Source organism: Streptomyces cavernae (genome assembly GCF_004023625.1).
Classification (GTDB): Bacteria; Actinomycetota; Actinomycetes; order Streptomycetales; family Streptomycetaceae; genus Streptomyces; species Streptomyces cavernae.
The window spans coordinates 1-115343 of the sequence record NZ_RPDJ01000011.1; the positions used below are offsets into that span (position 1 = coordinate 1).

At 71.2% G+C, this 115343-nt stretch carries 97 protein-coding genes, 7 tRNA genes and 5 pseudogenes (1 of these 109 running past the window's edge); 75 read left to right on the forward strand and 34 right to left on the reverse strand.

Annotated features, from left to right (window positions below; translation table 11 throughout):
* Positions 1 to 191 precede the first annotated feature (191 nt).
* The gene (locus EF387_RS21875) at positions 192 to 1169 is read left to right on the forward strand and encodes a DUF2510 domain-containing protein (protein WP_128378303.1); all 978 of its coding nucleotides are present in this window, start codon (positions 192 to 194) and stop codon (positions 1167 to 1169) included.
* A gap of 141 nt (positions 1170 to 1310) precedes the next feature.
* Here the strand turns inward: EF387_RS21875 and EF387_RS21880 are convergent, their stop codons facing one another.
* The gene (locus EF387_RS21880; protein WP_128378304.1) at positions 1311 to 2513 is read right to left on the reverse strand and encodes an amino acid deaminase/aldolase; all 1203 of its coding nucleotides are present in this window, start codon (positions 2511 to 2513) and stop codon (positions 1311 to 1313) included.
* A gap of 1590 nt (positions 2514 to 4103) precedes the next feature.
* Here EF387_RS21880 and EF387_RS21885 point away from each other — a divergent pair.
* Together EF387_RS21885 and mycP are read left to right on the forward strand one after the other, a co-directional pair.
* Entirely contained in the window at positions 4104 to 5048 is a 945-nt protein-coding gene (locus tag EF387_RS21885) for a hypothetical protein (protein ID WP_338058119.1), read from the forward strand.
* A 182-nt stretch (positions 5049 to 5230) separates the two neighbouring features.
* Positions 5231 to 6382 (forward strand): type VII secretion-associated serine protease mycosin, encoded by a 1152-nt coding sequence (gene mycP, locus EF387_RS21890; protein WP_128378568.1) that lies wholly within the window; start codon positions 5231 to 5233, stop codon positions 6380 to 6382.
* A 149-nt stretch (positions 6383 to 6531) separates the two neighbouring features.
* Here mycP and EF387_RS21895 read toward each other — a convergent pair.
* Positions 6532 to 7530: pseudogene (locus EF387_RS21895) on the reverse strand (serine hydrolase).
* A 266-nt stretch (positions 7531 to 7796) separates the two neighbouring features.
* On the opposite strand from EF387_RS21895, the gene EF387_RS21900 reads away from it, so the two are divergent.
* Complete coding sequence (locus EF387_RS21900) at positions 7797 to 8531, forward strand: SseB family protein (RefSeq protein WP_128378305.1); 735 nt, start codon at positions 7797 to 7799, stop codon at positions 8529 to 8531.
* Positions 8532 to 8664: 133 nt separating this feature from the next.
* Here the strand turns inward: EF387_RS21900 and EF387_RS21905 are convergent, their stop codons facing one another.
* On the reverse strand, positions 8665 to 8982 hold the full coding sequence (locus tag EF387_RS21905; protein WP_128378569.1) for a DUF1844 domain-containing protein: 318 nt from the start codon (positions 8980 to 8982) through the stop codon (positions 8665 to 8667).
* 488 nt (positions 8983 to 9470) lie between these two features.
* Here EF387_RS21905 and infC point away from each other — a divergent pair, with 488 nt between their 5' ends.
* The 9 genes from infC to EF387_RS21955 all read left to right on the forward strand — a co-directional run bounded on the left by infC (position 9471) and on the right by EF387_RS21955 (position 19637).
* Positions 9471 to 10145: a translation initiation factor IF-3 gene (gene infC, locus EF387_RS21915; protein WP_162467185.1), complete on the forward strand. Its 675-nt coding sequence runs from the start codon at positions 9471 to 9473 to the stop codon at positions 10143 to 10145.
* A gap of 151 nt (positions 10146 to 10296) precedes the next feature.
* Positions 10297 to 10491 carry a 50S ribosomal protein L35 gene (gene rpmI, locus EF387_RS21920; protein WP_128378306.1) on the forward strand — a complete coding sequence of 65 codons (195 nt, stop codon included), beginning with the start codon at positions 10297 to 10299 and terminating at the stop codon, positions 10489 to 10491.
* Between the two features lie 98 nt (positions 10492 to 10589).
* A complete protein-coding gene (rplT, locus tag EF387_RS21925) occupies positions 10590 to 10973 on the forward strand; it encodes a 50S ribosomal protein L20 (RefSeq protein ID WP_016642495.1) in 384 nt (127 codons plus the stop codon).
* A 139-nt stretch (positions 10974 to 11112) separates the two neighbouring features.
* On the forward strand, positions 11113 to 11949 hold the full coding sequence (locus tag EF387_RS21930; RefSeq protein ID WP_128378307.1) for a TrmH family RNA methyltransferase: 837 nt from the start codon (positions 11113 to 11115) through the stop codon (positions 11947 to 11949).
* 81 nt (positions 11950 to 12030) lie between these two features.
* Positions 12031 to 13206, forward strand: a complete 1176-nt coding sequence (locus tag EF387_RS21935) for a sensor histidine kinase (RefSeq protein WP_128378308.1) — start codon at positions 12031 to 12033, stop codon at positions 13204 to 13206.
* A 195-nt stretch (positions 13207 to 13401) separates the two neighbouring features.
* Complete coding sequence (gene pheS, locus EF387_RS21940; protein WP_128378309.1) at positions 13402 to 14526, forward strand: phenylalanine--tRNA ligase subunit alpha; 1125 nt, start codon at positions 13402 to 13404, stop codon at positions 14524 to 14526.
* On the forward strand, positions 14526 to 17030 hold the full coding sequence (pheT, locus tag EF387_RS21945) for a phenylalanine--tRNA ligase subunit beta (RefSeq protein ID WP_128378310.1): 2505 nt from the start codon (positions 14526 to 14528) through the stop codon (positions 17028 to 17030). The genes pheS and pheT overlap by 1 nt, the downstream gene beginning before the upstream one ends.
* A 589-nt stretch (positions 17031 to 17619) precedes the next feature.
* Positions 17620 to 18957, forward strand: coding sequence for an NsdA family TPR-like regulatory protein (locus EF387_RS21950; RefSeq protein WP_128378311.1), 1338 nt, complete (start codon positions 17620 to 17622; stop codon positions 18955 to 18957).
* A gap of 134 nt (positions 18958 to 19091) precedes the next feature.
* On the forward strand, positions 19092 to 19637 hold the full coding sequence (locus EF387_RS21955; RefSeq protein ID WP_128378312.1) for an NUDIX hydrolase: 546 nt from the start codon (positions 19092 to 19094) through the stop codon (positions 19635 to 19637).
* Between the two features lie 36 nt (positions 19638 to 19673).
* Here EF387_RS21955 and EF387_RS21960 read toward each other — a convergent pair whose 3' ends face one another.
* Together EF387_RS21960 and EF387_RS21965 are read right to left on the reverse strand one after the other, a co-directional pair.
* Positions 19674 to 19931, reverse strand: a complete 258-nt coding sequence (locus EF387_RS21960) for an ADP-ribosylation factor GTPase-activating family protein (protein ID WP_128378313.1) — start codon at positions 19929 to 19931, stop codon at positions 19674 to 19676.
* 184 nt (positions 19932 to 20115) lie between these two features.
* Positions 20116 to 21009 (reverse strand): 3-hydroxybutyryl-CoA dehydrogenase, encoded by an 894-nt coding sequence (locus EF387_RS21965; protein ID WP_128378314.1) that lies wholly within the window; start codon positions 21007 to 21009, stop codon positions 20116 to 20118.
* A 185-nt stretch (positions 21010 to 21194) separates the two neighbouring features.
* Between EF387_RS21965 and EF387_RS21970 the strand changes: the two genes are divergently transcribed.
* Positions 21195 to 22484, forward strand: coding sequence for a glycoside hydrolase family 10-like protein (locus EF387_RS21970; protein WP_128378315.1), 1290 nt, complete (start codon positions 21195 to 21197; stop codon positions 22482 to 22484).
* Between the two features lie 129 nt (positions 22485 to 22613).
* On the opposite strand, the gene EF387_RS21975 is transcribed toward EF387_RS21970, so the two are convergent.
* Together EF387_RS21975 and EF387_RS21980 are read right to left on the reverse strand one after the other, a co-directional pair.
* Positions 22614 to 22808, reverse strand: coding sequence for a DUF1918 domain-containing protein (locus EF387_RS21975; protein ID WP_128378316.1), 195 nt, complete (start codon positions 22806 to 22808; stop codon positions 22614 to 22616).
* 155 nt (positions 22809 to 22963) lie between these two features.
* Positions 22964 to 23953 carry a DMT family transporter gene (locus EF387_RS21980; RefSeq protein WP_128378317.1) on the reverse strand — a complete coding sequence of 330 codons (990 nt, stop codon included), beginning with the start codon at positions 23951 to 23953 and terminating at the stop codon, positions 22964 to 22966.
* Here EF387_RS21980 and EF387_RS21985 point away from each other — a divergent pair.
* The 3 genes from EF387_RS21985 (at position 23952) to EF387_RS21995 (ending at position 26889) form a co-directional block, all read left to right on the forward strand.
* Positions 23952 to 25388, forward strand: a complete 1437-nt coding sequence (locus tag EF387_RS21985; RefSeq protein WP_128378318.1) for an aminotransferase-like domain-containing protein — start codon at positions 23952 to 23954, stop codon at positions 25386 to 25388. The two genes, EF387_RS21980 and EF387_RS21985, sit on opposite strands and share 2 nt — an antisense overlap.
* A gap of 43 nt (positions 25389 to 25431) precedes the next feature.
* Positions 25432 to 26019, forward strand: a complete 588-nt coding sequence (locus EF387_RS21990; protein ID WP_128378319.1) for a histidine phosphatase family protein — start codon at positions 25432 to 25434, stop codon at positions 26017 to 26019.
* Positions 26020 to 26364: 345 nt separating this feature from the next.
* Positions 26365 to 26889: a hypothetical protein gene (locus EF387_RS21995; protein WP_128378320.1), complete on the forward strand. Its 525-nt coding sequence runs from the start codon at positions 26365 to 26367 to the stop codon at positions 26887 to 26889.
* Between the two features lie 85 nt (positions 26890 to 26974).
* Here the strand turns inward: EF387_RS21995 and EF387_RS22000 are convergent, their stop codons facing one another.
* Positions 26975 to 29698 (reverse strand): hypothetical protein, encoded by a 2724-nt coding sequence (locus EF387_RS22000; RefSeq protein WP_128378321.1) that lies wholly within the window; start codon positions 29696 to 29698, stop codon positions 26975 to 26977.
* 329 nt (positions 29699 to 30027) lie between these two features.
* On the opposite strand from EF387_RS22000, the gene EF387_RS22005 reads away from it, so the two are divergent.
* Positions 30028 to 30780, forward strand: coding sequence for a DUF1775 domain-containing protein (locus EF387_RS22005; RefSeq protein ID WP_128378322.1), 753 nt, complete (start codon positions 30028 to 30030; stop codon positions 30778 to 30780).
* A 90-nt stretch (positions 30781 to 30870) separates the two neighbouring features.
* Here EF387_RS22005 and EF387_RS22010 read toward each other — a convergent pair whose 3' ends face one another.
* Positions 30871 to 31509, reverse strand: a complete 639-nt coding sequence (locus EF387_RS22010; protein WP_238431633.1) for a M14 family metallopeptidase — start codon at positions 31507 to 31509, stop codon at positions 30871 to 30873.
* Positions 31510 to 31515: 6 nt separating this feature from the next.
* Positions 31516 to 32655 (reverse strand): N-methyl-L-tryptophan oxidase, encoded by a 1140-nt coding sequence (gene solA, locus EF387_RS22015; protein ID WP_128378323.1) that lies wholly within the window; start codon positions 32653 to 32655, stop codon positions 31516 to 31518.
* A gap of 515 nt (positions 32656 to 33170) precedes the next feature.
* Between solA and EF387_RS22020 the strand changes: the two genes are divergently transcribed.
* The 3 genes from EF387_RS22020 (at position 33171) to EF387_RS22030 (ending at position 36455) form a co-directional block, all read left to right on the forward strand.
* Positions 33171 to 33692: a LysR substrate-binding domain-containing protein gene (locus tag EF387_RS22020; protein WP_162467186.1), complete on the forward strand. Its 522-nt coding sequence runs from the start codon at positions 33171 to 33173 to the stop codon at positions 33690 to 33692.
* A 251-nt stretch (positions 33693 to 33943) separates the two neighbouring features.
* Positions 33944 to 35032, forward strand: a complete 1089-nt coding sequence (locus tag EF387_RS22025) for a homoserine dehydrogenase (RefSeq protein ID WP_128378325.1) — start codon at positions 33944 to 33946, stop codon at positions 35030 to 35032.
* Complete coding sequence (locus tag EF387_RS22030; RefSeq protein ID WP_202918344.1) at positions 35025 to 36455, forward strand: aldehyde dehydrogenase family protein; 1431 nt, start codon at positions 35025 to 35027, stop codon at positions 36453 to 36455. The genes EF387_RS22025 and EF387_RS22030 overlap by 8 nt, the downstream gene beginning before the upstream one ends.
* Positions 36456 to 36629: 174 nt before the next feature.
* On the opposite strand, the gene EF387_RS22035 is transcribed toward EF387_RS22030, so the two are convergent.
* Positions 36630 to 37091, reverse strand: coding sequence for an Lrp/AsnC family transcriptional regulator (locus tag EF387_RS22035; protein WP_238431634.1), 462 nt, complete (start codon positions 37089 to 37091; stop codon positions 36630 to 36632).
* A gap of 914 nt (positions 37092 to 38005) precedes the next feature.
* Between EF387_RS22035 and argC the strand changes: the two genes are divergently transcribed.
* The 5 genes from argC (at position 38006) to EF387_RS22060 (ending at position 43134) form a co-directional block, all read left to right on the forward strand.
* The gene (gene argC / locus EF387_RS22040) at positions 38006 to 39034 is read left to right on the forward strand and encodes an N-acetyl-gamma-glutamyl-phosphate reductase (protein ID WP_128378327.1); all 1029 of its coding nucleotides are present in this window, start codon (positions 38006 to 38008) and stop codon (positions 39032 to 39034) included.
* A gap of 88 nt (positions 39035 to 39122) precedes the next feature.
* Positions 39123 to 40274 (forward strand): bifunctional glutamate N-acetyltransferase/amino-acid acetyltransferase ArgJ, encoded by a 1152-nt coding sequence (argJ, locus tag EF387_RS22045; protein WP_128378328.1) that lies wholly within the window; start codon positions 39123 to 39125, stop codon positions 40272 to 40274.
* A 162-nt stretch (positions 40275 to 40436) separates the two neighbouring features.
* Positions 40437 to 41378 carry an acetylglutamate kinase gene (argB, locus tag EF387_RS22050; RefSeq protein ID WP_128378329.1) on the forward strand — a complete coding sequence of 314 codons (942 nt, stop codon included), beginning with the start codon at positions 40437 to 40439 and terminating at the stop codon, positions 41376 to 41378.
* Positions 41375 to 42580: an acetylornithine transaminase gene (locus EF387_RS22055; protein ID WP_128378330.1), complete on the forward strand. Its 1206-nt coding sequence runs from the start codon at positions 41375 to 41377 to the stop codon at positions 42578 to 42580. The genes argB and EF387_RS22055 overlap by 4 nt, the downstream gene beginning before the upstream one ends.
* A gap of 17 nt (positions 42581 to 42597) precedes the next feature.
* Positions 42598 to 43134: an arginine repressor gene (locus tag EF387_RS22060; RefSeq protein WP_128378331.1), complete on the forward strand. Its 537-nt coding sequence runs from the start codon at positions 42598 to 42600 to the stop codon at positions 43132 to 43134.
* Between the two features lie 347 nt (positions 43135 to 43481).
* Here the strand turns inward: EF387_RS22060 and EF387_RS22065 are convergent, their stop codons facing one another.
* The 6 genes from EF387_RS22065 to EF387_RS22090 form a co-directional block, all read right to left on the reverse strand.
* Positions 43482 to 44219 carry an FAD:protein FMN transferase gene (locus EF387_RS22065; RefSeq protein ID WP_128378572.1) on the reverse strand — a complete coding sequence of 246 codons (738 nt, stop codon included), beginning with the start codon at positions 44217 to 44219 and terminating at the stop codon, positions 43482 to 43484.
* A 100-nt stretch (positions 44220 to 44319) separates the two neighbouring features.
* Positions 44320 to 45423 (reverse strand): FMN-binding protein, encoded by a 1104-nt coding sequence (locus EF387_RS22070; RefSeq protein ID WP_128378332.1) that lies wholly within the window; start codon positions 45421 to 45423, stop codon positions 44320 to 44322.
* 26 nt (positions 45424 to 45449) lie between these two features.
* Complete coding sequence (locus EF387_RS22075) at positions 45450 to 46778, reverse strand: ferredoxin reductase family protein (RefSeq protein WP_128378573.1); 1329 nt, start codon at positions 46776 to 46778, stop codon at positions 45450 to 45452.
* Positions 46779 to 47004: 226 nt separating this feature from the next.
* Complete coding sequence (locus EF387_RS22080) at positions 47005 to 47592, reverse strand: pyridoxamine 5'-phosphate oxidase family protein (RefSeq protein ID WP_128378333.1); 588 nt, start codon at positions 47590 to 47592, stop codon at positions 47005 to 47007.
* Between the two features lie 229 nt (positions 47593 to 47821).
* Positions 47822 to 48709, reverse strand: a complete 888-nt coding sequence (locus EF387_RS22085; protein ID WP_128378334.1) for a hypothetical protein — start codon at positions 48707 to 48709, stop codon at positions 47822 to 47824.
* A 294-nt stretch (positions 48710 to 49003) separates the two neighbouring features.
* Complete coding sequence (locus EF387_RS22090; protein ID WP_128378335.1) at positions 49004 to 50206, reverse strand: sensor histidine kinase; 1203 nt, start codon at positions 50204 to 50206, stop codon at positions 49004 to 49006.
* A 260-nt stretch (positions 50207 to 50466) separates the two neighbouring features.
* Between EF387_RS22090 and EF387_RS22095 the strand changes: the two genes are divergently transcribed.
* The 5 genes from EF387_RS22095 to EF387_RS22115 all read left to right on the forward strand — a co-directional run bounded on the left by EF387_RS22095 (position 50467) and on the right by EF387_RS22115 (position 57076).
* A complete protein-coding gene (locus EF387_RS22095; protein ID WP_128378336.1) occupies positions 50467 to 51669 on the forward strand; it encodes an argininosuccinate synthase in 1203 nt (400 codons plus the stop codon).
* 161 nt (positions 51670 to 51830) lie between these two features.
* On the forward strand, positions 51831 to 53264 hold the full coding sequence (gene argH, locus EF387_RS22100) for an argininosuccinate lyase (RefSeq protein ID WP_128378337.1): 1434 nt from the start codon (positions 51831 to 51833) through the stop codon (positions 53262 to 53264).
* Between the two features lie 574 nt (positions 53265 to 53838).
* Positions 53839 to 54810 (forward strand): aldo/keto reductase, encoded by a 972-nt coding sequence (locus tag EF387_RS22105; RefSeq protein ID WP_128378338.1) that lies wholly within the window; start codon positions 53839 to 53841, stop codon positions 54808 to 54810.
* Positions 54811 to 54923: 113 nt separating this feature from the next.
* The gene (locus EF387_RS22110) at positions 54924 to 55475 is read left to right on the forward strand and encodes a TetR/AcrR family transcriptional regulator (protein ID WP_128378339.1); all 552 of its coding nucleotides are present in this window, start codon (positions 54924 to 54926) and stop codon (positions 55473 to 55475) included.
* Positions 55472 to 57076 carry an MFS transporter gene (locus EF387_RS22115; protein ID WP_128378340.1) on the forward strand — a complete coding sequence of 535 codons (1605 nt, stop codon included), beginning with the start codon at positions 55472 to 55474 and terminating at the stop codon, positions 57074 to 57076. The genes EF387_RS22110 and EF387_RS22115 overlap by 4 nt, the downstream gene beginning before the upstream one ends.
* Positions 57077 to 57115: 39 nt before the next feature.
* Here the strand turns inward: EF387_RS22115 and EF387_RS22120 are convergent, their stop codons facing one another.
* Positions 57116 to 57787: a lysophospholipid acyltransferase family protein gene (locus tag EF387_RS22120; RefSeq protein WP_128378341.1), complete on the reverse strand. Its 672-nt coding sequence runs from the start codon at positions 57785 to 57787 to the stop codon at positions 57116 to 57118.
* 366 nt (positions 57788 to 58153) lie between these two features.
* Here EF387_RS22120 and EF387_RS22125 point away from each other — a divergent pair, with 366 nt between their 5' ends.
* The 3 genes from EF387_RS22125 to EF387_RS22135 all read left to right on the forward strand — a co-directional run bounded on the left by EF387_RS22125 (position 58154) and on the right by EF387_RS22135 (position 60610).
* The gene (locus tag EF387_RS22125; RefSeq protein ID WP_128378342.1) at positions 58154 to 59344 is read left to right on the forward strand and encodes a glycerophosphodiester phosphodiesterase; all 1191 of its coding nucleotides are present in this window, start codon (positions 58154 to 58156) and stop codon (positions 59342 to 59344) included.
* Between the two features lie 209 nt (positions 59345 to 59553).
* Positions 59554 to 60066 (forward strand): RNA polymerase sigma factor, encoded by a 513-nt coding sequence (locus EF387_RS22130; RefSeq protein WP_128378343.1) that lies wholly within the window; start codon positions 59554 to 59556, stop codon positions 60064 to 60066.
* Positions 60067 to 60106: 40 nt separating this feature from the next.
* Positions 60107 to 60610 (forward strand): GNAT family N-acetyltransferase, encoded by a 504-nt coding sequence (locus tag EF387_RS22135; protein ID WP_128378344.1) that lies wholly within the window; start codon positions 60107 to 60109, stop codon positions 60608 to 60610.
* A gap of 36 nt (positions 60611 to 60646) precedes the next feature.
* Here the strand turns inward: EF387_RS22135 and EF387_RS22140 are convergent, their stop codons facing one another.
* Positions 60647 to 61105, reverse strand: a complete 459-nt coding sequence (locus EF387_RS22140) for a hypothetical protein (protein ID WP_238431635.1) — start codon at positions 61103 to 61105, stop codon at positions 60647 to 60649.
* A 1-nt stretch (position 61106) separates the two neighbouring features.
* Positions 61107 to 61466, reverse strand: a complete 360-nt coding sequence (locus EF387_RS22145) for a hypothetical protein (protein ID WP_128378345.1) — start codon at positions 61464 to 61466, stop codon at positions 61107 to 61109.
* A 361-nt stretch (positions 61467 to 61827) separates the two neighbouring features.
* On the opposite strand from EF387_RS22145, the pseudogene EF387_RS22150 reads away from it, so the two are divergent.
* The 7 genes and pseudogenes from EF387_RS22150 to EF387_RS22180 form a co-directional block, all read left to right on the forward strand.
* Positions 61828 to 62410: pseudogene (locus tag EF387_RS22150) on the forward strand (ATP-binding cassette domain-containing protein); the annotation flags it as partial.
* Positions 62401 to 62924, forward strand: a pseudogene (locus EF387_RS22155) (MetQ/NlpA family ABC transporter substrate-binding protein); the annotation flags it as partial. The pseudogenes EF387_RS22150 and EF387_RS22155, both read left to right, overlap by 10 nt.
* 186 nt (positions 62925 to 63110) lie before the next feature.
* Positions 63111 to 63749: a GNAT family N-acetyltransferase gene (locus EF387_RS22160; protein WP_162467187.1), complete on the forward strand. Its 639-nt coding sequence runs from the start codon at positions 63111 to 63113 to the stop codon at positions 63747 to 63749.
* Between the two features lie 116 nt (positions 63750 to 63865).
* Positions 63866 to 65077, forward strand: a complete 1212-nt coding sequence (gene cbiE / locus EF387_RS22165; protein ID WP_128378346.1) for a precorrin-6y C5,15-methyltransferase (decarboxylating) subunit CbiE — start codon at positions 63866 to 63868, stop codon at positions 65075 to 65077.
* A 379-nt stretch (positions 65078 to 65456) separates the two neighbouring features.
* Positions 65457 to 69521 carry a nicotinate-nucleotide--dimethylbenzimidazole phosphoribosyltransferase gene (cobT, locus tag EF387_RS22170; RefSeq protein ID WP_128378347.1) on the forward strand — a complete coding sequence of 1355 codons (4065 nt, stop codon included), beginning with the start codon at positions 65457 to 65459 and terminating at the stop codon, positions 69519 to 69521.
* A 247-nt stretch (positions 69522 to 69768) separates the two neighbouring features.
* Positions 69769 to 71001 carry a uroporphyrinogen-III C-methyltransferase gene (gene cobA, locus EF387_RS22175; RefSeq protein ID WP_128378348.1) on the forward strand — a complete coding sequence of 411 codons (1233 nt, stop codon included), beginning with the start codon at positions 69769 to 69771 and terminating at the stop codon, positions 70999 to 71001.
* Between the two features lie 79 nt (positions 71002 to 71080).
* Positions 71081 to 71899 (forward strand): TrmH family RNA methyltransferase, encoded by an 819-nt coding sequence (locus EF387_RS22180; protein WP_128378349.1) that lies wholly within the window; start codon positions 71081 to 71083, stop codon positions 71897 to 71899.
* Between the two features lie 316 nt (positions 71900 to 72215).
* On the opposite strand, the gene EF387_RS22185 is transcribed toward EF387_RS22180, so the two are convergent.
* Positions 72216 to 73580, reverse strand: a complete 1365-nt coding sequence (locus EF387_RS22185; RefSeq protein ID WP_162467193.1) for a serine/threonine-protein kinase — start codon at positions 73578 to 73580, stop codon at positions 72216 to 72218.
* A gap of 195 nt (positions 73581 to 73775) precedes the next feature.
* Between EF387_RS22185 and EF387_RS49460 the strand changes: the two genes are divergently transcribed.
* The 4 genes and pseudogenes from EF387_RS49460 to EF387_RS22210 all read left to right on the forward strand — a co-directional run bounded on the left by EF387_RS49460 (position 73776) and on the right by EF387_RS22210 (position 76651).
* Positions 73776 to 73898, forward strand: coding sequence for a hypothetical protein (locus EF387_RS49460; RefSeq protein WP_274388953.1), 123 nt, complete (start codon positions 73776 to 73778; stop codon positions 73896 to 73898).
* 279 nt (positions 73899 to 74177) lie between these two features.
* Positions 74178 to 74384 carry a hypothetical protein gene (locus EF387_RS22195; RefSeq protein WP_128378351.1) on the forward strand — a complete coding sequence of 69 codons (207 nt, stop codon included), beginning with the start codon at positions 74178 to 74180 and terminating at the stop codon, positions 74382 to 74384.
* A gap of 1112 nt (positions 74385 to 75496) precedes the next feature.
* A pseudogene (locus EF387_RS22205) lies at positions 75497 to 76288 on the forward strand (phosphotransferase); the annotation flags it as partial.
* A 69-nt stretch (positions 76289 to 76357) separates the two neighbouring features.
* The gene (locus EF387_RS22210; protein ID WP_128378352.1) at positions 76358 to 76651 is read left to right on the forward strand and encodes a TFIIB-type zinc ribbon-containing protein; all 294 of its coding nucleotides are present in this window, start codon (positions 76358 to 76360) and stop codon (positions 76649 to 76651) included.
* Positions 76652 to 76726: 75 nt separating this feature from the next.
* Here the strand turns inward: EF387_RS22210 and EF387_RS22215 are convergent.
* From EF387_RS22215 to EF387_RS22235, 5 genes are all read right to left on the reverse strand, one after another.
* A tRNA-Val gene (locus EF387_RS22215) sits at positions 76727 to 76798 on the reverse strand.
* Between the two features lie 34 nt (positions 76799 to 76832).
* Positions 76833 to 76904, reverse strand: a tRNA-Val gene (locus EF387_RS22220).
* Between the two features lie 52 nt (positions 76905 to 76956).
* Positions 76957 to 77028, reverse strand: a tRNA-Val gene (locus tag EF387_RS22225).
* A gap of 1 nt (position 77029) precedes the next feature.
* Positions 77030 to 77103 (reverse strand) — tRNA-Cys (locus EF387_RS22230).
* Between the two features lie 39 nt (positions 77104 to 77142).
* A tRNA-Gly gene (locus EF387_RS22235) sits at positions 77143 to 77215 on the reverse strand.
* Between the two features lie 156 nt (positions 77216 to 77371).
* Here EF387_RS22235 and EF387_RS22240 point away from each other — a divergent pair.
* The 3 genes from EF387_RS22240 (at position 77372) to EF387_RS22250 (ending at position 80251) form a co-directional block, all read left to right on the forward strand.
* Positions 77372 to 78520: a chorismate-binding protein gene (locus EF387_RS22240; RefSeq protein ID WP_128378353.1), complete on the forward strand. Its 1149-nt coding sequence runs from the start codon at positions 77372 to 77374 to the stop codon at positions 78518 to 78520.
* Entirely contained in the window at positions 78517 to 79338 is an 822-nt protein-coding gene (locus tag EF387_RS22245; RefSeq protein WP_128378354.1) for an aminotransferase class IV, read from the forward strand. Before EF387_RS22240 ends, EF387_RS22245 begins: the two co-directional genes overlap by 4 nt.
* 88 nt (positions 79339 to 79426) lie before the next feature.
* Positions 79427 to 80251: a GNAT family N-acetyltransferase gene (locus tag EF387_RS22250; RefSeq protein ID WP_128378355.1), complete on the forward strand. Its 825-nt coding sequence runs from the start codon at positions 79427 to 79429 to the stop codon at positions 80249 to 80251.
* Between the two features lie 86 nt (positions 80252 to 80337).
* Here EF387_RS22250 and EF387_RS22255 read toward each other — a convergent pair whose 3' ends face one another.
* A complete protein-coding gene (locus tag EF387_RS22255) occupies positions 80338 to 80844 on the reverse strand; it encodes a DsbA family protein (RefSeq protein WP_338058120.1) in 507 nt (168 codons plus the stop codon).
* Between the two features lie 204 nt (positions 80845 to 81048).
* On the opposite strand from EF387_RS22255, the gene EF387_RS22260 reads away from it, so the two are divergent.
* Together EF387_RS22260 and EF387_RS47520 are read left to right on the forward strand one after the other, a co-directional pair.
* A complete protein-coding gene (locus EF387_RS22260) occupies positions 81049 to 81492 on the forward strand; it encodes a hypothetical protein (protein WP_128378357.1) in 444 nt (147 codons plus the stop codon).
* A 296-nt stretch (positions 81493 to 81788) separates the two neighbouring features.
* Positions 81789 to 81959, forward strand: a complete 171-nt coding sequence (locus EF387_RS47520) for a hypothetical protein (protein ID WP_202918345.1) — start codon at positions 81789 to 81791, stop codon at positions 81957 to 81959.
* Between the two features lie 41 nt (positions 81960 to 82000).
* Here EF387_RS47520 and EF387_RS22265 read toward each other — a convergent pair whose 3' ends face one another.
* Together EF387_RS22265 and EF387_RS22270 are read right to left on the reverse strand one after the other, a co-directional pair.
* Entirely contained in the window at positions 82001 to 82558 is a 558-nt protein-coding gene (locus tag EF387_RS22265; protein ID WP_128378358.1) for a CGNR zinc finger domain-containing protein, read from the reverse strand.
* 423 nt (positions 82559 to 82981) lie between these two features.
* Complete coding sequence (locus EF387_RS22270) at positions 82982 to 83395, reverse strand: SsgA family sporulation/cell division regulator (RefSeq protein ID WP_128378359.1); 414 nt, start codon at positions 83393 to 83395, stop codon at positions 82982 to 82984.
* A gap of 191 nt (positions 83396 to 83586) precedes the next feature.
* On the opposite strand from EF387_RS22270, the gene EF387_RS22275 reads away from it, so the two are divergent.
* From EF387_RS22275 to EF387_RS22305, 7 genes are all read left to right on the forward strand, one after another.
* Positions 83587 to 84021 (forward strand): TIGR02611 family protein, encoded by a 435-nt coding sequence (locus tag EF387_RS22275; protein WP_128378360.1) that lies wholly within the window; start codon positions 83587 to 83589, stop codon positions 84019 to 84021.
* Between the two features lie 115 nt (positions 84022 to 84136).
* Positions 84137 to 84208: transfer RNA gene (locus EF387_RS22280), tRNA-Val, on the forward strand.
* 866 nt (positions 84209 to 85074) lie between these two features.
* Positions 85075 to 86364 (forward strand): extracellular solute-binding protein, encoded by a 1290-nt coding sequence (locus EF387_RS22285; RefSeq protein WP_128378361.1) that lies wholly within the window; start codon positions 85075 to 85077, stop codon positions 86362 to 86364.
* Positions 86365 to 86378: 14 nt separating this feature from the next.
* The gene (locus EF387_RS22290; protein WP_128378362.1) at positions 86379 to 87335 is read left to right on the forward strand and encodes a carbohydrate ABC transporter permease; all 957 of its coding nucleotides are present in this window, start codon (positions 86379 to 86381) and stop codon (positions 87333 to 87335) included.
* The gene (locus EF387_RS22295) at positions 87332 to 88228 is read left to right on the forward strand and encodes a carbohydrate ABC transporter permease (RefSeq protein ID WP_128378363.1); all 897 of its coding nucleotides are present in this window, start codon (positions 87332 to 87334) and stop codon (positions 88226 to 88228) included. Before EF387_RS22290 ends, EF387_RS22295 begins: the two co-directional genes overlap by 4 nt.
* Positions 88229 to 88240: 12 nt before the next feature.
* Entirely contained in the window at positions 88241 to 88879 is a 639-nt protein-coding gene (locus EF387_RS22300) for a hypothetical protein (protein ID WP_128378364.1), read from the forward strand.
* A 104-nt stretch (positions 88880 to 88983) separates the two neighbouring features.
* On the forward strand, positions 88984 to 91722 hold the full coding sequence (locus EF387_RS22305; RefSeq protein WP_128378365.1) for an exo-rhamnogalacturonan lyase family protein: 2739 nt from the start codon (positions 88984 to 88986) through the stop codon (positions 91720 to 91722).
* 48 nt (positions 91723 to 91770) lie between these two features.
* Here EF387_RS22305 and EF387_RS22310 read toward each other — a convergent pair whose 3' ends face one another.
* Complete coding sequence (locus tag EF387_RS22310; RefSeq protein ID WP_238431636.1) at positions 91771 to 94242, reverse strand: SCO7613 C-terminal domain-containing membrane protein; 2472 nt, start codon at positions 94240 to 94242, stop codon at positions 91771 to 91773.
* A 102-nt stretch (positions 94243 to 94344) separates the two neighbouring features.
* Between EF387_RS22310 and EF387_RS22315 the strand changes: the two genes are divergently transcribed.
* Together EF387_RS22315 and EF387_RS22320 are read left to right on the forward strand one after the other, a co-directional pair.
* Positions 94345 to 94830 carry an SRPBCC family protein gene (locus EF387_RS22315; RefSeq protein ID WP_128378366.1) on the forward strand — a complete coding sequence of 162 codons (486 nt, stop codon included), beginning with the start codon at positions 94345 to 94347 and terminating at the stop codon, positions 94828 to 94830.
* A gap of 39 nt (positions 94831 to 94869) precedes the next feature.
* Positions 94870 to 94941 (forward strand) — tRNA-Val (locus tag EF387_RS22320).
* A 310-nt stretch (positions 94942 to 95251) separates the two neighbouring features.
* Here EF387_RS22320 and EF387_RS22325 read toward each other — a convergent pair.
* Entirely contained in the window at positions 95252 to 95977 is a 726-nt protein-coding gene (locus tag EF387_RS22325) for a 3'-5' exonuclease (RefSeq protein WP_128378367.1), read from the reverse strand.
* Between the two features lie 188 nt (positions 95978 to 96165).
* Between EF387_RS22325 and EF387_RS22330 the strand changes: the two genes are divergently transcribed.
* From EF387_RS22330 to thrS, 3 genes are all read left to right on the forward strand, one after another.
* Positions 96166 to 96729, forward strand: coding sequence for a DUF4365 domain-containing protein (locus EF387_RS22330; protein ID WP_128378368.1), 564 nt, complete (start codon positions 96166 to 96168; stop codon positions 96727 to 96729).
* Positions 96726 to 97958 carry a hypothetical protein gene (locus EF387_RS22335; RefSeq protein ID WP_128378369.1) on the forward strand — a complete coding sequence of 411 codons (1233 nt, stop codon included), beginning with the start codon at positions 96726 to 96728 and terminating at the stop codon, positions 97956 to 97958. The genes EF387_RS22330 and EF387_RS22335 overlap by 4 nt, the downstream gene beginning before the upstream one ends.
* A gap of 125 nt (positions 97959 to 98083) precedes the next feature.
* Positions 98084 to 100063, forward strand: a complete 1980-nt coding sequence (thrS, locus tag EF387_RS22340; RefSeq protein ID WP_128378370.1) for a threonine--tRNA ligase — start codon at positions 98084 to 98086, stop codon at positions 100061 to 100063.
* A 166-nt stretch (positions 100064 to 100229) separates the two neighbouring features.
* Here the strand turns inward: thrS and EF387_RS22345 are convergent.
* Positions 100230 to 100967, reverse strand: a pseudogene (locus tag EF387_RS22345) (potassium channel family protein); the annotation flags it as partial.
* Here EF387_RS22345 and EF387_RS22350 point away from each other — a divergent pair.
* Positions 100870 to 101430, forward strand: a complete 561-nt coding sequence (locus EF387_RS22350; protein WP_128378371.1) for an HIT family protein — start codon at positions 100870 to 100872, stop codon at positions 101428 to 101430. The pseudogene EF387_RS22345 and the gene EF387_RS22350 sit on opposite strands and share 98 nt — an antisense overlap.
* A gap of 51 nt (positions 101431 to 101481) precedes the next feature.
* Here EF387_RS22350 and EF387_RS22355 read toward each other — a convergent pair whose 3' ends face one another.
* Together EF387_RS22355 and EF387_RS22360 are read right to left on the reverse strand one after the other, a co-directional pair.
* Positions 101482 to 103155, reverse strand: a complete 1674-nt coding sequence (locus EF387_RS22355) for a hypothetical protein (RefSeq protein ID WP_128378372.1) — start codon at positions 103153 to 103155, stop codon at positions 101482 to 101484.
* 161 nt (positions 103156 to 103316) lie between these two features.
* On the reverse strand, positions 103317 to 105512 hold the full coding sequence (locus EF387_RS22360; RefSeq protein ID WP_128378373.1) for an elongation factor G-like protein EF-G2: 2196 nt from the start codon (positions 105510 to 105512) through the stop codon (positions 103317 to 103319).
* A gap of 216 nt (positions 105513 to 105728) precedes the next feature.
* Here EF387_RS22360 and pgsA point away from each other — a divergent pair, with 216 nt between their 5' ends.
* The 12 genes from pgsA to secD all read left to right on the forward strand — a co-directional run.
* A complete protein-coding gene (gene pgsA, locus EF387_RS22365; protein WP_128378578.1) occupies positions 105729 to 106454 on the forward strand; it encodes a phosphatidylinositol phosphate synthase in 726 nt (241 codons plus the stop codon).
* Between the two features lie 5 nt (positions 106455 to 106459).
* Positions 106460 to 107386: a phosphatidylinositol mannoside acyltransferase gene (locus tag EF387_RS22370; protein WP_128378579.1), complete on the forward strand. Its 927-nt coding sequence runs from the start codon at positions 106460 to 106462 to the stop codon at positions 107384 to 107386.
* A complete protein-coding gene (locus EF387_RS22375; RefSeq protein WP_128378374.1) occupies positions 107383 to 108543 on the forward strand; it encodes a glycosyltransferase family 4 protein in 1161 nt (386 codons plus the stop codon). Before EF387_RS22370 ends, EF387_RS22375 begins: the two co-directional genes overlap by 4 nt.
* A gap of 321 nt (positions 108544 to 108864) precedes the next feature.
* A complete protein-coding gene (locus tag EF387_RS22380; protein WP_128378375.1) occupies positions 108865 to 109410 on the forward strand; it encodes a LemA family protein in 546 nt (181 codons plus the stop codon).
* A 136-nt stretch (positions 109411 to 109546) separates the two neighbouring features.
* Entirely contained in the window at positions 109547 to 110458 is a 912-nt protein-coding gene (gene pdxS / locus EF387_RS22385; RefSeq protein WP_128378376.1) for a pyridoxal 5'-phosphate synthase lyase subunit PdxS, read from the forward strand.
* A 5-nt stretch (positions 110459 to 110463) separates the two neighbouring features.
* On the forward strand, positions 110464 to 111069 hold the full coding sequence (pdxT, locus tag EF387_RS22390) for a pyridoxal 5'-phosphate synthase glutaminase subunit PdxT (RefSeq protein WP_128378377.1): 606 nt from the start codon (positions 110464 to 110466) through the stop codon (positions 111067 to 111069).
* 43 nt (positions 111070 to 111112) lie between these two features.
* Positions 111113 to 111865, forward strand: a complete 753-nt coding sequence (locus EF387_RS22395) for a YebC/PmpR family DNA-binding transcriptional regulator (protein ID WP_128378378.1) — start codon at positions 111113 to 111115, stop codon at positions 111863 to 111865.
* Positions 111866 to 112005: 140 nt separating this feature from the next.
* The gene (ruvC, locus tag EF387_RS22400) at positions 112006 to 112536 is read left to right on the forward strand and encodes a crossover junction endodeoxyribonuclease RuvC (RefSeq protein WP_128378379.1); all 531 of its coding nucleotides are present in this window, start codon (positions 112006 to 112008) and stop codon (positions 112534 to 112536) included.
* Complete coding sequence (gene ruvA / locus EF387_RS22405) at positions 112533 to 113138, forward strand: Holliday junction branch migration protein RuvA (RefSeq protein WP_128378380.1); 606 nt, start codon at positions 112533 to 112535, stop codon at positions 113136 to 113138. Before ruvC ends, ruvA begins: the two co-directional genes overlap by 4 nt.
* Before the next feature lie 41 nt (positions 113139 to 113179).
* Entirely contained in the window at positions 113180 to 114274 is a 1095-nt protein-coding gene (gene ruvB / locus EF387_RS22410; RefSeq protein ID WP_128378381.1) for a Holliday junction branch migration DNA helicase RuvB, read from the forward strand.
* 168 nt (positions 114275 to 114442) lie between these two features.
* Positions 114443 to 114940, forward strand: coding sequence for a preprotein translocase subunit YajC (yajC, locus tag EF387_RS22415; protein ID WP_128378382.1), 498 nt, complete (start codon positions 114443 to 114445; stop codon positions 114938 to 114940).
* A gap of 141 nt (positions 114941 to 115081) precedes the next feature.
* Positions 115082 to 115343, forward strand: partial view of a protein translocase subunit SecD gene (gene secD / locus EF387_RS22420; RefSeq protein ID WP_128378383.1) — the 5' end (the start) only. The gene runs 1523 nt beyond the window's last position; the window shows 262 of its 1785 coding nt (coding positions 1–262); it begins with the start codon at positions 115082 to 115084; its stop codon lies off the right edge, out of view.

Below are 115343 nucleotides of genomic sequence, written 5' to 3' on the forward strand. Positions count from 1 at the left end.
TCGCTGACGCAGCCGAACGAGGCATCCAACGCGTCTGCTCCAGCGAGCAACTCCCGTGGTCCTTCCTCACCAACACCGGCCTCACCATCCACCATCAGCCCCCACAGAACTAACGAAAAACTCAGTAGTGCCCCGACAGGGGCACTGGCCACCGGGACACACTCCGCCGGATACGCCCTAGAGTTGCCTCAATGAGCATGACGCCCCCGCCCGGCTGGTACCGGGACCCGTCCCACCCGCTCGGCGAGCGCTGGTGGGACGGGACCGCGTGGACGGAGCACCGGCGTGCGGCCGAGGTGCCGCAGCAGCCCTTGGCGCCCGCGGAGCCCCTGGCCCAGGCGGGATTCGGCCCCCCGCCCGGCGGCAGGGGAGCGGGCCGGGCGAAGGCGGTCGCTCTCAGCACCGCCGGTGTCGTGCTGGTCGCCTCGATCGTCACCGGCGTCCTCGTCCTCGGCCGGAACGACGGCGGCGCCCCGGCGGCGCAGACCACCCCGACGGCGCCCCCGCCGTCCCCGTCCGCTTCGGGCGGCACTTCCGGGCCCGGCGGCACCTCCGGACCCGAGGGCACGGCCTCGCCCTCCGGACCGTCCGCCGACGATCCGTCCGTCGTCACGGACGAGCTCAACGGCATCACCTTCCCGCTGCTCGACGGCTGGGTCCGGCCCCGCAACGTCGTCGAGAAAGACGTCGTCATGACCACCGACGGCACCTACGACTGCCCCGGCGACCCGGGCATCTGCCGCCGCGGGCGGGTCATCTCACGCACCGTCACCGCCAACGACGAGAAGTCGCCCGAGGCGCTCGCCAAGGGAGACATCCAGGACGCCGCCGACGAGGCCTACGACCGCGACACCATCAAACGCCGCCCGTACAACGGCATCACCTCCCACGAACTGGTCGCGCAGGGCCAGGTCGCGGTGGCCGGCCGCACCGGATACTTCGTGCGCTGGCGGGTCATGACCGACGCGGGCCCCGGCGGTTACGTCCAGTCGCTGGCCTTTCCCTCCAGCGTCGGCTCCGAGGCGCCGATCATCGTGCGGTTCGCGTTCGACGCCGGGAAGGACGGGCCGCCGCTCGCCGACATGGACCGGATCACCGAGGGGATCCGGTCGGTCGGCGACGCGGACCAGGGCGGCGGCGTGGGCAGCAGCATCGGTCCTTCGAGGTGATCGATTCCTCGCTGGGATCGATTCCTCGCGGGGATCGGTCCCTCACGGCGATCGGTTCCTGGCGGTGATCGGTGCCACGCGGTGATCCGGTCCCTCGCGGGGATCGGGTTCCTCGCGGGGAGGGGCCTTGCCGCGCGGGGGTCACAGGAACGTGTGGCCCTCGCCCCGATACGTCGGCACCGTCGCCGTCACGGCGTCCCCCTCGACGAGGTGCAGCACCTCGAAGCGCTCGCACAGCTCACCGGCCTTGGCATGCCGGAACCACACCTTGTCACCGATGAGCAGGTCGTCGGCGGGGGAGCCGATGAGCGGGGTCTGCACCTCGCCGGGCCCCTCCTGCGGGTCGTAGCGCAGTCCTTCGGGCAGATACGGAACCGGCAGCCGGTCCTTTCCGGCCGCACCCGACGCCGGATAACCGCCGCCGAGCACCGTGACGACGCCGACGCCGGGTCTGCGGACGACGGGCTGGGCGAACAGGGCCGCCGGACGGGCGCTGAACGACGTGTAGTTGTCGAAGAGCCGCGGCACGTACAGCCCGGAACCGGCCGCGATCTCCGTCACGGCTTCCTCGGCCGCCGTGTGCTGGACGCTGCCGGTGCCGCCGCCGTTGACGAACTCCAGGTCCCCGGCGACCGCACGGACCGCGCGTATCACCTCGGCCCGCCGAGCCGCGAGTTCCTTCTTCGCGGTGGACTGCATCAGCCGGATGGCGCGCGAACGCAGCGGCCGACCGGCCACGGCGTCCCCGACACCCGCGATATGGCCCTCGTACGCCATGACGCCCACCAGCCGGAACCCGGGCCGCCGGGCCACCGAACGGGCCATCTCCGCGACCTGAGCGGGGGAGTGCAACGGGGAACGCAGCGCCCCGACCCGCACCCGCCCGCCGAGGAGCTTCAGCGAGGTGTCCAACTCCAGGCACACGCGCACGACTTCGCTGCCGCCGTCGCGGGCGTCGTCGATGAGCTGGAGCTGGGCGGGGTCGTCCACCATGACGGTGACGGCGTTGGCGAGCTTGGGGTCGCCGGTGAGTTCGGCGAAACCGTGCTTGTCGGCGGAGGGGTAGGCGAGGAGGACGTCGTCGAAACCGGACCGGGCGAGCCAGATCGACTCGGCGAGGGTGAAGGACATGATGCCCGCGAACCCGTCCCGGGCCAGTACGCGCTCGAGCAGGGCCCGGCAGCGGACGGACTTGCTCGCGACCCGGACCGGCTTGCCCCCCGCCCGGCGGACGAGATCGTCCGCGTTGGCGTCGAAGGCGTCCAGGTCCACGATCGCCAGCGGGGCGTCGAGATGAGAGGTGGCCCGGTCGTAGCGGGCCCGGTCTGCGGCACGGGCGGTCATGTCCGAAGCCTGCCAGATGCGATTACCGCAGGGTAGGGGATGTTCCGGGCAGATCACCCGGGGGTCGCGGACTCGTTCCCGTTCGGGGCGCGTCAAGCCGTAGAGTGACGCGGACGCAAAGGTATGGGCCACACGGACCAGCACGGCACATGGGCACGCCCTCGGCGATCGGGGTAACCCCCTGACGAGGGGCGCCCGTTGGCCGGGGCCACGACGAAACGGGGGGCGATGAGCACGGACGCGCATCGCGCCTCCTTCCCGGGACCCCCGCGTCATCCCGCGGACCAGTCGACGACCAACCCCGCCCCGCGACGCCCGGACCGCACACCGATGCAACCACAGCCTCAGCGCCCGGCACAGCGGGCATCGGAACGCCCCGCGTCGGCAGCACGGCCGGGCACTCCACCGGAGCGCCCGCCCACCCCGCCGCGTCGCGGTCCCGTACCACCGGAGCACCGGCCGTCCGGGCCGCGCTCCGACGCCGGGGGGCCGGAGCGGTGGCGGTCGGGGTCGGGGTCGGAACGCCGACCGCCGGAACAGGGGCCGGAGCGCCGTCACCCGTCCGAGGGCGGGCCGGGGCGCAGGGTGTTCGCACCGGGGGCGTGGCAGCGACCGCCGTCCGTCGTGCGCTCGGCGTCCGAACCGCCGGAACGCCCGACCCCCGACCGTCGGCCCGAGACCGACCGTCGGCCCGAGACCGTGCGACCTCCTGGGACGGACCGGCCCTCGGAGCGGCCCGCCACGCCGGAGCGGACTTCCGGGCCGGGGCGGAATTCCGGGCCGGAGGGACCTCGGGGGTCGGGGCGGCCTTCAGGGTCGGAGCAGCTTTCCATGCAGGACGACTGGTCTTCAGGGTCGGTTCGGCCTTCCGTGCAGGATCGGTCTTCCGGGCCGGAGCCGCTTTCCACGCAGGATCGGTCTTCGGGGTCGGTTCGGCCTTCCGTGCAGGATCGGTCTTCCGGGCCGGAGCCGCTTTCCACGCAGGATCGGTCTTCGGGGTCGGTTCGGCCTTCCGTGCAGGATCGGTCTTCCGGGCCGGAGCGGCCTTCCATGCAAGACCGGTCCTCCGCGTCGGTTCGGCCGGCTGCGCAGGACCGGGCTTCGGTTCCGCCGCGCCCCGAGGCCCCGCCGAAGTCGGGGACTGCCGTACCGGGGCGTGCGGACGGGGCTTCCCGGCCGGTTTCCGGGGCGCCGTCGTCCGAGCACGACTCCGGGCGTTCCTCCGGGACATCGGGGTCCGCGGCCGGGAGACGGGGGAGCGAGCGCCCCCCGGAGTCGGGACCCGAACGCCGCCCCGCGGGCTCCGCCGCGTCGGCCCGGCCTCGGGACGCCAAGGTCCCGTCCGGTGTGAAGCGGCCCTTCAGGCTCCCCCATGGCGAGCCCGACCCGGAAACCCGGGGCCGGGCGTTCGGCAAGGCTCCCCGCTTCCCCCGGTTGCGTCCCACCGATGAGCGGAGCCCCGTGGCTCCGCCCCCGCCGCCGGCCTCCGCCCGCTTCCCCGACGCGCCGCCCGCCGCGGGGAACCCCGTGCACCGTCAGGGCACCGGCCCGCCGCAACCGGCCCGAGCACCCGGAGTTACCCCGCCGCCAGTGCCGTCGGTGCCGCCGAAGCCGTCGCACCCTCCCGCTGCTCCCGCTGCTCCTGCCGCTCCTGTTCCGACGACCGGGGAGGCCTGGCTGCCCGAGCCCGGTCGGGAGCCCCGGTCGGAGTTCGACTTCTCGCTCGCCGCGCCCGTGCGGCCCGCAGGGCACGCCGACGTCCCTGGGCCCCGTCCGCTCGGCGCCCGGATCCGCGGCAGGGCCGCCGCCGCGGCGGCCTGTGCCGTGCTCGGGATCGGACTCATCGGCGGAGCGGCGGCAGGCAGTTGGCTCCAGGATGGCGGACGGGACGAGCCGGGGGGCGCTTACAGCCGCGCCTCGGAGCTGTGGCACAACGTGCCCGTCGACCAGCTCTTCCCGCCCACCGTCGAAGGCGAGGGCGCCGGGCCCGGGGGAGCGGACCGTACCTGGACGAGGATCGCCGTCGCCCCCGACACGGGCTGCTCCGGCGCCTTCGACCCGCTCCTGAGCAGGGCCCTCGCCCCCGTCGGATGCCTCCGACTCCTGCGCGCCAGCTACACCGACACCACCAGCAGTCACGTCCTCACCATCGGCCTCCTTTTCACCAAGGGCGACGAATCCCAGATGCGCTCGCTCAGCACCCGCTTCCGTGTGGAGGGACTCGACCGCCGACGCGATCTGATGCCGCGCACGTACGCCGCCGCAGGCACCCTCGCCGAGGGCTTCGGGGAGGCCCAGCGGGCTTCCTGGGCGATCTCCGTCCTCACCGACGCCCCCGTGGTCGTCTACGCCGTCTCCGGCTTCGCCGACCACCGGAGCGTCACCGAACCGGAGCCCGCCGCGGACGCCATGAAGAACGGCGCCACCTCCGACATCGCCCAGTCCGGACTCGGCCACGAGGCTCAGGGCCTCGCCGACCGCATCGAACGAAGCCTCCGCAAGAAGATCGACCCGCCCACGGAGAAACGTTCGTGAAGCGTACGGAGACCCCGTCCACCAGCCGCCCGGCCACGACGCGTCCGAGCGACCCCCGCCGCACCACCACCGGCGCCAACCGCGATACCGGCGCCACCCGGGCCAGCCGCGCCACTCACGCACCCGGCACCTGCGCCACGCGCGGCACCGGCACCAACCGCGCCGCCCGGTGCGCCCGGTACCTGCTCACCCCGCTTCTCGCCGCGACCGTGGCTCTCCTCCCCTCCACCGCCGCCCACGCCGACGGCATCCGGGCCCAGCAGTGGGCCCTGGCGGCCATGAACGCCGAGGAGGCCTGGCGCACCACCAAGGGCAAGGGCATCACCGTCGCCGTCCTCGACACCGGCGTCGACGACAAGCACCCCGACCTCGAGGGCAACGTCCTCACCGGCAAGGACATGGTCGGCTTCGGCGCCGGCCGCGGCGACGCCGTCTGGGCCAGCCACGGCACCGCCATGGCGGGCATCATCGCCGGACACGGCCACGGACCCGGCAACGCCGACGGGGTCATGGGCATCGCCCCGGAGGCAAAGATCCTCCCGGTCCGCGTCATCCTCGAAGACGACGACCCCGCCCGTGCCAAGGCCCGCAACACCCGCGGCAACGCCCTCGCCGAGGGCATCCGCTGGGCCGCCGACAACGGCGCCGACGTCATCAACCTCTCCCTGGGCGACGACTCCAAGTCCGCGCACCCCGAACCCGCCGAGGACGAAGCCGTGCAGTACGCCCTGCGCAAGGGCGCGGTCGTCGTCGCCTCCGCCGGCAACGGCGGCGACACGGGCGACCACATCTCCTACCCGGCCGCCTACTCGGGTGTCATCGCCGTCACCGCCGTCGACAAGTACGGCACCCGCGCCTACTTCTCCACCCGTCGCTGGTACGCCACCGTAAGTGCGCCCGGCGTCGACATCGTCATAGCGGACCCGGACCGCAAGTACTACGAGGGCTGGGGCACCAGCGCCGCCTCCGCCTTCGTCTCCGGCGCGGTCGCGCTCGTCAAGGCCGCGCGGCCGGGGCTGGCACCGGCCCAGATCAAGCGCCTCCTGGAGGACACGGCCAGCGACGCGCCGCCCGGCGGGCGGGACGACTCCCGCGGCTTCGGCTTCCTCGACCCGGCCGCGGCGATCCGCGCCGCCGCCGAGCTCAGGCCCGAGGGATTGCGGACGACACCCGCCGCCAACGACTACTTCGGCCCCGGGCCCGACGCTCCGAAGGACGACGACGCCGGGATGGGCTGGGCGGGTCTGCTGGTTGGCGGAGCGGGCGGGGCCCTGCTGATCACAGCGGCAACCCTCTGGCGGGGCCGCCGCCCCCGGCCCTCCGCATCGCCTTGAGCACCCGCGTCCAGCTCTCCCCGGAAAGCCTCCGGCAGGCGTGACCTCCGCGGGAAACCGTCGGCACGTGTGACGCACGCCCGCACAGTCGGACGCCCCACCGGCCCACCACCGGTGCCGTCACATCCGCCGCCCCATCACCGGTGCCGTCACATCCGCCGCCCCATCACCCCCACCGCCGCCTTCGCCGCGCTCTCCACCATCGCGATCCCCGCCTTCATGCTGCCGCTCCCCTTGGACACCACCGCGACCAGGAACAGCCGCCCAGCGGCACTCACCCGCCCGATGCTGTTGACGTCCCACAACCCGGTCGCACTCCGCGGCAACCAGCCGTTCTTGAGCGCTCACCGGGACCCCGTGGAGGCCGCCGCCGACACACCCCAGTCCTGGCCTGCGGCGATGTTCCCCATGAGCCCCTGGACGTACGCCCGCGAGTCGGCACTCAGCGCGGAGTCCTCGTCCTCGCCGAACACCTGCCGCAGCAGCGCGATCTGATCCGCGGCAGTCGTCTGCGTCAGCCCCCACAGCAGCCCGTCACCGCCCACGGTGTCCCGCAGCCCCAACCGCTCGTTCGCCGCGCCCAGTCCCGCCGACCGCCCGATCGACCTCCACAGCGCCGTGGCCGCGGCGTTGTCACTGTTCTCGATCATCGTCGTGGCGTACGCCCGCTCCTCGGCGGTCAGCCGCCGGTCCGCGTCCTGCGTCTGGAGCAGCAGGGCCGCGAGGATGTTCACCTTGACGATGCTCGCGGTGTCGAAGGACCCGTCGCCGTACGAGGCGGTTTCCCCCGAGTCGAGGGCCAGGACCGCCACGGACACCTCGGCTTGCCCCGCCACGGCGACCGCGCCCATCGCGTCGGCCAGCGACGTGCTCGGCTCCACCGCGGCCACCACGGGTTCCACCGACGCCTCCTCGCTCGCCAGGGACGACGCCGCCGACAATGCCGGCGATGCGAGCGATGCCGGGGGCGAGGAGGAGGTGGCCGCCGATGGCGTCGACGACATGGGGGAGGTCGTCGACGACGACGCCGACGAAGGGGACGTGTTCGCCGCTGTGCGCGACCCCGTGCCGTCGTGTGCCTCCGCCCGCACCAGAACCGCCCCCACCGCCGAACCGCCCACGACCATCACCACGACCGCCGCCAGCATGGCACGGAGGAACCGCCGACGCCGGGCAAGGGGAGCGGAAGCAGGAGCAGGAGCAGGAGCAGGAGCAGGAGGGGGAGCGGGGGCGGAAGCGCCGAGGGGAGGCGTGTCGGGATCCATGCCGCGATGCTGGTGGCCGCGTCTGTGCTCACGGTTAGCCGCGTGTTAGAGCCTTGTCAGCGAACACTGAGAAAGTCGTGAGTCATGTGAACGGCGGGTTTCGGGGCCGCGGTAAGGCCGCGGGAGATCCCCGGATAGGGTCGGTGACCGTGGCGAAGAAGAACATTCCCGACCCCGGCTTCTCCGACGACGACGGCTCCGCCGACCCCCGGCTGAGCGAGGCGCTCGCCGCCTGGGCGGAGGACAGGAGCGCCGTGGAGCCGGTCCTGACGGCGCTCAAGGGCGCCCGGCTGCTGGTGCCGGTGGTGGCCGTCCTCGGCGAGGTCGAGGAGGACGAGAAGGGCCTTCGCCGCGAGAAGACCAGCGACATGGCCGTCCCGACCCTGAAGGCCGGCAACCGCACCGCCCTGCCCGCCTTCACCTCCACCGACGCGCTGGCCCGCTGGGACCCCGCCGCGCGCCCCGTCGCCGTACCGCTGCACCAGGCCCTGCAGGCCGCCGTGCACGAGAAGGCCGACACCATCGTGCTGGACCTCGCGGGGCCCGTCCCGTACGAGCTGACCGGACCGGCCCTGCTCGCCCTCGCGGAGGGCCGCACCAGCACGGACCCACTGGCCGACCCCGCGGTCGCGGCGGCCGTGCGCGCCGCCGTCGCCGGCGAACCGGCGGTCCTGCGCGCCCACCTCGGGCCCGGCCGGGCCGACGGCACCCTGGCCCTCGTGCTGGACCCCTCCGCGCCGGCGGCCGACGCGGCCCGCGGCGTTGCGGAGCGGCTGGCCGCCGACGAGACACTCCGGGCCCGCCTCGTGCGCGGCCTCGACCTTGCCCTGCTGCCGCCCGAGGCGACACCACCGGGCGAGCCCCTGTACGTACGGCTCCCCTAGCCGAGGAAATCACCCGGCCGTAAAGCGCCGAGGAGCGCAAAAAGCGGTGCACCAACAAAGAAGCGGTCCCCCGAGGCGGAGCGCAGGAGCACGGGAGCGCGGAGCGGTGCCCCAGCCGTAGAGAAGCGGTGCCCTAGCCGTAGACGGGCCCCGTGTACTTCTCGCCCGGCCCCTGCCCCGGCTGGTCCGGGACGAGTGACGCCTCGCGGAACGCCAGCTGCAGCGACTTCAGACCGTCGCGCAGCGGTGCCGCGTGGAAGGAGCTGATCTCGGTGGTGCTCGCGTCCAGGAGTCCGGCCAAGGCGTGCACCAGCTTGCGCGCCTCGTCCAGGTCCTTGTGCTTGTCCCCCTCGTCGGTCAGGCCGAGCTTCACGGCTGCCGCGCTCATCAGGTTGACCGCGACCGTCACGATGACCTCCACCGCGGGGACCTCGGCGATGTCCCGGGTCATGGCGGCGAAGTCGGGGTTCTCCGTGGTCTCCGGGTGGCCCGTGGCCTGAGGCGCGTCCCGGTTTTCGTGGGTGGTTTCCCGGGCGTCCCGGGACTCCGAGGGGTCCGAGGGGGAGGTGTCACTCATGTCCCACACCATAGGCCCCGGCCCCTCCCGACCCGACCGCGGGCGACGTATCGGCCGATTAGCACCAACCCTTACTTGCTGCTAGCCTTGTGGGAAGACCGGCCGGATACGTATGTGCCCGGCCCGCAAGTGGAGGCTCCGATCTCCCACCTGACCGTCCTCCTGGACGGCGGGTCACCGGTCAGGCGGCCACCATCGTTCCGTACGGACGATGGAGTCGCCGGAAAAAGCGCCCCGCGGTGACCGCGGCGGTGCTCCGGAAGCATTGGAGCCCGCTTGCGTCCCGTCCCGGGGCATTTTTCATGTGCCGCGATGGTTGGTCCTAAGGAAAGAATCGTACGCGAGCTGCTCTCCAGGCAGCCGTGTGGTGCTACCGAGGAGGATCCATCAGCGCCGAGCCCCGCATCAACGACCGGATTCGCGTTCCCGAGGTGCGACTTGTCGGTCCCAGTGGCGAGCAGGTGGGCATTGTGCCGCTTGCCAAGGCCCTGGAGCTTGCGCAGGAGTACGACCTCGACCTGGTCGAGGTGGCGGCGAACGCCCGCCCGCCGGTCTGCAAGCTCATGGACTACGGGAAGTTCAAGTACGAGTCGGCCATGAAGGCCCGTGAGGCGCGCAAGAACCAGGCGCACACGGTCATCAAGGAGATGAAGCTCCGGCCGAAGATCGACCCGCACGACTACGACACCAAGAAGGGTCACGTCGTCCGGTTCCTCAAGCAGGGCGACAAGGTCAAGATCACGATCATGTTCCGTGGTCGCGAGCAGTCCCGGCCCGAGCTGGGCTACCGACTGCTGCAGCGTCTCGCGGAGGATGTCCAGGACCTCGGTTTCGTCGAGTCGAACCCGAAGCAGGACGGCCGGAACATGATCATGGTTCTCGGTCCGCACAAGAAGAAGACCGAGGCGATGGCCGAGGCCCGTGAGGCCCAGGCGGCTCGCAAGGCGTCGGCGAAGGCCAACCCGGGTCGTTCGCAGAACGCGGCCGATACCGAGGCCGACGTCGAGGCCCCGGCCGAGGCTTCCGCCGAGGCCTGAATCCCAGGGCGCATGCCCCGGGACCCCTGACGCGAGTCGGGGGAGTCCAGGGACACCAGTCCAGGGATGTCATTCGATACATCTGACGTTCCGCCGTGCCCGGTTTCGCGACCGGGCATCGGAGCGCCACTGACGAGGAGAGAACGGCGCTATGCCGAAGAACAAGTCGCACAGCGGTGCCAGCAAGCGCTTCAAGGTCACCGGCTCCGGCAAGGTGCTCCGTGAGCGCTCCGGCAAGCGCCACCTGCTCGAGCACAAGTCGTCCCGCGTGACGCGCCGCCTCACCGGCAACGCCGAGATGGCCCCGGGCGACGCCAAGAAGATCAAGAAGCTTCTCGGCAAGTGAGCCACGGCGCACCGCGCCTGCACTCACCCAAGGACCGGGACCCAATCGTTTCCGGGTCGTGTGACGACAACCACGGCCCCGCTACAAGGAGTTAACAAGTGGCACGCGTCAAGCGGGCAGTCAACGCCCACAAGAAGCGCCGGGCGATCCTCGAGCAGGCCTCCGGCTACCGCGGTCAGCGTTCGCGTCTGTACCGCAAGGCCAAGGAGCAGGTCACCCACTCGCTGGTCTACAACTACAACGACCGCAAGAAGCGCAAGGGCGACTTCCGTCAGCTGTGGATCCAGCGCATCAACGCCGCTGCCCGCGCCAACGGCATCACCTACAACCGCTTCATCCAGGGTCTGAAGGCCGCGAACATCGAGGTCGACCGCAAGATCCTGGCGGAGCTGGCCGTCAACGACGCGAACGCGTTCGCCGCGCTGGTCGAGGTCGCCCAGAAGGCGCTGCCTTCGGACGTGAACGCGCCCAAGGCCGCGTGACGCCGCGCTCGCTCGAGCCGGATGTGTAACCGGACCCGCAGGCTTCCCGCTGCCTGCGGGTCCGAGTGCGTTCAAAAGCGGTGGTGGGTTCGCCTGAAGACCGCCACCCCGCCACCCCGCAACCCCCAAAGGTGAACCCATGCCCCCGACCACCCCGGAGCTGATCTCCCCGCGGTCCTCCCGTGTCCTGGCCGCCCGGCGGCTGGCCAGGCGGAACTTCCGGGGGAAGGAGCGGCTGTTCCTCGCGGAGGGCCCGCAGGCCGTGCGGGAAGCGGTGGGTCACGGGCACGGAACACTCGTCGAACTGTTCGTGACCTTGGACGCGGCGGAGCGGTACGCCGACATCGTCGGCGACGCCCGCGGCGCCGGCGCCCGCGTCCACCTCGCCGCCGAGCAGGTGATCAACGATATCTCGACGACCGTCACCCCGCAGGGACTGGTCGGGATCTGCCGGTTCGTCGACACCCCCTTCGAGGACGTCCTCGCCGCCCGCCCCAAGCTCGTCGCCGTCCTGGCCCACGTCCGCGACCCCGGCAACGCCGGCACCGTCCTCAGGTGCGCGGACGCCGCGGGAGCCGACGCCGTCGTACTCACCGACGCGTCCGTGGACCTCTACAACCCCAAGGCCGTCCGCGCCTCCGTCGGATCGCTGTTCCATCTGCCCGTCGCCGTCGGCGTTCCCGTCGAACACGTCGTCAGCGGGCTGCGGGGCGTCGGGGTGCGCGTCCTCGCGGCGGACGGTGCGGGTGATCACGACCTCGACGCCGAACTCGACGAGGGGACCATGGGCGGGCCCACCGCCTGGGTGTTCGGCAACGAGGCCTGGGGGCTCCCGGAGGAGACGCGCGCGCTGGCCGACGCCGTCGTGCGCGTGCCCATCCACGGAAAGGCCGAGAGCCTGAACCTCGCGACCGCCGCCGCCGTATGTCTGTATGCGTCCGCCCGTGCGCAGCGAGCCCCCCGTACCACCCATTGAGGGGGATCCGTACCGTCACGTTCAGCTAGTAGGGTGACGGGCTCGGGGGCCCACGGCCAGTCCGAGAGGTGGGGTACGGGGATGAGTGTCGGGACGAGCGGAACTCTGGGGGCACATGACGTGCGGGACACACCCGCGCCCCCGTCCTGCGACACGGCCGGGCCCCCGCACGACAGCCCTCCCGCGCCCTCGCCCGGCGACCTCGGCGTCGACCCCGACGAACTGCCCGACGGCCTGGTCATCGCGGACGAGCACGGCCGGGTGATCTGCTTCAATGTCGCCGCCGCCCGTATCACCGCCACCCCCGCCGCCGAAGCGCTCGGCAGCCCGCTGGAACGCGCGCTCCCGTTAGAGGACCTCGAGGGCCGGCGCTGGTGGCAGTGCACCGACCCCTACGGAGGGCTCGCGATCAGGGTCGGGCAGCCGGAGCGCAATCTGCTACTGCCCGGCGGGCGCGAGGTCCTCGTCTCCGCCCGGTACGTCCGTACCGCACCCACCGGCCCCGTCCGCCGGGTCGTGGTGTCGCTGCGCGACACCGAGGCCCGCCGCCGCACCGAGCGCAGCCACGCCGAACTGATCGCCACGGTCGCCCACGAACTGCGCTCGCCGCTGACGTCGGTGAAGGGGTTCACGGCGACGCTGCTCGCCAAATGGGAACGGTTCACCGACGACCAGAAGAAACTCATGCTGGAGACCGTCGACGCGGACGCCAACCGCGTGACACGCCTCATCGCCGAGCTCCTCGACATATCCCGTATCGACTCCGGCCGCCTCGAGGTGCGCCGCCAGCCCGTCGACATCGGCGCCGCCGTCGGACGGCACATCCAGGCGTACGTCGCCTCCGGACAGTCCGCCGACCGCTTCCTGCTGCGCATCGAGCACCCGCTGCCCGACCTGTGGGCCGACCCAGACAAGATCGACCAGGTGCTGAGCAATCTTCTGGAAAATGCGGTGCGGCACGGCGAGGGAACCGTCACCATTGACATCACGCCCTCGGCCTCCCCGCGCGAGCGGGAGGAGGCCGGCACGTCCGTGACGGTGAGCGACGAGGGCCCAGGCATCCCGGAGGAATCCATGAACCGCGTCTTCACCCGCTTCTGGCGGGGCAGCAAGCGCGGTGGCACGGGCCTGGGCCTGTACATCGTCAAGGGCATCGTGGAAGCGCACGGCGGAACCATCACCGTCGGCCGGGCGCCCAGCGGCGGCGCCGAGTTCCGATTTACCCTGCCCGTGAGCGCTCCGGCCTATCTGACCTGATCCGGCCCGAGCCTCGCGGGCTTCTCCGTCTGCCTCGGGGCCCGGTCGTCAGTGGGCGTCCGAGAGCGGTTCCCACCCCCGTTAGACTCGGCCTTTGGCACCCATGCGTCCCCAAAGCGCCAGACGACGCGTTGACGATTCGTCCATGAGTCGGTGACGGGACCTCCAGCCAGCCAACCGGAAGCACGGGAAGAGATGTCGGCACCCAATAAGTCGTACGACCCAGTCGAGGTCGAGGCCTTGAAACCCGAAGAGATCGAGCGCATGCGGGACGAGGCGCTCGCCGCCTTCGCCGCCGCGGACTCCCTCGAAGCCCTCCAGGAGGCCAAGGTCGCGCACACCGGCGGCACCTCGCCGCTGGCCCTCGCCAACCGCGAGATCGGCGCCCTGCCCCCGCACGCCAAGGCCGACGCCGGCAAGCGCGTGGGTCAGGCCCGCGGCGCCGTGAACAAGGGCCTCGCCGCCCGCCAGGCGGAGCTGGAGGCCGAACGTGACGCCCGCGTGCTGGTCGAGGAGGCCGTGGACGTCACGCTGCCCTACGACCGCGTACCGTCCGGCGCCCGCCACCCACTGACCACGATGATGGAGCGGGTCGCCGACGTCTTCGTCTCCATGGGCTACGAGATCGCCGAGGGCCCCGAGGTCGAGGCGGAGTGGTTCAACTTCGACGCCCTGAACTTCGGCCCCGACCACCCGGCGCGGCAGATGCAGGACACCTTCTTCGTGGAGGGCCCGAAGGGCGACCACGGCGAGTCGGGTGTCGTCCTGCGCACCCACACCTCGCCCGTGCAGGCTCGCGCCATGCTCGACCGGGAGCCCCCGGTCTACGTCGTCTGCCCCGGCCGCGTCTTCCGCACCGACGAGCTGGACGCCACCCACACCCCGGTCTTCCACCAGATCGAGCTGCTCGCCGTCGACGAGGGCCTGACCATGGCCGACCTCAAGGGCACCCTCGACCACATGGTCCAGTCGCTCTTCGGCCCGGACATGAAAACCCGGCTGCGCCCGAACTACTTCCCGTTCACCGAGCCGTCCGCCGAGATGGACATGCTCTGCTACGTGTGCAAGGGCGAGTCCGTCGGCAACCCCGACCGCGCCTGCCGCACCTGCTCCAGCGAGGGCTGGATCGAGCTCGGCGGCTGCGGCATGGTCAACCCGCGCGTCCTGACCGCCTGTGGTGTGGACCCGGAGAAGTACAGCGGATTCGCCTTCGGGTTCGGCATCGAGCGCATGCTCATGTTCCGCCACAACGTCGAAGACATGCGAGACATGGTCGAGGGTGACGTCCGGTTCACCCGGCCGTTCGGGATGGAGATCTGATGCGGGTCCCGCTTTCTTGGCTGCGGGAGTACGTCGACCTGCCGGCGACGGAGACCGGCCGCGACGTCCAGGCCAAGCTCATTTCCGCCGGGCTCGAGGTGGAGACCGTCGAGCCGCTCGGCGACGGCCTCAAGGGCCCCCTCGTCGTCGGCCAGGTGCTGACCATCGAGGAACTGGAGGGCTTCAAGAAGCCCATCCGCTTCTGCACCGTCGACGTCGGCCGGGCCAACGGCACCGGTGAGCCCCAGGAGATCGTCTGCGGCGCCCGCAACTTCGCCGTCGGCGACAAGGTCGTCGTCGTCCTCCCGGGCGCCGTGCTGCCCGGCGGCTTCGCGATCTCCGCGCGCAAGACGTACGGCAAGACCTCGCACGGCATGATCTGCTCCGCCGACGAGCTGGGCATGGGCGACGACGGCAGCAAGGGCATCATCGTGCTGCCGCCCGAGCACGAGGTCGGCACCGACGCCATCGAGCTGCTCCAGCTCGTCGACGAGGTCCTCGACATCGCCGTCACCCCCGACCGCGGCTACGCGCTGTCGCTGCGCGGCGTGGCCCGCGAGACCGCGACCGCGTACGGGCTGCCGCTGCTCGACCCGGCGCTGCTCGACGTCCCGGGCCCGAACGAGTTCGGCTACCCGGTCGAGGTCTCCGACCCGCTCGGCTGCGACCGCTTCACCGCCCGCACGGTCACCGGGCTCGACCCCGAGGCCCGCTCCCCGATCTGGCTCAAGCGCCGTCTGCAGAAGGCGGGCATGCGCCCGATCTCGCTCGCCGTCGACATCACCAACTACGTGATGCTCGAGCTGGGGCAGCCGCTGCACGCCTATGACCGGGGCCGCGTCCAGGGCACCATCGGGGTGCGCCGCGCCGAGCAGGGCGAGAAGCTCGCCACCCTCGACGGAGTGGTGCGCACGCTCGACGCCGAGGACCTGGTGATCACCGACGACCGCGGCCCCATCGGCCTCGCGGGCGTCATGGGCGGCGCCAACACCGAGATCGACGACACCGAGGGCACCACGACCGACGTCGTCATCGAGGCCGCCCACTTCGACCCGATCACGATCGCGCGCACGGCCCGCCGCCACAAGCTGTCCTCCGAGGCGTCCAAGCGCTTCGAGCGCGGAGTCGACCCGCTGGCCGCCGCCGCTGCCGCCCAGCGCACGGTCGACCTGCTGGTGCTGCTGGCGGGCGGCACCGCGGAAGCCGGCGTCACCGAGGTGATCGCCCCGTCCGCGCCGCGCACCATCACCATCCCGGCCGACCACCCGGACAAGGTCGCGGGCGTCGCCTACGGCCGTGAAACCGTCGTACGCCGTCTGCAGGAGATCGGCTGCGACGTCTACGGGCAGGACGAGCTGATCGTCACCGTCCCGTCCTGGCGGCCGGACCTCACCGACCCCAACGACCTCGCCGAAGAGGTCATCCGCCTGGAGGGCTACGAGAACCTGCCCTCCACCCTCCCCAAGCCCCCGGCGGGCCTGGGCCTGACCGACCGGCAGCGACTGCACCGCCGGGTCGGCCGCGCGCTGGCGGGGGCCGGATACGTCGAGGCGCTCAACTACCCGTTCCTCGGCGAGCACGTCTTCGACCAGCTCAGCCTCGCCACCGACGACCCCAAGCGCCGTGTCGTCAAGCTGGTCAACCCGCTCTCCGACGAGGAGCCCGCGCTGCGCACCACGCTGCTGCCGGGCCTGCTCGCCGCGCTGCGCCGCAACGACGGCCGGGGCTCGCACGACCTGGCCCTGTTCGAGACCGGGCTGGTGTTCCACCCGCGGGAGGAGCTGAGCGTCGCCGGGCGGCTGCCCGTCGACCGGCGGCCCACCGACGACGAGATCACCACCCTCCTCGACGCGCTCCCCGAGCAGCCCCGGTACGCCGCCGTGGTCCTCGCGGGCGCCCGCGAGCAGGCCGGCTGGTGGGGCAAGGGCCGTCCCTCCGACTGGGCCGACGCCGTCGAGGCCGCGCGCCTGCTGGCCGGCGAGGCCGGGGCCCGACTCATCGTCCGCGGTGGCCGGTACGGGCCGTGGCACCCCGGCCGGTGCGCCGAACTCGCGGTCGTCGTCGACGGCACGGAGCGGGTCATCGGGTACGCCGGTGAGCTGCACCCCGGCGTCCTGAAGACCCTGGGCCTGCCCGCGCGCACCTGCGCGATGGAACTGGACCTGGACCTGCTGGAGGAGGCGGGCGAGGGACTGCCGAAGGCTCCGCACATCTCGACCTTCCCGGTCGCCACCCAGGACGTGGCCCTCGTCGTCGACAAGACGGTCCCGCACGCCGACGTCGAGGCTGCGCTGCACGAGGGCGCGGGTCAACTCCTCGAGTCCATCCGGCTGTTCGACGTCTACGAGAGCGAGCAGCTGGGCGCCGGGAAGAAGTCCCTGGCGTACGCGTTGCGGTTCCGTGCCGCCGACCGCACGCTGACCGTGGACGAGGCGTCCGCGGCTCGTGACGCCGCGGTCTCTCTCGCCGCGGAGCGGACCGGGGCGGTGCTGCGGGGGGCGTAGCCGCGACCGCGATCGAGGCGTGCCCGGAGGTCTCCGGGCACGCCTCTTCTCGTCCCCGCCCCTTCTCGTCCGCCGGCGCGTGGCTTCAGCCCTTCCGGCGATCCCCCTCACCCGCGCCGGACGCGGCACCGGGCGCACCACCCCACGTGACGCCGAGGCCGCGGACCGACACGTACCCGGCGATGCGCCCGGCGCCGCCGTTCGCCGGCACCGCACCTGCCGCTAGGCGCGGCGTGCGCCGTCCGCCCTGCCACGGAGTGTCGGGCAGGCAGCTGGGCGGACGGCGCGAAAACGGGCCGTCGCACTGTACGAGGGGGAGCCGACGGCCCGGCCGGCCTCTTGCGAGGCGTTTCAGTCAACAGGTCCGAAACTCGCTGCGACAGCGTACGCACGCCCCGTATGCGGGCATTCCGTTCACACCCCGTGTGAACGGCCCGTGTGAAGCACGGGGTCGGACAGGCCGACCGCACGCTAATCTGCCGGACGAGACGGGCTTTCCCGCTCCTTCGGCTGGGGGCCCGGGCATCTGACGGTCTGGCCGCTGCGGCCTGCCGGGCAGAGGCAGCCGTACCGAGCCACCGGAGGGCACATGCAGCCCAACACACTGCTCGACGCCATCCTCGACGAGGCCGGTATCTCCCATGCGGGGCTCGCGGCGCATGTCAACCAGGCGGGCCGCGCCCGGGGGCTCGTGCTGCGGTACGAACACACCGCCGTGGCGCGCTGGTTGAAGGGGCAGCGGCCGCGTGGCCAGGTGCCCGACCTGATCTGCGAGGTGCTCGCCGGGCGGCTGCGCCGTACGGTCACCCTCGACGACATCGGCCTCGGCGTCCCGGGCGAGCCGGCCGCCTCACACGGCTCGTTGGGCGGTTTCGTGGAGCGGGCCACCGCCCTGTGGCGCTCCGACGAGCAGCAGCGCCCGCACATCCTGGGCGCCCCGGCGGTCACCGGCACTCCGGCCGTGATGCCGGTGTGGGAGTGGGAGAACCCGCCCGAGGACGTGGACGTCTCGCGCGGCGGCCGGCACCAGGTCAGCATGGCGGACATCGAGATGCTGCGCTCGGCCCGGGCCCACTACGAGCAGATGTACCGCAAGGCCGGCGGCATCGCGACCCGCACCCGGATCGTCGGCTTCCTCAACGCCGAGACCGCACCTCTGCTGCGCGGCAGCTACACCGACGCCACCGGCCGCCAACTGCACCGGGCGACCGGTGGACTGGTCGCCATCGCGGGGATCTGCGCCTACGACTCCGATGCCCACGGCCTGGCCCAGCGCTACTTCCACCAGGCGCTCAGACTGGCCAAGGCCAGCGGCGACCGGGGACTCGGCGCCTATGTCATCGCCCTGCTGGTCAACCAGTCGCTGTTCATGAAGGAGTACCGGCAGGCGGTGGCCTTCGCGGAGGCCGCGCTGCGGGCGGCGGGACGGCACATCACCCCGGCGCTCGCCTCCGATCTGTACGCCATGCAGGCCAAGGCCTACGCGCACCTCGGCGACGGCACCAGCGCGCTGTCCTGCATCCGGCGGGCCGAGTCGGCCGCCGACCGGATCCGCCGCGGTCACGAGCCGGACGAGACCGGCTATGTGCAGCCCGGCCTGGTCAATGTGCAGGTGGCGGAGGCCCTGTTGAGCCTGGGCGATCTGACGGCCGCGGCCGAGCACGCCAACGCGGCGGTGGACACCCCGGCGCACGACCGCGGCCGGGTGCACCGGCTCGCCATGCTCAGCCAGATAGAACTGCGTCAGGGCAACGCCGACAAAGCGGCGGCCACGGCCGTCGAAATGGCCGAGCAGGCGCGGGGGATGGAGTCCCAGCGGCTGCGCGAGAGACTGCGTGCGGTGCGTGAGCACCTGGTGCGCAGCGGCTGCGCGGGCACGGCCGAGGCCGCGGAGCTCATCGAGGGAGCTTTGCGCGTGCCGCTGTAGGGCACTCGGGAGTCGTAGGCATCGCACGCACCTTCGTGCTGCAGCGTGCATCCTGCCGCCGCGCTCTGAGCGGTCCGATCTGCCGCTTTTCCTGCTGCGATATTGCCATCTACTCGGCGGAAGGTGGCAGAACTGTGCAGTGGACAAACCAGAACGAGCAAACCGTGTATGCAAACCGCTGGTTCAGTGTCAACCTCGCAGACGTCGAACTACCCGACGGCCGACATCTCGACCACTTCCTGATACGGCTGCGGCCGGTCGCCGTGGCCACCGTCGTCAACGAGGCGAACGAGGTGCTGCTGCTGTGGCGGCACCGTTTCATCACCGACAGCTGGGGCTGGGAACTCGCCGCGGGTGTGGTCGAGGACGGCGAGGACATCGCGGTCGCGGCGGCCCGGGAACTGGAGGAGGAAACCGGCTGGCGGCCGGGACCCCTGCGCCATCTGATGAGCGTCGAGCCGTCCAATGGGCTCACCGACGCCCGGCACCACATCTTCTGGGCCGACGAGGGCGCGTACGTCGGACATCCCGTGGACGACTTCGAGTCCGACCGCCGGGAATGGGTACCTCTCAAGCTCGTTCCCGACATGGTCGCCCGCGGTGAGGTCCCGGCCGCCAACATGGCTGCTGCGCTGCTCCTGCTGCACCACCTCAGGCTCGGGCAGGACGTGTTGCCCTGACCGAACCCCCGTCAACTCCCTGGCAGTTCCCGGGGCTCAACGGCCCAGAGCCTGCCAGATCGCCACGGCGAGTGCGCCCACGGCCGTGAGGACCGCGACGGCCTGCAGGGGCCAGCGGTTGTGTTCGAGGGCGGTGACCCGGCTCTGCAGATCGTCGAGGTCCTTGGCGGTCTGCTCGGCCCGGTGGCTGAGCAGGGTCAGCCCTCCGTCGACACGGGCCTGGGCCACATCGAGACGGCGGCGTAACTCCGCGACTTCTCCCGGGACCACGTGGTGCACGGGGTCGGCGGTCACGTGTCCGCTCCTTTCCGTAGTCGGTCGCTGCATTTCATGCACACGCAAAGTCAACAGGCCGCGCACATACGGCGGGAGAGTGTGCGCGGGGCATATGCGGGCCCGTCGCGCACACGGTGTGTGAATGCCGTGGGCCCGGCACTCGGACGAGCGCCGGGCCCACGGTCGTGCGACTGACCACGCGTCAGGGGTAGTTGTAGAAACCCGACCCCGTCTTGCGGCCGAGCCGGCCCGCCTCCACCATCCGCTGGAGCAGCGGGGGAGCGGCGTACAGCGGCTCCTTGAACTCGTTGTACATGCTGTAGGCGACCGACGCGACGGTGTCGAGACCGATCAGGTCGGAGAGCTTGAGCGGACCCATCGGGTGCGCGCAGCCCAGTTCCATGCCGTTGTCGATGTCCTCGCGGCTGGCGATGCCCGACTCGAACATCCGGATGGCGGAGAGCAGATACGGGATCAGCAGCGCGTTCACCACGAAGCCGGAACGATCCTGCGCGCGGATCGCGTGCTTGCCCAGGATCTTCTCGGTGAACGTCTGCGCCCGCAGGAGGGTGCCTTCGGAGGTCGTCAGCGCGGGGATCAGCTCGACCAGCTTCTGCACCGGAGCCGGGTTGAAGAAGTGGATGCCGATGACCTGGTCCGGGCGCGAGGTGGCCACGGCGAGCTTGACCAGCGGAATCGAGGAGGTGTTGGAGGCCAGGATCGCGTCCGGGCGGGTCACCACCTGGTCGAGCACCTGAAAGATCTCGGTCTTCACCTGCTCGTTCTCCACGACGGCCTCGATCACCAGGTCGCGGTCGGTGAACTCGCCGAGGTCGGTGGTGAAGGTGAGCCGGTCCTGGGTCACCCCCAACTCGTCCGCGGAGATCTTGCCGCGCTCGGCCGCCTTGGAGAGCGAGTTGAACAGCCGGGTACGGCCGATTTCGAGGGCTTCGCCGGTGGTTTCGGCCACCTTCACCTCGAGTCCGGCGCGGGCGCACACTTCGGCGATGCCCGCTCCCATCTGGCCGCAGCCCACCACTCCGACGCGCGAGATGTCGGTGTAGGTCTCCGTCACATCGTCCCTTTCGCTGGTCATGGGAGAGGCAGCGTTCCGTGATGCGGACTTCCCGTGGTGCGGGGCTGCCTCGCCTGCACGTTACTCCCGAGCCACCGGTGCCCTGGCGGCCGGGTCGTACCGGTGGACCGCGGGCTTGGTCGGGCATGCTGTCTTCCGTCACCAGACCGCAGGAACGGAACACATACAGTGAACGGGGTGTGCTGATGGGGCGTCTGACGCGCCGCGGATTCGCGGCGACCACCGCGGCCATGCTGTCGGGGCTCGCGCTGGCCGGGGACGCGGCCGCCGCGGCCCACCGGCCCCGCGACGGACACGGGGGAGCACCGGCGGCGGCCGCCGGCGCCCTGCGAGGGGTGTGGCTGGCGACGGTCGCCAACCGCGACTGGCCCTCCCGGCCGGGACTGACCGCGGCCCAGCAGCGCGCCGAGCTGATCGCACACATCGACACGGCTGTGGCACGGCGGCTGAACGCGGTGATCTTCCAGGTGCGCCCCACCGCCGACGCGATGTGGCCCTCGCCGTACGAGCCCTGGTCCGCGTACCTCACCGGCACCCAGGGGCGGAACCCCGGCTGGGACCCGCTCGGCACCGCGGTCAGGGCGGCGCACGCCCGCGGCCTGGAACTGCACGCCTGGTTCAACCCCTACCGCGTCGCGGGCCACACCGATCCGACCCGGCTCGCCCCCTCCCACCCCGCGCGCCGTCACCCCGAGTGGGTCGTCCGCTACGGCGGGAAGCTTTACTACAACCCCGGACTGCCCGAGGTGCGCAGGTTCGTCCAGGACGCCATGCTCGACGCGGTCCGCAAATATCCCGTCGACGCGGTCCACTTCGACGACTACTTCTACCCGTACCCGGTCGCCGGAGAGGTCTTCAACGACGACGCGGCGTACGCGAGGTACGGCCGGGGCTTCCCGAACCGGGCCGCCTGGCGGCGCGACAACATCAACCGGCTGGTGCTGGAGACCTCCACCCGGATCAAGGCCATCAGGCCCGGCACACAGTTCGGGATCAGCCCGTTCGGGGTCTGGCGCAACGCCTCGACCGACCCGCTCGGCTCGGCCACCCGGGCCGGGGTGCAGACCTACGACGACCTGTACGCCGACACCCGCAGATGGGTGCGGCAGCACTGGATCGACTACATCTGCCCGCAGTTGTACTGGAACATCGGCTTCCAGGCGGCCGACTACGCGACCCTCGTGCCCTGGTGGGCACGGGTCGTGCGGGGCACCGGCACCCGGCTGTACGTGGGGGAGGCGCTGTACAAGGCGGGGGATCCGGCGCAGCCCGCGGCATGGCGGAACCCGGCCGAACTCTCCCGGCACCTCACGTTCGCGTCGCGGTACGCGGAGGTACGAGGGCATGCCTTCTTCTCGGCCCGGGAGGTCCGTGCCGATCCGATCGGCGCCATGGCACGCGTGGTCGCCGACCACTACCGGCGGCCGGCTCCGCCGCCGCTCAACGCGAAAGGGGAGCTCCGCGCCGAGGGTTGATGTGCCGAGGAGCGGACGCCGAGGGGTCTTCGCTCTCGGCGGCACCGCCCGGCGGCCCCGGCAGTGCCGGGCCGCCGACTCGGTCGAGCCATGATCGGTTGTGCGCCCGGGAGCCGTGTACCCGGGCGTCTATGCGTCTTCCTTGTGCCGTACGACGGAGTCGGGGCCGGGAGACATCAGCGCCTCGTGTCCGTCGTCCTCGAAACGGACGCGATACGGGGGAGTGCCGTCCGGTCCCAGCACTTCCAGGATCACCGCGATCCGGTCGTGCTGGCCGACGATCCTGCCGTGCACCAGCAACTGGTCGCCCTTGACTGCACGCATCTGGAGGGCCTCCTCGTCATGCACGGGGGTAGCGGTCCCTGCGCCTCAGTCTAGGGCGGCGGGCCGCAATGGGAACCTCGAGAGAGGCGCTCGGGTGACGCCGGGGCCGGGCGGGCTGCGTGCCGGAAGGCCGTCGGTCACCGCGCGGCGTACGTTCACCGGCCCCTCGCCCGCTGTGTGACCGCGATACAGACCAGTACGGCGGCGGCCGTCACCGGAGCGGCCGGGCTCAGCCGCTCGCCGAGCAGCAGCACCGACCAGACGAGGGTGAGCAACGGCTGCGCCAGCTGGAACTGGCTGGCCCTCGGAATGCCGATGGCGGCCATGCCCCGGTACCAGACGACCAGGCCCAGGAACTGGGAGCCCACGGCGACCCACAACAGTCCCGCCAGACCGTGCGCGGTGAGGCGGGCGGGTTCGTACGACAGCGCGACCAGCGCCCCCGGCAGGCTCACCGGCAGACACAGCACGAGCGCCCAGCTGATGACCTGCCAGCCCGGCATGACCCCGGCGAGCCGGCCGCCCTCGGTGTACCCGGCTGCGCAGACCAGCAGCGCCGCGAAGAGCAAAAGATCGGCGGCGCCGAGCACACCGCCGCTCTGCCGCACGGTGAACAGGACCACGACACCGGCACCCGCGAGGGCGGCACCCCAGAACGCGCGCGACGGACGGGAGCCGGTGCGCAGGGCCGAGAACACGGCGGTGGTCAGGGGCAGCAGGCCCACCACGACCGCCGCGTGCGCGGTCGTCGACGTCTGCAGGGCGAGGGTGGTCAGCAGCGGGAACCCGACGACCACCCCGGCGGCGACGACGGCCAGTCCGCCCCGGTGCCGGCGGGCGGGCACCGGCACCCGCAGCGCGACCAGACACCCGCCGGCCACCACCGCCGCGAGCACGATCCGCACGGCCACCAGCGACCACGGCCCGAATCCCTCGAGACCCCAGGCGGTGGCCGGGAAGGTGAGCGAGAAGGCGACGACACCCAGGGCCGCCTGCACCGCGCCCGAGCGGGACCTGCCCGTGCTACTCGGGGTGCGCCGCCCATGCGTCCTCGGACCGGCGCTCCCGGGTCCGATCCCCGTGCCCGCCGTGCCCGTGCTGACCGCTATTCCGTTGCTGCCGATAGCGCTATCGTGAGCTCTCATGAACGAGAGTAGCAGTGTCGGTGAAGTGGCGAATCGGCTGCGCCAGGAGCTCGACCGCTACTCACCGGGAGGAAAGCTGCCGTCGAGTCGGACGCTCGTCGAGCGCTTCCGGGTGAGCCCGGTGACGGTGTCGCGAGCGCTGGCGCAGCTCGCCGCCGAGGGGCTCGTGGTGACCCGGCCGGGCGCGGGGGCCTTCCGGGCCGAGCCGCGCAACGCCCTCGCGCCCGCGGGGGACACCTCCTGGCAGGAGGTGGCGCTGAGCGCCGATGCCGCCCTGGAAGTCGTCCCACGGACCGTCGACGCCTCGGGTGTCCTGGTCTCCCTCGCCGCCCCGCCGCCCGGAGTCATCGACTTCAGCGGCGGCTATCTGCATCCGTCGCTGCAGCCCGAGCGCGCGATGGCGGCGGCCCTGGCGCGGGCGGGCCGCCGCCCCGGCGCCTGGGCGCGACCGCCCGTGGACGGACTGCCGGAGCTGCGGGCCTGGTTCGCCCGCGACCTCGGGGGCGCGCTGACCGCTGGCGAGGTCCTGATCACGGCCGGTGGGCAGTCCGCGCTGACCAGCGCGCTGCGCGCGCTCGCCCCGCCCGGTGCCCCGGTCCTCGTCGAATCGCCCACCTACCCGGGCATGCTGGCGATCGCCCGCGCGGCGGGCCTGCGTCCCGTGCCGGTCCCCGTGGACGCCGACGGGGTCAGGCCGGACCTGCTGGCGGAGGCGTTCCGGATGAGCCGCGCCCGGGTTTTCGTCTGCCAGCCGCTGTTCCAGAACCCGACCGGTGCGGTCCTCACCGCCGAGCGCCGCCGCGAGGTGGTGCGGATCGCCCGGGAAGCGGGCGCGTTCGTCATCGAGGACGACTTCGTCCGCCGTCTGGTGCACGAGGACGCGGGGCCCCTGCCGCGCCCGCTGATCGCGGACGACCCCGACGGTGTGGTCGTGCACGTCCGCTCGCTCACCAAGGCGACCTCGCCCAGCTTCCGGGTGTGCGGCCTCGCCGCCCGCGGCCCGGTCCTGGAACGGCTGCGGGCCATCCAGGTCGTCGACACCTTCTTCGTGCCCCGGCCGCTGCAGGAGGCCGCGCTGGAACTCCTCGGCTCGCCCGGCTGGCCCCGCCATCTGCGATCCCTCGCGACCGAACTGAAGACCCGCCGCGACGCCCTGACGGCCGCGCTGCGGCTGAGCCTGCCCGATCTCGCCCCGCCGCGGGTCCCGTCCGGCGGCTATCACCTCTGGCTGCGGCTGCCCGACGGCACCGACGAGTCGGCGCTGGTGACGTCAGCCCTGCGGGCGGGACTCGCCGTGACCCCGGGCCGCCCCTACTTCAGCGCCGAACCCCCCGCCGGGCACCTCCGGTTGAGCTACGCCGACGTCGCGAACACCGAGGAGATCACCGAGGGGGTTCGCAGACTCCGCCGGGCCTACACCGAGGTGTGCTCCTGAGACACCCCTTGACCTGCGAACCCTTCCGGCTCACGATCGCCGCATGCATCTTCGGCTGACGTTCGTCGCGGCGGCGCGCAGCTCCTCGCTGCTCGCCGAGCGCTTCGAGGACGACCGGCCGCTGGACCAGGGCGGCTGGGACGAGGTGCTGCGCGTGGCTCCCGAGCTGGTGTCGCTGGCGGCGGCCGAGCTGCGCTACTGCTCGCCGTCCCCGCGCAGCCGGGAGACCGGTGCCGCGCTCGGCTACGCTCCGCTCGCCCAGCTCGCGCTGCGCGACTGCGACATGGGCCGGTGGCGGGGGTTCACGCTGGGTGAGGCGATGGCGAGGGAGCCCTCGGCGGTGGACAGGTGGCTCGCCGACCCCGAGGCCGCGCCGCACGGCGGTGAGTCACTGACGTCCTTCATCTGCCGCGTGGGCGAGTGGCTCGAGACGCGTCCCGTGGACGACGGCAACAAGATCGTCGCGGTGGCCGAGCCGTCCGTGGTGCGGGCCGCCGTGGTGTACGCGCTGGGTGCCCGGCCGGCGACCTTCTGGAACCTCGACGTCCGCCCCCTGTCCACGGTCACCGTCACCGGCCGCAACGGCCGCTGGAACCTCCGCCTGGAGGCGGGGGCGCTGTCGCGGTACTAGCCGCAGCGATCCAAGTCCGGCACACCATGCCATAACGCCATAACGCCATAACGCCATAACGCCATCACGTCGGATCGGCTGACCGGCGCCGGCGCGCCCTCGGCCACGCGAAGCGTTCACTCTCAATGGTTGCAACGAGCAAGGCTTTCGCGTGTTGCGTTAGATGGAAGAACATTGCAACGTTTTCCATGACTCTACCTGCACTGATTGTGGTTCAGTGCTACGAATATGTTGCTGGATATATGAATGCAACGTAGCGTTTCCGTCATGGGAAACGTGGGGGCGAAGGTCTCACAGCTCGAAAGGTGCGCGTTCCGCGGAGTAGGCGATCAAGGGGGTCGGATCATGGAGACGGCACAGAGCCGGCGGCAGGCGGAACCCGGTGCGTTAGCCGCCTTCGCCCGCTTTGTTGTCTGCGGCGGCGGAGTGGGGCTCGCCTCCAGCTTCGCCGTGGCGGCCCTCGCCTCCTGGATTCCCTGGGGTCTGGCCAACGCCCTGATCACCGTGGTCTCCACGCTCCTCGCCACCGAACTGCACGCTCGCTTCACCTTCGGCGCAGGCGGGCGCGCGACCCGGCGCCAGCACGCGCAGTCGGCCGGGTCCGCGGCGGCCGCCTATGCGGTGACCTGCGCGGCGATGGTTGTCCTGCAGCAGCTGGTGGCGGCACCCGGTGCGGTGCTCGAGCAGGTCGTCTACCTGTCCGCCTCCGCACTCGCCGGTGTCGCGCGGTTCGCGGTGCTGCGCCTCGTCGTCTTCGCACGGAACCGCTCGCGGGTCGTGGCCGGCGACCGTACAGCCCGTCCCGTGCACGCGACCGTGGCCGGCGCCGCGGCACCGGCCGGCCCAGCGGTGCTCTGCCGCACCGCCTGACCGGCCCGCCTGCCCGGCGCTGCCCTGCCGGCCCGCGGGTCCGTCACGTCCCGAATCGCGGGTCAGCGGCGCAGTACCTCGTACGTCACCGAGGCCTGCGCGGGACCTCGTACGTCACCGAGGCCTGCGCGGGCGCGTGCGCCCTGTTGTACGCGCGGACCCAGACCTCGTGTCGGCCCGGCCGCCGGTCCAGGTGAGCCGTCAGCCGTCCCGTGGCCACGTCGTAGCGCGCCGGCACGCGTCGACCGTCGACCTCGACGTCGACGCGTGCCGGGTCCACTCCGGAAAGGGCGTCGGTGATCCTGGCCGCCAGCCGTTCGCCGTCCGCGGTGACGCCGGTGATCGAGGGGGCGAGCGGGACCGGCCTGCCCCGCCGGCGGGACCGGCGCTGGATGCGGGAGACGGACGGTGGAACCCCATGGCCGTCCAGCACGGCCTCGAACACCAACGGGTGGTCGACGCCCCGCCGCACCTGTTTCCCGGCGACGACGGTGAAGTCCACGCTCACCCGTCCCATCCGGGGGACCGTCACCTGAGGTCGCCGGTCCGGCCGTACCGTCCAGCCTCCGAAGGCACGCGGGGTCAGTGTGACCGTCGCCGGGGCGTCGTTGAAGTTGTAGACGTCGACCGACATCCGGGTCCTCGTCCTCAGCCGGTGGCCGAGGGGTGGCCGGGCGTCGCCGTCGGCCTTGTTCGGCGCGGAGTCGGCCGCGTCGAAGCGCTGGGCGAGCACGATGCGCTCGGCGGCGGACAGCGGTCGTGCGCCGCCGTCCGGCGAAGCGACATCGTCGGGCACCGCTCCGTCCTGGACCAGGTAGACCGGATCCGCCGACATCCGCACCCGGCCCCCGGCGGCGACCCGCCCGGACCGCCGCCCCATGATGTCGTACACCTCGGCCGGCGCTCGCCCCGGCACCACCATCTCCGTCACCCCCGAGCCGGGGTCCGCCCACGCAACGGTGACCCGCCGTCCCGTACCCGCCGCGAACGCGTAGGCCCGTGCCCGCCCCGGCAGCCGTTCGACGAACCGCGCCTCGCCGAGCAGGGAGGCGAGTGCGGCATGGGCGCTGTACGCGGGCCACGGCTGGAACTCCCGGCTGAGCAGCCCGAAGTAGACGCCCTCGTCGTGGATCGGCGGCGCCCCGAACCAGAAGTGACGCTCCGTCCCGGCCGCCAGACTGAGCACGGTCGAGCGCACCAAGTAGCGCGCCTGTACGGCCTGTTGGGCGGGGGTGAGATCGCTGCCGGGGCGCGCGGCCAGGAACACCCCGCACTCGGTCATCCACATCGGCAGTGCCTCCGCTCCGTGGAGCCGTCGCAACTCCCTTTGCACGGCGGCCGATCCGGGCACCTCGGGTTCGTCCTGGTCGGCCGGGTCCGGGTACCCGTGGAACCCCCAGGCGTCCGCGTACCGCGTCACCTCGTTCTCCAGCATCAGCATCTGGAAGGGGCTGCCCGCGTCCGCGATCCCGGGCAGGACCACCGTCGTGGAGCCGTTGGTGTCCCTGATCCCGAGGGCCGCCGCCTTCACGAACGCCGCGTGCTGCTCCCCCGTGGAACTCGTCCGGTCGACGTCCGGTTCGTTCGACAGCTGGATCGCGTCGGGCGAGTCGGCGGCGAGTCGGGCGGTGTAGCGGTACACGTCCCGCAGATCGGCGGGCAGCGGCAGTGACGCCTCGGTCATCGCCCATTCCGGAGCGGCGGTGAGCACGTCGAGCACGGCGAGACCATGCGCACGGAACGTCCGCTGCACGCCCTCGTACAACCGGATGTCGTACGACCCGCGATGCGGCTCGGCGGCGGGCCACGGCATCCCGTCGCGTACGTACCCCGCACCCATGTCCCGCATCGCGGAGGCGAAAGCGTCGAGCCGGGACGGCGGCACGAGGGAGAAGACGTACGCGTTGACACCGAAGCGGCCGCCCTCGACCGGCCGGCGCTCGGGCAGCACGGCGAAACAGCCGGTCAACCCTGCCGCCGTCACCCGGTAGTGCCCGGGCGGGAGTTCGGGCAGCGCCAGTGAAACCGCGACCCGTCCCGCCGGAACGGTCACCGTCCCGGAGGCCACCCGCTCCCCGAAATAGTCCGTGACGGTGAAGGGCAGCCGGCGGGTCCGTGGCGTCCGCCCCTCCAGGACGAAACGCAGCTCCGGTGCGGGCCCGTCCCGCGCGTCGCTCCGGTGGACGCCGATCGTGTCCGCCGGGTCGCCGAGGTGGATGCCCGACAGCCCTACGCGGGCCACGGGCGTCAGCGTGAACCGGTCCAGGAGGAAGCGGTAGCCGGTGGACGCCGCCAGCACGCACGGCTCGTCCACCGTGAACGTGATCGTGTTCCGTCCCTCCCGCAGTTCCACCGTGCCCACCTCCAGCCGGGACAGCTCGCCCCACGCGGGCACGGACTCGTACCAGTACGGCTGCGAGCGGGCGATCGCCACCCGCCGGCCGTCGTTGACCACGATCCCGAAGTACGAGCCGGTCTCCTCGGTGTGCGGCTGCTCGACCGGCGAGGTCGCCACCGCCTCCAGCCGATACGGGCCCTCACCGGGCGCCTCGGCCACATACGTGGCGTACCAGCCCCGCGCCGGCGGACGCAGCCCGGTGCGCAGCGCGAGCAAGGCGCCTCCGGACGCCCGGCGATCCCGGATCCGTGGAATGTTCGTGCGGACCGCCGCCTCACCCTGGACCGTGATCACCGAACGGCCCGCAGGGCCTCCGGAGCCGTCCCAGCGGCCCCCGCCACCGCCTCCCAACCCCAGCGCGCCCAGCCCCACCGCCGCCACCTTCACCGCCGTACGCCTGTCGACAGCCATACCGCCCAGCGGACCATGTGCCCTCGGGTCCGGGCGTCCTGCCTGCGCAGGGCGCCGACCCTGCAAAGTCTCGGGGACGGCCCGGAGGAACGGATGGGGGACGGCCTCCTTCTGCGGGCGGAGTAGGCCGTGCTCCAGAGCAACATGTGCGCCGGGTTCCAGAGCAGCCTGTGCGCCGGCGCCGGCTGTTTTCCGGCGCCGGGTGTGTTCCAGCGCAGGCTGTGGCCTGAGTACGCCGTGTGACGGGGATCACTTGATCGCCCAGGAACTCCTCGCGTCGGCGATCCGACTTCCTGTGCGCCCTGGTACCCCTCCGCGAGGAGTTCGTCGTGTCCCGCACCCATCTGTCGTATGCGGCTCGCCGCCTCGGCGCGCTGACGGCCGTCGCGCTCGCCGCCGTCGTCGCGACCGCCGGGTCGGCCTCCGCGCACACGGAGGTCGAAGCCGAAGGCGCCCGCGCCCTCGCCCAGAACGTCGCGCTGACCTTCTCCGCCGAGTCGGAGTCCGCGTCCGCCGGCATCAGCAAGCTGGAGGTGATCCTGCCCGATGGCATCATCCCGAGCGACATCGCCTACAAGGAAGGCCCCAAGGGCTGGAAACTCGCCCCCACCGGTCGCGGTTACACCGTCTCCGGGCCGAAGCTGGCCGTGGGCGAGGACGCCGAGTACGTCGTGACCGTACGTCAGTTGCCCGACGCCAAGACGCTGGTCTTCAAGACCCTGCAGAGTTACGGCGACGGCAAGGTCGACCGCTGGATCGAACTGAACGACAGCGGCGGCGACGGCCACGGGCACGGCCATCCCGCACCTCGGCTGGAGCTGAAGCCCGCCGAGCCCGGAGCCAAGCCCGTCAGCCCCACACCCACCGAGGAGCCCACCACCTCCGCATCCGACGAGCCGACGCCCCAGACCACGACCCGGCCCGCGAGCCCGTCGGCCTCCGCGAAGGCAGCGGCGGACAGCGGTGAGGAAGACGACGGCATGTCCACGGCCGTGCCCATCGCCATCGGTATCGGTGCCACCGTCCTCCTCCTCGGCGGAGGGGCGTGGTGGCTGAAGAGCCGACGCGACGGGTCCGCCTGACTGTGACTGAGCACCGACGGCCCCACTGCCCAAGGCGCCGCACAGCGCGGAGTTCTACGCGGGGTCGGGGGCGGTACGGGTGCGGGCTCGTTAGGTTGTCCCAGGCACGTGGCGGCCCGCCATGCTTTGCGGCTCAGCGGGTAGGGGTCGTTCTCGGCGCGGAGGTCGGTGTCGAGGCTGAGGGTGGAGCGGTCGCGTGTGTCGTAGGCCGGCCAGGTGGTGGTGCCTGTGGTGGGTTGGCCGCCGCTGGGCGAAGGTGACCCACAGGTCCTGGACCTGCTGCGAGCGGGCGGCGGTTCGCGGCGTTGTCGGCGACGAAGGTCGAGGCACATAGGCGTCGGCACCGTCGATCAGGTGCTCGAACAGCCCAGGCCGCCATCCGGTCGGTGGGGCCGCCGTCCTGTCGCCGGGGAAGACGCGGTTGATGTTCACGCCGTCCAGCGGGGAGATGTTGAGTCTGCCCCCGTAAACGGCCGGCGGATTGGCCACGGGACAGATCACCACCTGGCCGGCGACATCGTCCGGTTCCAGCAGCCCGGCCAGGCGGGTGGCGGCGTCGACGCCGATGACCTCACCGCCGTGGACACCACCGGTGATCACCACCCTGGGGCCCGGCCGGGAGCCGTTGACGAGGATCAGGGGCACCTCCACTGTCGTGGTGCCGAGGTCGGCGGGCAGGCTCCCGCGGGTCTTCCGGCCGGGCTCGGCCCGCAGCGCGCCGATGGTCATTCGAGCTCAGGCCGCGGTACGGCCGTTTGTGGTGATGAAGCCGGTCTGCTGGGAGGTGCGGCCTTCCAGGGCGAGGTCCGCGGCGATGTCGCCCATGGCGGGCGAGATCTTGAAGCCCTGGCCGGAGAAGCCGGCCAGCAGGACGATGTCGTCGCAGCCCGGCAGGGGGCCGACCAGCGGGCGGGTGCTGTCGGTGTAGCCCTCCATGAAGACGGACAGGCGCACCGGGTCGGGGTTCAGGCCGGGCAGGTGGCGTCGCACCGCCGTGGTGAAGGCCGCCAGTTCCTCCGGTGCGACGGTCCGGTTCAGCCGGTTCGGATCGTCCACGGGCTTGTGGTGGGGCTGGGGCAGGCCCAGCTTGACGGCCAGGCCGTCCGGGGACGGGATGCCGTAGAAGGGAGTGTCGCCGCAGCGGATGAAGGCGGGACGCTCCGCGTCTGCCGGGTGGTCCTCGTGGGGCAGGAACCAGGCGCTGATCGCGCGGTAGACGCTCACTTCCCACGGCAGGTCGGGCAACAGGTCGCCCGCCCAGGGGCCCGGCGTGACGACCGCGGCGTCGAAGCGCTCGGTGTCGGTGTCGGTGCGGATCTTCACGCCTCCCCCGGCGAGGGGAGTGACTTCCCGCACCGGGGTGTAGCGGCGGATCCGGGCCCCCAGCTCCTCGGCGCGCCGGGCCGCGGTCTGGACCGTCAGCTCGGGGCGGATGAAGCCCGCGTTGGAGTCGAGGACCACCAGGTCGCCGTCGTCGACGCGGAACTGCGGGAAACGCTTCGCCATCGCCTCGGTGTCGATCACCTCGTGGTCGAGGCCGTGCTCGGCGATGCCGTCCATGACGGTACGTATCTCGGGGTCGTCGGCCGGCCCCATGACCAGGGCTCCGGTCAGGCGGCGCAGTTCCCGCCCGGTCTCCGCCTGCAACTGCTTCCAGAGGGCGTCGGCGTGCCGGACGAGCGGCACATAGCGGCTGTCGTGCGTCTGCACGCTGCGGAAGACCCGGGTCTCACCGCCTGCGGCACTGCGGTCGTGACCGGGCGCGAACCTGTCGTATCCGACGACCTCGGCACCCCGGGTGGCCAGCCGCCAGGCGGCCTGGCTGCCCATCGTTCCGACACCGACGACGGCGACACGCTTCCTCGCAGCTGACACAGGACTTTCCTTTCGTACCGCGGGGGCGCTTACTGGCCTCCGACGTGAGCTGTTCGATTCCGGAAGGTTTGGACGGGGTCCGCGGCTGTGGAAGAACCGCATCGGAACCGTTGCATCTCGGAATTACGGCTCTATGCCACATTGTGGAATGATGTGCTGGATTCTGGCACAGAGGCTGGCATTGTCCGGAAGGGGAGTCAAGAGGCTGCCGGGCTGAAGGTGGCCAACGGCCCCATCGACGGAGGGCGGGAGGTGGACCCTGTCATCGTCAAACCCGTACATCATCGGCAAGACCGGGCGCTTCGGGACGTGGACCTGGACATGGAGCCGCCCGAGAACGAGGCGGTGAGGCGGCTGCGGATGGCCGCGTGACTCAACCTTCACCCCGCCCGTGACCTTGCCGGTCCTCGTGCACCTGCGGATGCCGCTTCATCCCGGATGGCAAAGCGGTGACCGCTCCCGTACGCGCGGGGCGCTCCGCGCCGCCTTCCTTGCGGGTTCCCGGGGGCTCCTGCTTGTCCGCAGGCGGCGGCCCTGTCTTCTTCGAGCGGGACGACATCTACCTCGCGATCCGCCGAGACGACTTCCCGTTCCCTGAAGAGGCGAGCCGGACCCGCTTGTTCGCTGAGCGGATCGGACCCGTCTGCCGGCCCGATCTCGCGACCCGCCTGACCGGCGCCGCCGGTGTGTCGCAGGTAGTCCTTCTGCACACCGACACACGACCGCAGGCATGGGACGACTGGCGACGTATCACCGGCATGGAAGCAGAGCCCACCCCCCAGCAGACCCTGGAGCACTTCTACCTGACCCTCCAGGCTGCCGCGGCCGGCGTCGGGGTCGCGATCGCCCCGTATGCCGTCGCCCGCGACGACCTGGAGCGAGGGCAACTCGTCGCACCCTTCGGTTTCGTCCCCGACGGCACCAGCTACCACCTCCTCAGCCGTCAATCACCCGAGCAAGACGGACCCGTCCGCCGGCTCACGGCATGGCTGCGGGCCAAGACAAGCCAGCTCGAAGTCGATTCCGAACCGGTGTGACCGCTGGGCTGTCGGACCGACGTTGCTTGACGTCCCGTCTGGTTGCTGCCGCAGTAAATACCGGACTTAGGGGGACTTAGGGGTCCTTTCTGCCGCGATCGTATCGCCGGACGTGGGATGGGCGAATCGTCATGACAACGGTGCAGATCGGCATGCCGGGTGGTCGTTGCGGCATGGAGCAGGTGACAGGCGGAGAAGCGAGGCTCTGAGCAGCCGCACGTGAAGGTGGCGGACTGTGAAGGAGCGTTCTCATGGGTCGATACGATCTCGCCCTCATCGGATTCGGCGGTGTCAACCGCGCGCTCGCCGAACTCATATCCCAGAGCGGGGACCGCCTGGCCAAGGAGCTGGGCTTCGCCCTGCGGGTGGTGGCGATCACCGATCTGCGGGCCGGTTCCCTGGTGGACACCGACGGCATCGATCTGGCGCCGCTGCTGGCCGCCGAGCCCGGCCGGCTGAGCTTCGCGGGTCTCGCCGGCGGCAGCGCCGATCCGCGCAACGAGTGGGTGATCCGCGAGGTCCCGGCCGACATCGTCGTGGAGGCGACGTTCACCAACCCCGCCGACGGTGAGCCCGCCCTCTCCCATGTGCGCTGGGCCCTGGAATCGGGCAAGCACGTGTGCACCACCAACAAGGGGCCGGTCGCCCTCGCCGCCCGGGCGCTGAAGCGGCTGGCCGCCGAGCGTGGTGTCAGCTTCGAATTCGAGGGCTCGGTCCTCAGCGGCACCCCCATCCTGCGCACCGCCGAGCGCATGTTCGGCGGCCTGGAGATCACCGGCGTCCAGGGCATCATGAACGGCACCTCCAACTACGTCCTAGGCCGCCTCGAAGAGGGCATCGATCTGCCGGCGGCGATCACGGAAGCCCAGGAACTCGGGTACGCCGAAGCCGATCCCACCGCGGACATCGAGGGTCACGACGTCCAGCTCAAGGTCATGATCCTGGCCAACGAGGTCCTCGGCGCCGACCTGCGCCGCGAGGACGTCTTCTGCGAGGGAATCTCCTCGCTCACCCCGCACGAGGTTCGGGACGCCGCCTCGAAGGGGCTGCGCTGGAAGCTGGTCGGCTCCGCCACCCGCCACGAGGACGGCAGCGTCGACGCCCGCGTCGCCCCCCTCGCCCTGCCCGCACACCACCCGCTCGCCGGGATCTCCGGGCCGCTCAACGCGGTCGCCTTCCACACCGACCTCCTCGGCACCGTCACGGTCTGCGGGCCCGGCGCCGGCCGCACCGAGACCGCCTACGCCCTGCTGTCGGACATCATCGCCATCCACCAGCGCCACGCGGACGACGACACCACCCTCACGCGCACCGTTCTGAAGGAGACCCACCGTGTCTGACACCGCCGTGCCCCCCGGCATCGAACTCGGCGCCGACACCACGCCCGTGCACAACCCCTACACCGGCGAGGTCATCGCCTCGGTGCCCACCGCCGACGCGGGCGCCATCGGCGGCATCCTGCAGCAGGCCGGATGCGGGCGCCGCACCGCCGCCGCGCTCTCCCGCGCCTCCCGGGCCGCGGTCCTGGAACGCGCCGCCCGCCTGGTCCAGCGGCGCGCCGAGTCCTTCGCCCAGCTGATCGTCAGCGAGGCCGGCAAGACCATCACCCAGGCCCGCAAGGAAGTCGCCCGCGCGGTCAACACCCTGTCCCTGTCCGGAGCCGAGGCACGGCGCAACGCCGGCGAGGTCATCCCCTTCGACTCCTACGAGGGCTCGGAGAAACGGCAGGGCTGGTTCACCCGCGAACCGCTGGGCATCATCGCCGCCATCACCCCGTTCAACGACCCCCTCAACCTGGTCGCCCACAAGCTCGGCCCGGCCATCGCCGGTGGCAACGCGGTCATCCTCAAACCGTCCGCCCTGACACCGCTGTCCGCCCTGCGCCTGGTCGACACCCTCATCGAGGCCGGCCTGCCCGAGGAGATCGTCACCGTCGTCAACGGCAATGCCGACATCGCCGCCGCGATCGTGGCCGCCCCCGACGTGCGCATGGTGTCCTTCACCGGCGGATTCGCCACCGGCGAGGCCATCTCCCGCACAGCCGGCCTGAAAAAGCTCGCCATGGACCTGGGCGGCAACGCCCCCGTCATCGTCATGGACGACGCCGACCTCGACGAGGCCGTCGCCTCCTGTGTCTCCGGCGCGTTCTGGGCCGCCGGCCAGAACTGCATCGGCACCCAGCGCATCCTCATCGCGGCCGAGGTCTACGAGCGCTTCCGCGACGCCTTCGTCGCCCGCACCGAGCTGCTGCGCGTCGGTGACCCGCTCGACGAGCGCACCGACGTCGGCCCCATGATCACCCAGCAGGCCGCGGCCGCCACCCGGGCCAAGGTCGATACGGCGGTGGCCGAGGGCGCGGTGCTGCTGTGCGGCAACACCGTCAACGGCTCCCTGTACGCGCCGGCCGTCCTCGAAGACGTCCCGGCGACCTGCTCGATCTGGCAGGAGGAGGTGTTCGCCCCGGTCGTCGTGCTGCAGCCGTTCACCTCCTTCGAGGACGCCATCGAGCAGGCCAACGCCATCGACTACAGCCTCCACGCCGGCATCTTCACCTCCCGCCTGGACCGCGCCCTGACCGCGGCCCGGCTGCTGGAAGCCGGCGGAGTCATGATCAACGACTCGTCCGACTACCGCTTCGACGCCATGCCCTTCGGCGGATTCAAGTACGGCAGCATGGGCCGCGAAGGCGTGCGCTTCGCCTTCGAGGAGATGACCCAGCCCAAGGTCGTCTGCGTCAACCACATCAGCGACGTGGTGCATTGACCGCCTTCCGCGCCGAGCGCGACTCTCTGGGCAGTGGCGCGACCTGCCGGAGCGGTTCGGACCATGGGCGATGGGTTGCGCGGGAGCACCGAAGAGGCCTTTGTGACGGGACGGTCGTGGTGGACCTCGCGGTCCAGGTCGGGCTGCTCGGCCGGGAGCAGGCCACCGCGCTGCTCACCCCAAAGTCACCGAACGCCGCTCTCCTCGCGGGCGGTTGACCACGCTGGACAGGGTGAGCGCCGTGACCGTGTCCCGTACGCCGGGCATCTTGGCGATGTCCTCCCAGATGCCCCGTATGCGTTCCAGTGAGGCCGCCTCCAGGCGCACCATGATGTCGAAGTCGCCACTGAGAATCTCGCAGATGACGACCTCCGGAATGCGCTTGAGCGCGGCCAGGACGTCGCCGCCACGCATGCGGTCCTGGCGGTAGACGAGTACGAGCGCCGAGACGACATCGCCGGTGGCGTCGCCGGCGCGGACGATGGTGTAGCCGGCGATGTGGCCCTGGCGTTCCAGCCGTTCGATGCGCTGGCGCACCGCATTGCGGGACAGCAGCACTTTGCCGGCCAGTTCGGACTGCGAGATGCGGGCGTTGCGGGTCAGCTCGGCGATGATCTTTTCATCGATGGCGTCCACGGTGGACCGTCTCCTTGGCGAATCGGTCGAGCCTGCCAACCCCCACGACAAGCGGGGGTGCCGCATACCCTGAGGCGGCGCGGCGGCGACACCGGCCCGACCCCTGCTGTGCCGCGAGGGAACAGTCTGCGGTCGTTCCGGCCCGGCCGGGTCGGCGCTGGGGAGGCTGCCTACTCGCATCTGTCCGACTTTCGGGACCCCGGCTCACTTCGGCGGGGTCACCCCGAGAAACCGCGTGCCACATAGTGGAATGGTATTCCATAATATGGAATAGACGATGGCAGTTGCGCGGCGGGGAGTCAAGAGGGTCTCGGTGGCACTCCACTGACCGATGCCGGCGGGCCGAGGCGGCGTCGTTCCCACCCAGCGTAGGACTTGGCGGTCTCGAGCGCGCGGCTCCGCCCGAAGCGCAGCTCTCGCAGGAATTCTCCTCGACATTGATCACGCAGACATGCGGCGGGGGGCTCCCCCGAATTCTGGATGTGGTGGGGCTGGGCGGCTTCGATGGGCGGCGGTGCGAACATGTGATCGCCGCGGGTGGCATAGACCCGGGCAGGCGCGGATGCGTCCCTGTCGCTTGCGATCGTCGAGGATGGGCTGTTTCCCAGGAGAAGGCTGTAGTGGGCTGGTCAGTTCCTGCCATGTCTCGGGGGCGGTACTCATCGACAATCAATGCCGCCGTGAGGCTCTCGGTAATTGGGCCCTCGTCGTCCATGAACGTGTCCACCTCTCGCGCGGCGAGAGTCGGGACCGTACGGGCCCGGCGATCGCGTATGTGGACGGAGGCGGGGCCAACAAGGGATCGGAGGGACCGGCTGTCGATCGTCGTCACAGCACCCCGGGCGGCGGACCGGACCGGGGATTGCATAAAAGTGCAGCGAAACGTATAGTCATGCCATCAGGAGGAGGATGTCATGGCGGTACGTGCGGCAGTGGCCGGAGCGAGCGGGTACGCGGGCGGCGAGCTGCTGCGTCTGCTCCTCGTGCACCCCGGGATCGAGATCGGCACGCTGACCGGGAACTCCAACGCGGGACAGCGGCTGGGCACACTGCAGCCGCATCTCCTCCCACTCGCCGACCGTGTCCTCGCGGAGACTACCCCCGAGGCGCTCGCCGGACACGACGTCGTCTTCCTGGCGCTGCCCCACGGACAGTCCGCCGCCGTCGCCGAGCGGCTCGGGCCCGAAGTGCTGGTCGTCGACATGGGCGCCGACTTCCGGCTGCGGAACGCCGCCGACTGGGAGCGCTTCTACGGTTCCGCGCACGCCGGGACCTGGCCCTACGGCCTTCCCGAACTGCCGGGTTGCCGCGCTGCGCTGGAGGGGTCCAAGCGCATCGCGGTGCCCGGTTGCTATCCGACGGCCGCCTCACTCGCGCTCTTCCCGGCGTACGCCGCGGGGCTCGCCGAGCCCGAGGCCGTGATCGTCGCCGCCTCCGGCACCTCAGGCGCGGGCAAGGCGCCCAAGCCGCATCTGCTCGGCAGCGAGGTCATGGGCTCCATGTCCCCGTACGGCGTCGGCGGCGGCCACCGGCACACCCCGGAGATGAGCCAGAATCTCGGCGCCGTCGCCGGTGAACCGGTCACCGTCTCCTTCACACCCACCCTCGCGCCCATGCCCCGGGGCATCCTCGCCACGTGCAGCGCCAAGGCCAGGGACGGCGTCACCGCCGAGTCCGTGCGCGCCGCGTACGAAAAGGTCTTCGCCGACGAACCGTTCGTCCACCTCCTCCCCGAGGACCAGTGGCCCGCCACGGCCTCCGTCCAGGGTTCCAACGCCGTTCAGGTACAGGTCGCGTTCGACGCGGCCGCGGACCGGATCATCGCGATCAGCGCCATCGACAACCTCACCAAGGGCACCGCGGGCGGAGCGGTCCAGAGCATGAACATCGCCCTGGGCCTCCCCGAGGAGACGGGCCTTTCCACGATCGGAGTCGCACCGTGACTGACGCACGCGCAGCCACCGGGCTGCAGCCGGCCACGAAAGCCGCACCGCCGCGCCGCACGTGCGGAGAAGCCAACAAGGAGACGCAGTGAGTGTCACCGCTGCCAAGGGGTTCACGGCCTCGGGTATCGCCGCAGGCATCAAGGAGAACGGCAACCCCGACCTGGCTCTCGTGGTCAACAACGGTCCGCGCCTCGCCGCCGCGGGTGTCTTCACCTCCAACCGTGTGAAGGCCGCCCCCGTGCTGTGGTCCGAACAGGTCCTCAAGGGCGGACAGGTGTCCGCCGTGATACTCAACTCCGGCGGCGCCAACGCCTGTACCGGCCCCAAGGGTTTCCAGGACACCCACGCCACCGCGGAGAAGGTCGCCGACACCCTCGGTCTGAACGCCGCCGAGGTCGCCGTCGCCTCGACGGGACTCATCGGCGTGCTGCTCCCGATGGACAAGCTGCTCCCGGGAGTCGAGACGGCCGCCGGTCAACTCTCCGAGCACGGCGGCGAGAAGGCCGCCATCGCCATCAAGACCACCGACACCGTACACAAGACGTCCGTGCACCAGGGAGACGGCTGGACCGTCGGCGGCATGGCCAAGGGCGCGGGCATGCTCGCCCCCGGCCTCGCCACCATGCTCGTCGTCCTCACCACCGACGCCGACGTCGACAGCGAGACCCTTGACCGGGCGCTCCGCGCCGCCACCCGCACCACCTTCGACCGGGTCGACTCCGACGGCTGTATGTCGACCAACGACACCGTGCTGCTGCTCGCCTCCGGGGCCGCTGAAGTCACTCCGGAATACGAGGAGTTCGCCGAAGCCGTACGCGCCGTCTGTGACGACCTGGGCCAGCAGCTCATCCGGGACGCCGAGGGCGCGAGCAAGGACATCAAGGTCGAGGTGGTGGGCGCCGCGACCGAGGACGACGCCGTCGAGGTCGGCCGGTCCATCGCCCGGAACAACCTCCTCAAGTGCGCCATCCACGGTGAGGACCCCAACTGGGGCCGCGTGCTCTCCGCGATCGGCACGACGAACGCAGCCTTCGAGCCGGACCGGCTGAACGTCGCCATCAACGGCATCTGGGTGTGCAAGAACGGCGGCGTCGGCGAGGACCGGGACAAGGTCGACATGCGCTACCGCGAGGTCCACATCGTGGCGGACCTCGCGGCAGGTGGCGAATCCGCGGTGATCTGGACCAACGACTTGACGGCCGACTACGTCCACGAGAACAGCGCGTACTCATCTTGACGTGCCCGCTTGGTTGTCGCGGGTCCTCGTCGTCGCCGACGAGGGTTCCTGTTTCACAGGCGGCCGCTCATCCCGGACGTGTCCGGGATGAGTCTTACGCCGCCTCCGCAGGCCAACACCGCCCGCCCGGCGGCTGATCCGAGATCTTTCCGAAAGTCGGCTATGACGGTCAATCACTCAGAAGAGCGAAAGTCTTCCACCCGTAAGCACACCGCCCTCCCCAAGGCCCAGATCCTCATCGAGGCGCTGCCCTGGCTGGTCCGGCACAACGGCAAGACGGTCGTCATCAAGTTCGGCGGCAACGCCATGATCGACGAGGAGCTGAAGGCCGCCTTCGCCCAGGACGTGGTGTTCCTGCACCACGCCGGACTCAAGCCCGTCGTCGTGCACGGCGGCGGCCCGCAGATCAGCGCCGCCCTCGACCGGCACGGCATCGTCAGCGAGTTCAAGGCGGGCCTCAGGGTCACCACCGAGGACGCCATGGACGTCGTGCGCATGGTGCTCGCCGGACAGGTGCAGCGCGAGCTGGTCGGACTGCTCAACCAGCACGGACCGCTCGCCGTCGGACTCACCGGCGAGGACGCGCACACCATCACCGCCACCAAGCACCAGCCCCGGATCGACGGCGAGTCGGTCGACATCGGGCGGGTGGGCGAGATCACCCAGATCGACACGGGCGCGATCGAGGCGCTGCTCGCCGACGGCCGCATCCCGGTCGTCTCGTCGATCGCCCGCAGCCAGGACGACGGACATGTCTACAACGTCAATGCCGATACGGCGGCTGCGGCACTCGCCGCGGCACTGGGCGCCGAAACCCTCATGGTCCTCACGGACGTCGAGGGCCTCTACGAGGACTGGCCCAACAGCGACGAGGTGATCAGCCGCCTCACCGCCTCCCAACTGGAGAAGCTGCTGCCGGAGTTGTCCAGCGGCATGGTGCCCAAGATGGAGGGCTGTCTGCACGCCGTACGGGGCGGCGTCAACACCGCCCGCGTCATCGACGGCCGGGTCCAGCACTCCATCCTGCTGGAGATCTTCACGGACGAAGGCATCGGCACGATGGTCGTGCCGGACGAGCAAGACGACGAGGGGGCCGAGGAATGACCGGCAATCAGGAGCTCACCCAGCGGTGGCAGGGCGTGCTCATGAACAACTACGGCACCCCGCGGATCCCGCTCGTGCGAGGCCAAGGCGCCAGGCTGTGGGACGCCGACGACAAGGAGTACCTCGACTTCGTCGGTGGTATCGCGGTCAACGCCCTCGGCCACGCCCACCCCGCGATCGTCGAGGCCGTCAGCACGCAGATCGCCTCCCTCGGTCATGTCTCGAACCTCTTCATCGCCGAGCCGCCCGTCGCGCTCGCCGAACGGCTGCTGCAGCTCTTCGGCCGCCAGGGCAAGGTCTACTTCTGCAACTCCGGTGCCGAGGCGAACGAAGGCGCCTTCAAGATCGGCCGCTTGACGGGCCGTCAGCGGATGGTCGCCACCGAGGGCGGATTCCACGGCCGCACCATGGGCGCCCTCGCACTCACCGGCCAGCCCGGAAAGCAGGAGCCGTTCCTGCCGCTGCCCGGCGACGTCACCCACGTCCCGTACGGCGACGCGCAGGCACTCGCCGCCGCGGTCACCGAGGACACGGCCATCGTCGTCATCGAGCCGATCCAGGGGGAGAACGGCGTGGTCGTTCCGCCTCCCGGCTATCTGAAGGCGGCCCGCGCCATCACGGCCGCGACGGGTTCGCTGCTCGTCCTCGACGAGGTGCAGACCGGCGTCGGCCGCACCGGGCACTGGTTCGAGTACCAGGCCCACGAAGGGGTGCTGCCGGACGTCGTCACGCTCGCCAAGGGCCTCGGCGGCGGGCTGCCGCTGGGCGCGACCGTCGCCTTCGGCCGGGCCGCCGAACTGCTCCAGCCGGGCCACCACGGCACCACGTTCGGCGGCAACCCCGTCGCCTGTGCCGCCGGACTCGCCGTCCTGGAGACCATCCAGGCCGAGGGCCTGCTGGAGAACGTCAAGCGGCAGAGCGAGAAGCTGCGCGACGGGATCGAGGGCGCCGGAGGTTCCCGCCATCCGTTGATCGACCATGTCCGGGGCGCGGGCCTCCTGCTGGGTATCGTGCTCACGGAGCCGCTCGCGCCGAAGGTGCAGCAGGCGGCTCAGGACGCCGGTTTCCTGGTGAACGCGCCCGCACCCGATGTCGTACGGCTGATGCCCCCGCTGAACCTTGGCGACGACGAGGTGGACGCCTTTCTCCAGGCGTTCCCCGGCGTCCTGGACGCGGCCGGCGCGGCCGACGGGGACCGATGATCCGGAGTGAGACGACGATGAGTCAGGCGCAGGACAACGAGCATGCCGGGCCCGCGGTACCGCAGACCCGCACCGCCCGCCACCGCCGGATCGTGGACATCCTCAACCGGCAACCGGTGCGCTCGCAGAGCCAGTTGGCAAAGCTCCTCGCCGACGACGGACTGAGCGTCACCCAGGCGACACTCTCCCGGGACCTCGACGAGCTGAACGCGGTGAAGATCCGCAACACCGACGGCGACCTCATCTACGCGGTGCCGAGCGAGGGCGGTTTCCGCACCCCGCGTGCGCCGCTGGGAGGGTCGGCGAAGGAGGAGCGGATGCGGCGGCTCTCCGCGGAGCTGTTGATCTCCGCGGAGGCCTCGGCCAACCTCGTCGTCCTGCGCACCCCGCCCGGTGCGGCCCAGTTCCTCGCCTCGGCCATCGACCAGGCGGAACTCCACGACGTCCTCGGCACGATCGCCGGCGATGACACCCTCCTGCTGATCAGCCGCGATCCGTCCGGCGGGCAGGCGCTGGCGGACCACCTGCTGCGCCTGGCCCAGAACGGGCACTGAGTAACAGGCTCTGAGCACCGGGCTCCGAGTAACGGGCACTGAGCAAAGGGCACTTGGGAACGCGGTTGAGGAACGTTGCTGAGGAACGGGCCTGACGAACAGGCCTGACGCAGAGGGCTGCGAACGGGCCTGACGAAAAGGGCTGACGAACGGGCCCGACGAACAGCTGACGAACGGGCCTCGGCACGGGCCTCAGGACGGCATTGAGGAACGGGCGTCAGGCGGAGTGATGGGCGGTGGGCCGGGGGTGTGCGCCCGGTCAGGACGGAACGTCGGCCCGGCGTGCCATTGGGACGCCCGGGCGATGCACGGGCGATGCCCGAGGTGTGAGTCCCCTGGTTCGGCCCTCAGCCCAGCCGCGCAGCCAAGCCCCCCGTGCAGCGGACCTCCCCGCCCGCCGCGATCAGCAGGGCCTCCGTGTCCGGGAGCGACTCCAGCCACCGCAACCCCTCCCGCGACCCCATCGCGAAAGCCGCGGTAGCCCAGGCGTCGGCCCAGGTCAGCCGCGGACCGACCACCGTGACGGACACCAGGTCGGTGGCGGCGGCCCGGTGCGTGCGGGGATCCAGGATGTGTGCCCCGCGCTCCGCGCTGCCGGACGTGGCCACCGCCAGTTCGTCGGTCCCCGCCGCCGAGACGACGGCGGCCAGCACCCCCGGACGCAAGGGGTCGGCCACACCGATCCGCCAGGGCCGGCGCGGCCCGGGAGTGCCGTACAACTGCACGTCACCCCCGCCGTTCACGCTCACCCCGCTCACCCCGGCGGAGAGGATGTGCCGGGCGGCACGCTCGACCGACCAGCCCTTGACCATGCCGGTCGGATCGAGCACCCCGGAGGGCCGGGCGCTGAACCACCCGCCGCTCGACCGCTCCGCCTCCGCGCACAGCTTGAGCACCTCCCCGACCTCCGGATCGCACTCCTCGACGGTGAGTTCACCGCGCGCGAGCCGGGAGACCTGGCTGCCCTTGCGGTAGGTGCTGAACACTTCGTCCACGTAGTGCAGCCCGGCCACGGCCTCGTCCAGCGCCTTCCGTACGGCCTGTGGGTCGCCGCCGCGGATGTCGAAGGACACGACGGTCCCCATGACCTCCTCGGCGTGCCGCAGCGCCGCCGGCTCGGCGGAGGTGTCCGCGGAGACGGCGGGGGAGGCCTCCGCGGAGGACCCGGTCGACGGTTCGGCGGGCTCAGACACCGGCTTCGTCCAGGGCCGACTGGAGGGACTGCTTGTACCCGGCGCTGGTGTAGGTGGCGCCGGAGACCGCGTCGATGTCGGCGCTGCCCGCCGCGACGGCGGCCTGGTTGAGCTTGGGTACGGCGTTGGCGGTGATCTGGTCGCTGCGTCCGCCCTTGGGTGCCTGGACGGTCTTGGCCTCGGTGACCTTGCCGCCGCCCACGGTGATCTGGACCTGCACGGCGCCGTATTGGGTGTTGACCGCGGTGCCGGTGACGGTCTTCGCCACGGCCTCCGCGTTCCCGGTGCCGCCGCCGCTGCCGTTTCCGGCGGCGTTTCCGGAGGAGTCGCCGGCCGCGGCTTGGCCGCCGCCCGCGGCGTTCGCCTGGTCCAGGGCCGACTGGAGGGACTGCTTGTACCCGGCGCTGGTGTAGGTGGCGCCGGAGACCGCGTCGATGTCGGCGCTGCCCGCCGCGACTGCGGCCTGGTTGAGCTTGGGTACGGCGTTGGCGGTGATCTGGTCGCTGCGTCCGCCCTTGGGCGCCTGGACGGTCTTGGCCTCGGTGACCTTGCCGCCGCCCACGGTGATCTGGACCTGCACCGCGCCGTACTGGGTGTTGGCCGCGGTGCCGGTGAAGGTCCCCGCTGCCGCGGCGCCGCCCCCGGCTTGGCCGCCGCCCGCGGCGTTCGCCTGGTCCAGGGCCGACTGCAGCGACTTCTCGTAACCCGCGCTGGTGTAGGTGGCGCCGGAGACCGCGTCGATGTCCGCGCTGTTCGCGGCCACCGCCAGCTGGTTGAGCTTGGGTACGGCGTCGGCGGTGATCTGGTCGCTGCGTCCGCCCTTGGGCGCCTGGACGGTCTTGGCCTCGGTGATCTTCCCGCCGCTGACGGTGATCTGGACCTGGACCGGCCCGTACTGGGTGGTGACCGCCTCACCGGTGAACGTCCCGGTGCCGCCCGTCCCACCCTGTGCCGCGGCGCCCGCGCCGGCGCCCGGGCCCTGCGCCTGGACGGATGACGACCCGTCGTCGCCCGGCTTGAGTGACAGCAGCAGCACCACGCCGGAGACGGTCGCCACCGTGGCCAGTATCGCGCGTCGGAAGGGGTGCTTCTTCATGAAGTAATCGCTCCTGCTGTTGCCGCTCAGAACTCGAACGACTCGTGGTGGATACGGCGGGCCGGGACGCCGGCGCCGCGCAGTGCGTCGTAGGTGCTTTCGGCGAAGCCGGCGGGACCGCACATGAAGACGTCGTGCCGGTCGATGTCGGGGATGCGCCGCCCGAGCGTCTCCGCGGAGATGTCGGGGCGCTCCCCGTCGGGGCTGTTGACCGCGTACATCAGCCGTGCGCCGCGCTCCTCGGCGATCACGGACAACTCGTCCCACAGGGCAAGATCCTGGGTGCTGTTGGCGCGGTACAGGAGGGTGATGTCACCGGGCGCGCCGGGCAGCGTCTCGAACAGGGCCCGCATCGGGGTGATCCCGACACCGCCCGCCACGAGCAGCACCTTGCCCCGGCTGCGCCGGCTCGCGGTCATCGCCCCGTACGGGCCCTCGGCCCACACCCTGGTACCGGGCTCCAGATGGCGCAGCGCGGAGGAGTGGTCGCCGTTCGCCTTGACGGTGATGCGCAGCAGCCCGGGCCGGGGCGCCGCCGACAGCGAGTACGGGTGCGAGCTGAAGCGCATGCCCGGGGCGAGGAACCGCCAGCGGAAGAACTGCCCGGCCTCCGCGCCCATCCGGTGCAGCCGCTTGCCGGTGATCAGCACCGACACCACACCCGGCGACTCCTCCACGACCGCCTCGACCCGCATCTTGTGCCGCAGGTTGAGCCGGATCGGCATCATCACCCGGTACCAGACCACCAGCACCGTCGCCGCCCCGTAGAGCCCGTACCAGACGGTGCGTCCGACGGAGCCCTCGGCGTACTCGGTGCCGAGGGACAGCTGGTGCCAGAACGTCAGGAACACGCCCGCGTAGGTCAGCAGGTGGATGTGGTACCAGGTGTCGTAGCCGATACGGCGCCGGATGAAGCCCATCGACAGGAAACCGATGAGGATCAGCAGACCGGTACCGATGGTGGCCTTGCCGAGGTCCGGCAGGGTGTTCACCGAGTCGATGGTCTGGGCGAGAAAGCCGGTGTTCGCCTGCATCGCGTAGGCGTACATCGTCAGTACCACGTGGGCGGTGAGCAGACAGATGGTGTACCGGCCGCTCATCGCGTGCCACCGGGCGATCCGGTCGGAGCCCACCCGGCGCTCCAGCGCCGGCACACGGGCCATCAGGATCACCACGAGGGCGATGAGGTAACCGGCGAGAATGCCGGTGATCCGGCCCGCGTTGAGCACCTGGGCCTCGGTGCCGGCGATGTTCGCCGTGTTGTCCCACCACATCCACAGGACACCGGCCGCGCCGGCTGCCACAACGAGCAGAATCGGGACGGCGGGGTTGCGGCGGGGGCGGATGCGGCGCATTGTCTGGCGCCGCGCTGCGCGACCGCTGGCGATCGTGGACACGGTTCCTCCGTGGTCCTCCATGGTGGACGGGGGGCGAGGCCGGTGGCCCCTCGACCTTGGAGTACGTGGCGGAACACCCGTGTGTTCAAAGGCAGGCGGAGTCCCCTGCGCACTGGAGTGACTGGCGGTAACCCTCACTCGTGTCAACGGCGACGGAGCCCCCGCCGGTGCCCGGTGAGGACCCTCAGGCGGAGCTCGGCGGCAGTGGCAACGGCAGCCCCGGCAGCCCGTCCAGACTGGTGGCGATGTGGTCCTTCTTCGCGAAGTACTCACTCAGTGAGGTGTCGTCCTCACGGGCGAAACGTTTGCCGTGCAGATCGCGGTCGTCGTCGTAGGTCATGAGGGGCACCGCGTAGCCGCACGAGTCGCGGATGAGTTCGGCGGTGACGACGATGACCGCGCGCAGACCATGTGGCGTGGGGTCGATGTCGGGGAAGTGGCCGAGCAGTTGCGCGAACCGCGGATCGTCCCGGAAGACCGGTTCGCCGCGCCCGTGCACCCGGACGATGTTGGGCGGGCCCTGGAAGGCGCACCACATCAGCGTGATACGGCCGTTCTCCCGGAGGTGCGCGATGGTCTCGGCGTTGCTGCCGGCGAAGTCGAGGTAGGCCACGGTCAGTTCGTCGATCACGGCGAAGGAGCCGGCCAGACCCTTCGGCGAGAGGTTGACGGTGCCGTCGGTGGAGAGGGGAGCGGTCGCGGTGAAGAAGAGGGGCTGCTGCTCGATGAACGTGCGGAGCCTGCCGTCTATGCGCTCGTAAGTTTTGCCCACGTCTGGCGATTATCGCTGGCCGACGGCGACGGGGAAAGGCCTTTTGTTCGTCTAACGAATTCGTGCCGGGAGGGGTTGGCCGGGAGAGGGGAGCGGCCGACCCGGTGAGGAGTGGGCCCGGCGGCGTCGTACGGCTCCGGAAGCGGCCCCGGAAACGGCCCCGTGGCCGCTCCGGTTGGGGCCCGGAGCGGCCACGGTGGTTGTGCGGACTGGACCTAGATGAGGCGGATCACTTGTTCAGCGTGCAGGTGGCGAGGGAGTCCAGGCCCTGCGGCTTCGCGGCGGTGCGGCCGATGGAGATCGCGATGCGGTCGATGGTGGACTTCCGCTTGTCGGCCAGCGGGCCGAGGATCGCGTTCTGGACGAAGTTGGGGCCGCCCTGGCCGACCGTGTTGGCGATCCGGTTGTTGGCCTCCTGGATCTGCGTGTTGAGCAGTGCCAGGTTGCGGTCGACCTCGGCCTTGGCGGAGGCGGGGATCGCCGGGAGCTTGGAGGCGACGTCCGGGCAGTTCACCGTGCCCGCGGCGCCGGTGTTGCCGCCCCCGCCCGCGTTGCCGCCACCGGCACCCGCGTTACCCGCGCCACCGGCGTTCCCGCCACCGGCGTTGCCCGCGGGCTGCGACGCGCCGGCCGGGGCGCTGGGCTGAGCCGCCGCGCCCCCACCGGCCGCCGCACCGCCCTGGTTGAGCGCGCAGGGGGCCAGCGCATCGAGGCCCTGCGGCTTCGCGGCGGTGCGGCCGATCGCCGTGGCGATCCGGTTGACCGTCGCGACGCGCTTGTCCTTGAGCGGGCCGAGGATCGCGTTCTGGACGAAGTTGGGGCCGCCCTGGCCGACCGTGTCGACGATGCGCTTGTTGGCCTCCTGGATCTGCGTGTTGAGCAGTGCCAGGTTGCGGTCGACCTCGGCCTTGGCGGAGGCGGGGATCGCCGGGAGCTTGGAGGCGACGTCCGGGCAGTTCACCGTCGCGGCTGCCTTGGTGGTGGCCTGGTTGTTCGTCTTGGACGTCTCCCCGGCCAATGCGGAGCCGGCGATCACCGCTCCGGACAACACCACGGCGGCGGCGCCACCGATGATCGCTACGCGGCGCTTGTGGTACTTCGGAAGAGCCCTGGACATGAAATGCCTCACTCGGGTGTCAGGGGGGTGCACCGTCCGGCGATCGGCCGTACGGGCTGGTCCTCGTGTCCTCGTTTACAAACGCGGCGCCTGCGTTCAGGGGGAGGTACGGGAAAGCAGGGGCAGATGTTCAATGAGCTTCCGATGAATCTGCTTTGAATGCCGAGCAGTTGGTTTCCGCGCGGCTCAAGGGCCGTGACCTGGGGTGCTTTCGGCATTGCCGGGACGGTTCTGCCGTGCACCCGGGCAGCCGGTGACCGGACACCCACCGGGCGCTCCGGTGGGTGTCCCGCTTCACACCGGCCGTCGTTCCTCACCCCCACCCGGGGCGGACACGGTGTCCGCCACCGGCCAGGGCAGCCAGGCACGCACCTGGAACCCACCGGCCACGGGACCCGCCGTCAGCCGGCCGCCCGCCAGCCGGGCCCGTTCGGCCAGCCCGATCAGCCCCTGCCCGCCGCCCTTCGCCAGGTCGACACCGGGAGTCGGGGCCGGCTGCTGCGGCGGTGCGCTGTGGACGTCCACCGTCAGTCCGTCCGCGGGGCTCCCGGTCACCCGGACGGCGACCGCCGCGCCGGGTGCGTGCTTGCGCGCGTTGATGAGTGCCTCCTGAACGATCCGGTAGGCCGTACGCCCCACCATGGGCGGCGGCGCCGGCCCGTCCGGCGGCCCGGTCAGCTCGATCGGGCCGCCCGCCGCCCGTGCCTCCGCCACCAGCCGTGCCAGGTCCGCCAGTTCCGGATGCGGCCGCTCGCCCTCCGCCGTGCCCGCCCGCAGCACCCCGATGATGTCGCGCAGATCCCGCAGCGCCCGATGGGCGCTCTCCCGGATGACCCCGGCGACCCGTGCGATCTCCGCCCGGGGCGCCCGCGCGTTGAACTCCAGCGCCCCGGCGTGCACGGTCAGAAGGGACAGCCGATGCCCCAGTACGTCGTGCATCTCCCGGGCGATCTCCTCGCGCGCCTCTCGCCTGGCCCGCTCGGCCCTCAACTCCGCTTCCGCCTCGGCCAGTTCGGCGCGTTCCCGCAGTGAGGCGATCAACTGCCGCCGGGACCGCCTGAACAGCCCCCACCCGATGGCCCCGGCGATGAGCGCGAAATAGGTCAGCGCCGAGCCCGCCCGGTCCTCGGGCAGCTCCGGCAACCGCCACAGGAAGACGGGCAGCGGTGCGAAGGCCAGCGCCGCCACCCATGCTGTGGAGCGCCACGGACGGGTGGCGGCGACCGTGAACACCGCCACCATGGCCGGGCCGGCCAGGTAGTGCGTCTCGGTGGCCGCCAGCAACAGCGCCACCGCCAGGGGGACCGGCCATCGCCGCCGCAGCAGCAGCGCCGCGCACCCCACCCCGCCGACCGCCCGGTCGACGGTCCGCCACGCCGCCCCCTGCTCCTCCGGGACCGGCACGGACTGTGCCGTGACCACGGCGAAGCAAGCGGCGAAGAGCAGCAGTCCGATGTCGGCGGCCCAGTCCCGGCGGGCGCGGTGGATGCGGCGCATGTCCCGCCAATCTACGGGGGCCCGCCCGTGGGCGGGCACTCCGCGTGACGACCGAATACTTAAGTATGTCCGGGCGGAGCCGACGGCCGACTTCCGTCGCGGTCCGGCGGCCCTGAGCCCGATCCCCCCGGCCGGCGCCGCCGCCCAGCACGGCGGCTGAGGCCGGGAAACCCGCCCGGGCCCTACCACCGCGCATTGACGAATCATGCGGACTGCTGCATACTCATGCATATCAGCGAATGCACCGTGAGGAGAAACCCGTGACCGAGCGCGTCGTACTCGCCTACTCGGGCGGCCTGGACACCTCCGTCGCCATCGGCTGGATCGCCGAGGAGACGGGCGCAGAGGTCATCGCCGTCGCGGTCGACGTCGGTCAGGGCGGCGAGGACCTGGACGTCATCCGCAAGCGCGCGCTCGCCTGCGGCGCCGTGGAGGCCGAGGTCGCGGACGCCAAGGACGAGTTCGCCGAGGAGTACTGCCTCCCGGCGATCAAGGCCAACGCCCTCTACATGGACCGCTACCCCCTCGTCTCCGCGCTCTCCCGGCCCACGATCGTCAAGCACCTCGTCGCCGCCGCCGCGAAGCACGGCGCGAGCACGGTCGCCCACGGCTGCACCGGCAAGGGCAACGACCAGGTCCGCTTCGAGGCCGGCATCGTCGCCCTCGCCCCCGACCTCAAGTGCATCGCCCCGGTCCGCGACTACGCGATGACCCGGGACAAGGCCATCGCGTTCTGTGAGGAGAAGAACCTCCCGATCGCGACCACCAAGAAGTCCCCGTACTCCATCGACCAGAACGTCTTCGGCCGCGCCGTCGAGACCGGCTTCCTCGAGGACATCTGGAACGCCCCGATCGAGGACATCTACGAGTACACCCAGAACCCGGCGACCCCCCGCGACGCCGACGAGGTGGTCATCACCTTCAAGGAAGGCGCCCCGGTCGCCCTCGACGGCAGGCCCGTCACCGTCCTCCAGGCGATCCAGCAGCTCAATGAGCGCGCCGGAGCCCAGGGCATCGGCCGCATCGACATGGTCGAGGACCGGCTGGTCGGCATCAAGTCCCGTGAGGTGTACGAGGCTCCGGGCGCCATCGCCCTGATCACCGCCCATCAGGAGCTGGAGAACGTCACCGTCGAGCGCGAACTCGCCCGCTACAAGCGGCAGGTCGAGCAGCGCTGGGGCGAACTGGTCTACGACGGCCAGTGGTTCTCCCCGCTGAAGCGCGCCCTGGACGGCTTCATCAACGAGGCCAACCAGCACGTCAGCGGCGACATCCGGATGACCCTGCACGGTGGTCGCGCGGTCGTCACCGGCCGGCGGTCCGAGACGTCGCTCTACGACTTCAACCTCGCCACGTACGACACCGGCGACACCTTCGACCAGGCCGCGGCCAAGGGCTTCATCGACATCTACAGCCTGTCGTCGAAGATCGCCGCGCGGCGTGATCTGGCAGGCGGAGCCTGACGCGGACCGCGCCCGGTCCCCGGCGTCGTCCACAGCCGGACACGGGGCGCAATCCACAGCCCCGCACGGGGGCACCTCACAAGCACTAGCCTGACAACCGCCTCCTCACCCTGCCGTGAGGAGGCGGTGGCACATCGACACCTCTTCTAGGAGCAACGCAAGTGAGCAGCAACAGCGGCGACGTCCGTCTCTGGGGCGGCCGTTTCGCCGACGGCCCCGCCGAGGCCCTGGCGAAGCTGTCCGCGTCCGTCCACTTCGACTGGCGGCTCGCGCCGTACGACATCGCCGGATCCCGCGCCCACGCTCGTGTGCTCCACAAGGCGGGCCTGCTCACGGACGACGAACTGACCCACATGATCGAGGGACTCGACCGGCTCGAAGCGGACGTCGCCGAAGGCACCTTCGTGGGCACGATCGCCGACGAGGACGTCCACACGGCCCTCGAGCGCGGCCTCCTGGAGCGGCTCGGCCCCGACCTCGGCGGCAAGCTCAGGGCCGGCCGCTCCCGCAACGACCAGGTCGCCACCCTCTTCCGGATGTACCTGCGCGACCATGCCCGCACCATCGGCGGTCTGATCGCCGAGCTGCAGGACGCGCTGATCGGTCTGGCCGAGGCCCACCCGGACGTGGCCATGCCCGGCCGCACCCATCTCCAGCACGCCCAGCCGGTCCTCTTCGCCCACCACGTCCTCGCACACGTACAGTCCCTGTCCCGGGACGCCGAGCGCCTGCGCCAGTGGGACGAGCGGACGGCCGTGTCGCCGTACGGCTCGGGCGCGCTCGCGGGCAGCAGCCTCGGCCTCGACCCGGAGGCGGTCGCCAAGGACCTCGGCTTCGAGCACGGCAGCTCCGCCAACTCCATCGACGGCACGGCATCCCGCGACTTCGTCGCCGAGTTCGCCTTCATCACCGCGATGATCGGTGTCAACCTCTCCCGGATCGCGGAGGAGGTCATCATCTGGAACACGAAGGAGTTCTCCTTCGTCACCCTCCACGACGCCTTCTCCACCGGCTCGTCGATCATGCCGCAGAAGAAGAACCCGGACATCGCGGAGCTGGCGCGCGGCAAGTCGGGCCGTCTCATCGGCAACCTCACCGGCCTGATGGCGACCCTCAAGGCCCTGCCGCTCGCCTACAACCGCGACCTCCAGGAGGACAAGGAGCCGGTCTTCGACTCCATCGACCAGCTGGAGGTCCTGCTCCCGGCCTTCACCGGCATGATGGCGACGCTCACCGTCCACCGCGAGCGTATGGAAGAGCTGGCCCCGGCCGGGTTCTCCCTCGCCACCGACATCGCCGAGTGGCTGGTCAAGCAGGGCGTGCCGTTCCGCGTCGCGCACGAGGTCGCGGGCGAGTGCGTGAAGGCCGCCGAGGCCGAGGGCAAGGAGCTGGACCAGCTCACGGACGAGCAGTTCGCGAAGATCTCCGCCCACCTCACCCCCGAGGTGCGCACGGTCCTGAACGTCCCCGGCGCCCTGGCCTCCCGCAACGGCCGCGGAGGCACCGCTCCCACTGCGGTCGCCGTCCAGCTCGCCGAGGTAAAGGCGGACGTGGCGTCCCAGCACACATGGGCCACCGCCAAGCAGAAGAAGTAGGCGGGCAGAGAGGGAGAGCAGCGGAGCCGGGGGAGCGGGCGGGCGGCCACGCGAGCCTTCCGGGGGGCGACGGAGGGCGCGGAAGGCACGTGCGGCGTGGTGGGCCCCGGTATCCGCGGCGCGGTGGGCCGGCACGCGCGCGGCGGACCGTGGAACGCACGCGGTATGTGTGGTGCGTGGGCCGGCACGCGTGCGCCGGAGCGCGGAAGGCACGTGCGGCGTGGTGGGCCGCGGTATCCGCGGCGCGGTGGGCCGGCACGCGCGCGGCGGACCGCGGAAGGCCCGGCGGGGCACGCACGCGGCGAACCGCGGACCCACGCGGCATGCGCGGCGCGGCGGACGCGGACCCACGCGGCGCGGCGAACCGCGGAACCCACGCGGCGCGGCGAACCGCGGAACCCACGCGGCATGCGCGGATTGGCGGACCGCGAGCGCACGCGGCAGTTTGGCCCGGTGAGCCGCGGTGCGTGCCGTGGTGTGCGCGGCCCGGTGGGCCTGGATCGGCTCTCACAGGCGCACCGCGGGTTACGTTGGTCGGCAGCGCAAGGAGCCGACCGAACGGAGTGGAGCCGCGATGCCTTTCGCCCGCCTCGCCTCAGCAACGACTCCCACCTGCCACATCGGCCTCGGCCTCGCCGCCGTCGGCCGCCCCGGCTACATCAACCTCGGCCGTGAGCGGGACCTCCCGGCCGACCGCAGTGTCGAGGCCCTGCGTGAGCGCACCCACGAACTCCTCGACGCCGCCTACGCACAGGGCGTGCGCTACTTCGACGCGGCCCGCTCCTACGGCCGCTCCGAGGAGTTCCTCGCCGGCTGGCTGACCGCCCGGCCCGACGTCACCGACGTGGTCATCGGCAGCAAGTGGGGGTACACCTACACGGCCGCCTGGCGTACGGACGCCGAGGCGCACGAGATCAAGGATCACAGCCTCGCCACCTTCGAACGGCAGCGCGCCGAGACCGCCGAACTGCTCGGTGACCGGCTCGACCTCTACCAGATCCACTCGGTGACCCCGGACAGCCCCGCCCTCACCGACAAGGAACTCCACGCCAGGCTGGCCGAGGCCGCCGCGCAGGGTGTCACCATCGGCTTCTCCACCAGCGGGCCCGCCCAGGCGGAGGCGATCCGCGCCGCGCTCGGCGTGACGGTGGACGGCGAGCCCCTCTTCCGCACCGTGCAGTCGACGTACAACGTGCTGGAGACCTCCGCCGGACCCGCGCTCGCCGAGGCGCACGACGCCGGGCTCACGGTGATCGTCAAGGAGGGGATGGCCAACGGCCGACTGGCCGGCGAGAACGCACCGGCCGCCGTACGCGACGTCGCCGAGGCGGAGGGACTCGGTGCCGACGCGGTCGCGCTCGCGCTGGTCCTGCGGCAGCCGTGGGCGGGAGTCGTGCTGTCCGGCGCCGCCACCGTCACCCAGCTCGCCTCCAATCTCCACGCACCGGTCGTCGACCTCGACGAAGAGCAACTCGCCCGCCTCGCCGGACTGGCCGAGGAACCGACCGCGTACTGGGAGCGTCGGGGACAACTCCCCTGGCACTGATCGAACACGAACGGTAACAATCAGCCCGTCAAAAGGGAGAATTCTGGAACATTTCTGGCTATTTGTATACCCAGGGTGAGACATTGATGTATCAAATGCGCTAGTTTTGTGTCATGGCCGTCGACCGTGACCACGTACTCCGCAGCGCAGCCGCCCTCCTCGCCCGGAAATCCACCGCCACCATGGACGAGGTCGCCAAGGCGGCCGGGATCAGCCGGGCCACGCTGCACCGCCAGTTCTCCGGGCGCGACGCCCTGGTGCGGGCGCTCGAGTCGCTCTGCATCGCGGAGTGCGAGGCGGCACTCGACGCGGCCCGGCTCGAAGAAGGCTCCGTCCAGGGCGCCCTGCGCCGGATCGTGGTGGAGATCGAACCGGTCGCCGGACTGCTCGCCTTCCTCTACACGGAAAGCCAGCTGTTCGAGGGCGAGGGGCAGAACGAGGGCTGGACCAAGGTGGACGCGCGGATCGCCGCCCTGTTCCGGCGCGGTCAGGAGAACGGCGAACTACGAATCGACCTGACTCCCGCCTGGCTCACCGAAGCGCTGTACGGACTGGTCGCCTCGGCGGCCTGGGCCGTGCAGGAAGGCCGGGTCGCGGCCCGCGAGTTCCCGTACATGATCGTCGAGCTGCTGCTCGGCGGAGCACTCAGAAGAGAGGAATCATGACCATCATCGTGCAGCCGGCGCCCGTGGCGGAGGTGGACCGGAGCCGCAGCCGCTGGCTCGGCCTCGCCGTCCTCGTCCTCGCCGTGCTGCTGGTGGCCGTCGACGCCACCGTGCTCGGTGTCGCGACCCCCTACATCGGCGAGGACCTGCACCCCTCCGGCACCCAGATGCTGTGGATAGGTGACGTCTACTCGTTCGTCATCGCGGGACTGCTCGTCTCCATGGGCAGCCTCGGTGACCGCATAGGCCGCAAACGGCTACTGCTCGTGGGCGCGACCGTGTTCGGCGCGGTCTCCGTGCTCAGCGCCTACGCGACCTCCGCGGAACTGCTGATCCTGTCCCGGGCGCTGCTCGGCGTCGCCGGCGCGACCCTGATGCCCTCCACCCTCGCCCTGATCCGCAACATCTTCCACGACCCGCGGGAGCGCAGCCTCGCCATCGGCATCTGGGGAGCCATGGCCTCAGCAGGCACCGCGATCGGCCCGATGGCGGGAGGTTTCCTGCTCGAACACTTCTGGTGGGGCTCGGTCTTCCTCGCCAACCTGCCCGTGATGATCGTGCTCGTCGTCGTCGGCATCAAGGTGCTGCCCGAATCCCGGAACCCCGATCCCGGACCGTGGGACCTGCCCAGCATCGGACTCTCGCTCGTCGGCCTGATCGGTGTCGTGTACGCGATCAAGGAGCTGGCCGCGCAGGGTCCTTCGGATGACACGGCCGTCGCCGCCGTGCTGGGGGCGGGGGCGCTGTACGGCTTCGTACGCCGCCAGCTCACCCTGCCCAAGCCCCTGCTGGACATGCGGCTGTTCCACAACCGGGGCTTCTCCGGGGCGGTCCTGGCGGACCTGCTGACCGTCCTCGGCATGTCGGGACTGGTCTTCTTCCTCTCGCAATACCTGCAACTCGTCCAGGGCATGGGCCCGTTCGAGGCGGGACTGGGCGAGGTGCCGGCAGCCGTGGGCGCGGTCGCCACCGGACTGGTCGCGGGCGCGGCCGCCCGCCGGTTCTCCGTGCGCTCGGTCGTCGCGGGCGGACTGGCCACGGTGGGCCTCGCCCTGGCCTCGCTCACCCTGATCGGCCAGCACACCGGCTTCACCACGCTCGGCACCGTACTGCTGGTCGTCGGCGCCGGCGCGGGCTTCTCGTTCACCGTGACCGCCGACGTGATCCTCTCGAGCGTGCCCAAGGAGCAGGCGGGCGCCGCGTCCGCGGTCTCCGAGACGGCCTATGAACTCGGTGCGGCCCTCGGTATCGCGCTGCTCGGTTCCGTCATGACGGGGGTGTACCGGGGCTTCGAGGCGCCGGCCGGCACGCCCGCCGCGGCCCACGAGTCGCTCGGCGGCGCAGTGGAAGCCGCGGATGGGCTGCCCGCGCCCGCGGCCGAGGCACTGCTGGAATCAGCGCGCGAGGCCTTCGTGGACGGGCTACGGCTCGCGACGGGCGCCGGCGCGGCGGTGCTGCTGCTGGCCGCCGTCGCAGCCTGGTACCTGCTGCGCGGCCTGCGGCTGAACACCGAGGGTGAGAGCACGGCCGAGGACCCGAAGCCCTTCACCACCGACGGACCCGACGACGCGGCGCTGCCGCAGCTCCAGCCCGCCGGTTGAGCCCCGGACGGAGACCGCACGTGAAGCCGGCCCGAGGAATCAGGCGGCCTTGGCCTTCGTGGCGTACATGTCGACGTACTCCTGGCCGGACAACCGCATGACCTCGGTCATCACCGAGTCGGTCACGGCCCGCAGCACATAGCGGTCGCGGTCCATTCCCTCGTACCGGGAGAACTCCATCGCCTCCCCGAAGCGGACCGTGACCCGGCCGGGGCGCGGGATACCGGCGCCGCCCGGCTGCAGCTTGTCCGTGCCGATCATCGCGAACGGGACCACCGGGGCGCCGGTCATCAGGGTGAGGCGGGCGATGCCGGTGCGGCCCCGGTACAGGCGGCCGTCGGGGGAGCGGGTGCCCTCCGGGTAGATGCCGAAGATCCTGCCCTCCTCCAGCACCCGGCGGCCGGTCATCAGTGCCGCCACCCCGCCGCTCGCGCCGTCCCGGTCGACCGGGATCATGCCGACGCCGGTGAAGAACCACGCCATCAGGCGTCCCTTCAGGCCCTTGCCGGTGACGTACTCGTCCTTGCCGATGAAGAACACCTGGCGTTTGGTCACCAGGGGCAGCACGATCGAGTCGATGAACGTGAGGTGGTTGCCGGCGAGGATCACCGGGCCGTCGCCGGGGATGTGCTCCGCACCTTCCACCCGTGGGCGGAACATCAGGCGCATGATCGGTCCGAGCACTGCCTTGATGAGCACGAAGCGGGACAACGGGCCCTCCGGTGTCAAGGGGATGTCGACGGGTGCTGCATGAGTCTGTGCAGGTGAGAAGGATACTCGCGGCCATCGTGGCGGTGCACATCGGCTTCACCGAGTGGATACGCACAATTGACCGATGTTTACCTAGGGGGGTTCCCCGTTGCCCGGATGACATCCCATCGTGACGATGTGAACAAGACCGACGGTGTGTGGGGTGGTCTGCCCCCATGTTACTGACGCCCCATCAGCAACCATGCCCCCACAAGCCATTAAGCGTCACCCTCCCGTTCCGCCTCAGGTCTCCCACCGGTCACACCCGCCCACCTAGGATCGTCCCGCCTTGACAGGTCCAGGCCGTGTTCGGCGGGAGGAGCGCTCATGGGGACGCAGGGGTCGGAGTCGCAGGATTCGGAGTCGTACGGGGCGCGACCGAGGTCACGGGGGACCGGCCGTCGGGCGCTGCTCGGGGCCGCGGTGCTCGGCGCGGGCGGAGCCGTCGTGGGGCTGCCCGGGACCGCCGGAGCCGACACCCGGCAGGGCGGCGGCTACCGGAGCCTGCCCAAGCCGACCGTCATCGCGCACCGCGGCGCCAGCGGCTACCGGCCGGAGCACACCCTCGGCTCCTACCAACTCGCCGTTGACATGGGCGCGGACGTGATCGAGGCCGGCGACCTGGTGCCGACCAAGGACGGCCACATCGTCTGCCGGCACGAACCCGAGATCGGCGGGACGACGGACGTCGCGTCGCACCCCGAGTTCGCGAGCCGGAAGACCACCAAGCTCCTGGACGGCGTCTCCGTCACCGGCTGGTTCACCGAGGACTTCACGCTCGCCGAGCTGAAGACCCTGCGCGCGGTCGAGCGCATCCCGGCAAACCGCCCGCACAACACCCTCTACAACGGACGCTGGGAGATCCCCACCTTCGAAGAGGTCCTGAAGTGGCAGGACGAGCAGACCCGCAAGCGCGGCAAGCAGGTCTGGATCTACCCCGAGACCAAGCACCCCACCTACTTCCGCAAGCTGGGCCTCGGTCTTGAGGAGCGGGTCGCGAAGCTGCTGCGCAGGTACGGCAAGGACAGGAAGAACTCGCCCGTCATCCTGCAGTCCTTCGAGCCGAGCAGCATCCAGCGGTTCGACAAGCTGGTCGGCAACCCGCTGGTGGTGCTCCTGTCCGGTGCGAGCACCCGCCCCTGGGACTTCGTCGAGGCGGGCGACCCGCGCACCGTGGCCGACCTCGTCAAGCCGGCGGGTCTGAAGGAGATCGCCACGTACGCGCAGGGCATCGGCCCCACCCTGGACCTGATCATCCCGAGGGACTCGAGCGGCAACCTCACCACGCCCACCACCCTCGTCAGGGACGCGCACGCGGAGGGCCTGATCCTGCACCCGTACACCATGCGCAACGAGAACCCCTTCCTGCCCGCGAACTTCCGCAAGGGCACGGACGCGGACGCGTACGGGGATGCCTTCGGCGCCTTCAGGACGTACTTCGCGACCGGGATCGACGGAGTCTTCACCGACCACCCCGACACCGGTCTCCTCGCCCGCGCGGACTTCCTCAAGGGCTGAGCGTCAACCGCCCCGGAGCGGAACGACGCGGGCAGCGGCCGGAAACAACGGCCGGAACGACGCGGGCAGCGTTCGGAAACAACGGCCGGAACGACGCGGGCAGCGTTCGGAACGACGGCGAGCGTCAACCGCGAAGTGACCCACACCAGTTGGAGTGACAGCGCCCCGCCCCGGCAACCCCGGGGCGGGGCGGCCGCGTCCCGCCGGGCATGAGCCCCGACATGGTTGCCACGCTCCGACCCCTCCTCGCCGCGGAGGCCTCGGCCGAAGCACCCGGCTCCGGCTCCGACCCGGGTGATCTGGAACAGGCCGTCTGGGTGCGCCTGCTGGAGCGACTGGAGGCGGAAGGCCCGCCGGCCGACCCCCAGCGCTGGCTGCGCCGCGCCGTCCGCTCCGAGGCACGCCGCAGCCGGCGGACGGCCCGCCGTGAACTCCCGTACCCCGCGGAGCCCGGTGACTTCGCCCGCCCCGGACCGGAACAGATCGCGCTCACCGCGGCCCGCCGCCGTGCCCTGCACGCCGCCGTCCCCCGGCTGCCCGGCCGCTGCCCGCGCCTGCTGGCCGCCCTGCTTTCCCCACAGGACCTGACCTACCGCGAGATCGCAGGAGAGTTGGGTATCTCACAGGGCAGTCTGGGTCCGGAACGTTCCCGATGTCTGGGATGTCTGCGCAGAATGCTTGCCGCCGAGGTTGCGCCAGGTGAACCGCGGGGAAAGGAGTGAGGGACAACCGGCCTGACAGGTGAGCGGGAGGCATGCACACATGGGCATGAGCGTGACCATCTCTGCGGCGACCGAGCGGGACGCCGAGCAGATCCTGAAGTTGCAGTTCCTCTGCTACCAGAGCGAGGCCGAACTGTACGGGGACTACTCCATCGAGCCCCTCACCCAGCCGCTCGACTCCCTCAAGGGCGAACTGGAAAGCGGCACCGTACTGGTGGCCCGGCTCGGCGCAGAGGTAGTGGCCTCGGTGCGCGGCGCGGTCGACGCCGACGGCACGGCCCGCATCGACAAGCTGATCGTCCACCCCCGGATGCAGGGCCACGGCCTGGGCGGACGGCTGCTCGCGGCCATCGAGGAGCGGCTGCGCACCGAGGGCGCGGCCAAGCGCTTCCAGCTCTTCACCGGCCACCGCAGCGAGCACAACCTCCGCCTCTACCGCAAACACGGCTACGCCACGGTCTCGTCCGAGCGCGTCCACGACCGCCTCACGCTGGTGACCATGGCGAAGGGCGCCCACGCGGAGGCCTTCGTCGCGAGCGCCTAGGAACACGGGTGTCCTGAGAACACCCGCCGGCACCCGCTACGGGTTCCGGCGGGCCTTGCGCAGCCAGTACATGGCCGACACCGGCAGCAGCACCGGGATGAAGAGGTAGCCCATGCCGTAGTCGGACCAGACGGTCGCGTCGGGGAAGGCGGACGGTTCCACCAGCGTCCAGGTGCCCACGATCAGTACGCCGGCGAGTTCGGCGGCGCAGCAGACCAGAGCGGCCTTCCGCGCCGTCTCGCCACCGCGGACGAGCGAGTACGTGATGAACCCGTACACGACGCCCGCGACCGCGGAGAGCGAGTAGGCCAGCGGGGCATGGTCGAACTCGGTGGCGATCTGCACCACGGAACGCGAGACGGCGCCGACGACCATGACGCCGTAGAGCCAGACCAGCAGCAGGCCGGGCCCGCGGATCAGCCGTGTCCGCGTGGGCCGGTCCGTCGCGGGCTCGTTCCGCCGGGGCCCCGCCCCGTTCTCCTTGGTGGCCGTCATCTCAGCCTCCCCAGATGTCGTAGAGCCGCACTTGGAGGACGGCGAGGACGATCCCGCCCGCCGCCACGGTGATCGAGCCCCAGCGGGTGCGCTCGGCCAGTGACATGAACCCGGCGGCGGGGATGCACGCGAAGGCGCCCAGCAGATACGCCACGAAGATCGTCGTGCCCTGCTCCGGCTGCTCGCCGCGCGCCAGCTGCACGATGCCGACCCCCAGCTGCACCAGCGCGAGGAGCGACACCACGGCCATGCCGATGAAGTGCCAGTCCTTGGTCGGCTGATCGCGGTAGGCGGCCCAGCCGCACCAGGCGGCGAGCAGGAGCGCGGCGACGGCGGTCGCCACGGTCAGAGCAGCAAGCATGCGGCGACCCTATTACGGCCCAAACGACCCCTTGCGCGCACCCCCGAGCCGTATACGGCCGCCGCCCGGCCGGCGTGGCATTGACCACAGCCCCCGAAGGCGGCACACCGGCGCCGAGGCCTTCGCACACGATCTCCTGTCGCCGTCCGTGCTGGTCACGACAGAAAGCGTCGATCCATCGGGGACCGGCAGGAGACCGTCCACCACTGTCCACATGTCGGACAGTGTATGCCGGGTCCCGTCGTAACGTCTCATTTACTTGCGGCATGACCACGACGAACAGCCGCACCCCGGCGACCGAGGCGACCATGACGCCCGGAGCGCGCTGTATGTGTCGTCCGTGTCGAATGTGCGCCTTCTTGACCTCACCGCGCTCGCCGGGCCCGGCCCCCGCGCCGGCCGGGAACCGCGCCGGGCGCGCAGCCGTATCGGCATGGTCTTCCAGCACTTCAACCTGCTGTCCGCGCGCGCCGTCCAGGAAACGTCGAGCTGCCGCTGGAGATCCTCGGAATCTCGGGGAAGGAACGCTCCCGCAAGGCGCTGGAACTGCTCGAACTGGTCGGTCTCTCCGACCAGGCCAGGGCCTACCCCGCCCAGCTCTCCGGCGGCCAGAAGCTGGGGGTCCCCCCAGGCCTTTGAGGCGCTGGGGGAGCGTCGGCGTCGCCCGCGCCCTCGCCGGCGACCCCGAGGTGCTGCTCTCCGACGAGGCCACCAGCGCGCTCGACCCGGAGACCACCCGCTTCATCCTGCAGTTGCTGCGCGACCTCAACCGGCAGCTCGGCCTGACCGTCCTGCTCACCACGCACGAGATGGACGTGGTCAAGCCCGTCTGCGACTCGGCCGCCCTCATGGAGCGGGGCCGCATCGTGGAGTCCGGCACGGTCGGTGAACTGCTCGCCGGCCCCGGCTCCGAACTGGCGGGCGCCCTCTTTACAAGAAGCGGGGCACCCACATTGCGCCCGTCGCCACCGTGCACCTGGAGCCGCTCGGCCTCTACTCGAACAAGGCCGAGAAGGCCGACGAGCTGCAGAGCGGTGCGACGGTCGCCGTCCCCAACGACACCGTCAACGAGGGCCGGGCGCTGAAGCTCCTCGCGCGAACGGGCTCATCACCCTCAAGGACGGCGTGGGCGACGACGCCACCCCCAAGGACATCGCGAAGAACCCGAAGAACCTCAAGTTCAAGGAGCTGGAGGCGGCCCGGACCCCGCGCTCACTCGACGACGTCGACGCGGCCGTCGTCAACGGCAACTACGCCATCGAGGCCGACCTCAAGCCCGCCGAGGACGCCCTCGTCCTCGAGTCCCCCGACAACAACCCCTACGGCAACTTCCTCGCCGTCAAGGAGGGCAACGAGGACGACCCGCGGGTGAAGAAGCTGGCCGAACTCCTCACCTCGCCCCAGGTGAGGAAGTACATCGAGGACACCTACGACGGATCGGTCCTCGCGTCCTCCTGAGGACCGTCCCGCCGAACCGAGGACCTTCTTCCGCGGGCCCGCCGGAACGGCCCCGCCGCCGCACCGCACCGGGGGTCCCCGCGCGCGAACGCGCGAGGATCCCACGGCGTCCCCGTGGTGCGATTACGCGCCCCGATGCTGCATGCTGGGGCATTCAGCAGGCCTCTGAGGGTTACGGAGCGGCGCATGACTACCACCTTCCCCGACATCTCCATCAGTACGGAGCGGTTGGTGCTGCGCGCGCTCGACGAGCCCGACGCACCCGCCCTCGCCGAGATGATGAACGACGAGCAGGTCGCCGCCTGGACCGCGGTGCCCCAGCCCTACGGCGAGGACCAGGCCCACGCCTGGATCACCGAGCAAGCCCCCGCCCGGCGCACCGCGGGCCGCGGCATCGACTTCGCCGTCACCGAGTTCCTCACCCAACGCCTGGTCGGCGTGGTTCGGTTGAGCAAGGCCGACTGGCGGGTGCGGTCGATGGAGATGTCGTACATCATCGCCCCCTGGGCCCGCGGCGAGGGCTATGCCTCCGAAGCGGCCCTCGCGACCGCCCAATGGCTCTTCCGAGACCAGAAGTTCGAGCGCATCGAACTGCGCACCGCCGCCGACAACACCGCCTCCCAGCAGGTGGCCCAGAAGATCGGCTGTATCAGCGAGGGCGTGCTGCGGGGTGCCTGCATAGCCCGGACTCGCACCGAGACCGGCGGCTGGGCCGATCTGCGCACCGACTTCATCGTGTGGAGCCTGCTGCCCGAGGACCTGGAAGGCGTCGCCGAACAACACGCGGACTCCGACGGTTTCACGTCGTTCGCGGACTGGAACTGAACGGTCGCCGAACCGCCCGGCCCAGCCCGCCCTCTTCGCCGGAGGATTCGCCAGGTACCCTCTCGGTGCTGCGCCTTCCCTGACGACCTGCGCAAAACCCCTGGAGACTGACGACGATGGCCGATCGGGTCACGGTGATCGGCTGGGACGGCTCGCCCCTGACCGCCGCGGCGCGCGCCGCCCTCGGCGCCGCCACGCTGGTGGCCGGCGCGGGCCATCACCTGGCGCTGCCCGAGGTTCCCCTGGCCGCCGAGCGCATCCGGCTCGGCAGTGTCGCCCTCGCCGCCCGCCGCATCGCCGCGCACCGCGGCACCGCCGTGGTCCTCGCCGACGGCGATCCCGGCTTCTTCGGCGTCGTCCGCACCCTGCGCGCGCCCGAGTTCGGCCTGGAGGTCGAGGTCGTCCCGGCCGTCTCGTCGGTGGCCGCCGCCTTCGCGCGCGCCGGGATGCCCTGGGACGACGCCCAGGTCGTGGTCGCCCACCGGCGTACCCTGCGCCGCGCCGTCAACGTCTGCCGCGCCCACGGCAAGGTCGCGGTCCTGACCTCGCCCGGCGCCGGTCCCGCCGAACTCGGCCTCCTCCTTGAAGGGGTGCACCGCACCTTCGTGATCTGCGAGGAACTCGGCACCGAGCGCGAACAGGTCACCATCGTCAGCTCAGACAAGGCCGCCGACCACACCTGGCGCGACCCCAACGTCGTCATCGTCATCGGCGGCCCCGTCGTCCCCTCGCAGAACGGCGGCTGGATCGCCGGCCGCGACCCCGGCACCGGCCCGCGCGGCTGGGCGCTGCCCGCCGGGGAGTACGGCGGCCGGCTGCAGGAGGGCGAGACCGATCTCCTGCGCGCCGCCCAACTCGCCCACCTGGGACCGCGCACCGGCGACCTCGTCTGGGACATCGGCTCCGGCAGCGGCGCGTTCGCCACGGAGGCGGCGCGCTGCGGTGCCGCCGTCATCGCCGTCGACCGGGACGTGGCCGCCTGCGCCCGCACGGACGCCGCCGGCCGCCGCTTCGGCGTGCAGCTCCACATCGTGCACGGTGTCGCCCCGCACGCCCTGGAGAACCTTCCCGAGCCCGATGTCGTACGGGTCGGGGGCGGCGGTGCCGCCGTCGTCTCGGCCGTCGCGGACCGGCGCCCGCAGCGGATCGTCACGCACGCCGCGAACCGTGACGCGGCCGAACTCATCGGGCGCGACCTGACCGAGCACGGTTACCACGTCGAGTGCGCACTCCTGCAGTCCGTGGAACTCGACACCAAGCTCTGGACGGAGAAGGAACGGAGCGTCGCGTTCCTGCTCACGGGCCGTCTGCCCGACCTGGCGCCGTGACCCTCCGGACCCCGGACCGATCTCGCCCCGCGATCCTCGGACGCCGTCTTGCGCGGTAGGCTGGCCGATCGTTGTACTGCACTAGGACGACAGGCAGTTCGTCGTTCAATGTCCTAAAAGCGCGCCCGGTTTGTGGTGCGTTGTGGTACGGCAGGATCGAAGGACGCGGCAACGTCGCGGCAACGTGGCGCAGTCCACAGCAGACCGTGGCGGATGGAGGTGCCCAGGGGGCGGACCGGCGGCGACAATGCCATTCAGTGGCTTTGTCGACTGAACTGTTCGTGCCGGACGGCAGGAAGGCTCGTTCTTCATACGGGCGGTGGTGCGCCGCCCCGGACGAGCTGGTTGCAGGAGCACAACCGATGGGCGAGGGGTACGCATGACCGACACCGGCCAGGTCCCGGGCGAGGGACTGCCGGAGAACGCAGGCATGGGGGAACCGCCGGGCGTCTCCACACCGACCGCGTACACCTTCCTCGACCCCACCGAGAACACCATGGACGACGACGACCTCCTGCTCCTGCCCGGCGCCCAGGGAGCCTGGGTGGACTCCCCACCGGCGCACGCGGCGGCGCCCGGACACGACGGCGCCGCTCAGGCGGGCGCCGTGGCACACACTCCACCGGGCGGTCAGGCGCAGGGCGGTCAGGCGCAGGGTGGTACGGGGCAGGGCGAAACGGTGCAGGGTGGCTGGCCCTCGGCCGAGCAGGGCCAGGCGGCCCCCACCCCGCACGGGGCGCATGGGGCTCCCGCGGCACACGAGCCGGGTCCGCACGAGACGGCCGGCCGGGACAGCGGCTCGGTCGACGTGAGCGCCGTCCGTACACCGCCGCCCGCCGCAACACCCACCCCGCCGCCGGCTCCGCGCCGCCCACTGCACCTGGGGCCGCCCACCCCGGACAGCACCGGCAGCCTGGTCCGCTCGCTCGCCGACCGCGGTCCGGCCGGGGCACCCGTACGCCCCATGGGACCGCCCACGACCGGGCCCGAGTACCTGGACGTCCCGCGCGACACCGTGCACGCTTCCAGGACGCTGCACCCCGCGCCCCAGCACGCGGAGGTGCCGTCGCAGGGCGGTACGCCCTGGGGTGCGCCAACGAATGCAGAAACGGTCGTGCCCGGGGGCGAAGAGGCCCCCGCCGAGGCGCAGAACGTACCGAACGCGCCGGCCGCGCAGTCTCCTGGGGCGGGCGTACAGGCTTCTGGGGCGGGTGCGCAGGCTCCTGAGGCGGACGTGCAGGTTCCTGAGGCGGGCGTGCAGGTCGCTGATGCGGCGGAGGCCGTGGTCGCCCCCGAGGCCGGGGAGCCGGTCACCTTCCCGGACGCCGCCGCGGACACCCACAGCTCCCCGGACGCGGAGCCCGCGGCGGACACCGAGGAGCCGACCGCGCACGGCGAAGCACAGGAGCAACCGCACACCGCCGACGCGCACTTCGCGCAGGCCGAAGTGCCCCACCACGTGCCGGCTGACGGTGAGGTGCAAGTCGCCGAAGCCGCGGGAGACATGGCACACGGCGGTCCGCAACTGCCCCCGCAGGACGCCGGTCTGCCCGTGCAGCCCGCGGACGTGGTGCAGTCGACGTACCCCGCCGAAACCGGCCTCTCCGCCGAGGCCGCGTTCAGCCCCGAAGCCGCACGGTTCGCGCAGTTTGCGGACACCGCGCAGCAGGCCCACCCCGCCGAGGCCGGGGACCTGGTACCGGACGGGGAGCCGCCGCGGTTCGCCGAGGCAGAGACGGCACCGCACATCGCCGATGACGCTTCGGCCGAGCCGTTCGCGGAAGCCGAAGCCCTGCCACTCGCCGAGGCGCAGCAGCCGGAGGCCTACGGCGAGGTTCCGCAGCAGCCCGAGTCCGTGACCGCGGTCGCCGAACCGCCGGCCCCGGCGGACACGGACACGGGCGTGGATGCGGACCCCGTCCCGGTAGAGCTCGCCGTGGCGGCGGCCCCGGACGCCCAAGAGACGGCCACCCAGACCCCGTCCCCGGCGGCCCCGGACTCGGGTCCGCAGTTCACCCAGGTCGTGGACCACGCGCAGCACGCCGCCCCGGAGGGCCTCCAGACGGCCCCCGAGCCCGCGCCCGCCGAGACCGAACCGGCAGTGGAGGCCCCCGAGCCCGCACTCGCGGAGCCACAGATCACGGACGCGCAGACCGCGGAGCCACAGATCACGGACGCGCAGAACGCGGAGCCACAGATCACGGACGCGCAGAACGCGGAGCCACAGATCACGGACGCGCAGAACGCGGAGCCGCAGGCCGTGCAGCCGGAGGCCGCCGAGCCGCAGGTCGTAGACCCGGAAGCCGTACAGCCGGAAGCCGTACAGCCGGAAGCCCCTGAGCTGGACGCGGCCCCCGAGCCCGCCCCCGACCCCGTGGCCGCTGCGGAGACCCATTCGACCCCGGAGCCCACGGCGACCGAGGAATGCACGGACAGCACCGAGGAACCCACCGACAGCGCCGAAGAGAGCGCGGAAAGCTTCGAGACGGCCACGGACAACACCGACAGTACGGACAGCACGAACACCATGGACGACCCCGTACGCGTTCCCGCTCAGCGTGAGGCGGAGCAGCCGGCCCCGGCGGCACCTGACGTGCCGGAGCCGACCGTCGGGGAACCCCTGGTGGCACAGCAGGCGGAGGACCTGGAGACCAGGGCCGCCGAAACGGAAGAGAGCGCGGCCGCGGTGGCTGAGACGACGGAACCCCCCGGCCCTGCCGCGCCGGGCTACGCCGAGGCGGAGCGCGAGGCGGTGCTGCGCGTGATGCGCGAGCGCCGCGACATTCGCAACGGCTTCCGCAGCGACCCCATCCCGCACGACGTCCTGCTGCGCGTCCTGGAGGCCGCCCACACGGCCCCCTCGGTCGGCCACTCCCAGCCCTGGGACTTCGTCGTCATCCGCTCCGCCGACACCCGGCGCACGATGCACGAACTCGCCATGCGCCAGCGCGACGCGTACGCGAAGTCGCTGCCGAAGGGCCGCGCGAAGCAGTTCAAGGAACTGAAGATCGAGGCCATCCTCGACACGCCGGTGAACATCGTGGTCACCGCCGACCCGACGCGCGGCGGCCGGCACACCCTGGGCCGGCACACGCAGCCGCAGATGGCGCCCTACTCCTCCGCGCTCGCGGTCGAGAACCTCTGGCTCGCCGCGCGCGCCGAGGGCCTCGGCGTCGGCTGGGTCAGCTTCTTCGACGAGCGGGAGATGGTCCGCACGCTCGGTCTGCCCGAGCACCTGGAGGTCGTCGCTTATCTGTGCGTCGGGTACGTGGACGAGTTCCCTGAGGAGCCCGAGCTGATGCAGGCGGGCTGGTCCAAGCGCCGCCCGCTGTCCTGGGTGGTGCACGAGGAGACGTACGGCCGCCGCGCCCTGCCCGGTGAGGAGCCGCACGACCTGCTCGCCGAGACCGTCTCCAACATCCGCCCGCTGGACGCCAAGGCGCTCGGCGAGGCGTGGGAGCGGCAGAAGCGGATGACCAAGCCCGCGGGCGCGCTCGGCATGCTGGAGATCATCTCCGCGCAGCTCTCGGGGCTGTCCAGGCAGTGCCCGCCGCCGATCCCGGAACCCGCCGCCGTCGCGATCTTCGCGGGCGACCACGGTGTGCACGCGCAGGGCGTCACCCCTTGGCCGCAGGAGGTCACTGCGCAGATGGTCGCCAACTTCCTGGGCGGGGGAGCGGTCTGCAACGCCTTCGCCAACCAGGTCGGCGCCGAGGTCTGCGTCGTCGACGTGGGCGTCGCGTCGGACCTCCCGGCCACCCCGGGCCTTCTCCCGCGCAAGGTCAGGGCCGGCACGGCCGACATGACTGCCGGTCCCGCGCTGACCCGGGAGGAGGTCAAGAAGGCCATCGAGGTCGGCATCGAGACGGCCCGCGACCTGGTCGCGGCCGGCAACAAGGCCCTCCTCACCGGCGAGATGGGCATCGCGAACACGACCGCCTCGGCGGCCCTGATCGCGGTCTTCACCGACACGGATCCCTCCGAGGTCACGGGCCGGGGCACGGGCATCAACGACGAGACGCTGGCCCGCAAGACCGAGGTGGTGCGCCGCGCCATCGAACTCCACCAGCCGGACCCGGCCGACCCCATCGGCGTCCTCGCCGCGTTCGGCGGCCTGGAACACGCCGCGATGGTGGGACTGCTGCTGGGCGGGGCGTCCCTGCGTACGCCGGTGATCCTGGACGGCGTCAGCGCGGGCGCCGCCGCCCTCGTGGCCCGCGCCATCGCCCCCGAGGTCCTGGCGGCCTGCATCGCAGGCCACCGCAGCGCCGAACCGGGCCATGTGGCGGCCCTGAAGAAACTGGGCCTGCGTCCCCTGGTGGACCTGGACCTCCGCCTGGGGGAGGGCACGGGCGCCCTGCTGGCCCTCCCGGTGGTCCAGAGCGCGGCGAGAGCCATGCACGAGGTGGCGACGTTCGACTCGGCGGGCGTCACCGAGAAGTAGGCGGCGTCACTTGGCAGTAGAAGACGGGGTCACCCAGCAGTAGGAGACGGCGTCTCGAAGAAGTAGACGGCGTCACCTAATCGCAGGCGGCGTCACCAGGAAGGCGGGCGGCGTCACCGTGAGGCAAGTGGGGCCGTGGGCGTGGGGGCCGGGGCGCCCCCATACCCCCGCCCCATAAAATGCCCACGTCAGGGCCGCTCCGAAGCCGCAGCGCCCACCGCCCGCCTGGACGAGGAGCCGCACCTTCATGGCCGAACACCCTGCCTACCCCGTAGGCCTCCGCCTCTCCGGCCGCACCGTGGTCGTCCTCGGCGGCGGCCAGGTCGCCCAGCGCCGCCTCCCCGCGCTCATCGCGGCGGGCGCGGACATCCTCCTCGTCTCGCCCGAGGCGACCCCCTCCGTCGAGGCCATGGCGGACGCCGGCGAGATCACCTGGGCGAAGCGCCGCTACGAGGACGGCGACCTCGCGGACGCCTGGTACGCCCTGATCGCCACCAGCGACCCCGAGGCGAACACCGCCGCCTCCGCCGAAGCGGAGCGCCACCGCGTCTGGTGCGTCCGCTCCGACGATGCCGACGCCGCGACGGCCTGGACCCCGGCGACGGGCCACAGCGAGGGCGTCACGGTGGCCGTGCTCACCACCAGCGCGCGCGGCCGCGACCCGCGCCACACCGCCGCGATCCGTGACGCCGTGGTCGAGGGCCTGCGCGACGGAACCCTCGTCGCCCCCCACCACCGCACCCGCACCGCGGGCGTCGCCCTGGTCGGCGGCGGCCCCGGCGATCCCGATCTGATCACGGTCCGCGGCCGCCGCCTCCTCGCCGAGGCCGACGTCGTCATCGCGGACCGGCTCGGCCCGCGCGACCTGCTCGCCGAACTGCCGCCGCACGTCGAGGTCATCGACGCGGCGAAGATCCCGTACGGACGTTTCATGGCGCAGGAAGCCATCAACAACGCCCTCATCGAACACGCGAAGCAGGGCAAGTCCGTGGTCCGGCTGAAGGGCGGCGACCCCTTCGTCTTCGGCCGCGGCATGGAAGAGGCCCAGGCCCTCGCCGAAGCGGGCATCCCGTGCACGGTGGTCCCCGGCATCTCGAGCTCGATCTCCGTCCCGGGCGCGGCCGGAATTCCGGTCACCCACCGGGGCGTCGCCCACGAGTTCACCGTCGTCAGCGGTCATGTCGCCCCTGACGACGAGCGTTCGTTGGTCGACTGGCCGGCGCTCGCCAAGCTGCGCGGCACGCTGGTGATCCTGATGGGAGTCGACAAGATCGGGAAGATCGCCGAAACCCTGATGGCCCACGGCAAGGCCCCCGACACCCCGGTCGCCCTCGTCCAGGAGGGCACGACGGCCGCCCAGCGCCGCGTGGACGCCACCCTCGCGACGGTGGCCGACGCCGTGCGCGCCGAGGACGTGAAGCCCCCGGCGGTCATCGTGATCGGCGAAGTGGTCGACGTGGGCGTACCCCAGGGCTCCTGACAGCCGCAGAAGTAACCCGGGGTAACCCAACCCCGTCAAAGCCGTTGGCACCGCCCCCAGGACAAGGCAGTATCACTCTGTGGCCGACCTCATCACCGTTGAGAACCCCGACGATCCGCGCCTGCGCGACTACACCGGCCTGACCGACGTGGAACTGCGCCGCAAGCGCGAGCCCGCCGAGGGGCTGTTCATCGCCGAGGGCGAGAAGGTCATCAGACGGGCGAAGGACGCCGGATACGAGATGCGTTCCATGCTGCTCTCCGCCAAGTGGGTCGACGTCATGCGCGACGTCATCGACGAACTCCCCGCCCCCGTCTACGCGGTCAGCCCGGAACTCGCCGAGCAGGTCACCGGTTACCACGTACACCGCGGCGCGCTCGCCTCCATGCAGCGCAAGCCGCTGCCCACCCCGGACGAACTGCTCAGGCCCGCGCGCCGGGTGGTCGTCATGGAGTCGGTCAACGACCACACCAACATCGGCGCGATCTTCCGCAGCGCCGCCGCACTCGGCATGGACGCGGTGCTGCTCTCACCGGACTGCGCGGACCCGCTCTACCGCCGCTCGGTGAAGGTCTCGATGGGAGCGGTCTTCTCGGTCCCGTACGCCCGCCTCGAAACCTGGCCCAAGGGCCTCGAGTCGGTCCGCGAGGCCGGGTTCACCCTGCTCGCGCTCACCCCCGACGAGAAGGCGAAGACCCTCGACGAGACGGCCCCGCACAAGATGGACCGGGTCGCGCTGATGCTCGGCGCGGAGGGCGACGGCCTGTCCACCCAGGCCCTGGTCGCGGCGGACGAATGGGTCCGCATCCCGATGGCCCACGGGGTCGACTCGCTCAACGTCGGCGCGGCGGCGGCGGTGGCGTTCTACGCGGTGGCGACGGGCAGGCCGCAGAGCTGAGCTGCGCCGTGGAGGCTGTGGCGCCTCGGCCGCGGGGGCTGACTGCGCCCTGGAGGCTGTGGCGCCTCGGCCGCGGGGGCTGACTGCGCCCTGGAGGCTGGGGGCGCCTCGGCCGCGGGGCTGAGCTGCGCCATAAGAGCCGGGGACGCCTTGGCTGTACCCCGTAAGGCCTGGCGTCGTAAGGCCTGGCGCCCCTGGCTCGGGGCTGTGTCGACCCGCTTGCTCGCCGCGCGATCCGGCCGCGTCCGGCGCGGGCGCGATCAACCACGGACGACCGCAGCAGCACACGCTCGTCACGGCCCCGAGATCTCCGCGGCTACTCCAGGGACAGCTGCTGAACGACATCCCTGCCGTCAGGCAGCCGCGACGATCCGTTGGCGGGCCCCTGGCACCCCTGGGCCGCCGCGATACCCAGCGCCACCAGCAGCGTCACCACCACGAACACGAAGAGGCGCTGCCGCAGCAGCCGGGGATTGGCGGGGCGGCGCCCCGCCCCCGTGGGCCGCGGCGCCGGGCGCCCCGAACCGCTGCGCGGAGCCGGCCGGCCCCCCGACGAGCGCGGCGGCGCGGGCCGGGACCCCGACCGGGCCGATGCGCCGCTACGGGGCGCAGGAGTGCCGCTACGGGACGCCGGGGTGCCGCTACGGGATGCCGGGGTGCCGTTGCGCGGTGCCGGGGTGCCCCGAGTACTGCGCTGGGTGCGCTGAGCTCCCTTGGAGCCTTGGGTGCCCTGGCCGCCCTGGGTGCCCGGGGCGGCGCCCTGGGCCCCTTGGTCGTCGTAACGCTCCATACGGCCCGTGGGCCGGTCGGCCTCCAGCGAGCGCGGCGCGGGCGGACGCGGTGCGCCGAGCCCCTGTGCCTCCCGGGCCGCGATCTCCTTGAGGCGCATGGAGAGCTGCAGCGTGCTGGGCCGTTCCTCGGGGTCCTTCGCCAGGCAGGCGCGGACCAGCGGGGCGAGCGCGTCCGGTACACCGCGCAGCTGCGGCTCCTCGTGGACCACCCGGTAGAGCATCACCTCGGAACTGCCGTGTCCGAAGGGCGAGTCGGCGGTCGCCGCGTACGCGAGCGTGGCGCCGAGCGCGAACACGTCCGTGGCCGGGGTGACGGTGGCTCCCCGTACCTGCTCGGGCGCCAGGAAGCCGGGTGACCCGACGGCGGTGCCGACATGGGTGAGCGTGGAGGCCCCGGTGGCCCAGGCGATGCCGAAGTCGATGATCCGCGGACCCTTCGGGGACAGCAGGATGTTCGACGGCTTCAGGTCCCGGTGGACGACACCCGCCTCGTGCACCGCGACCAGCCCCTCGGCGAGCGCGGACCCGATCGCGGCGACCTCGGTGGCCGCCAGCGTGCCGTCCTCGGCGACCTTGTCGTGCAGCGAGGGCCCGGGCACGTACTGCGTGGCGAACCACGGGCGCTCCGCCTCCAGATCGGCGGCCACGAGCCGTGCCGTGCACCCGCCCCGGATCCGCCTGGCCGCCGAGACCTCCCGCGCGAACCGCGACCGGAACTCCTGATCCTCCGCCAGATCCGGCCGGATCACCTTGAGCGCGACCCGCTGGCCCCGCTTGTCGGATCCCAGGTAGACAACGCCCATCCCACCCTGGCCGAGTCGTCGGTGAAGCTTGAACGAGCCGACGACACGCGGGTCCTCGCGCCGCAGGCGCATCATCGCCATGTCCATCCCCGCTGCCCGGTCCGTGTGACGAGCCACAGCTTACGTTTCCACGGCCGGGCGCGCGCAGAGGCCGCGCCCTCAGGTACCCATCGATTGTCAGTGCCCGGTGCCAAAATTGAAAGGAGGTCAGGGGCTCGCGGATGCAGGCCATTTGCTGTCGTGGGGGTGCCCAACCGCCCGCCGTAGAAGGGGGATTGGATCGTGAGGCGTGATCGCGCCGAGTTCGCCGTGGTCACGGGGGACAGGACACGCACCTACGAGGTGATCGCGAGCCGGCCGCCCGCCGCGTGGCGACGGCGGTCCGTACTGGAGTGGTGGAAGTGAGCGAAGTCACTCGGCGGGGGTCCCTGTCGGGGCAAGCCGGGCGTCCCTTCCGGGAAGACCCCGAGACCTAGGACTTCGTCTCCACCCAGGGGAGTACACGGCGTGCGATCGGTCATCCTCGGGGAGGCCCGGCAATCGGTACGAGGGCATGACGACCGGCGCGGGTCCCGCGCCTAGATTTGATGTCAAGCGGCGGGTGCAGCACTCGTCCCCCGAGGTCAGACACTCGCCGCTCCCACAACATCAGATTTTTTCGGAAGAACGGTCGGGAGAGGGACCATGGCGGACACGGCACCGCGGACGATGATCCGCACACGAGGACGCAGGGCGTACGCCGCGTTCGGTACCCGCCGGTCCGGTCAGCGCCACCCGCTGGTGGCCACGGCCATGGTGCTTCCCCTGGCGACCCTGCTGATAGCCGTCTTCGGCGGCTGGGACGCGGTGGTCACACAAGCGTCGTCCGTGGGCGTGATGCTGGGGCGCTGAGCGGCGACCCCAGGCCCGGAAGAGCGGTCCGGGCGGGGACATCCGGCCATGAAACCCCGTGGGGACGGGGGTGCGGCGGACGGCACAAACGCTCGCGCAGCTGGGGAGCTGCGCGAGCGTTTACTTTTGTGCCCGGCCCGCGGTGTGCCAGCGCCCGCCGCGTACGCTCACTCGGACGTCCGGCTTCGTCTGGGGGACCCATGACCGCACACGTGCTGCCCGCACTCACCGCCCGGGCCCGGCGCGCGGCGCACCCCGACGACGCACCCTGCGGCTGCCCCGCCCAGAACGGCACCCTCGCCGACCGCACCGACGGAACGGTGGTCCGCCACGGCGACACGGTGGCCAAGGCCCACGGCCCCGACAGCGACCACGAGGAACTGGCACTGCGGCTCGCGGTGGCGGTGTGCCTGGGCACGGAGGCGGCGCAGCGTCCGGACAACCCGCCACTCCCGAGGGAGACCGGCCCCGCCGTCACCCACCTCGTACCCGGGACCGCCTCGCCCGGCTCCGCCTCGCAGGTGGGCGCACCCTCCATCGCCGCCGACGCCGCCGCTGACACCGTCGGTGCGGTTTCGGTTTCGCCGAACGGCGCGACGCCGACCGGCCCCGGCACCACCCGACCGAACGACGCGTCCTCGCCCGCCCCAGGAGTCGCCCCACCGGCCGGGCCCCGGGACGGATCCACGCCCCCAGCGGCGGGTCCCGGACCCCTCGCGGCGGGACCTACGGTTCCTGCGGCGGGCCCCAAGGTTTCTCCGACGGGTCCCGGGCCCCTTGCGGCGGGTTCTGCGGTTCCTGCGGCGCGTCCGGCGCCCCTTGCGGAGGGCCTTACGGTCCCTGCGGCGGGTCCCACGGTTTCTCCGGGGGGTCTCACGCTTCCTCCTGCGGGTCCCACGTACTCCCGGGCGGATCCCGCCCCTCCTCCTGCGGGTCGCACGGTCTCCCCGGCGGATCCCGCCCCTCCTCCTGCGGGTCGCACGGTCTCCCCGGCGGATCCCGCCCCTCCTCCTGCGGGTCCCACGGTCTCCCCGGCGGATCCCGCCCCTCCTCCTGCGGGTCCCACGGTCTCCCCGGCGGATCCCGCCCCTCCTCCGACGACCCCGACGCCCCCGCCGGGAAACCCAACCCCGCCGGCCACCCTCGTACACCCTTCCCCCCGCGCCATCTTCCTCCCGCCCCTCCACCCCACCCTGGCCGATCTCCATGGGCGCCCGGTCACCTTCTGGCCCTACGGCTCTCCGGTCGACCGTGACGACCCCGAGGCCGCTCCCTGGGAGGCCGCCGGGGAGCTGGTCGCCCGGTTGCACCGGGTGCCGGTCGGCGAGCTGCCCTCCGCGCCGGCGCGGCTGCCGACGATGCGGGGGCCGCTGAAGGCGGCGCGGGCCGTCGCACGGTTGCGTGCGGTGGGAGCGCACCCCGCAGCGGTGCCGGTGCTGCAGGCCTGGGAGGTGCTGCCCGCCTGGGCGCGCGCCGAGGCCCCGATGCCGTACGCGGACACCCTCTGCCACGGCGATCTGCACCTCGGCCAACTCGTGAGGTACCCCGCACGAACCGGGCCCTGGCTGCTCATCGACATCGACGACCTGGGGCTCGGCGTCCCCGCGTGGGATCTCGCGCGCCCCGCCGCCTGGTTCGCCTGCGGTCTGCTCCCGCCCGACGAATGGCTCCGCTTCCTCACCGCCTACCAGCGTTCCGGCGGCCCGGCCGTGCCCGCGGACGGCGACCCCTGGCCCGCCCTGGACGTCCCGGCCCGTGCGCTGACGGTGCAGACCGCGGCCCTGGCCATAGCCAAGTCGGTGACCGCGGGCCGTGACCTGGACGAAGTCGAACAGGCCGTGATCGACACGTGTGACCGAATGGGCACCATCCCGCCCCAGTTGACGCGGACTTTCCCGAAGTAAGGTGCAACCGACCATGTGCCGGGCAGTGTCTGTCCTGGCGTAGCCACCGACCGGCGAGGAGAGCCGACCATGCAGTGTCCGAAGTGCCATGCGCCGATGCACACGTACAACCGCAACGGCGTCCAAATCGAGCAGTGCAGCGGCTGTCGCGGCATCTTCCTCGACTACGGCGAGCTGGAGGCGCTCACCCGTCTCGAGTCCCAGTATTCGCAGCATGTTCCGCCGCCGCCGGCCCCGCCGGCCTACCCCGCGGCGCCGGCGCCCGCCTGGGGCGCCCCGCACCACGGCGGCGGTCACCACGGGGGCCATCACGGTGGTCACCACCGCCACCAGAGCTTCGGCCACATGCTGTTCTCCAGCTGAGCCGCGCACTGCCGCCGAAGCGCGCACACGAAGAAGCCCCCGGCCGTATGGAGACGGCCGGGGGCTTCCGGTGTGTGGACGATACTGGGATTGAACCAGTGACCTCTTCCGTGTCAGGGAAGCGCTCTCCCGCTGAGCTAATCGTCCTCGGGACCACGACCCGAGGGGCGTGGGCGGTACGTGCGCGATACTGGGATTGAACCAGTGACCTCTTCCGTGTCAGGGAAGCGCTCTCCCGCTGAGCTAATCGCGCGAGACGAAGCCCGGCGGCCCGTGAGCAGTGCTCCGGATCCCCCCGGCCTCAGTGGACGATACTGGGATTGAACCAGTGACCTCTTCCGTGTCAGGGAAGCGCTCTCCCGCTGAGCTAATCGTCCTTGGAGGTGGAGACGGGATTTGAACCCGTGTAGACGGCTTTGCAGGCCGTTGCCTCGCCTCTCGGCCACTCCACCAAGGAGCTTGCGGGGGTTCGGGAAGATCCCCCACGTCCGAGCGGACGACCAGGTTCGAACTGGCGACCTCAACCTTGGCAAGGTTGCGCTCTACCAACTGAGCTACGTCCGCTTGTCGTTTCCGCTTCGCTTACGCGTCGCGGCGACGTGTTGAACTCTAGCGGATTCCGGTGCCAGTACAAAAACGCGTTTGTGCAGCGTGCTGCCCTGCGTGCGGTCCAGGACACACTTCGGGCACCCGCCGGTGACCCGCCCTACACTCGGCTCCGTGCCCGACTTCCCAGCTCTCGCCCGTTTCGGCGGTCGTCTCGCGACCGGCCTCCTCGACGTCACGGACGATCCGGCGGCCCTCGACTCCGAGGGATTCTGGGCCGTCGCCGCCGACTTCGAGGGCCGCCTGGTATGCGCCCGCTTCGGCGAGATCCGCTCCGCGCCGACGCCCCTTCCCGCGGGCAACGGCACCGGTGTCCGAGGCCCTGCGGGTGTCAGCGGCGGTTCCGGTCTCGGTCTCGGTGGCGGTGGCGGTGGCGGGACCGCGGGGCGCTGGCGCGGACCCGCGGTCGGCGACTGGACGTCCTCCCTCGATCGCGCTGCGTACACATCGGGTGTACGGCGGATCCGTGGGCACATCGCGGCGGGGGACGTCTACCAGGCCAACCTCTGTCGAGTGCTCTCCGCGCCGATCGGCCCCGACGCCGACGTGGACGCCCTGACCGCACTGCTCGCCCGCGGCAACCCGGCTCCGTACGCAGGAACGATTCGCCTGCCGCAGCACGGTGTCGAGATCGCCACCGCGTCCCCGGAACTCTTCCTGCGCCGCACGGGCCGTACCGTCGAGTCGGGCCCCATCAAGGGCACCGGGCGCACCGAGGCCGACCTCCTGGAGAAGGACCACGCCGAGAACGTGATGATCGTGGACCTGGTCCGCAACGACATCGGCCGGGTCTGCGCCACCGGAACCGTAACGGTGCCCGAGTTGTGCGTGGTGGAGAAGCACCCGGGCCTGGTCCACCTCGTCTCCACGGTCCGCGGTGAACTCTTCGAGGGCGCGGGCTGGCCCGAACTGCTCGCCGCGGCCTTTCCCCCGGGCTCCGTCACCGGCGCCCCCAAGTCCAGCGCGCTGCGCATCATCCAGGCCCTGGAGACCGCGCCCCGGGGCCCGTACTGCGGCGGCATCGGCTGGGTCGACGCCGACCGGGGCACCGGCGAGCTGGCCGTCGGCATCCGCACGTTCTGGATTGACCGGACCGCCCGGGGCGCGGCCGTCCTGCGTTTCGGTACCGGCGCAGGCATCACCTGGGGCTCGGACCCGGAGCAGGAGTGGCTGGAGACCGAACTGAAGGCCGCCCGGCTGCTCGCGGTAGCGTCGGGGGAGTACAAGGGGGAGCAGGACGCGAGTGGAGGGACCGTTACGTGAAGATCTGGCTCGACGGCGGGTTGCAGGAGCTGGACTCCGCCCGCGTCTCCGTCCTCGACCACGGGCTGACCGTGGGTGATGGCGTCTTCGAGACGGTGAAGGCGGTCGAGGGACGGCCGTTCGCGCTGACCCGCCACCTGGAGCGGCTGGCACGCTCGGCGCGCGGTCTGGGGTTGCCCGAGCCGGACCTGGACGAGGTGCGCCGCGCCTGCACCGCCGTCCTGGAGGCCGGCCCCGTGGCGCTCGGCCGGTTGCGGATCACCTACACCGGAGGCATCTCGCCGCTCGGCTCGGACCGCGGCGACCACGGTCCGACCCTGGTCGTCGCGGTCGGTGAGACCACCCGGCGCCCCGACTCCACCGCCGTGATCACGGTTCCCTGGACCCGCAACGAGCGGGGCGCGCTCGCCGGACTGAAGACCACCTCGTACGCCGAGAACGTGGTGGCCCTCGCCCGCGCCCATGAACAGGGCGCTTCCGAGGCGCTGTTCGGGAACACCGTCGGCCGGCTGTGCGAGGGCACGGGATCGAACGTCTTCGTCGTCCTCGACGGCGAGATCCACACGCCTCCGCTCGACTCCGGCTGCCTCGCGGGCATCACCCGCGCCCTCACCGTCGAGTGGACGGGCGCGCAGGAGACCGACCTGCCTCTGGACGTCCTGGACCGGGCCGACGAGATCTTCCTGACCTCCACCCTGCGCGACATCCAGGCCGTACACCGGGTGGACGGCCGTGATCTGGCGGACGCGCCGGGCCCGGTGACCGCCAAGGCGATGCGGGTCTTCGGCGAGCGGTCCGGGAACGACCTCGATCCCTGACCGCCGACTCCCAGCGACGTGGCGAAGATCCAAAAATGCCTTGCGAACCAGGCAGACGCGGCACTGTCCAGGGGGTAGAAACACCCTGATGACCACGACCCTGCGGCCGATCGAGCCGCTCCAGCGGGCGGCGGACGGTACGCGTTCACGCCGCTACCAGGTGTGCGTGAACAGCCGTCCGGCGGGTGTCATACACCTCGGTACGCACCCCGTCTTCGGTGACTCCACCGCCCGGATCCTGGACCTCCGCATCGGGGAGCCGGACCGCCGGCGCGGCCGCGGCACGGTGGCCGCGCTCGCCGCGGAGGAGGTGGCTCGGGGCTGGGGCTGCCGCCGGATCGAGACGTCCGTCCCCGCCGAGGCGGAGGCGGCACTGAGGCTGGCGACGGCGCTGGGCTACGTACTGGGCAGCCGCGGCATGGTGAAGACCCTGGGCGACATTCCGCCGGAACTGCCCGCGGGGAGCCGGAGCCGGCCCATGACCCGGGCCGAGTTCGACCCCTGGCTGGCACACAGTGTGGAGGCCTACGCGCAGGACTGGGTCAACTGCGCTGTACCGGAGGCGGACGCCCGCACCAAATCCGAGCGGGACTACGCCAGTCTGCTGCCGGAAGGCCTCGCCACCGCGGGCGTCACACTCAGTGTCCTGGAACACGAGGGCACCCCGGTCGGCACGCTCCAACTGGGTTCCCACGACGGCATGGCCTTCGTCCACGACGTGGAGACCGACGCCCGGTACCGCGGGCGGGGCCACGGCCGCTCCTTGATGCTGCTGGCGGAGGCCCAGGCCATCACCGCCGGCAGCGCGGCCATCGCCCTCAACGTCTTCGCGGGCAACACCCCGGCCGAACGTCTCTACGAGTCACTCGGATACGAGACGACGATCCGGCACCTGTACAAGCCCCTGCTCTGAGCACGGCGCGGCCGGTGCCGCCCAGCGGTCACCCCCGGCGGCACCCTCCTGCTGATCACGCTCTCCGTGGTCACCTTCCCCCTTGGTCATCCTCCCTGTGCGACGAGCAGCCCGTCGACGATCTCCTCGATGCGCGCCCGCAGCCCCTCCTGGCTCTTGCCGCCGTCGAGTCGCTCACCGCCGATGACATACGTCGGGGTGCCCGTCACACCGATCGCCTTGCCCTCCGCCTGGTCGGCGTCGACGATCAGGATGTGCCGGCCGTCGATCAGGGCGGTGTCGAACTCCTCTGCGTCCAGCCCGAGTTCACGGGCCACCTCGACCAGGAAGGGTTCTCCCTTACGGGACAGTTCCTCCACCCTGCCGAGCACCGCCTCGACGTACGCCCAGCCCTGCCCCTGCTCAGCGGCCTCCTCGGCGGCCTGCGCCGCGGCGAAGGAGTGCCGGTGCTTGTCGAGCGGGAAGTGACGCAGCCGGAGTTCGAGCCGGTCGCCGTAGCGGGCGCGCAGCGCCCGGAGGTCGTCGAGCGCCTCGCGGCAGTCGGGGCACTGCAGTTCGCACCAGACGTCGAGTACAGGGGAAGGATTGCTCATGCGGACAGTCTCCCAGCCCATTGGCGGTGACCCGGAATCGGACCCGGAATCGGACCCGGACCCGGACCGGCACCGTGGAAGGAGCCTTACCCGGATATGTCCCTGAGGTCCTGCCGGAGCGTGGCATACCGGGCCCCGAGAGGTGCACGATGGAGGGGACCGGCGCTCGCGTCGTACGACCGCCCTACGCCCTGGAGGACCGGGATGATTGCCGAGACCGTCTGTTCCGCCGTCTCCGCGGCAGGCCTGGGCATCGCCGCGGTCACGGCCTATCGGAAGCGGTTCCTTCGCGCGGCCCGCATCGCCGCCTATTCCCTCGTCCCGCTCGGTCTGGTGATGACGGGAGTCGTCGAGTGGCTGGCGGACACCGCGTTCAGCCCCGTGGCCTGGGCGGGCTTCGGCGTGCTGGGCGTGTCCTGGCTGCTGTTCGTGACGACGCGCGCGGTCGAGCGGCGCGGCGGCGGAACGCGCAAGGAACGCAAGGCCGCGCGAGCCGCGCAGCAAGACGCGGTGGCTCCCTCGGCGTCGGCACCCTCACTGGGCCCGGCCACCCACCCGGTGGCCCGCCCCGCGGCGAAGCCGCGCGCCACGGAGCCCGCCGACGACTTCAGCGACATCGAGGCCATCCTCAAAAAGCACGGGATATGACCCGGGTGGCTCCGGCGTGACCGAATTGAGTTCGGTCACGGTGGCCCTCGTCCATTTCCCCGTTCACGGAATGGAATCCTCGCCATCCCCGTTTCGGGAAGCCGGAACACGCCTCGATTGAAACGTCACAGGAGATCGCGATCGGAGCGACACGGACGATAACGACACACAGGATCAATGCTCGCAACAGAAGCGATCACGATCGCTCCGACCAGTCACGGGTATTGCTGAACTCCCGGCCAATTCGGGCGTGTTGATCGCGGCGAGGGTACTCGCTGCGCCATCATCGCCGCGAGATGCTCGACACGACACAGAGCGACTCCGCGCCAACGCCCGACGAGCGCTTCGCGCCCGACGAGCGACGCGGTTGTCTCTTCGCACTGTCCCAGCCGCCGCTGATGATCTTCCTGGCGGTGATCGGCTGTCTGCTGCTCATGGCTTCGCTGCACGACCTGCTGCTGCTTTGAGCCGTACACGGAGCCCGAGGCGTCACCCGCCCAGGGCTCCGTCAGCCGGCGGCTTCCTTGCGCCGGGCCCGGTAGGCGGCGACATGCAACCGGTTTCCGCAGGTACGGCTGTCGCAGTAGCGACGGGAGCGGTTGCGGGAGAGATCGACGAAGGCACGGCGGCAGTCGGGCGCCTCACAACGGCGCAGCCGCTCGCGCTCGCCCGCCACCACGAAGAAGGCCAGGGCCATTCCGCAGTCGGCCGCGAGATGATCGGCGACGGAGGCGCCGGGCGCGAAGTAGTGGACGTGCCAGTCGTAGCCGTCGTGATCGGTCAGCCGGGGAGTGGTCCCGGCAGCGGCGACCAGCTCGTTGATCACCGCCGCGGCACTGGGGGCGTCCGGGGCGGCGAAGACCGTGGCGAACCGGGCCCGGATCCGGCGAACCTCGGCGAGGTCGTGCTCCGTGAGTACCCCGACGTCGCTGATCTCGTGGTTCCGCACGAAGTCGTGCAGGGCGGCGACATCCGCGAGCCCGTCGGAGGTGTCGTCCTCCGGCGCGGTGTTCACCAGATCGACCACGGTGTCGAGGGCGCACCGGGTGTCATGGGTGATCAGCACGTTTCGCTCCCTGGCCTGGGGGTCGGGCCGACGCCCGCCGATGCTGGCCGAGCCTAGCGGCTCCGCGCCGTGGGGGACCCGGAGCCGGCCGCGTCCGCCGCCGGCTCCGGGCGGACTGCCGCCGGAAGTGGCCGGGACGTGGCCGGAACCCATCGCCGGCACGGCAGGAGCGCACCTGCCGTGGCGCGACGGCAGGGAGGCCGGCCCGCTCCTGCGCCTCGGGCGGGCGCCGTGTGTGGGACGTGGACGCAGAGTCGGTGGGACATGGTCGCGCGGAGTGGGGCGCGGCCGGGCATACGTCGGCGCCCTCACCGCGGAAGGCCTCGCGGTGACGGCGCCGATGTTTACCGTATGCGGTTGTCCAGGCCCGAGCCGTCTCCCCGAGTGGACGGCGCCGGGCTGCTCGGTGGGGGTCGTCTCGCCTCAGCTTTCCGCCAGGATGTGCGAGAGCTCCGTGTCGAGGTCGAAGTGGCGGTGTTCGGTACCGGGCGGCACGGCAGCGTCCGTGCGTCGCAGGAACGATTCCAGGGCCCGCGCGGGGGCCTCCAGCAGGGCCTCGCCCTCAGGAGAGCTCAGGGCGATGCAGACGACGCCCTGACCGTGGCTGCGGGACGGCCAGACGCGGACGTCGCCGGTGCCGGTGGGCCGGTGCAGGCCTTCCGCGAGGAGGTCGCGGGCGAACACCCACTCGACGGTCTCCTCGGCTCCGGTGTGGAACGTGGCGTGCACGGCGTAGGGGTCGGCCGTGTCGTACCGGAGTCCCGCGGGAACAGGCAGTGAAGACTCGCTGGACACAACAAGGCGCAGGTGCAGCTCACAGCTCACCGTGGTGTTCATAAGCGCCAGGGCCTTTCGCTCGGTGTGCGCTCGGGGATTCGCACGTCAGCGAAATCGACATGCCACCTACGGTGCCGTTGTAAACCCCTCTGCGCGTTTTGCATGTGTTTACGTAACTCATCCGGACCAGTATTCGTTCGCCGGGTACGACCATTTCGGTCACCGGTACGTTTCAGGTAGGGTTTGGCCGTATGAATACGGGGAGTGACGAATCGGGGGAGGTCGCGGCGGTGACCGACGAACCGAAGTCGGAGCCGCCGCTCGGCTCGCGTGCGCCGGAATTCATCAAGGCCCGCCGGGCGCTTCACCTCAGCTGGCAGGTGGGCGTCTTCGTGGTGGGCCTCGCGGTCGTCGTGGCCGGAGTGATCATGCTGCCGCTGCCCGGCCCCGGCTGGCTGGTGATCTTCGGCGGCATGGCGCTCTGGGCCACCGAGTTCGTCTGGGCACAGTTGGTGCTGCGCTGGACCAAACGGAAAGTGACCGAGGCGACACAGCGGGCGCTCGACCCCAAGGTGCGGCGCCGCAACATCATTCTGACCTCGGTCGGACTGGTGATCATCGGCGTACTGCTCACCATTTACTTCTGGAAATTCGGCTTCGCGATGCCCTGGAAGATCAAGGAGTGAAGCCCGTCCGGCAAGCAGGCGCCATGGGCCGCACGGCGCGGCCCGTTGGCCCCGGCGTCGCCTCTGGTGCGGGTCGGAGCACCCCGTGACATGGGGTAATGTTCTCTGTGCGCCCGGGCGATTAGCTCAGTGGGAGAGCGCTTCGTTCACACCGAAGAGGTCACTGGTTCGAACCCAGTATCGCCCTCGCCGTTTCTTGGCCACGTGAATCCGTGTGGCTCCTTGTGGCTTGTGGCTCCGCATGCTGGGTGGTGCTCCAGGTCGCTTCTCGCGGGAGTCGGCCGGGTCGTCGGCCCCGGCTCCGGCCCCTGCACGGTCGATGGGGGCACCGGGACCCGTGAGGCCCCCGTACGGCCGTCCATCCCGGCGCTCTGAAGCCGTCACATCGACGCAGCCTCGTGAACCGCACCTTTTGCGACCGGCATCGTTCGGCGACCGGCATCTTTCGATGACCGGCATCGCTCGACCGGGCATTGTTCGGCGACCTGTGCCGTTCAGCCGGCACCGTTCGACCTGGCACCGTGCGACCGGTGCCACTCGACGACTGGGCACCCTCCAACCATCGTTCCGACCCCGTGGTCGCCACGCCCCGCCCTCCGAAGGCTCCGCCCGCCGAAGGCCGTCTCCGGCCGCCCTCCAGGGGCGCCTCTCGAAGACCGGTCCCAACGTCGCGGGCCGGTCGCCAACGCCGGACCCACTCGCCACAACCACCCGGGCCACATTCCCAGCCCACCTCCCCAGGCCACCCGCCCAGTCCACCTTTTCTTCCCAACCGACCCAGCCCACCACCAGGCCGCTGACCACCACCATCCCGTTCGACCCCTCGATCACATCCACCCCACCTGCACCGCGAGTCCCTCACAGCCACCCAAGCCACACCAGTCCCGGACCGGAACGCTCAACTCCGCCGGTCGGCGACGTCAAACCGCGCCTCATCAATTTCTGTCCGAATCGTTGACGCGCCTCAAACCCCTCCGTACCTTGTGCCAGCAAGCGCTTACTTGAAACGATTCATGACTTGGTTCATGACGGCGGCTGCGGGGAGGCCTGGCTGTGCAGGACAACGGGAGAGTGGAGCGACGCGCGGTGCTCAAGGCGGGCGGCGCCTCGGTGGCAGCGCTCGGATTAGCCGCGGCGGGCTGTGGCGGCAACAGTGGCGGCTCGGGCGGTGACGGCACCGTCGAACTCCGCTTCGCCTGGTGGGGTGCCGAGGAGCGGTCCAAGAGGATCAACCAGAGCATCGCGCTCTTCGAGAAGAAGTACCCCAAGATCAAGATCAAGCCGGACTTCACGGACTACGTGAAGTTCTGGGAGAAGTTCCAGACCCAGGCCGCCGGCGGCAACCCCCCGGACGTCTTCCAGAACGCGATCGCCTTCGTGGCCAAGTACGACAAGCGCGGCGTTCTGCTCGACCTCAAGTCGCAGGTCGACGCGGGCAATCTGAACATGAAGGGCTTCCGGGCCGGGCTGGAGAAGGTGGGCGAGCTCGACGGCAAACTGCTCGGCGTGCCCGTCGGCTCCAACACCATGTCCCTCGTCATCGACCAGAAGGTCTTCGACAAGGCGGGCGTCAAGGCGGAGCAGGGCTGGACCTGGGACGAGTTCTTCGCCGCGCTCCAGAAGATCCGGGACAAGGAGAAGGTCGCGGGCGACACCGGCTACCACAGCGTCATGTACCTGTACGACCTCTACCTGCGGCAGAACGGCAAGGCGTTCTTCACCAAGGACGGTCTCGGCTTCACCGAGGCGGACCTGACCGAGTGGTGGACCGACGCCTACAACCGCGTCAAGGCCGGCATCATCGCCGACCCCAAGAAGGTGGAGCAGATCAAGCCCAAATCGGCGCTTGCCGACGGTCTTGCCGCCTGCGAGTTCACCTGGGACAACTTCGCGGTCCGCTACGCCACGGAGGGCGACAGCACCTACAGCCTGGCGCCGCTGCCGACCACCGACGGCAAGAAGACCGGCCAGTACCTCTCCTCGCTGATGCTGAGCGGCTCCGCGCGCACCAAGCACCCCAAGGAAGTCGCGCAGTTCATCGACTTCATGGTGCACGACCCCGAGGTCGGAAAGATCATGGGGTACGACCGCGGAATCCTGTCCACCACGGAGCAGTTCGAGGCGTTCCAGCCCAGCGATCCCGAGGCCAAGAAGATCGCCGCGTACGAGGACCAGGTCGCGAAGGCCGGTCTGCTGGAGGAGATCACTCCCCACCCGGCGGGTGCGGACACCGTCGAGGCCGCCTTCCTGCGCATCGCCGGTGACGTGTCCCAGGGCACGTCGAAGGTCTCCGAGGCCGTCAAGCAGTTCTTCTCCGAGGCGAAGAGCGCTCTCGAAGCCTGAGAAGAGGAACAGCAGTGACGCTCGTCAAGGAATCACCCGCCGTGGTGAAGGCCAGCCCCGCGCCCCCCGCCGCCGCCCGGCGGCGGGGCCGTCGGGAGAACCTCGCCGGCTATCTGTTCATGTCACCGTGGATCGTCGGGTTCCTGCTGCTGACAGCGGGCCCGATGGTCGCCTCCCTCTACTTCGCGTTCACCGACTACAACCTCTTCAGCAGCCCCAAGTGGGTCGGCCTGGACAACTTCACGCGGATGTTCGACGACTCGCGTTGGCAGAAGTCCGTCGAGGTCACCGCGAAGTACGTGGTCATCGGCACGCCGCTGAAGCTGCTGCTCGCGCTCGGCGTGGCCCTGTTGCTCGCGCAGAGCCGCCGCGGCCAGGCCTTCTACCGGGCCGCGTTCTACGCTCCGTCGCTCATCGGCGCCAGTGTCTCCATCGCCCTGGTCTGGCGGGCGCTGTTCTCCGACGACGCCATCGTGGACCGCTCGTTGCGGCTCTTCGGCGTGGAGATCGGCGGCTGGGTCGGCGACCCGGGCTGGGTCCTCTACTGCCTGGTGGCCCTGACCGTCTGGCAGTTCGGCGCACCCATGGTCATCTTCCTCGCCGGGCTCAAGCAGGTGCCGCGCGAGCTGTACGAGGCGGCCGAGGTGGACGGCGCGGGCCCGCTGCGCAGGTTCTGGTACATCACCCTGCCGATGATCTCGCCGGTGGTGTTCTTCAACGTCCTGCTGGAGACCATCCACTCCTTCCAGATCTTCGGCTCGGCGTACGTCATCTCACCCAACGGGAACTGCGGACCGGCCGACGCCGTACTGGTCTATACCTGTTATCTGTACCAGAAGGGCTTCGACGAGGCCCAGATGGGCTTCGCCTCAGCCATGGCCTGGATGCTGCTGCTTGCCGTGGCGCTGGTGACGGCGGTCCTCTTCTGGTCGCAGAAGAAATGGGTGCACTACGAGGAGGACGCCCGATGAGCACCACCACAGCCACCTCGGCCACCGCGCCCACCTCACCCGAGCCGTCGGGGCTCGGACGGCGGCGTACCGGTTCGCTCGTCTGGCACGTCAGCGCCCTGCTGGTCCTCGTGGTCGTCCTCTACCCGGTCGTCTGGGTGATCGGTGCCTCCTTCAAGCCCAGCAAGGAGATCGTCGGCAGCCTGGAGCTGTTCCCGACGGAGCCGATCGTCGCCAACTTCAAAGGGCTGGCGGACGGAATAGCCGACATCCCGATCGCCACCTTCTTCCAGAACTCCCTGTTCTACGCGCTCGGTGCGGTCGTCGGCATCCTGGTCTCCTGCTCGCTGACGGCCTACGCCTTCGCGCGGATCCGGTTCGCCGGCCGGAACCTGATGTTCTCGTTGATGATCGGCACGCTGCTGCTGCCGTACCACGTGCTGCTGATCCCGCAGTACGTGATGTTCCAGAAGCTGGAGCTGATCAACACCTACGTTCCGCTGCTGATCGGCAAGTACCTGGCGACGGAGGCGTTCTTCGTCTTCCTCATGGTCCAGTTCATGCGCAACCTGCCCAAGGAACTGGACGAGGCCGCCCGGCTCGACGGCTGCGGACACCTGAGGATCTACTGGTCGATCATCCTGCCGCTGTGCCGGCCGGCGCTCATCACCAGCGCGATCTTCACCTTCATCAACGCCTGGAACGACTTCATGGGCCCGCTGATCTACCTCAACGAGCCCGGCAACTACACCGTCTCCCTCGGCATGATGATGTTCATGGACCAGGAGGGCGTGGCCAACTACGGCGGCATGATCGCCATGTCGCTGGTGGCGCTGCTGCCCGTGCTGGTCTTCTTCCTCGCCTTCCAGCGGTACCTGATCGACGGTATGGCGACCTCCGGGCTCAAGGGCTGAGGGGCGGCCGGCATGGCTCTGACGCGAACGGCCGGACGGAGCGAGGCCCGGGCGGCCCGGGCCCGGGCGAAGTCCCGCAGACCGCCGCGCGAATCGGTGCTCGCGGAGAGGTTCGCCCTCTTCGCCGAGTCCCTGCTGACGGGGGTGTGGATCGCGGTGGCCGCCCTGCCGCTGGTCACCTACCCCGCGGCGTTCGCCGCCGGAGCCCGGCATCTGCGACGACGCGTCGCCCATGAGGGCGGCGGCTGGCGGGAGTTCGTCGCCGATTTCCGGTCGGCCGTGCGCGGCGGCTGGCTCGCCGGGCTGGCCGGCTGGGCCGCCGCGGTCGCGGTATGGGTGGACGTCCAGGCCGTTCGGGCCGGGCTCCCCGGTGGCCCGCTCGCCGGAGCCGTGGGCCTGTTCGCCCTCATCGGGCTGGCTGTCGCCGGGCTGCGCGCGGCAGCGGTGTGGGAGCCCGGTGCCGCCTGGCGCGTCCTGCTCGCGGCGGCCGGGCGCCGTACGGTCCTCGACCCCGCGGGGTCGTTCCTGCTCGTCGGCGGGCTGGCCGTGGTGGCCTGTTCCGCCTGGTTCGTCGCACCGCTGGCGGTCCCGGTCCTCGGGGCCGTCGCGGCGGCGGCCGTCGCGGTGGAGGAGCGCTACCGCCGCCGCTGAGTGTTCTCGCAGGTCGGCGCCGACGGCGTCGCACCTCTATCTGTCATGCCCCTGACCACGCGTACGCGCAAGCCTCCCGCACGGAAAGGAAAGGCTGAATTCCCATGTCTCCCATCCCCCGCAGGTCTCTCCTCAAGGCCGCCGCCGTCGCCGGGGCCGCCGCCCAGTTCAGCTGGGCCCTCGGCGGCCAGGAAGCACAGGCGGCGCCGAGAGCCGAGCCCGGCGACGCGGACCCGGTGACCCTGGACTGGCTGGAGGACGGCGGCCTCGGTGCCGCACCGGGCTCGACCGTCGGCGTGCCCTGGCCCAAGGGTGCCTACGAGGCCGGCCAGACGTTCGCGCTGAAAGACGCCGACGGCAAGGACGTCCCCGTCCAGTCCTGGCCCATCGGGTACTGGCCGGACGGCTCGCTGAAATGGACCGCCCACGCGGTCGGGGCGGGCGCGGGCGCCGGGAAGCTCACACTCACCGCCGGGACACCCGCCGCGCCCGAGAAGAAGGTCACCGTCGACAAGAGCGGCGGAACCATCGACATATCGACTGGGGTCATCACCGCGAAGATCGGCAAGAGCGGCTCCACCCTGGTGAAGTCGGTCAGGCGGGGCTCCACCGAGATCGCCAAGGACGGCCGGCTCGTGCTGATCCGGCAGCCCGAGATCGAGGACGGCGACCAGGGCGCGGCGAAGTACGAACGCTTCGAGAGCGCGATCTCCGAGGTGGCGGTCGAACAGGACGGACCCGTCCGCGCCGTCGTCCGCATCGACGGCAAACACCGCAAGGGCGGGCGCAGTTGGCTGCCGTTCTCGGTCCGCCTCTACTTCTACGCGGGTGCCGAGTCGTTCCGCATGGTGCACACCATCACCTACGACGGGAAGCAGGAGCCGGGCAAGGCGAGCGGAGACTTCATCCGCGGACTCGGCGTGCGCTTCACCGTACCGATGCGGGACGCCGCCTACGACCGGCACATCCGGATCGGCGGCGAGGGCACCGGTCTGCTGCGCGAGGCGGTCAAGGGCATCACCGGACTGCGCCGCGACCCCGGAGCGGCCGTGCAGGCGGCCCAGTTCAAGGGGGAGAAGCTGCCCGACCCGTCGACCTGGGACCAGCGCGTCACCACCCGGCTCCAGTACATCCCCGAGTGGGGCGACTACACCCTCTCCCAGCTCTCCGCCGACGGCTTCACCGTCCGCAAGCGCACCAAGAAGGGCCACGGCTGGATCGGCGCCGGCGGCGGCCGCCGGGCCAGCGGCTTCGGCTATGTGGGCGGCGCGAGCGGCGGACTCTCCTTCGGACTGCGCGACTTCTGGGAGAAGTACCCGGCCCAGCTCGACATCCGCGACGCACAGACCGACGAGGCCGAGGTCACCCTCTGGCTCTGGTCCCCCGAGGCGCAGCCCATGGATCTGCGCTTCTACCACGACGGCATGGGCCAGGACACCTACCCCGAACAGCTCGAAGGCCTCAACATCACCTACGAGGACTACGAGCCCGGCTTCGGCACCCCTTACGGCATCGCCCGCACCTCCGAACTCCTCTTCTGGGCCAACGCCTCCACGCCGGGCCCCGAGAAGCTCGCCGAGCAGGTCGAGGCCGTCCGGGTGCTCCCGCAGCTCGCCGCCCCGCCGAAGCACCTCATCAAGGCCAAGGTCTTCGGCGGACTGTTCTCCGAGCCCGATCGTTCCACCCCCGCCAAGGCGAAGATCGAGGACAACCTCGACTTCCTCTTCACCTACTACAAGGACCAGGTGGAGATGCGGCGTTGGTACGGCTTCTGGGACTACGGCGACGTCATGCACTCCTACGACACCGCCCGCCACCAGTGGCGCTACGACATCGGCGGCTACGCCTGGGACAACTCCGAGCTGTCGCCGGACCTCTGGCTGTGGTTCGGGTACCTGCGCTCCGGCCGTGCGGACATCTTCCGCTTCGCCGAGGCGATGACCCGTCACACCGGTGAGGTCGACGTCTACCACCTCGGCCAGTGGGCGGGCCTCGGCACCCGGCACGGTGTCCAGCACTACGCCGACAGCGCCAAACAGCAGCGCATCGCCAACACCACCTACCGCCGCTACTACTACTTCCTCACCGCGGACGAACGCGTCGGCGACCTCATGCACGCCAACGTCGACTCCGACGAGACGTTCCTCGTCCTCGACCCCATCCGCAAGATCCGCACCGAGCCGTACACACCCGACCGCAACGCCCTGTCGGTCGGCTTCGGCACGGACTGGAGCGGGCTGGTCTCCGCGTGGCTCACGGAGTGGGAACGCAAGGGCCCCAAGTGGGACAAGGCCAAGGCCCGCGTGCTGTCCACGATGGAGACGATCGCGGCCCAGCCCAACGGATTCGTCCAGGGCAGCGGCCTGTACGACCTGGACACGGGCAAGTTCGCCGTCGCCGACAAGCCGGTGGTCTCCGTCTCCCATCTGTCCGCGGTCTTCGGCCTGAACGAACTGTGCGCGGAACTGATCGGCCTCGTCGACATGCCGAAATTCAAGGAGGCCTACCTCGACTATTGCCGCTACTTCAACGCCACCAAGGCCGAACAGAAGGCCCGCTACGGCAGTGACTTCGGTTCCCTGCTGCTGTTCCAGGGCCACTCGCGGCTCGACGCGTACGCCGCCGTCCAGACCGGGGACGAGGCACTCGCCAAGCGCGCGTGGCAGAAGTTCTTCAACTCCGACGACTACACGTCGTCCACGCCCTGGACCAAACAGAAGGTGAGCGGCCCCCTCGCCCTGGTGGCAGGCGAGGAGGCTCCCTGGGTCAGCACCAACGCCACCTCGATGTACGGCCTGGCGGCGATCGAGAACCTGGCGCTGCTCGGGGACAAAATGCCGTAACCCCGGCGACAACCGAGCGCCGGCCCACCGATGCGCGGGCCCCGTGGCTCAGCGCATCCTGCCAAGCACCTCCCGCACTCGTCGTGCGTCGCGCAACCGCTGCTCGTACGTGGCACCCAGCGCGAGCAGCGCAAGACCGGCGAGTGCGGGAGGCAACCAGCGCGGCAGCACGCCCGCCAACTGGACGAGATACGGGGACAGTTCGTGCAGCGCCACCAGGGCGAGCGTGCCGCCGCCGAGCAGGAGCGGAGCCTGCAGCCGGTGCCGCGCACCAGCCAGGGTGATCAGCAGCGCGGCCGTGCCGAGCAGCAGTGGCCGGACCCAGTCCGGGTCGCCCAGGACCGCGAGCAGACTAGGCACGAGCGCGGTCGCGAGGCCGGGCCCGTACGCGGTCCAGGACGAGACCCGCGGGTCACGCAGGTGCCGCAGTACGCCGACGACCAGCGCCGGTAAGGCCGCCGGCAGCGCGTACGCCTCCGGGGTGCCGACGCCCCACGACGCCAGCCGGACCCAGGTGGCGAGGACGAACAGGGCCCCGGCGGCGTAGCCCACGCCCCGGCGGTCGGCGCGGATCGCCGTCCCCGCCGCGATCACCCCGGTCAGCGCGAGGACCAGGGCCAGCACGGGCGGCTCGGACAGCGTGAGGGCGACGGCGAACGCGGCCGCCGCGGCCCCCGCGATCTCCACCGGAACGGGGTTCGCGAGCCGCGGCGCGAGCACCGCCACGGCCAGTGGAACCAGCAGCACCAGCAGGGCGACGAAGTGTGCCTCCCAGCCGAGGGCCGCACCGGCGGCGCAGGCGACGCCGGTGGCGTAGGCGACCGACGCGCAGCAGGCGGCCGAACCCACTTGCTGCCACCGCCGGGTGAGGTAGCCACCGCCCGCGAACAGCACGGCCAGTACGGGGAACACGACGAGCGTCGCGCTCCTGTCGGCCAGGGCGAGGCAGGCGAGGCTCAGGGAGGTCAGGAGTGCGAGCAGCGCCGCGGTGACGGCGAGGTACTGGCTCTGCTGCTCCGACGGCGTTGCGGCGGGTGCGGGTTCGGTCTCCGAGGGCGTGGCGCCGGACCGCGGCCGCCGGTGCCGCGAGAGATACGCGGCAAGGGCCAGGGCAGCCGCCGTCACCAGCACCTCGGTCGTGAGCGCCGCGGGGTAGGGGAGTGCCAGCGCGGGCGGAAGGACCAGCACCGCCGCCCAGACCAGGACCAGGGCGCCGACCAGACTCCCGGGACGCCGGGCGGCGGCGGGCGCCGAGGCCAGGACGACGGCGACGACGGCCAGGACCAGCGGGGCCACCGCCGAGTCCGCGAGCCAGGGCGTGCCCACGGTGACCGCCGCCCGCGCGTCCGCGGGCGCCCCCGACCACACCCGGGACGTCCAGTCGACCGGGCCCGCGAGGCAGAGCGTGAACGGCAGGAGCGTGGTGAGCAGGGCGACACCCTGCACGGCTCCCGAGGCCAGGAGGAAACCGCGCCGCACCGCTTCGGGCACGGAGGAAGCGCGCAGCACGGTCAACAGGGCGACACCGCACAGCAGATACCCGAGAACGGTCCAGTCGCCGGGCAGCACCGAGCGCGGGATCCCGCCGACCGCCGCGACGAGGAGCAGACCCGAGGCGCCCGCGGCGACCGGCGCCCCGCGTCCGGTGCCCGGCTGCCACGCCGCCGCCAGGGCGATCGCCGCGGCCGGCATGAGCAGGGCCGCCGCCTTGGCCGCGTCGCCCGGCCCCGCCGCCGACCAGGAGAGCGACCCGGCGACCAGAACGGCCCCCGCACCCACCGAGCACCCGCCCGCCACGGCGACGATCCGCACCGTCCTGAGCGAGACCCGCAGCGCCACCAGGACGTCTGCCGCCGCAGGGGCCAGCAGGGCGCCCGTGATCATGTAGGGACCCGCGTTGTTGGAGACCACCCACAGGAGGAGGGGAAGGTGGGCGGCGGCCAGGGCGGCGGGAAGGGGCAGCCGCAGGGCACCCAGCGCGCGGCCGTACGCAGTCCAGGTCGCCGCCAGTACCGCCGAGGCCACCGCCATGTATCCGATGCCGTCCGAGTCCGGGAACGCCACCTCGTGCAGCGCGTAGGCGTCCAGCAACGTCAGGGCCATCCCGAGGCCGGCCACCGACTCGGCCGTGGAGCGCAGGCCGCGGCGCAGCAGCAGCGCGGGTGCGCCGAGCGTCGCCAGCGTCACCGCGCCGAGGACCGCCGCGCGGCCGCCGATGCCCAGATGGCCCCAGCTGACCAGCGTGAACACCATGGCCGCGATCGTGAGCAGAACGCCGCCGAGGAGCAGCAGCACATTCTGGACACCGGGTGCCGTCGCCTCGGGACGGTCGCCGGTCGGTGCCGGGGCACGCCAGACCGCGGCACCGGCCCATTCACCCCCGGCAGTCGGCGAAGGGGGCGCCAGCACGCTCAGCAGCCAGGCCCGGCGGGCCAGCAACTGCGCCCGGCGGGCGTCCAGTTGCCGCAGTTCGTTCTCCAGCAGCCGCAACTCTTCGGCCGGTGGCGGAAAAGTGGTCATGCTCCGGAGTGTGGCGGCCGTCACCTCGTCCGGCATGAGCACGCGTACTCATCCCGTACTCAGAAGCACCGGTCCACGGACGGAAGAGGGCAGACTCCACTTATGGACTGGAAGCGCTCGAAACACCGGAACGACTGGAGCCACTACCGCTTCCGCAGCCAGTGGGCCCTGCCGGTGCCGCCCGCCGTCGCGTACGCGGTGCTCGCCCGGGCCGAGGACTACCCCCGCTGGTGGCGCCAGGTCCGGGAAGTCACCAGGATCGACGACCGCACCGGCACCCTGCGGATCCGCTCGGTCCTCCCGTACGACCTCGTCCTCACCGCCCGCGAGGAACTCCGCGACCCGGTGGCCGGGATCCTGGGCATCGCGATGACGGGCGACCTGGAGGGCTGGGCCCGCTGGACGCTCACCGCCGCCGACGGCGGAACCCGAGCCGTCTACGACCAGGAGGTCGATGTGACCAAGCCGCTGCTGAAGCGGTTGGCCGTGCCGGGGCGCCCACTCTTCCGCGCCAACCACACCCTGATGATGCGGGCCGGACGGCGCGGGCTGCTCGCACACCTGGCGGCGACCAACCAAGCCGTTTGAACCAACCCCGCACGCCCCTGTATTGTTCAGTCCGTTCCCGGGCGATTAGCTCAGTGGGAGAGCGCTTCGTTCACACCGAAGAGGTCACTGGTTCGAACCCAGTATCGCCCACGAAGTCGAAGGCGACCCGTGTCCACGGAAAGCGTGGACACGGGTCGTCTTCGTCGTTTTCTGCGCGGCTTCGCCGCGCGTTGTGGGGGCTTCGCCACCCACACCCCCGGGACGGGGTGGGGGTTGGCCGCCCGCCGTCGCCGGGGCGGGGTGGGAGTTGGCCGCCCATACCCCCGAGCCGAGGTGGGGCTTCGCCACCCACATCCCCGAGCCGAGGTGGGGCTTCGCCACCCACATCCCCGAGCCGGGGTGGGAGTTTGCCGCCCGTGTCCCTGAGCCAGACGGAGGCCCTTTGTCGAGCTGGTGGGGTTCAGGCGGCCGCGGGCAGTTCCGGTCGCAGGGGCCACGCCGGATCCACCGCCTCCTCCAAGCCACTGCGGGCGAACCACGCCTGCAGGCCGCGAGCCTGCGCCGCGTGCCACACGGCCTGGAGCGTGTGCAGTTCGCCGGGGCTGAGCCGATCCAGCCGGGCCGCGAAACGGCGCCCGACGGCCCGTACGACATCCAGCGCGGCCAGCGCGTCCGCCGCCGCGTCGTGCGCGCCCTGCAACTCCACGCCGTAGTGCGCGCACAGATCGGTGAGCGTGCGCCGGCCCTTGCGGTAACGGTCCAGGTGTTTGTCGAGCACACGCGGATCCAGCACACGCAGCGGCACCGTCTCGAACCACCGGTTCAGCGACGACGCGCGGTGCCGGCGCAGTTCCCGGTCCAGGAGCGTCAGATCGAACGGCGCGTTCATCACCACGAGCGGGCGCCCCGCCGCACTGTGCTCGGCCAGTTCCCTGACTATCTCGTCCATCACCGGGGACGGCCAGCGGCCGTTGCGCCGCAGATGATCCTCCGTCAGTCCGTGCACCTCCGTCGCCGCGGCGGGTACCGGAACGCCCGGGTTGACCAGCCAGCGGCGCACCCGCGGCCGGTTGCCCGGAGCGTCCTGGACGACCACGGCGGCCGACACGATCCGGTCGGTCTCCACGTCCACGCCCGTGGTCTCGGTGTCGAACGCCGCCAGGGGCCCCTCGTACCAACACGTCATACCTACACAACCCCTCGTTCACCCCAGGGCAGTTGACGCGCCGTCCGCTGACGCTCCGTGAAATATCCTGCCCGTTTAGTGATACCCGTACTGTTTGCGCACTACGCAGGGTGGACACAACAGAGATACGGGCCTTGCCAGTTCAGAGGCCCGATACGGGGATTCACGGCTTTCGAAAGGCTGTTGGCATGGCACTCGCGCAGCCCGAACAGGGCGGGCTGCTGCCCCAGACGGCATCGCACCGAGGCACGCTCGCCACCACCGCCTGCATGGAGACGCTCCAAGTGGGCTATCTGCACGCCGTCGCGGCAGCCGCCGGATGCTCCCTGTCGCAGCCCTTTCCGGACAACGGCATCGACTGGCACGTCAGCCACAGCGCACCCGGGCACACCGTCGACGACGAGGTCACCATCAAGGTGCAGCTCAAGTGCACGTACCAGATAGCGCCCAATCCCCCCGGCCCGGCCTTCTCCTTCACGCTCGACAACGACCACCTCACCAAGCTGGCCCGCAGCCCGGTGTCGGTGCACAAGATCCTGGTCGTGATGATCGTGCCGCGCTCCCAGGACGACTGGCTGCGCGCCAGTCACGACCGCCTAGACCTGCGGCACTGCTGCTACTGGACCAACCTCGCCGGACACCCCGTCACCGGCCGGCGCAGGACCACCGTGCGGATACCGACCACGCGGATCTTCGACGACCGGGCGCTGTGCGAGATCATGACGCGGGTCGGGACGGGAGGGAAACCGTGACACACCGCCCGCTCGACGAGCCCCTACGCCCCGTCAGGCCCCACCCGGCGGAGCCCCGGGACGTGTGGTCGCAGCCCCCCGACCCCGGCCGGGTCGACCCCGCCGTGCTCGGCGCCCTGCTCCACCGGCACGGCTGGCAGCGCCGCGGCGGAGCACCCGGACGCTACGGCCGCTGGACGCCGCCCGGACCCGGCGGCGGCGCCATGAGCCTGCTGGTGCCGGAGACCCGGGCCTTCCCCGACAGCGACGACCTGCTCGGTGAGGCCCTCGACGCGCTGGCCCGCAGCGACTCGCCCGCCGCCCGCGAGGTCCTCGTCGCGCTCGCCGTGCCCAGCGACGAGATCCGCTGGTGGCGCGACGTACCGACCGGCCCGGTGGGCGTCGCGGCCTGGACCGTCGAGGAGCAGCTGCGCACCGCCGCCCGCCGGATGATGCTCGCCGGCGCCCTCGCGGTGCGCGCCCGGGCCGGTTACCACGGCGCCCGCCACCGCCGGTCCGCCACCGCCTCCCTGGACGACGTCCTCGTCGGCGCCGCGCCCGGCGGACGGCAGCTCACCGCGTTCGTGCCCGTGGCGACCGGGCGGCCCCTGGCCGTACTGCTGCACCAGGCGCTCTACGCGGCCCGCGAGGCAGTCGACTACCAGCGCGCGACGGGCGGCATGGAGGCCTTCGACGGCGCGGTCGAGGCGGGCGTCAGCCACGACCTCACCGAAGGGCTGGTCGCCCTCGTGCGCGGCACCGCGGGCGCCCGGATCGCCGTCGAGTGGGCGCCCGCCGCCGGTGTCCCCGAAGGCTGCGCGACCCGCTCCGAACCCGTCGAGTTCTCGCCCGGCGACCTGCCCGCGCTGCGGGCCGCAGGCGCCCGCTATCTCAGGGAGGAGCCGTCGGTGCCGGTACGGCTCACCGGCGCCGTGACCCGGCTGCGCAGGGCCGGCCCCCGAGGCGAGGGAACCGTACGGCTGCGGGTGCTCGCCGGCGCCGAGATCCCGCACGTCCGCATGACACTGGACGAGGAGTCGTACCGGATCGCGGGCCATGCCCACCTCCTCGGGCTGCCGGTGCGGGTGCGCGGACGCCTGGAGAGCCGCGGCGGCTTCCGGCGGCTGACCGGGGCATCCGGGGTGACGCCGGTGGAGGTCGACGAGGCCGAGCGGGACCGGCTGATGAAGTCGCTGCAGGAGACAGCGGAGATCGCGGCCCTCTTCGGGGAGGCGTGCGGAGGGGACTGAAACCCGTTGGGCGCCCTCGGGAACGGTTAACCGTTTCGCGGTGGGCACCCCCGGCTCGGTACGATCCCTTCTATTGCGCGCGCAACAGAGAGTCGCGTGCGGCCCCCTTCAGGCAGGAGAGACCGGTGTCAGATGTCCGTGTGATCATCCAACGCGATTCCGAGCGGGAAGAGCGCGTGGTGACGACGGGCACTACGGCCGCCGACCTCTTCGCCGGTGAGCGCTCGATCATCGCCGCGCGCGTCGCGGGCGAGCTCAAGGACCTCGCGTACGAGGTGCGGGACGGCGAGACCGTGGAGGGCGTGGAGATCTCCTCCGAGGACGGTCTGAACATCCTGCGCCACTCCACCGCGCACGTCATGGCGCAGGCCGTGCAGGAGCTGTTCCCCGAGGCCAAGCTGGGCATCGGCCCGCCGGTCAAGGACGGCTTCTACTACGACTTCGACGTGGACAAGCCGTTCACGCCGGAGGATCTCAAGGCCATCGAGAAGAAGATGCAGGAGATCCAGCGGCGCGGACAGCGGTTCGCCCGCCGCGTCACCAGCGACGAGGCGGCCCACGAGGAGCTGGCGAACGAGCCCTACAAGCTTGAGCTGATCGGCCTCAAGGGCAACGCCGCACAGGCCGCCGAGGGCGCGGACGCGGAGGTGGGCGGCGGCGAGCTGACCATCTACGACAACCTCGACGCCAAGACCGGCGAGCTGTGCTGGAAGGACCTGTGCCGGGGGCCGCACCTGCCGACCACCCGTCACATCCCGGCGTTCAAGCTGATGCGCAACGCGGCGGCGTACTGGCGCGGCAGCGAGAAGAACCCGATGCTGCAGCGCATCTACGGCACCGCCTGGCCGTCGAAGGACGAGTTGAAGGCGCACCTCGACTTCCTCGCCGAGGCCGAGAAGCGCGACCACCGCAGGCTGGGCAACGAGCTGGACCTGTTCTCCATCCCGGAGGAGATCGGCTCAGGCCTCGCCGTCTTCCACCCCAAGGGCGGCATCGTCCGCCGGGTCATGGAGGACTACTCGCGGCGCCGCCACGAGGAAGAGGGCTACGAGTTCGTCTACACCCCGCACGCCACCAAGGGGAAGCTCTTCGAGGTGTCGGGCCACCTGGACTGGTACGCCGACGGCATGTACCCGCCCATGCAGCTCGACGAGGGCGTGGACTACTACCTCAAGCCCATGAACTGCCCGATGCACAACCTGATCTTCGACGCGCGCGGGCGCTCCTACCGTGAACTGCCGCTGCGCCTCTTCGAGTTCGGGACCGTGTACCGGTACGAGAAGTCGGGCGTGGTGCACGGACTGACCCGGGCGCGCGGCTTCACCCAGGACGACGCGCACATCTACTGCACCCGCGAGCAGATGGCCGACGAGCTCGACAAGACGCTCACCTTCGTCCTGAACCTGCTGCGCGACTACGGCCTCACCGACTTCTACCTGGAGCTGTCCACCAAGGACCCGGAGAAGTTCGTCGGCTCCGACGAGGCCTGGGAGGAGGCCACCGAGACCCTGCGGCAGGTGGCCGAGAAGCAGGGCCTGCCGCTGGTCCCGGACCCGGGCGGCGCCGCGTTCTACGGGCCGAAGATCTCCGTCCAGGCCAAGGACGCCATCGGCCGCACCTGGCAGATGTCGACCGTGCAGCTCGACTTCAACCTGCCGGAGCGCTTCGACCTGGAGTACACCGGTCCCGACGGTGCCAAGCAGCGTCCGGTCATGATCCACCGGGCCCTCTTCGGCTCGATCGAGCGTTTCTTCGCGGTGCTCCTGGAGCACTACGCGGGTGCCTTCCCGGCCTGGCTGGCGCCCGTGCAGGCGGTCGGCATCCCGATCGGCGACGCACACGTCGAGTACCTGCAGAGGTTCGCCACCGAGGCGAAGAAGAAGGGCCTGCGCGTGGAGGTCGACTCGTCCTCCGACCGGATGCAGAAGAAGATCCGCAACGCGCAGAAGCAGAAGGTGCCCTTCATGGTCATCGCCGGCGACGAGGACATGGCGAACGGCGCCGTCTCCTTCCGCTACCGCGACGGCTCGCAGGAGAACGGCATCCCGGTCGACGAGGCCATCGCGAAGATCGCGAAGGTCGTGGAGGAGCGGGTGCAGGTCTGACGCGCGGCTGGCGGCGGGGGGGGGGGGGGGGGGGGGGGGCGGCCCCCCCCCCCCCCCCCCCCCCGCCGCCCGGCGGTGCCTTCTCGTCCTCGCGTGCGAACTCCTGCACAAGCCAGGACGAGAACGCCCCGACAGCAGCCCCGAGCAGTCCCAGGCCGCAGGCCATCACCCCCACCGCCATCAGTCGGCCCAGGGGTGTCACGGGCGTGACATCGCCGTAGCCGACCGTCGCGAATGTCGAACAGGTCCACCACACCGCGTCACCGAAGGTGCGGATGGTGGCCTTCGGATCCGCGTGCTCCTGCTGGTAGACGGCGAGGGCGCCGACGAAACCGAGCAAGAGCGCCGCGAGGCCCGCGTAGAGCATCACGCGCGTGTACAGGGGCAGGCGAGGGCGCCCCCGGCGACGGTTCACCTTCTCGTGCACCTGCACCAGGCTCAGCGGACGCAACAGCGGCAGCGCCACGATCACCGTGTCCAGCCAGTGGGTCCGTACGAAGCCCACGCGCCGACTCGCCCCGTGCTGTGGCGACCTCCACAACCGCCAGCGCACCGCGTAGTCGACGGCGAAGCCCGCCCAGGCCGTCACCATCACACCGATGCAGACGTCGTGCCAGGCCGGTGCCAGATCACGGGCCAGCACATGGACCGCGTACGAGGAGAGGTAAAGCAGCCAGGCCACGCCGAGCGGGAACTCGGCGCGCCGTTCCCAGCGGGCCACGCGGCTGTCGTCGTCCATCGGACCAGCTTGGCCGGAGGCGGACCGGTCGGCGCCCCGACGACACGCCGCGTCGTGACGAAGCCATATGCTGCACATCATGACGAGTGAGCCGGAGCAGCAGATCGGAGTGGGGACGCAGGACGCGTTCCAGCGCTTGTGGACGCCCCACCGGATGGCATACATCCAGGGCGAGAACAAGCCGACCGGCCCCGGGGCCGACGACGGCTGCCCGTTCTGCTCGATACCGGGGAAGTCCGACGAGGACGGGCTCGTCGTCCGGCGTGGCGAGCAGGTGTACGCGGTGCTCAACCTCTACCCGTACAACGGCGGTCACCTGATGGTCGTCCCCTACCGCCACGTCGCCGACTACACCGAGCTCACCGGACCGGAGACCGCCGAACTGGCCGAGCTGACCAAGCAGGCGATGACGGCCCTGCGCACGGCCTCCGGCGCGCACGGCTTCAACATCGGCATGAACCAGGGCGGGGTGGCCGGCGCGGGTATCGCGGCCCATCTGCACCAGCACGTCGTCCCGCGCTGGGGCGGAGACACCAACTTCATGCCGGTGGTCGGCCACACCAGGATCCTGCCGCAGCTCCTGGCGGACACCCGCAAGATGCTGGCGGAGGCCTGGCAGGCCGTCTAGCGCAGGCCTGGCCGGCGGCAGCGTCGCCCGCGCCCCCGAGGGGGCGCAGGCTCACGCGTCGTAGAGGTCGGCCTTCCCGGGGCTCGCGTCCTGCACCAGCCCGCTCAGGACGCCCGACCGTGTGCCGAACTTCTCCGTGTCGACGCCGTTCTCCTTCATCAGGCGGATGGCCGCCGAGTGCACTACGCGCAGCACGGGAGTGGCGGCGCGCAGGGCGTCGTCCGCCATGAAGCGGTGGCGCCACGGCTGCTCGGCCCAGGCGTGGCGCAGCCCGAACGGCTCGGGGAGCACCAGCTTGCCGCCGAGCCAGTCGAGGACCGGCGGGTACCAGGTGAAGGGCGCGCGGACCGCGAGCCGTACCACCTCGTCCGAGTCGACCAGCGGCAGCTTCTGCTCGCGGGTCTCCCAGAACCGTATGGCCTTGGGGACCTCCTTCACCTTGGCGGCCGGCGCCGAGGTGAAGAGCGAGTGCACGGGGCCCAGGGCGTGCCCGGTGACCTCGATGCGCAAGGTCTCGTGCAGCACCGTCACCGTGATCATCATGGTGATGACCAACTGGCCGTCCCAGAGCGTCCACTGGACGCCCAGGTAGTGCCGGTCACCGCTGCCGAACTGCTGCTTGTTGCAGATCTCCTGTATCGCGTGCGTCTTGACCTGGTACGCGTCGACGTCCGTGCCCGTGGGCCGGGACACCTCAGCGGCGCCCTCACCGATCGGCTTGACGACCCAGTGTTTGATCGATGGCCGGGTGAAACCGCCGGTGTTGAGCGGCCCTCGCTCCAGCATCCGCAGCTGGTCGTGGATCGCTCGGATCACGTCCCAGCTGCGGAACGGGTGGATCTCCTTGTCCGGGTCGATCGGCACCAGGTCCTCGGCGAGATGCCAGCTGCCCCAGCGGGTGCCCATGCCGAGGATGCCCTTGGGGCCGGCGTAGAAGACGGAATTGGACTGCTGCTCGGCGGTGAGCCGGGCCAGCCCCTGGCGCAGCTGCTCGGCCGCCGTCTCGCCCGGGCTGCCGGGCACCGCCTCGGGGATCTTCGCGGCGATACCACCGCCGGCCAGCAGACCGGCCCAGCGGTCGCGCAGATCCTTGGCGGTGCGCTCACAGATCTGCTTGGCCCACAGCCAGCCGACCACGGGGGCGACGATCGCCGCACGGGCGTACCAGGCCCAGAAGCCGGTGAACGGCAGCTTCAGGAGGAAGATCGCCGCGAGCACACCCACGGCGGCCAGGAGGGCGGTGGCCAGGGTGGAGGCCCGCTTGTCCGTCGCCCTGCTCACCATCCGGCGGATCTGGAAGACCAGCAGCCAGGCGATCAGCCCGGGCAGGAAGATCAGCCCGCACAGCACCATCACAGCGGTGAGCCAGCTGTCGCGCTCCTTGCGGATGCGCGTGGCGGCCAGACAGTGCTCCACGACGACCTGCGGCTCGAGGCCGAAGGACTGGATGAGCGGCTTGCGGGCGCCGCCGAGCATCCGGACCTGCACGGCCCGGGAGAAGGCCTCGCCCAGGTTCGGCGCGAAGATCGTGGCCCACTTGCGGCCGGGGGTCACGGTCGACTTGTGCCATTCGTTGTCGGTCTTGAGGATCTCGGCCACCGGGCTGTCGCGGTAGGCCGCCGATGCCAGCGCGTTCGTAGCCGCCGTCTGTCCCGCGGAGCCCGCCAGCGGGATCTGAGCTCCCGGAGTGAGATCGAATGCGTCGTCCGCCACTGCCGCCCCCATCGCCGCACTTTCGTTGTGCGGCCTTCCCGACTTCCTTACCCCGCACACCTGTTGATCAGGTCATCGTCCTGATCATGGCCAGCGTAACGGCCCCCACCGACATTCGTCGGCGGACGGTCCAAGCCGCCCGCCGACGAATGACTACCCGCTTCCACGCCCAACTACGACCCGTTCTGACTCTGTTCGCGGATCTTCTCCGCCAACTGGGGTGGCATCGGCTCATGTCGGGCGTACGAGCGGTTGAAACGCGCTGTTCCGTGCGACAGGGAGCGCAGATCCACCGCGTAGCGGCCGATCTCGATCTCCGGTACCTCCGCTCGCACCAGCGTGCGCCCCCCGGCCGCCTGTTCGGTGCCGACGACCCGGCCGCGGCGTCCCGACAGATCGCTCATCACGGGGCCCACGTAGTCGTCGCCGACCAGGACCGAGACCTCGGCAACCGGCTCCAGCAGATGGATCCTTGCGTCGGCCGCGGCCTCCCGCAGCGCCAGCGCGCCCGCCGTCTGGAAGGCGGCGTCGGAGGAGTCCACCGAGTGCGCCTTGCCGTCCCGCAGCGTGATCCGGATGTCGATGAGCGGATAGCCCGCGGCCACGCCCTTGGCGGCCTGGGCCCTGACACCCTTCTCCACGGAGGGGATGAACTGCCGGGGCACCGCGCCGCCGACGACCTTGTCCACGAACTCGATGCCGGAGCCGCCCGGCAGCGGCTCCACCTCGATCTCGCAGATGGCGTACTGGCCGTGGCCGCCGGACTGCTTGACGTGCCGGCCGCGCCCCGCGGACTTCCCCGCGAACGTCTCCCGCAGGGAAACCCGGTGCGGGACCACGTCGACCTGGACGCCGTAGCGGCTGCGCAGCCGTTCCATGGCCACGTCCGCGTGCGCCTCGCCCAGGCACCACAGGACCACCTGGTGGGTGTCCTGGTTCTGTTCGAGCCGCATCGTCGGGTCCTCGGCGACCAGCCGGGCCAGGCCCTGCGAGAGCTTGTCCTCGTCCGCCTTGCTGTGCGCCTGGATGGCGAGCGGCAGCAGCGGGTCGGGCATCTCCCACGGCTCCATGAGCAGCGGGTCGTCCTTGGCGGAGAGCGTGTCCCCGGTCTCCGCCCGGTTCAGCTTCGCCACGCACGCCATGTCGCCCGCGATGCAGTGAGACAGGGTCCGCTGCTGTTTGCCGAACGGCGTGGACAGCGCGCCGATGCGTTCGTCGACGTCGTGGTCCTCGTGGCCTCGGTCGGCGAGGCCGTGCCCGGAGACGTGGACGGTCTCGTCGGGCCTGAGCGTGCCCGAGAAGACGCGGACCAGGGAGATGCGGCCCACGTACGGGTCGCTCGCGGTCTTCACGACCTCCGCGACCAGCGGGCCGTCCGGGTCGCACGACGTGGTCCCGCGCGGTTTGCCGTCCGGGGTGGTGACCTCGGGCGCCCAGTGCTCCAGTGGGGTCGGGAAACCGCCGGTGACGAGCTCCAGCAGTTCCACCGTGCCAAGGCCCTGGCGGGCCCCGTCGGCGGCGGGCGCGGCGGCCAGCACCGGGAAGAAGACCCCGCGCGCCACGGCCCGCTCCAGGTCCTCCACCAGCGTCTTGAAGTCGATCTCCTCACCGCCCAGGTAGCGGTCCATGAGGGTCTCGTCCTCGCTCTCCGAGATGATCCCCTCGATGAGCCGGTTGCGGGCCTCCTCGATGAGCGGCAGCTGGTCGGGGCCGGGCTCCGACTCCTTGCGCTCCCCGGAGGAGTAGTCGAACAGCTTCTGCGACAGCAGCCCGATCAGCCCGTTCACCGGTGCGTGCCCGTCCGGGCCCGGCTCTCCGTGCAGCGGCAGGTACAGCGGCAGCACGGCGTCCGGATCGTCCCCGCCGAAGGCCTCGGCGCAGACGCGGGTCATCTCGTCGAAGTCCGCCCTGGCGGCCTCCAGGTGCGTGATCACGATCGCCCGCGGCATGCCGACCGCGGCGCACTCCTCCCACACCATGCGGGTCGATCCGTCCACGCCGTCCGCGGCCGAGACGACGAAAAGGGCCGCGTCCGCCGCTCGCAGACCGGCCCTCAGCTCCCCGACGAAGTCGGCATAGCCGGGAGTGTCCAGAACATTGATCTTGAAGCCGTCCCATTCCACCGGGACGAGGGAGAGCTGCACCGAGCGTTGCTGCCGGTGCTCGATCTCGTCGTAGTCGGAGACGGTGCCGCCATCCTCCACGCGGCCCGCCCGGTTGACTGCTCCCGCTGTCAGCGCGAGAGCCTCCACCAAGGTTGTCTTGCCCGCTCCGGAGTGGCCGACCAGCACCACATTCCGTACGGACGCGGGATGGTCGGCCGCCGCTGCCCTGCCGGCGGCCCCGGGGTGTGCATTCTTGTCGCCCATGGCCTGTCCTCCCGTGCACGGTGAGGTCACTGTGGGCGCGGACACGCGGCGCCGCGATCAGTGGCGGCTCCGGCGACGCCCGCGGTGTCTTCGAGCTTTGCACTGACGTCACGGTGCGTCCATACGAAGGACGCGATCGCCGGGGGAGGAGATGTCATCGCGGCTTGACCCGGGGCGCGGGTGCCCGGCAGTCGCACACGCGCGCGCGTGACTACGATGGGCCAGCCGGTGGCCAGCAGGGGCCGCGCGGCGACACCGACCCTCGGGAAGGCCATGCTGAACAAGTACGCGCGTGCTTTCTTCACGCGTGTTCTCACACCGTTCGCCGCGTTTCTCATCCGGCGGGGAGTCAGCCCCGACACGGTCACGCTGCTGGGCACGGCCGGAGTCATCGTCGGAGCGCTGGTCTTCTACCCGCGGGGCGAGTTCTTCTGGGGCACCGTCGTCATCACGCTGTTCGTCTTCTCCGACCTCGTCGACGGCAACATGGCCCGCCAGCTCGGCCGCTCCAGCCGCTGGGGCGCCTTCCTGGACTCCACCCTCGACCGGGTCGCCGACGGCGCCATCTTCGGCGGTTTCGCGCTCTGGTATGCCGGCAAGGGCGACGACAACATCCTGTGCGCGGTCTCCATCTTCTGCCTGGCCAGCGGCCAGGTCGTCTCGTACACCAAGGCGCGCGGCGAGTCGATCGGCCTGCCCGTCGCCGTCAACGGTCTGGTCGAGCGTGCCGAGCGGCTGGTGATCTCGCTGGTCGCGGCAGGGTTCGCGGGGCTGCACAAGTTCGGCGTGCCGGGCATCGACGTGCTGTTGCCGATCGCCTTGTGGATCGTCGCCGTGGGTAGCCTGGTGACACTGATCCAGCGCGTCGTGACCGTGCGCAGGGAGTCCGCGGAGGCGGACGCCGCGGGCACCGCCACCCAGGGGAGCGAGGCCACGCCGTGAGCGGCTTGCAGGGCTTGCAGGAAAAGCTCACCGACGGGCTGTACGGCATCGGCTGGAGCACTGTGAAGACGCTTCCCGAGCCCGTCGCCGTGCACCTCGGCAGGACCATCGCGGACGTCGCCTTCAAGCAGCAGGGCAAGGGCGTACGACGCCTGCGGGCCAACTACGCGCGCGTGCTGCCCGACGCGAGCCCCGAGCGGCTCGCGGAGCTCACCAGGGCCGGCATGCGCTCCTACCTGCGCTACTGGATGGAGTCCTTCCGGCTGCCCGCCTGGAGCAAGGAGCGCATCAACACGGGCTTCGACCCGAAGGACCTGCACTACCTCACCGATGGCCTGGCCTCCGGGCGCGGCGTCATACTGGCCCTTCCGCACCTGGCCAACTGGGACCTCGCGGGCGCGTGGGTCACCACGAAGCTGCGCACGCCGTTCACCACGGTCGCCGAGCGGCTGAAGCCGGAGACGCTGTACGACCGGTTCGTCGCCTACCGCGAGGGCCTCGGCATGGAGGTGCTCCCGCACAGCGGCGGCACCGCCTTCGGCACGCTCGCCCGGCGGCTGCGCGAGGGCGGCCTGGTCTGCCTCGTCGCCGACCGCGACCTGTCGGCGTCCGGCGTCCAGGTCGACTTCTTCGGCGAGCCCACCCGGATGCCGGCCGGACCGGCCCTGCTCGCCCAGCAGACCGGCGCCCTGCTGCTGCCGGTGACGCTCTGGTACGACGACTCGCCCGTGATGCAGGGGCAGGTCCACCCACCCGTCGACGTCCCCGAGACAGGTACGCGCGCCGAGAAGACGTCTGTCATGACACAGGCGCTGGCCGACGCCTTCGCCGCGGGGATCGCCGACCATCCGGAGGACTGGCACATGCTGCAACGGCTGTGGCTCGCCGACCTGGAACCCAGGCCCGAGCCGCCGGACGGGGAACGACCGTGAAGATCGGCATCGTCTGCCCGTACTCCTGGGACGTCCCCGGTGGCGTCCAGTTCCACATCCGCGACCTGGCCGACCACCTCATCCGCCTCGGGCACGAGGTGTCCGTCCTCGCCCCGGCGGACGACGACACCCCCCTTCCGCCGTACGTCGTCTCCGCGGGCCGCGCGGTGCCCGTGCCCTACAACGGCTCGGTCGCCCGGCTCAACTTCGGTTTCCTGTCCGCCGCCCGGGTCCGCCGCTGGCTGCACGACGGCACCTTCGACGTGATCCACATCCACGAGCCGACCTCGCCGTCGCTGGGACTGCTCGCCTGCTGGGCCGCGCAGGGGCCCATCGTCGCCACCTTCCACACCTCCAACCCGCGTTCCCGGGCGATGATCGCCGCGTATCCGATCCTGCAGCCCGCGCTGGAGAAGATCAGCGCGCGGATCGCGGTCAGCGAGTACGCGCGACGCACGCTCGTCGAACACCTGGGCGGTGACGCCGTCGTCATCCCCAACGGCGTCGACGTGGACTTCTTCGCCCGCGCGAAGACCAAGCCCGAGTGGCAGGGGGACACGATCGGCTTCATCGGACGCATCGACGAGCCCCGCAAGGGCCTGCCGGTGCTGATGAGGGCACTGCCGAGGATCCTGGCGGAGCGCCCCGACACCCGGCTGCTGGTCGCCGGTCGCGGCGACGAGGAGGAGGCCGTCGAGAAGCTCCCCGAGGAGCTGCGCCAGCGTGTGGAGTTCCTCGGCATGATCAGCGACGAGGACAAGGCGCGGTTCCTGCGCAGCGTCGACCTCTACGTGGCGCCCAACACCGGCGGCGAGAGCTTCGGGATCATCCTGGTCGAGGCGATGTCGGCCGGGGCCCCCGTGCTCGCCTCCGACCTGGACGCCTTCGCCCAGGTCCTCGACCAGGGCGCGGCCGGTGAGCTGTTCGCCAACGAGGACGCGGACGCGCTGGCCGACGCGGCGATCCGGCTCCTGGGCGACCCCGGACGCCGGGCCGAGCTGCGCGAACGGGGCCGCGAACACGTGCGGCGCTTCGACTGGTCGACGGTCGGTGCGGACATCCTCTCCGTGTACGAGACGGTGACCGACGGCGCGGCCGCCGTGGCCGCCGACGAGCGCACGGGACTGCGGGCGCGGCTCGGCCTGGCACGGGACTGAGCGCGCGGCGGAAACCGTCGCGTTCCCCGCGCGAGGGCCGTCGTGTTCCCCGCGCGCGAGGACCGTCGTGACGTCCCCCCACGCGCGGGATGCCGGTCCGGTTCCGCGCACCGGGGCGCGGAACCGGACCACGGTCGCGCACCGGTGCGTCCCCGTACGGCCGGGGGTGGGGTCGTCGGGGGAGGGGCGTGACGGTGGCGGCGCGGTCCCGTAACCCCCCGGACTCCTTGTCCGGACACGGCGGCTTCCGCCGCGCCTGGGACCTCGGGCAGGCGGGACGGGCCGGCGGACAGTGGGACCGGCGGCGGTAGCCTGCCGCCCGTGACCGCAACCCTCATCTGGATCCTCGTCGCCCTCCTCGCCATCGGCCTCTACCTCAGCTGGACCGCGGGCCGGCTCGACCGGCTGCACGCCCGCATCGACGCCGCGCGCGCCGCCCTCGACGCACAGCTGCTGCGCCGGGCGTCGGTGGCCCAGGAACTGGCCACCTCCGGGGTGCTCGATCCGGCCGCCTCGATCGTGCTCTACGAAGCGGCGCACGCGGCCCGGCAGGCGGAGGAGGAGCAGCGCGAGGTGGCCGAGAGCGAGCTGAGCCAGGCCCTGCGCGCCGTCTTCGGGGAGGCGCAGCAGGTGGAGGCCGTGCGGGAGGCTCCCGGGGGGGAGGAGGCCGCGGGGGAGCTGGCGCAGGCGGTCCGGAGGGTGCCCATGGCCCGCCGCTTCCACAACGACGCGGTACGGGCCGCGCGTGCGCTGCGCCGTCACCGCAAGGTCCGCTGGTTCCGGCTGGCCGGACACGCGCCCTTCCCGATGGCCTTCGAGATGGACGACGAGCCGCCCCAGGCACTGGCGGAACGCACGACGGCATGAGCGCCGGTCCCCCCGCCCCTGGCGGCGGGGGAGAAAAACGAGCCACCGCCTCCCCATTGGCCCTTGCAGTGGCCTGGCTCTCGGGAGTTCCCTCGGAAGCTGCAGCAACCCTTTCCCCCGAGTGAGGTCAACACCCGTGTCCAGCACGCTCTCGAACCCCGCCACCCCGGAAACCGGCACCGCCCGCGTGAAGCGCGGAATGGCCGAGCAGCTCAAGGGCGGCGTGATCATGGACGTCGTCACTCCGGAGCAGGCGAAGATCGCCGAGGACGCGGGCGCCGTCGCCGTCATGGCACTGGAGCGCGTCCCCGCAGACATCCGCAAGGACGGCGGAGTGGCCCGTATGTCCGACCCGGACATGATCGAGGGCATCATCGAGGCGGTCTCCATCCCGGTGATGGCCAAGTCCCGCATCGGCCACTTCGTCGAGGCCCAGGTCCTGCAGTCCCTCGGCGTCGACTACATCGACGAGTCCGAGGTCCTCACGCCCGCCGACGAGGTCAACCACTCCGACAAGTGGGCCTTCACGACCCCGTTCGTCTGTGGCGCCACCAACCTCGGCGAGGCCCTGCGCCGCATCGCCGAGGGCGCCGCGATGATCCGCTCCAAGGGTGAGGCCGGCACCGGCAACGTCGTCGAAGCCGTCCGCCACCTGCGCCAGATCAAGAACGAGATCGCCCGCCTGCGCGGCTTCGACAACCACGAGCTGTACGCCGCGGCCAAGGAACTGCGTGCCCCGTACGAGCTCGTCAAGGAGGTCGCCGAGCTCGGCAAGCTCCCGGTGGTGCTGTTCTCCGCCGGCGGTGTCGCCACCCCGGCCGACGCCGCGCTGATGCGCCAGCTCGGCGCCGAGGGCGTCTTCGTCGGCTCCGGCATCTTCAAGTCCGGCGACCCCGCCAAGCGCGCCGCCGCCATCGTGAAGGCCACCACCTTCTACGACGACCCGAAGATCATCGCGGACGCGTCCCGCAACCTGGGCGAGGCCATGGTCGGCATCAACTGCGACACCCTCCCCGAGGCCGAGCGCTACGCCAACCGGGGCTGGTAACACCCATGAGCACCCCCGTCATCGGCGTCCTGGCCCTCCAGGGCGACGTCCGGGAGCACCTGATCGCCCTGGCCGCGGCCGACGCCGTGGCCAGGCCGGTCCGGCGCCCCGAGGAACTCGCCGAGGTGGACGGACTCGTCATCCCCGGCGGCGAGTCCACGACCATCTCCAAGCTGGCCATCCTCTTCGGAGTGATGGAACCCCTCCGCGCGCGCGTCCGCGCCGGCCTACCCGTGTACGGCACCTGCGCGGGCATGATCATGCTCGCCGACAAGATCCTCGACCCGCGCTCGGGCCAGGAGACCGTCGGCGGCATCGACATGATCGTGCGCCGCAACGCCTTCGGGCGGCAGAACGAGTCCTTCGAGGCGGCCGTCGACGTCAAGGGCGTCGAGGGCGATCCCGTGGAGGGCGTCTTCATCCGCGCCCCGTGGGTCGAGTCCGTCGGCGCCGAGACGGAGGTGCTCGCCGAGCACGGCGGCCACATCGTCGCGGTGCGCCAGGGCAACGCGCTGGCCACGTCGTTCCACCCGGAACTGACCGGTGACCACCGCCTGCACGGCCTGTTCGTCGACATGGTGCGCGCCAACCGGACAGCGGAGTCCTTGTAGGATCTCCCCGGACAGAGACGGGTTACGCGAAGGAGACAGGCAGATGTCCGGCCACTCTAAATGGGCCACGACGAAGCACAAGAAGGCCGTGATCGACGCCAAGCGCGGCAAGCTCTTCGCGAAGCTGATCAAGAACATCGAGGTCGCCGCCCGCATGGGTGGTGTCGACCTGGACGGCAACCCGACGCTGTACGACGCCGTTCAGAAGGCCAAGAAGCAGTCGGTCCCGAACAAGAACATCGACTCCGCGATCAAGCGGGGCGGCGGTCTCGAGGCCGGTGGCGCCGACTACGAGACGATCATGTACGAGGGCTACGGTCCGAACGGTGTCGCGGTGCTCATCGAGTGCCTCACCGACAACCGCAACCGTGCCGCCTCCGACGTGCGCGTGGCCATGACCCGCAACGGCGGCTCCATGGCCGACCCCGGCTCCGTGTCGTACCTCTTCAACCGCAAGGGCGTCGTGATCGTCCCCAAGGGCGAGCTCACCGAGGACGACGTCCTGGGTGCCGTGCTCGACGCGGGCGCCGAGGAGGTCAACGACCTCGGCGAGTCGTTCGAGGTCATCAGCGAGGCCACCGACCTGGTCGCGGTCCGCACCGCCCTCCAGGACGCCGGGATCGACTACGACTCCGCCGAGGCCAACTTCGTCCCGACCATGCAGGTCGAGCTGGACGAGGAGGGTGCCAAGAAGATCTTCAAGCTGATCGACGCCCTGGAGGACAGCGACGACGTCCAGAACGTCTTCGCCAACTTCGACGTGAGCGACGACGTCATGGCGAAGGTCGACGCGTAACGCCACCGCGACGCGAGCTTGAGCGGACCCAACGGGCCGACGGGACACACCCGTCGGCCCGTCGCTTTGAGACTCGTTGTCGGTGGCACCGGATAGCCTGCACGAACACCTGAACAGCAGGCGATCGAAGGGAGGGGCGCGTGCGGGTACTCGGGGTGGACCCCGGACTCACGCGGTGCGGTATCGGTGTCGTCGAGGGAGTCGCGGGCCGGCCACTCACGATGCTGGGCGTCGGCGTCGTACGAACGCCCGGTGACGCCGAGTTGGGCCACCGTCTCGTCGCCGTTGAGCAGGGCATCGAGTCGTGGCTGGACGAGCACCGGCCCGACTGCGTCGCCGTGGAACGGGTGTTCAGCCAGCACAACGTACGCACCGTGATGGGCACCGCGCAGGCCAGCGCCGTCGCCATCCTCTGTGCCGCCCGGCGCGGCATCCCCGTCACCCTGCACACCCCCAGCGAGGTCAAGGCGGCCGTCACCGGCAGCGGACGCGCCGACAAGGACCAGGTCGGAACCATGGTGACCCGCCTGCTGCGGCTGAGCGCACCGCCGAAGCCCGCCGACGCCGCCGACGCACTGGCGCTCGCCATCTGCCACATCTGGCGGACCCCCGCCCAGAACCGACTCCAGCAGGCCGTCGCCCTGCACGCATCGAAAGGCCGTACGGGATGATCGCCTTTGTGAGCGGCCCGGTCGCCGCCCTCGCCCCGGACTCAGCGGTGGTCGAGGTGGGCGGGATCGGCATCGCCGTCCAGTGCACGCCGAACACGCTGTCCGGACTGCGCATGGGCCGGCAGGCCAAGCTCGCCACCTCCCTCGTGGTGCGCGAGGACTCGCTGACGCTGTACGGCTTCGCCGACGACGACGAACGCCAGGTCTTCGAGCTGCTGCAGACCGCGAGCGGTGTCGGTCCGCGGCTCGCCCAGTCGATGCTCGCCGTGCACAGCCCCGACGCCCTGCGCCGGGCGGTCTCCACCGGTGACGAGAAGGCCCTCATCGCAGTCCCCGGCATCGGCAAGAAGGGCGCCCAGAAGCTGTTGCTGGAGCTGAAGGACCGCCTCGGCGAGCCGATCGGCGCCCCCGCCGTCGGCACGGCGGTGACCGCCGGCTGGCGCGACCAACTGCACGCCGCGCTCATCGGCCTCGGCTACGCGACCCGGGAGGCCGACGAGGCGGTCTCCGCGGTCGCGCCCCAGGCGGAGGCCGCCGAAGGCACGCCCCAGGTGGGCCAGTTGCTGAAGGCCGCCCTGCAGACCCTTAACCGAGCCCGCTGAACAACCACAGCCCCCACCAGAACTACGACGAGGCACACGCGATGAACTGGGACGAGACGACCGACAGCGCCGCCGACGAGCGGCTCGTCGGACCCGCCGCGGAGCGGCTGGTGGGCTCGGTCGCCGACGGTGAGGACCAGGCGGTCGAGGCCGCCCTGCGCCCCAAGGACCTGGGCGAGTTCATCGGCCAGGAGAAGGTCCGCGAACAACTCGACCTCGTCCTCAGAGCGGCACGCGCGCGCGGTGCCACCGCCGACCACGTGCTGCTCTCCGGTGCCCCGGGCCTCGGCAAGACCACCCTCTCGATGATCATCGCCGCCGAGATGGGCGCCCCGATCCGCATCACCAGCGGCCCCGCCATCCAGCACGCCGGCGACCTCGCGGCGATCCTCTCCTCTCTCCAGGAGGGCGAGGTCCTCTTCCTCGACGAGATCCACCGGATGTCACGACCCGCCGAGGAAATGCTCTACATGGCGATGGAGGACTTCCGCGTCGACGTGATCGTCGGCAAGGGCCCCGGCGCCACCGCCATCCCGCTCGAACTCCCGCCGTTCACCCTGGTCGGCGCCACCACGCGCGCGGGCCTGCTGCCGCCCCCGCTGCGGGACCGCTTCGGCTTCACCGCACACATGGAGTTCTACGAACCCGCCGAGCTGGAGCGCGTCATCCACCGCTCGGCCAGCCTGCTGGACGTCGAGATCGACCGCGAAGGCGCCGCCGAGATCGCCGGCCGCTCCCGCGGTACGCCCCGGATCGCCAACCGCCTGCTGCGCCGCGTCCGCGACTACGCCCAGGTCAAGGCCGACGGGATCATCACGAGGGAGATCGCCTCGGCGGCCCTGGCCGTCTACGAGGTCGACGAGCGTGGCCTCGACCGCCTCGACCGGGCCGTACTGCAGGCACTGCTGAAGCTGTTCGGCGGCGGCCCTGTCGGCCTGTCCACGCTCGCGGTCGCGGTGGGGGAGGAGCGCGAGACCGTCGAGGAGGTCGCCGAGCCCTTCCTCGTACGCGAAGGACTGCTGGCCCGGACGCCGCGCGGCCGCGTCGCCACACCGGCCGCATGGGCTCATCTGGGTCTCACCCCGCCCCCGCGGTCGACCGGCGGAAACGGACAACAGGACCTGTTCGGGGCGTGACGGCGAGCGCGCTCGCCGGGCAAGGAACCCGGGTGTCATGCTGAGCGTTGTTCCTTGCGTGCGGACTCGCTTAGACTCCGCCGATGCCGCCTTTCCACAAGCGGCGCACATACCCCCATCCATCAGGCCGCTTCACTGACGCGGTCGTGTGAAGGAAGTTTGCGACCCGTGAGCTTGTTGACCCTCCTCCCGTTCATCGTGCTCATCGGGGCCATGTTCCTGATGACCCGCTCCGCCAAGAAGAAGCAGCAGCAGGCTGCTGACATGCGCAACGCCATGCAGCCGGGCTCCGGCGTGCGCACCATCGGGGGCATGTACGCGACGGTGAAGGAGGTCAACGAGGACACGGTCCTCCTTGACGCGGGCCCGGGCGTCGAGTTGCTGTTCGCGAAGAACGCCATCGGCGCCGTGCTCTCCGACGACGAGTACAACCGCATCGTCCACGGCATCGAGCACGACCTGAAGGCCGACGGCGCGGTCATCCCGGACGACGCCTCCTCCCTCACCGACACCGACGAGCCCGCCGCTGACGCCTCTTCCGACGACAAGCCCATCGACCTCGGCAAGAAGGACGCGGCGGACGACGAGCCGGCCGACAAGCCCGCCGAGGCGAAGTCCGACGAAGCAGAGCCGAAGAAGACCGACGGCGAGTCCGACGCGAAGTGACCGTCTCCGGGGACCGCGAAGCGCGCCGCTCGCGCCTTCGCGGTCCCCGGGACGTGTTGATCCGCAAGGAGTCCCGACCATTACTCATGGCCGTCCGTGCACCTGACCGATGCCGGACGGATGGACAGGGAGTACGAGAAGGTGGCAGCACCTAAGAAGGGCCGAAGTCGTCAGGGCACCCAGGGCAAACCAGGGCGTACCTTGGCCCTGATCCTGATCGCCATGGTGGCGCTCACCGGGGGAATGTTCGCCTCCGGCCACAACACGCCGCGCCTCGGCATCGACCTCGCCGGCGGTACGAGCATCACGCTCCGGGCGGTGCCCGAGAAGGGCCAGGAATCCGCGGTCAACGAGACCAACATGAACACCGCGGTCGACATCATGGAGCGCCGCGTCAACGGTC

Bases quoted from the DNA above. Each gene is read 5' to 3' on its own strand.
- pheT (WP_128378310.1), top strand. From the start codon at position 14,526: ATGCGGGTCCCGCTTTCTTGGCTGCGGGAGTACGTCGACCTGCCGGCG.
- EF387_RS21905 (WP_128378569.1), bottom strand. From the start codon at position 8,982: ATGACCCGGGACATCGCCGAGGTCCCCGCGGTGGAGGTCATCGTGACG.
- EF387_RS22185 (WP_162467193.1), bottom strand. From the start codon at position 73,580: ATGGACATGGCGATGATGCGCCTGCGGCGCGAGGACCCGCGTGTCGTC.
- EF387_RS22325 (WP_128378367.1), bottom strand. From the start codon at position 95,977: ATGACGTGTTGGTACGAGGGGCCCCTGGCGGCGTTCGACACCGAGACC.
- EF387_RS22210 (WP_128378352.1), top strand. From the start codon at position 76,358: ATGCAGTGTCCGAAGTGCCATGCGCCGATGCACACGTACAACCGCAAC.
- EF387_RS21875 (WP_128378303.1), top strand. From the start codon at position 192: ATGAGCATGACGCCCCCGCCCGGCTGGTACCGGGACCCGTCCCACCCG.
- EF387_RS22105 (WP_128378338.1), top strand. From the start codon at position 53,839: ATGCCTTTCGCCCGCCTCGCCTCAGCAACGACTCCCACCTGCCACATC.
- EF387_RS22070 (WP_128378332.1), bottom strand. From the start codon at position 45,423: ATGAAGAAGCACCCCTTCCGACGCGCGATACTGGCCACGGTGGCGACC.
- EF387_RS22110 (WP_128378339.1), top strand. From the start codon at position 54,924: ATGGCCGTCGACCGTGACCACGTACTCCGCAGCGCAGCCGCCCTCCTC.
- EF387_RS21990 (WP_128378319.1), top strand. From the start codon at position 25,432: ATGCATCTTCGGCTGACGTTCGTCGCGGCGGCGCGCAGCTCCTCGCTG.
- EF387_RS22010 (WP_238431633.1), bottom strand. From the start codon at position 31,509: ATGACCATCGGCGCGCTGCGGGCCGAGCCCGGCCGGAAGACCCGCGGG.
- cobA (WP_128378348.1), top strand. From the start codon at position 69,769: ATGGCCGAACACCCTGCCTACCCCGTAGGCCTCCGCCTCTCCGGCCGC.
- cobT (WP_128378347.1), top strand. From the start codon at position 65,457: ATGACCGACACCGGCCAGGTCCCGGGCGAGGGACTGCCGGAGAACGCA.
- EF387_RS22250 (WP_128378355.1), top strand. From the start codon at position 79,427: ATGACCACGACCCTGCGGCCGATCGAGCCGCTCCAGCGGGCGGCGGAC.
- EF387_RS21880 (WP_128378304.1), bottom strand. From the start codon at position 2,513: ATGACCGCCCGTGCCGCAGACCGGGCCCGCTACGACCGGGCCACCTCT.
- EF387_RS22255 (WP_338058120.1), bottom strand. From the start codon at position 80,844: ATGAGCAATCCTTCCCCTGTACTCGACGTCTGGTGCGAACTGCAGTGC.
- EF387_RS22055 (WP_128378330.1), top strand. From the start codon at position 41,375: ATGACCGGCAATCAGGAGCTCACCCAGCGGTGGCAGGGCGTGCTCATG.
- rpmI (WP_128378306.1), top strand. From the start codon at position 10,297: ATGCCGAAGAACAAGTCGCACAGCGGTGCCAGCAAGCGCTTCAAGGTC.
- EF387_RS22360 (WP_128378373.1), bottom strand. From the start codon at position 105,512: ATGGGCGACAAGAATGCACACCCCGGGGCCGCCGGCAGGGCAGCGGCG.
- EF387_RS22270 (WP_128378359.1), bottom strand. From the start codon at position 83,395: ATGAACACCACGGTGAGCTGTGAGCTGCACCTGCGCCTTGTTGTGTCC.
- EF387_RS21995 (WP_128378320.1), top strand. From the start codon at position 26,365: ATGGAGACGGCACAGAGCCGGCGGCAGGCGGAACCCGGTGCGTTAGCC.
- EF387_RS22355 (WP_128378372.1), bottom strand. From the start codon at position 103,155: ATGGGGGCGGCAGTGGCGGACGACGCATTCGATCTCACTCCGGGAGCT.
- EF387_RS47520 (WP_202918345.1), top strand. From the start codon at position 81,789: ATGCTCGACACGACACAGAGCGACTCCGCGCCAACGCCCGACGAGCGC.
- EF387_RS21975 (WP_128378316.1), bottom strand. From the start codon at position 22,808: ATGCGTGCAGTCAAGGGCGACCAGTTGCTGGTGCACGGCAGGATCGTC.
- EF387_RS22140 (WP_238431635.1), bottom strand. From the start codon at position 61,105: ATGACGGCCACCAAGGAGAACGGGGCGGGGCCCCGGCGGAACGAGCCC.
- EF387_RS22295 (WP_128378363.1), top strand. From the start codon at position 87,332: ATGAGCACCACCACAGCCACCTCGGCCACCGCGCCCACCTCACCCGAG.
- EF387_RS21935 (WP_128378308.1), top strand. From the start codon at position 12,031: ATGAGTGTCGGGACGAGCGGAACTCTGGGGGCACATGACGTGCGGGAC.
- EF387_RS22135 (WP_128378344.1), top strand. From the start codon at position 60,107: ATGGGCATGAGCGTGACCATCTCTGCGGCGACCGAGCGGGACGCCGAG.
- EF387_RS21950 (WP_128378311.1), top strand. From the start codon at position 17,620: ATGCAGCCCAACACACTGCTCGACGCCATCCTCGACGAGGCCGGTATC.
- EF387_RS22115 (WP_128378340.1), top strand. From the start codon at position 55,472: ATGACCATCATCGTGCAGCCGGCGCCCGTGGCGGAGGTGGACCGGAGC.
- EF387_RS22300 (WP_128378364.1), top strand. From the start codon at position 88,241: ATGGCTCTGACGCGAACGGCCGGACGGAGCGAGGCCCGGGCGGCCCGG.
- EF387_RS22060 (WP_128378331.1), top strand. From the start codon at position 42,598: ATGAGTCAGGCGCAGGACAACGAGCATGCCGGGCCCGCGGTACCGCAG.
- cbiE (WP_128378346.1), top strand. From the start codon at position 63,866: ATGGCCGATCGGGTCACGGTGATCGGCTGGGACGGCTCGCCCCTGACC.
- EF387_RS22160 (WP_162467187.1), top strand. From the start codon at position 63,111: ATGACTACCACCTTCCCCGACATCTCCATCAGTACGGAGCGGTTGGTG.
- EF387_RS22025 (WP_128378325.1), top strand. From the start codon at position 33,944: ATGGGTCGATACGATCTCGCCCTCATCGGATTCGGCGGTGTCAACCGC.
- argC (WP_128378327.1), top strand. From the start codon at position 38,006: ATGGCGGTACGTGCGGCAGTGGCCGGAGCGAGCGGGTACGCGGGCGGC.
- EF387_RS22260 (WP_128378357.1), top strand. From the start codon at position 81,049: ATGATTGCCGAGACCGTCTGTTCCGCCGTCTCCGCGGCAGGCCTGGGC.
- EF387_RS22395 (WP_128378378.1), top strand. From the start codon at position 111,113: ATGTCCGGCCACTCTAAATGGGCCACGACGAAGCACAAGAAGGCCGTG.
- ruvB (WP_128378381.1), top strand. From the start codon at position 113,180: ATGAACTGGGACGAGACGACCGACAGCGCCGCCGACGAGCGGCTCGTC.
- EF387_RS22090 (WP_128378335.1), bottom strand. From the start codon at position 50,206: ATGCGCCGCATCCACCGCGCCCGCCGGGACTGGGCCGCCGACATCGGA.
- EF387_RS22000 (WP_128378321.1), bottom strand. From the start codon at position 29,698: ATGGCTGTCGACAGGCGTACGGCGGTGAAGGTGGCGGCGGTGGGGCTG.
- pgsA (WP_128378578.1), top strand. From the start codon at position 105,729: ATGGGCCAGCCGGTGGCCAGCAGGGGCCGCGCGGCGACACCGACCCTC.
- EF387_RS21970 (WP_128378315.1), top strand. From the start codon at position 21,195: ATGGGGCGTCTGACGCGCCGCGGATTCGCGGCGACCACCGCGGCCATG.
- EF387_RS22145 (WP_128378345.1), bottom strand. From the start codon at position 61,466: ATGCTTGCTGCTCTGACCGTGGCGACCGCCGTCGCCGCGCTCCTGCTC.
- EF387_RS21965 (WP_128378314.1), bottom strand. From the start codon at position 21,009: ATGACCAGCGAAAGGGACGATGTGACGGAGACCTACACCGACATCTCG.
- pheS (WP_128378309.1), top strand. From the start codon at position 13,402: ATGTCGGCACCCAATAAGTCGTACGACCCAGTCGAGGTCGAGGCCTTG.
- EF387_RS22130 (WP_128378343.1), top strand. From the start codon at position 59,554: ATGAGCCCCGACATGGTTGCCACGCTCCGACCCCTCCTCGCCGCGGAG.
- EF387_RS22315 (WP_128378366.1), top strand. From the start codon at position 94,345: ATGGACTGGAAGCGCTCGAAACACCGGAACGACTGGAGCCACTACCGC.
- EF387_RS22330 (WP_128378368.1), top strand. From the start codon at position 96,166: ATGGCACTCGCGCAGCCCGAACAGGGCGGGCTGCTGCCCCAGACGGCA.
- EF387_RS22085 (WP_128378334.1), bottom strand. From the start codon at position 48,709: ATGTCCAGGGCTCTTCCGAAGTACCACAAGCGCCGCGTAGCGATCATC.
- EF387_RS22195 (WP_128378351.1), top strand. From the start codon at position 74,178: ATGGCGGACACGGCACCGCGGACGATGATCCGCACACGAGGACGCAGG.
- EF387_RS22075 (WP_128378573.1), bottom strand. From the start codon at position 46,778: ATGCGCCGCATCCGCCCCCGCCGCAACCCCGCCGTCCCGATTCTGCTC.
- EF387_RS22065 (WP_128378572.1), bottom strand. From the start codon at position 44,219: ATGGGGACCGTCGTGTCCTTCGACATCCGCGGCGGCGACCCACAGGCC.
- ruvA (WP_128378380.1), top strand. From the start codon at position 112,533: ATGATCGCCTTTGTGAGCGGCCCGGTCGCCGCCCTCGCCCCGGACTCA.
- EF387_RS21930 (WP_128378307.1), top strand. From the start codon at position 11,113: ATGCCCCCGACCACCCCGGAGCTGATCTCCCCGCGGTCCTCCCGTGTC.
- EF387_RS22125 (WP_128378342.1), top strand. From the start codon at position 58,154: ATGGGGACGCAGGGGTCGGAGTCGCAGGATTCGGAGTCGTACGGGGCG.
- EF387_RS22275 (WP_128378360.1), top strand. From the start codon at position 83,587: ATGAATACGGGGAGTGACGAATCGGGGGAGGTCGCGGCGGTGACCGAC.
- argB (WP_128378329.1), top strand. From the start codon at position 40,437: ATGACGGTCAATCACTCAGAAGAGCGAAAGTCTTCCACCCGTAAGCAC.
- EF387_RS22350 (WP_128378371.1), top strand. From the start codon at position 100,870: ATGCTGCACATCATGACGAGTGAGCCGGAGCAGCAGATCGGAGTGGGG.
- EF387_RS21985 (WP_128378318.1), top strand. From the start codon at position 23,952: ATGAACGAGAGTAGCAGTGTCGGTGAAGTGGCGAATCGGCTGCGCCAG.
- EF387_RS22310 (WP_238431636.1), bottom strand. From the start codon at position 94,242: ATGACCACTTTTCCGCCACCGGCCGAAGAGTTGCGGCTGCTGGAGAAC.
- pdxT (WP_128378377.1), top strand. From the start codon at position 110,464: ATGAGCACCCCCGTCATCGGCGTCCTGGCCCTCCAGGGCGACGTCCGG.
- EF387_RS22305 (WP_128378365.1), top strand. From the start codon at position 88,984: ATGTCTCCCATCCCCCGCAGGTCTCTCCTCAAGGCCGCCGCCGTCGCC.
- EF387_RS21980 (WP_128378317.1), bottom strand. From the start codon at position 23,953: ATGAGAGCTCACGATAGCGCTATCGGCAGCAACGGAATAGCGGTCAGC.